At 44.6% G+C, this 102249-nt stretch carries 75 protein-coding genes, 2 tRNA genes and 1 riboswitch (1 of these 78 cut by a window edge); of the genes, 62 read left to right on the top strand and 15 right to left on the bottom strand.

Annotation, left to right across the window (positions count from 1 at the left end):
• The first annotated feature begins 270 nt into the window (after positions 1-270).
• The 9 genes from BUC01_RS10240 to BUC01_RS10200 all read left to right on the top strand — a co-directional run bounded on the left by BUC01_RS10240 (position 271) and on the right by BUC01_RS10200 (position 9047).
• Positions 271-1419, top strand: coding sequence for a sensor histidine kinase (locus BUC01_RS10240; RefSeq protein ID WP_025832949.1), 1149 nt, complete (start codon positions 271-273; stop codon positions 1417-1419).
• 74 nt (positions 1420-1493) lie between these two features.
• Positions 1494-2081: a YceD family protein gene (locus tag BUC01_RS10235; protein WP_025832947.1), complete on the top strand. Its 588-nt coding sequence runs from the start codon at positions 1494-1496 to the stop codon at positions 2079-2081.
• Between the two features lie 12 nt (positions 2082-2093).
• Positions 2094-2279: a 50S ribosomal protein L32 gene (gene rpmF / locus BUC01_RS10230; protein WP_002562387.1), complete on the top strand. Its 186-nt coding sequence runs from the start codon at positions 2094-2096 to the stop codon at positions 2277-2279.
• Positions 2280-2390: 111 nt separating this feature from the next.
• On the top strand, positions 2391-3395 hold the full coding sequence (locus BUC01_RS10225) for a beta-ketoacyl-ACP synthase III (protein ID WP_025832945.1): 1005 nt from the start codon (positions 2391-2393) through the stop codon (positions 3393-3395).
• Positions 3396-3476: 81 nt separating this feature from the next.
• Positions 3477-4358: a GTPase Era gene (gene era / locus BUC01_RS10220; protein ID WP_073313637.1), complete on the top strand. Its 882-nt coding sequence runs from the start codon at positions 3477-3479 to the stop codon at positions 4356-4358.
• A gap of 46 nt (positions 4359-4404) precedes the next feature.
• Positions 4405-5718, top strand: a complete 1314-nt coding sequence (der, locus tag BUC01_RS10215) for a ribosome biogenesis GTPase Der (protein ID WP_025832943.1) — start codon at positions 4405-4407, stop codon at positions 5716-5718.
• A 56-nt stretch (positions 5719-5774) separates the two neighbouring features.
• Positions 5775-6008 (top strand): hypothetical protein, encoded by a 234-nt coding sequence (locus BUC01_RS10210; RefSeq protein WP_139261848.1) that lies wholly within the window; start codon positions 5775-5777, stop codon positions 6006-6008.
• Positions 6009-6184: 176 nt separating this feature from the next.
• A complete protein-coding gene (locus BUC01_RS10205) occupies positions 6185-8386 on the top strand; it encodes an ATP-binding protein (RefSeq protein WP_073313634.1) in 2202 nt (733 codons plus the stop codon).
• 7 nt (positions 8387-8393) lie between these two features.
• Positions 8394-9047: a response regulator transcription factor gene (locus BUC01_RS10200; RefSeq protein WP_025832940.1), complete on the top strand. Its 654-nt coding sequence runs from the start codon at positions 8394-8396 to the stop codon at positions 9045-9047.
• 234 nt (positions 9048-9281) lie between these two features.
• Here the strand turns inward: BUC01_RS10200 and BUC01_RS10195 are convergent, their stop codons facing one another.
• The gene (locus BUC01_RS10195; protein WP_025832939.1) at positions 9282-10052 is read right to left on the bottom strand and encodes an ABC transporter ATP-binding protein; all 771 of its coding nucleotides are present in this window, start codon (positions 10050-10052) and stop codon (positions 9282-9284) included.
• A complete protein-coding gene (locus BUC01_RS10190) occupies positions 10049-10792 on the bottom strand; it encodes an MlaE family ABC transporter permease (RefSeq protein WP_025832938.1) in 744 nt (247 codons plus the stop codon). Before BUC01_RS10190 ends, BUC01_RS10195 begins: the two co-directional genes overlap by 4 nt.
• A gap of 169 nt (positions 10793-10961) precedes the next feature.
• Here BUC01_RS10190 and lptB point away from each other — a divergent pair, with 169 nt between their 5' ends.
• Positions 10962-11717 carry an LPS export ABC transporter ATP-binding protein gene (lptB, locus tag BUC01_RS10185; protein WP_073313631.1) on the top strand — a complete coding sequence of 252 codons (756 nt, stop codon included), beginning with the start codon at positions 10962-10964 and terminating at the stop codon, positions 11715-11717.
• Positions 11718-11827: 110 nt separating this feature from the next.
• Here lptB and BUC01_RS10180 read toward each other — a convergent pair whose 3' ends face one another.
• The gene (locus tag BUC01_RS10180; RefSeq protein WP_025832937.1) at positions 11828-12076 is read right to left on the bottom strand and encodes an RNA recognition motif domain-containing protein; all 249 of its coding nucleotides are present in this window, start codon (positions 12074-12076) and stop codon (positions 11828-11830) included.
• A gap of 566 nt (positions 12077-12642) precedes the next feature.
• Here BUC01_RS10180 and tig point away from each other — a divergent pair.
• From tig to BUC01_RS10085, 19 genes are all read left to right on the top strand, one after another.
• On the top strand, positions 12643-13998 hold the full coding sequence (gene tig, locus BUC01_RS10175) for a trigger factor (protein WP_025832936.1): 1356 nt from the start codon (positions 12643-12645) through the stop codon (positions 13996-13998).
• Positions 13999-14136: 138 nt separating this feature from the next.
• Entirely contained in the window at positions 14137-14799 is a 663-nt protein-coding gene (clpP, locus tag BUC01_RS10170) for an ATP-dependent Clp endopeptidase proteolytic subunit ClpP (protein WP_009130333.1), read from the top strand.
• A gap of 2 nt (positions 14800-14801) precedes the next feature.
• Positions 14802-16049 (top strand): ATP-dependent Clp protease ATP-binding subunit ClpX, encoded by a 1248-nt coding sequence (clpX, locus tag BUC01_RS10165; protein ID WP_073313628.1) that lies wholly within the window; start codon positions 14802-14804, stop codon positions 16047-16049.
• Between the two features lie 170 nt (positions 16050-16219).
• On the top strand, positions 16220-18403 hold the full coding sequence (gene recQ, locus BUC01_RS10160) for a DNA helicase RecQ (protein WP_025832935.1): 2184 nt from the start codon (positions 16220-16222) through the stop codon (positions 18401-18403).
• A gap of 111 nt (positions 18404-18514) precedes the next feature.
• The gene (locus BUC01_RS10155) at positions 18515-21064 is read left to right on the top strand and encodes a Kelch repeat-containing protein (protein WP_243462548.1); all 2550 of its coding nucleotides are present in this window, start codon (positions 18515-18517) and stop codon (positions 21062-21064) included.
• Positions 21065-21321: 257 nt separating this feature from the next.
• Positions 21322-24021, top strand: coding sequence for a GH116 family glycosyl-hydrolase (locus BUC01_RS10150; protein WP_073313625.1), 2700 nt, complete (start codon positions 21322-21324; stop codon positions 24019-24021).
• 139 nt (positions 24022-24160) lie between these two features.
• Positions 24161-27304 (top strand): SusC/RagA family TonB-linked outer membrane protein, encoded by a 3144-nt coding sequence (locus BUC01_RS10145; protein WP_073313622.1) that lies wholly within the window; start codon positions 24161-24163, stop codon positions 27302-27304.
• Between the two features lie 17 nt (positions 27305-27321).
• Complete coding sequence (locus BUC01_RS10140; protein ID WP_025832933.1) at positions 27322-29253, top strand: RagB/SusD family nutrient uptake outer membrane protein; 1932 nt, start codon at positions 27322-27324, stop codon at positions 29251-29253.
• Between the two features lie 20 nt (positions 29254-29273).
• On the top strand, positions 29274-30020 hold the full coding sequence (locus BUC01_RS10135; protein ID WP_025832931.1) for a DUF3823 domain-containing protein: 747 nt from the start codon (positions 29274-29276) through the stop codon (positions 30018-30020).
• A gap of 158 nt (positions 30021-30178) precedes the next feature.
• A complete protein-coding gene (locus BUC01_RS10130; RefSeq protein WP_025832930.1) occupies positions 30179-31981 on the top strand; it encodes a GxGYxYP domain-containing protein in 1803 nt (600 codons plus the stop codon).
• Between the two features lie 6 nt (positions 31982-31987).
• Positions 31988-34210 (top strand): GH92 family glycosyl hydrolase, encoded by a 2223-nt coding sequence (locus BUC01_RS10125; protein WP_051568813.1) that lies wholly within the window; start codon positions 31988-31990, stop codon positions 34208-34210.
• Positions 34211-34377: 167 nt separating this feature from the next.
• On the top strand, positions 34378-35853 hold the full coding sequence (gene guaB / locus BUC01_RS10120) for an IMP dehydrogenase (RefSeq protein ID WP_073313619.1): 1476 nt from the start codon (positions 34378-34380) through the stop codon (positions 35851-35853).
• Positions 35854-36062: 209 nt separating this feature from the next.
• A complete protein-coding gene (locus BUC01_RS10115; RefSeq protein WP_025832928.1) occupies positions 36063-37604 on the top strand; it encodes a peptidylprolyl isomerase in 1542 nt (513 codons plus the stop codon).
• Between the two features lie 57 nt (positions 37605-37661).
• The gene (locus tag BUC01_RS10110; RefSeq protein ID WP_025832927.1) at positions 37662-38504 is read left to right on the top strand and encodes a peptidylprolyl isomerase; all 843 of its coding nucleotides are present in this window, start codon (positions 37662-37664) and stop codon (positions 38502-38504) included.
• Between the two features lie 14 nt (positions 38505-38518).
• The gene (locus tag BUC01_RS10105) at positions 38519-39886 is read left to right on the top strand and encodes a peptidylprolyl isomerase (protein WP_073313616.1); all 1368 of its coding nucleotides are present in this window, start codon (positions 38519-38521) and stop codon (positions 39884-39886) included.
• A 25-nt stretch (positions 39887-39911) separates the two neighbouring features.
• Positions 39912-41573 (top strand): OstA-like protein, encoded by a 1662-nt coding sequence (locus BUC01_RS10100; RefSeq protein WP_073313614.1) that lies wholly within the window; start codon positions 39912-39914, stop codon positions 41571-41573.
• Positions 41574-41578: 5 nt separating this feature from the next.
• Positions 41579-41869 carry a hypothetical protein gene (locus BUC01_RS10095; RefSeq protein ID WP_025832926.1) on the top strand — a complete coding sequence of 97 codons (291 nt, stop codon included), beginning with the start codon at positions 41579-41581 and terminating at the stop codon, positions 41867-41869.
• Positions 41870-41938: 69 nt separating this feature from the next.
• Complete coding sequence (gene mutL / locus BUC01_RS10090; protein WP_025832925.1) at positions 41939-43876, top strand: DNA mismatch repair endonuclease MutL; 1938 nt, start codon at positions 41939-41941, stop codon at positions 43874-43876.
• Positions 43877-44350: 474 nt separating this feature from the next.
• Entirely contained in the window at positions 44351-45544 is a 1194-nt protein-coding gene (locus BUC01_RS10085) for an OmpA family protein (RefSeq protein ID WP_025832924.1), read from the top strand.
• 108 nt (positions 45545-45652) lie between these two features.
• Here the strand turns inward: BUC01_RS10085 and trpS are convergent, their stop codons facing one another.
• Together trpS and BUC01_RS10075 are read right to left on the bottom strand one after the other, a co-directional pair.
• Positions 45653-46747 carry a tryptophan--tRNA ligase gene (trpS, locus tag BUC01_RS10080; RefSeq protein ID WP_025832922.1) on the bottom strand — a complete coding sequence of 365 codons (1095 nt, stop codon included), beginning with the start codon at positions 46745-46747 and terminating at the stop codon, positions 45653-45655.
• 72 nt (positions 46748-46819) lie between these two features.
• Positions 46820-47461 (bottom strand): HU family DNA-binding protein, encoded by a 642-nt coding sequence (locus BUC01_RS10075; RefSeq protein ID WP_073313611.1) that lies wholly within the window; start codon positions 47459-47461, stop codon positions 46820-46822.
• Between the two features lie 805 nt (positions 47462-48266).
• Here BUC01_RS10075 and carB point away from each other — a divergent pair.
• The 4 genes from carB to BUC01_RS10055 all read left to right on the top strand — a co-directional run bounded on the left by carB (position 48267) and on the right by BUC01_RS10055 (position 54203).
• Positions 48267-51485 carry a carbamoyl-phosphate synthase (glutamine-hydrolyzing) large subunit gene (gene carB / locus BUC01_RS10070; protein ID WP_073313608.1) on the top strand — a complete coding sequence of 1073 codons (3219 nt, stop codon included), beginning with the start codon at positions 48267-48269 and terminating at the stop codon, positions 51483-51485.
• A 155-nt stretch (positions 51486-51640) separates the two neighbouring features.
• Positions 51641-53842, top strand: coding sequence for an alpha-L-rhamnosidase-related protein (locus BUC01_RS10065; RefSeq protein WP_073313605.1), 2202 nt, complete (start codon positions 51641-51643; stop codon positions 53840-53842).
• Between the two features lie 184 nt (positions 53843-54026).
• A tRNA-Val gene (locus BUC01_RS10060) sits at positions 54027-54101 on the top strand.
• Positions 54102-54128: 27 nt separating this feature from the next.
• Positions 54129-54203: transfer RNA gene (locus BUC01_RS10055), tRNA-Val, on the top strand.
• Positions 54204-54249: 46 nt separating this feature from the next.
• On the opposite strand, the gene BUC01_RS10050 is transcribed toward BUC01_RS10055, so the two are convergent.
• On the bottom strand, positions 54250-55284 hold the full coding sequence (locus BUC01_RS10050) for a LacI family DNA-binding transcriptional regulator (RefSeq protein WP_025835270.1): 1035 nt from the start codon (positions 55282-55284) through the stop codon (positions 54250-54252).
• A gap of 174 nt (positions 55285-55458) precedes the next feature.
• On the opposite strand from BUC01_RS10050, the gene BUC01_RS10045 reads away from it, so the two are divergent.
• From BUC01_RS10045 to tsf, 12 genes are all read left to right on the top strand, one after another.
• Entirely contained in the window at positions 55459-56391 is a 933-nt protein-coding gene (locus tag BUC01_RS10045; RefSeq protein WP_025835272.1) for an aldo/keto reductase, read from the top strand.
• 13 nt (positions 56392-56404) lie between these two features.
• Positions 56405-57421 carry a zinc-binding alcohol dehydrogenase family protein gene (locus BUC01_RS10040; RefSeq protein ID WP_025835274.1) on the top strand — a complete coding sequence of 339 codons (1017 nt, stop codon included), beginning with the start codon at positions 56405-56407 and terminating at the stop codon, positions 57419-57421.
• 4 nt (positions 57422-57425) lie between these two features.
• Entirely contained in the window at positions 57426-58349 is a 924-nt protein-coding gene (locus BUC01_RS10035; RefSeq protein ID WP_025835275.1) for an amidohydrolase family protein, read from the top strand.
• Between the two features lie 27 nt (positions 58350-58376).
• Entirely contained in the window at positions 58377-59633 is a 1257-nt protein-coding gene (gene fucP / locus BUC01_RS10030) for an L-fucose:H+ symporter permease (protein WP_073313602.1), read from the top strand.
• Positions 59634-59920: 287 nt separating this feature from the next.
• Positions 59921-61267, top strand: a complete 1347-nt coding sequence (gene purB, locus BUC01_RS10025) for an adenylosuccinate lyase (protein ID WP_025835277.1) — start codon at positions 59921-59923, stop codon at positions 61265-61267.
• Between the two features lie 151 nt (positions 61268-61418).
• Positions 61419-62888 (top strand): pseudouridine synthase, encoded by a 1470-nt coding sequence (locus BUC01_RS10020; protein ID WP_025835279.1) that lies wholly within the window; start codon positions 61419-61421, stop codon positions 62886-62888.
• Between the two features lie 140 nt (positions 62889-63028).
• On the top strand, positions 63029-64432 hold the full coding sequence (gene asnS, locus BUC01_RS10015; RefSeq protein ID WP_025835281.1) for an asparagine--tRNA ligase: 1404 nt from the start codon (positions 63029-63031) through the stop codon (positions 64430-64432).
• Positions 64433-64574: 142 nt separating this feature from the next.
• Positions 64575-65066, top strand: coding sequence for a DUF4488 domain-containing protein (locus BUC01_RS10010; RefSeq protein WP_025835283.1), 492 nt, complete (start codon positions 64575-64577; stop codon positions 65064-65066).
• Between the two features lie 289 nt (positions 65067-65355).
• On the top strand, positions 65356-65817 hold the full coding sequence (gene rplM / locus BUC01_RS10005) for a 50S ribosomal protein L13 (RefSeq protein WP_025835284.1): 462 nt from the start codon (positions 65356-65358) through the stop codon (positions 65815-65817).
• Between the two features lie 5 nt (positions 65818-65822).
• Positions 65823-66209 carry a 30S ribosomal protein S9 gene (gene rpsI / locus BUC01_RS10000; protein ID WP_025835285.1) on the top strand — a complete coding sequence of 129 codons (387 nt, stop codon included), beginning with the start codon at positions 65823-65825 and terminating at the stop codon, positions 66207-66209.
• A 174-nt stretch (positions 66210-66383) separates the two neighbouring features.
• Positions 66384-67217 carry a 30S ribosomal protein S2 gene (gene rpsB, locus BUC01_RS09995; protein ID WP_025835286.1) on the top strand — a complete coding sequence of 278 codons (834 nt, stop codon included), beginning with the start codon at positions 66384-66386 and terminating at the stop codon, positions 67215-67217.
• Between the two features lie 157 nt (positions 67218-67374).
• Positions 67375-68367 carry a translation elongation factor Ts gene (gene tsf / locus BUC01_RS09990; RefSeq protein ID WP_073313600.1) on the top strand — a complete coding sequence of 331 codons (993 nt, stop codon included), beginning with the start codon at positions 67375-67377 and terminating at the stop codon, positions 68365-68367.
• A gap of 171 nt (positions 68368-68538) precedes the next feature.
• Here tsf and BUC01_RS09985 read toward each other — a convergent pair whose 3' ends face one another.
• Positions 68539-68886, bottom strand: coding sequence for a translation initiation factor (locus tag BUC01_RS09985; RefSeq protein WP_025835287.1), 348 nt, complete (start codon positions 68884-68886; stop codon positions 68539-68541).
• 109 nt (positions 68887-68995) lie between these two features.
• Here BUC01_RS09985 and BUC01_RS09980 point away from each other — a divergent pair, with 109 nt between their 5' ends.
• From BUC01_RS09980 to porV, 5 genes are all read left to right on the top strand, one after another.
• The gene (locus BUC01_RS09980; protein WP_073313597.1) at positions 68996-71485 is read left to right on the top strand and encodes a DUF5686 and carboxypeptidase regulatory-like domain-containing protein; all 2490 of its coding nucleotides are present in this window, start codon (positions 68996-68998) and stop codon (positions 71483-71485) included.
• Between the two features lie 98 nt (positions 71486-71583).
• Positions 71584-72246, top strand: coding sequence for a redox-sensing transcriptional repressor Rex (locus BUC01_RS09975; protein ID WP_025835289.1), 663 nt, complete (start codon positions 71584-71586; stop codon positions 72244-72246).
• A complete protein-coding gene (locus BUC01_RS09970) occupies positions 72246-72863 on the top strand; it encodes a fumarylacetoacetate hydrolase family protein (protein ID WP_025835291.1) in 618 nt (205 codons plus the stop codon). The genes BUC01_RS09975 and BUC01_RS09970 overlap by 1 nt, the downstream gene beginning before the upstream one ends.
• Before the next feature lie 16 nt (positions 72864-72879).
• Entirely contained in the window at positions 72880-76749 is a 3870-nt protein-coding gene (gene porU / locus BUC01_RS09965) for a type IX secretion system sortase PorU (RefSeq protein WP_073313594.1), read from the top strand.
• Positions 76750-76958: 209 nt separating this feature from the next.
• Positions 76959-78128, top strand: a complete 1170-nt coding sequence (porV, locus tag BUC01_RS09960) for a type IX secretion system outer membrane channel protein PorV (RefSeq protein ID WP_025833407.1) — start codon at positions 76959-76961, stop codon at positions 78126-78128.
• 3 nt (positions 78129-78131) lie between these two features.
• Here porV and BUC01_RS09955 read toward each other — a convergent pair whose 3' ends face one another.
• Entirely contained in the window at positions 78132-79577 is a 1446-nt protein-coding gene (locus tag BUC01_RS09955) for a retropepsin-like aspartic protease (RefSeq protein WP_025833408.1), read from the bottom strand.
• A 183-nt stretch (positions 79578-79760) separates the two neighbouring features.
• Between BUC01_RS09955 and ispF the strand changes: the two genes are divergently transcribed.
• The 4 genes from ispF to BUC01_RS09935 all read left to right on the top strand — a co-directional run bounded on the left by ispF (position 79761) and on the right by BUC01_RS09935 (position 83090).
• Positions 79761-80240, top strand: coding sequence for a 2-C-methyl-D-erythritol 2,4-cyclodiphosphate synthase (gene ispF / locus BUC01_RS09950; RefSeq protein WP_025833410.1), 480 nt, complete (start codon positions 79761-79763; stop codon positions 80238-80240).
• Between the two features lie 58 nt (positions 80241-80298).
• Entirely contained in the window at positions 80299-81315 is a 1017-nt protein-coding gene (locus tag BUC01_RS09945) for a metallophosphoesterase family protein (RefSeq protein ID WP_073313656.1), read from the top strand.
• A 342-nt stretch (positions 81316-81657) separates the two neighbouring features.
• Positions 81658-82227 (top strand): type IV toxin-antitoxin system AbiEi family antitoxin domain-containing protein, encoded by a 570-nt coding sequence (locus BUC01_RS09940; RefSeq protein WP_073313591.1) that lies wholly within the window; start codon positions 81658-81660, stop codon positions 82225-82227.
• Complete coding sequence (locus BUC01_RS09935) at positions 82218-83090, top strand: nucleotidyl transferase AbiEii/AbiGii toxin family protein (RefSeq protein ID WP_073313588.1); 873 nt, start codon at positions 82218-82220, stop codon at positions 83088-83090. The genes BUC01_RS09940 and BUC01_RS09935 overlap by 10 nt, the downstream gene beginning before the upstream one ends.
• Positions 83091-83186: 96 nt before the next feature.
• Here the strand turns inward: BUC01_RS09935 and BUC01_RS09930 are convergent, their stop codons facing one another.
• On the bottom strand, positions 83187-85223 hold the full coding sequence (locus BUC01_RS09930) for a WG repeat-containing protein (protein ID WP_081795826.1): 2037 nt from the start codon (positions 85221-85223) through the stop codon (positions 83187-83189).
• A gap of 914 nt (positions 85224-86137) precedes the next feature.
• Positions 86138-87508, bottom strand: a complete 1371-nt coding sequence (locus BUC01_RS09925) for a glycoside hydrolase family 28 protein (protein ID WP_073313585.1) — start codon at positions 87506-87508, stop codon at positions 86138-86140.
• A gap of 161 nt (positions 87509-87669) precedes the next feature.
• Here BUC01_RS09925 and BUC01_RS09920 point away from each other — a divergent pair, with 161 nt between their 5' ends.
• Genes BUC01_RS09920 through BUC01_RS09910 form a run of 3 tightly spaced genes read left to right on the top strand, consistent with a single transcriptional unit; the run spans position 87670 to position 90172 of the window.
• On the top strand, positions 87670-88725 hold the full coding sequence (locus tag BUC01_RS09920) for a Gfo/Idh/MocA family oxidoreductase (RefSeq protein WP_073313582.1): 1056 nt from the start codon (positions 87670-87672) through the stop codon (positions 88723-88725).
• Between the two features lie 12 nt (positions 88726-88737).
• Positions 88738-89565: a bifunctional hydroxymethylpyrimidine kinase/phosphomethylpyrimidine kinase gene (gene thiD / locus BUC01_RS09915; RefSeq protein WP_025833414.1), complete on the top strand. Its 828-nt coding sequence runs from the start codon at positions 88738-88740 to the stop codon at positions 89563-89565.
• Positions 89566-89569: 4 nt separating this feature from the next.
• Complete coding sequence (locus tag BUC01_RS09910) at positions 89570-90172, top strand: thiamine phosphate synthase (RefSeq protein ID WP_025833416.1); 603 nt, start codon at positions 89570-89572, stop codon at positions 90170-90172.
• A 119-nt stretch (positions 90173-90291) separates the two neighbouring features.
• Here the strand turns inward: BUC01_RS09910 and BUC01_RS09905 are convergent, their stop codons facing one another.
• The 4 genes from BUC01_RS09905 to BUC01_RS09890 all read right to left on the bottom strand — a co-directional run bounded on the left by BUC01_RS09905 (position 90292) and on the right by BUC01_RS09890 (position 94507).
• A complete protein-coding gene (locus BUC01_RS09905) occupies positions 90292-91065 on the bottom strand; it encodes a sulfide-dependent adenosine diphosphate thiazole synthase (RefSeq protein ID WP_073313578.1) in 774 nt (257 codons plus the stop codon).
• A gap of 23 nt (positions 91066-91088) precedes the next feature.
• Complete coding sequence (gene thiC / locus BUC01_RS09900; RefSeq protein ID WP_073313575.1) at positions 91089-92807, bottom strand: phosphomethylpyrimidine synthase ThiC; 1719 nt, start codon at positions 92805-92807, stop codon at positions 91089-91091.
• A gap of 17 nt (positions 92808-92824) precedes the next feature.
• Positions 92825-93445: a thiamine phosphate synthase gene (locus BUC01_RS09895; RefSeq protein WP_025833418.1), complete on the bottom strand. Its 621-nt coding sequence runs from the start codon at positions 93443-93445 to the stop codon at positions 92825-92827.
• A gap of 61 nt (positions 93446-93506) precedes the next feature.
• A riboswitch (TPP riboswitch) is annotated at positions 93507-93601 on the bottom strand.
• A gap of 54 nt (positions 93602-93655) precedes the next feature.
• On the bottom strand, positions 93656-94507 hold the full coding sequence (locus BUC01_RS09890) for an exodeoxyribonuclease X C-terminal domain-containing protein (protein WP_025833419.1): 852 nt from the start codon (positions 94505-94507) through the stop codon (positions 93656-93658).
• Positions 94508-94818: 311 nt separating this feature from the next.
• Between BUC01_RS09890 and BUC01_RS09885 the strand changes: the two genes are divergently transcribed.
• The 3 genes from BUC01_RS09885 to BUC01_RS09875 all read left to right on the top strand — a co-directional run bounded on the left by BUC01_RS09885 (position 94819) and on the right by BUC01_RS09875 (position 99448).
• Positions 94819-95907 carry a hypothetical protein gene (locus BUC01_RS09885; protein ID WP_025833420.1) on the top strand — a complete coding sequence of 363 codons (1089 nt, stop codon included), beginning with the start codon at positions 94819-94821 and terminating at the stop codon, positions 95905-95907.
• A gap of 142 nt (positions 95908-96049) precedes the next feature.
• Positions 96050-99184, top strand: a complete 3135-nt coding sequence (locus tag BUC01_RS09880) for a glycosyltransferase family 117 protein (protein WP_073313573.1) — start codon at positions 96050-96052, stop codon at positions 99182-99184.
• 15 nt (positions 99185-99199) lie between these two features.
• Positions 99200-99448 (top strand): DUF3098 domain-containing protein, encoded by a 249-nt coding sequence (locus BUC01_RS09875; protein ID WP_025833428.1) that lies wholly within the window; start codon positions 99200-99202, stop codon positions 99446-99448.
• Positions 99449-99470: 22 nt separating this feature from the next.
• Here BUC01_RS09875 and BUC01_RS09870 read toward each other — a convergent pair whose 3' ends face one another.
• Positions 99471-100526, bottom strand: coding sequence for a porin (locus BUC01_RS09870; RefSeq protein WP_025833429.1), 1056 nt, complete (start codon positions 100524-100526; stop codon positions 99471-99473).
• A gap of 324 nt (positions 100527-100850) precedes the next feature.
• On the opposite strand from BUC01_RS09870, the gene BUC01_RS25855 reads away from it, so the two are divergent.
• The gene (locus tag BUC01_RS25855) at positions 100851-101147 is read left to right on the top strand and encodes a hypothetical protein (RefSeq protein WP_139261847.1); all 297 of its coding nucleotides are present in this window, start codon (positions 100851-100853) and stop codon (positions 101145-101147) included.
• 177 nt (positions 101148-101324) lie between these two features.
• On the top strand, positions 101325-102249 hold the 5' portion of the coding sequence (locus BUC01_RS09860) for a hybrid sensor histidine kinase/response regulator transcription factor (RefSeq protein WP_073313567.1). 3092 nt of this gene lie beyond the right edge of the window; the window shows 925 of its 4017 coding nt (coding positions 1-925); the start codon lies at positions 101325-101327; its stop codon lies beyond the right edge, outside the window.

Below are 102249 nucleotides of genomic sequence, written 5' to 3'. Positions count from 1 at the left end.
TCACGCCGATGGTACTGCGTCAAGTGGGAGAGTAGGTAGTCGCCGTTTTTTCAGAGAAGCCTCCATATCGAAAGATGTGGGGGCTTTTTGTATTTACACCATTTTGAAAACTATACCGATTCTCCTCCTCCCGGGAGGAGGAGTACCCGAAGGGGGAGGTGGTAGGAGAGAATCACACCTTTGAAAAATGATACGCTTATCAGAATTCAGGTATAATATTTCCTTTGTTTTTCCGTTTATATACCGTAAGTTTACGCCTTATTTACGTATATGCACTTTATAAAACAAATCCGTCCGATAAAATTCTGGTTGGTATTGGCTGCCATAATAATAGCCATTGCTTCCCTTTATGTCTCCCATTCTCTGATAAGTGATTTATCTGCTGAAGAACGGGTGCGTATGGAAGTGTGGGCGGAAGCGATGAAGAATTTGCAAACTGCTGATGGAAATACTGACCTGACGATGGTGCTGAAAGTGTTGAATGCCAATCATACCATTCCGGTGATTGTAGCCGATCAGGCTGGTGAGGTACAGACTTACAGAAACATTGAACTATCTTCTTCCGATACGATAGTCGCCCTGAAAGAGAAACTGAGTCACTTCGACCGTGAAGGTCATTGCATCCGTATCGATCTGAATGATGACGGTGATTATCTGAATGTATATTATGGCCCTTCCCTGATGCTTACCCGCCTTGCTGTCTATCCTTATGTGCAATTGGCAGTAGTACTCATCTTTGTCTTGATTGCCATTTTTGCCTTATTGAGTTCCAAGAAAGCGGAGCAGAATAAAGTGTGGGTAGGGCTTTCCAAAGAGACAGCCCATCAGTTGGGAACTCCTATTTCTTCACTCATGGCATGGACGGAATTGTTGAAGTCACAATATCCGCAGGATGATCTGATCCCCGCTATGGCGGAAGATGTGGAGCGTTTGCAAATGATTGCCAACCGCTTTTCAAAAATAGGCTCTATCCCCGAACTGGAAGATGCGGATCTAAAAGCGTTATTGGAGAAGGTGACGGACTATATTGCCCATCGTACTTCGGACAAAGTGAAAATCATAACCCGTCTACCCGATACCCTTCCGGCTGTAAGGCTGAATGTAGCTTTGTTTGAATGGGTGATAGAGAATCTTTGCAAGAATGCCATTGATGCAATGGGAGGAGTGGGAACGTTGGTTATTTCGGTGCAGGAAACGTCAAGATATTGGTATATTGATGTGGCCGATACGGGAAAGGGAATTGACAAACGGAATTTTGAAACAGTTTTTGCTCCGGGATATACCACTAAGAAAAGAGGATGGGGATTGGGACTTTCGTTAGCACGCAGAATTGTGGTGGAGTATCATTCCGGACGCATTTTTGTGAAGCATTCGGAGATAAATAAAGGGACGATATTCAGAATAGAGCTTAAAAAATGAATATTTCGTCGCTAATTTCTACATTATGAGGATAATTATTTGTATCTTTGTCGCCCGAATAAATAAAAGAAGCTTTGGGAAAGTTTGATAAATACAAAATTGATTTGAAAGGCATGCAGGCAGACTCTTGTAAATATGAGTTCGTGCTGGATAACCTTTTCTTTGCTAACATTGATGGCCCGGAAGTGCAGAAGGGCAAAGTAAATGTTACACTGGTTGTAAAGAAAACATCTCGTGCTTTCGAATTGAACTTCCAGACGGATGGCATGGTATGGGTACCGTGTGACCGTTGTCTGGACGATATGGAGCAACCGGTCAGTTCTACTGATAAGCTGATGGTGAAGTTTGGCCATGAGTATGCTGAAGAAGGTGACAATCTCATTGTGATTCCTGAAGAAGAAGGGGAAATCAATGTGGCTTGGTTCATGTATGAGTTTATAGCATTGGCTATTCCGATGAAGCATGTGCATGCTCCCGGAAAGTGTAACAAGGCTGTGAGCAGCAAGTTACACAAGCATCTGCGTACAAAGGCGGATGAAGATGATGCGGAAGATGAAATATTCATTGAAGGTGAAGATGCATTGCCGGACAGTGGTGATGTGGAGGAAACGCAGATTGATCCGCGTTGGAATGAATTAAAGAAAATATTAGATAACAATTAAAGATTAAGAAAAATGGCACATCCTAAGAGAAGACAGTCTAAAACAAGAACTGCAAAGAGAAGAACTCATGATAAAGCAGTAGCTCCTACTTTGGCTATTTGCCCGAATTGCGGCGAGTGGCATGTATATCACACTGTGTGTGGCGCTTGCGGATATTACAGAGGCAAGCTTGCTATTGAGAAAGAAGCTGCTGTTTAATTTGCAGCCTGATAAAGAATATACTTGAATGCCGGATGTCTAAAAAGATTTGTAAATGCAAACCTTTTTAGACTACCGTTGTTTAGGTATTCATTAACTTAAGCAGGATTAATGGAAAAAATAAATGCAGTAATTACAGGAGTCGGTGGATATGTACCCGATTATATCTTGACGAATGACGAGATATCAAGAATGGTAGATACCAATGATGAATGGATTATGACCCGTATCGGAGTAAAGGAAAGACATATCCTGAACGAAGAGGGACTGGGTACTTCGTACATGGCTCGTAAGGCCGCTAAGCAGTTGATGCAGCGTACTGGTTCCGATCCTGATGATATCGACCTGATAGTGGTCGCTACTACTACTCCTGATTATCATTTCCCTTCTACAGCTTCCATTCTGTGTGACAAGCTCGGATTAAAACATGCTTTTGCTTTTGATTTGCAGGCTGCGTGCAGTGGTTTTCTGTATCTGTTGGAAGTCGGAGCTAACTTTATCCGTTCGGGAAGATATAAGAAGATTATCTTAGTGGGCGCTGATAAAATGTCGTCTATGGTGGATTATACCGAACGTGCCACTTGTCCGATTTTTGGTGACGGTGCGGCTGCGGTTATGATGGAACCTACGACAGAAGACGTTGGCGTCATGGACTCTATCCTGAGAACAGACGGTAAAGGTTTGCCTTTCTTGCACATGAAAGCCGGTGGCTCTGTATGTCCTCCTTCCTATTTCACGGTGGACAACCACATGCACTTTCTTTATCAGGAAGGCCGTACGGTATTTAAGTATGCTGTATCGAACATGTCGGATGCTTGCGCAGCCATTGCAGAAAGAAATCATCTGGATAAAGATAACATCGACTGGATCATCCCTCATCAGGCAAACTTGCGCATTATCGATGCGGTAGCTCATCGCCTGGAAGTTCCCCGAGAGAAAGTAATGGTTAATATCGAACGTTACGGTAACACAAGTGCCGGTACGCTTCCGCTTTGTCTGTGGGATTTCGAGGATAAACTGAAAAAGGGAGATAATCTGATCTTTACGGCATTCGGTGCAGGATTTACCTGGGGAGCCGTTTACGTGAAGTGGGGATATGATGGAAAAAGACAGTAACTAACGTTACACTGATAAATAAGAAAAAACGCATCCTATTTTCGATGCGTTTTTTTGTCTCAACTAAAATACAGGAATGTGATGCATAAAGCTGGTTTTGTAAACATCGTGGGAAATCCGAACGTAGGAAAATCTACGTTGATGAACGCCTTGGTGGGCGAACGGATTTCAATTGCTACTTTCAAGGCGCAGACAACCCGTCACCGTATTATGGGCATTTATAACACGGATGATATGCAGATTGTGTTTTCGGATACTCCGGGAGTGTTGAAACCGCAGTATAAGTTGCAGGAGTCTATGCTGAATTTCTCTACTTCGGCACTGACGGATGCGGATGTTTTGTTGTATGTGACAGATGTGGTTGAGACGCCTGACAAGCATAATGAGTTCGTTGAGAAGGTAGCGAAAATGGATACTCCGGTGTTGCTGCTTATCAACAAGATAGACTTGTCGAACCAGGAAAAACTGGTGGAACTGGTGGAAGCCTGGAAGGAATTACTGCCTAAGGCGGAAATCATTCCTATATCTGCGGCGACAAAGTTCAATGTGGAGTATGTGATGAAGCGGGTGAAGGAATTGTTGCCCGATTCACCTCCTTATTTCGACAAAGACCAATGGACAGATAAGCCGGCGCGTTTCTTTGTGACCGAGATTATCCGGGAGAAAATCCTGTTGTATTACGACAAAGAGATACCCTATTCGGTAGAGGTAGTGGTGGAACAGTTCAAAGAGGATGCGAAGAAGATACATATCAGCGTTGTGATTTACGTAGAGCGCGATTCGCAGAAAGGAATTATCATTGGCAAACAGGGTAAGGCATTGAAGAAAGTGGCTACCGAAGCTCGCCGTGATTTGGAGAGGTTCTTTGGGAAAACGATTTTCCTGGAGACGTTTGTGAAAGTGGATAAGGATTGGAGAAGTTCGGACAAGGAACTGCGCAATTTTGGTTATCAACTGGATTAGAGTATTCATACGACTGTGATAGTCGCAAAAACAATGAGAGTGAACTATGGGAAATTTAGTTGCAATCGTAGGACGCCCCAATGTGGGAAAGTCTACTTTATTTAACCGCTTGACTAAAACACGTCAGGCGATTGTGAACGAAGAAGCAGGAACAACACGCGACCGCCAGTACGGTAAGTCCGAATGGCTGGGGAAGGAGTTCTCCGTGGTAGATACCGGCGGATGGGTGGTGAACTCTGACGATATTTTCGAAGAAGAGATACGCAAGCAGGTATTGATGGCTGTGGAAGAAGCAGACGTGATTCTGTTTGTAGTGGATGTAATGAACGGGGTGACTGACCTCGATATGCAGGTGGCAACCATTTTGCGCCGCACCCAAAAGCCGGTGTTGCTGATTGCCAATAAGACCGATAACGGGGAACTGCAATACAATGCTCCCGAATTTTATAGGCTGGGATTGGGTGATCCTTATTGTATTTCGGCCATGACGGGTAGCGGAACCGGTGATATGATGGACCTTATTGTAGGTACGTTTAAGAAAGATACGGATGAGATATTGGATGAGGATATTCCCCGTTTTGCAGTGGTGGGACGTCCGAATGCAGGCAAGTCTTCTATTGTGAATGCTTTCATTGGTGAAGACCGTAACATCGTGACGGAGATTGCCGGCACGACACGCGACTCTATCTATACCCGCTACAATAAGTTCGGATTTGATTTTTATCTGGTAGATACTGCCGGTATCCGTAAGAAAAGCAAGGTGAATGAAGATTTGGAATATTATTCCGTAATCCGTTCCATCCGTTCCATTGAGAATTCGGATGTCTGCATCTTGATGCTGGATGCTACGCGTGGTGTTGAAAGCCAGGATTTGAATATATTCTCTCTGATACAGAAGAATGCCAAAGGTTTGGTAGTGGTAGTGAATAAATGGGACTTGGTGCAGGATAAGACTGTGAAGGTGATGAAGACTTTTGAAGATGCCATCCGCAGCCGTTTTGCTCCGTTTGTTGATTTTCCTATCATCTTCGGTTCGGCTTTGACAAAACAGCGCATTCTGAAGGTGCTGGAAGAAGCACGCATGGTATATGATAACCGTATGACCCGTATCCCGACCGCCCGTTTAAACGAAGAAATGCTTCCGTTGATTGAGGCATATCCGCCTCCTGCAATCAAAGGTAAATATATCAAGATTAAGTATATTACGCAGTTGCCCAATACGAGAGTACCTTCTTTCGTATATTTCGCTAATCTGCCGCAATATGTGAAGGAGCCGTATAAGCGTTTCCTGGAAAACAAGATGCGTGAAAAGTGGAATATGACGGGAACTCCGATAAATATTTATATCCGTCAGAAGTAGGATGTTTAAGGGAGAATACAGGAATTTCCTTTTGATTGATATTGAATTATAGTAATATGAAAAAGTGTATTTTGTTTTTATGTGTTTTAATTTGTGCTATTGCCTATGCAGGTAATGCTGATAAAGATACAAGACTGAGTACAGGGAAGAAAGTAAATAGTGTGATTGATAATCCATCTTTTTATTCTAAATCGCAATCTTTAAAGAAGCAAGGCGCTGATTCTGTTATGTCTCCCAGACAAGATATTCAAAAGAGTAAGAGAACATTAATCCGTTTGCTAAAATTTTGAAGAGGTGAATGCAAGATGGCAATAATCTGTACATTGAACTTCTATAGTGCTTTGGTTGCACTATTATTAATAAGGGTGTCTGCTATGGCATCCTTTTTTTTGCGATAAAAAGTAGATAAATATATGTAAATACTAATGTTTTGTCTATTTTTGCCTTATTACTAAATCTTATATCAATGAATAATATTAGAATACTGTGTATACTGTTATTATTTTTGCCTCACGGAAGTTTGGAAGCACAAAATGATGGGGAGCTGATCAGATTGTGCTTTGAAGCTGCAAAGAGAAAAAATGTGGAAGGTTATTCTGCAGTTTGCCGATATCTTTATACAATTGAGGAGTATCCGGAGGTACTTTTGGTATATGCTGATTCTATTCGGCAGTTAGCTATCCGGGATAAATCCTTGAATGCTTTCCTTGAATATTATTCCTGGAGCGGTGAAGCTTATTTCATGAAAGGAGACTTCCCTGGTGGCTTTGATTGGAAAAGGAAAGCGCTTGTACTGGCAGAAAGGACAAAACAGATGGGAGATGCTGTTGCTATATGCAGTGATATCGGCTATTACTATAATGTAGCTACGCGTTATGATTCTGCCCGTTATTATTTAAAAAAAGGGATATATATAGCTGAAAATATGCCGGAGAGGTCGAACCAATATTTAACAATGTTGACTAATTATGCCAGTTCGTTTCTTTTTGAAGGAAAAACAGATTCTGCATTGGTTCACACTCTTAAAGTGAAGGAGCAATCCTTCTTAGAGAAAGATACAGCGATGTTGATAGAGAATCTGAATCAGTTGGGAGCTATTTATCGTCGTAAAAAGAATTTAGATGCTTGTATACGTTATTTTGAGCAGGCCCTTTCTTTATGTGAAGCGCAAGGAAATTTTGGAATTGCTGCCTATATTTATGGAAATATTGCTACTGTATACAGTGAATGGAAGCGTCCCAAAGACGCTATACCATTCTCAGAAAAAGCGTTGAAATATGCTTTGAAGTTAGGAACTCCTCAGATGATAGGCATCTGCTATGTCAATTTGGGAGCTATTCTGTGTAATATTGAAGGGAAAAGGGAAGAAAGCATTGCTACGCTTAGAAAAGCACTTCCTGTTTTGCAAAAAGTAAATAATGAAAGACGTTTATGTGAGGCTTATAATCATTTAACAAATGCTTTTCGAAAATTAGGTCAAACAGATTCTGCAATGGTTTATTTGCGAAAACTTGATGGTCTGGTAGGAGAGTTAAAAACTGATGTGGAACGTTTTCGTTATTACGAAGCGAAAGCGCCTTTGCTACAGGCTAATAGACGATTTATGGAAGCTATTAGCTATTATCATAAAATGATTGATTTAATAGATCATGGAATATATGATACAAAAGATTATGATTATTTCTTGAATTTGTCTGTGTGTTATCATGCTATTCATGATGATGCTTCTGCCTATAAACACCTTCAGAAAGCCTATGCTCTGCGTGATTCTGCCAATAATAGGAAATATGCCGAACATTTGTCTGACTTCTCTGTGAAGTATCAGACGAAAGAGAAAGAGCTGGAGATTGTTACCCTGAAGAGAGAACAGTTGGAACAGGAAACCTATATGTTGCGCCATCGCATCATAGTAGGGTCGGTGATTTCGCTGCTGGTCATTTTATTATTGGGTTTGCTGTACGCACGTCAGCGCCAGAGGGCGAGAATTGTTCTGTTGGCAAGTGCAGCCAGTGAGAAAGAGCATCAGTTCGTTGAACTCCAGAAAGAAACGGAATTGCGTCTGACACGAAAATATATTGACGGACTGGAAAGTGAGCGCGGACGTATGGCAACGGAATTGCACGATGATGTGTGCAACAGCCTGCTCGCGCTTGAGATGAATATACGTACCATTTCCGCCGAGGAGAGTCCGGGACTGGGTGAGCAGTTGGACTTGCTGAGTAATACCCGTGAACGAGTGCGGACACTTTCGCATGAGTTGATGCCGCCTGCTTTCCAGTATGCTACGCTTGATGAGATGCTGGCGGACTATGTGCTGCATCTGTCTTTGCCGGAGAATATGTACGCGGAATATCATTCAACAGAGGGTGTTGACTGGAATAGTGTGCCTAAACTCATAGGATTCGAATGTTATCGTATTGTTCAGGAAGCGGTGAGCAATGCAGTGAAATATGCCGGTTCAGCTTGTGTGCGTGTGAACTTGGCACTGGAAAACAATAACCTTTCCATACTTGTTACAGACGACGGAAAAGGGTTTGATATGAGCAAGAAAACCAAAGGTATAGGCTTGCGCACCATCTGGCAGCGGGCGGAAACTATTGGTGCTAAAGTTGAACTGACTTCTGCCCCGGGCGAAGGAACCCGGCTGAAAGTAAACGTATTAATCTAATCGAGCGATGGAAAAGAATGTGAAAGCGGAATTATTGGTAGTGGATGACCATAGCCTGGTTTTGGAAGGTATCTGTAAGATAGTGAATAAAATGCCGGATGTGACTGTGGCAGACGCAGTGACTTCCGGAAAGCGGGCTGCGGAACTGATTGAAGAACGTGATTATGATGTATATATACTGGATATCAGTATTCCTGATGTGTCCGGCTTTGATTTGATAACCCAGATTCGTGAGTTGAACGATCAGGCGCGTATTATCGTGAATACGATGCATGAGGAAATATGGATGGTGAATCGTCTTGCACAGTGTGGAGTAAATGCGGTCATTCTGAAAGCATCGGCTCCTGCGGAACTGGTAGCGGCTATCCGTAGTGTGCTTAGGGGAGAACCCTATACTTGTCCGCGGTTTGCTTCCATTTCTCAGAAATTGAGTTCCGGATTGGCAGATTGGCAACCTAAGGATGCTCCGACGCGGCGCGAACGTGATGTGCTGGAAGCAGTGGCCAAAGGTATGAATACCCATGAGATTGCTGCATTATTAAAAATTTCAGAAAATACTGTAGAAACATTTCGCAAGAGGCTTATCAGTAAGTTTGGGGCGAAAAACGCAATAGACATGGTGGTCAAGGCGGTTGCTCAAGGCTGGATAAAGTTGGATTGAGTTACGAATAATTTATGAAGTAACGGTTTTCCGTGATTTTTTATTGGCTTATTTTGGTTATCTTTGCTCCCGTAATTGAAATTGTTCTTCATGTTTTCTCATGGAGATATAGGGACAATCAAAGTATATCGTGAGGATATATGTCAATTCTATTAACTGGTTTTATGAGGAAAAAGGCGTCCGGGAAAAATCCCGGACGCCTTTTTATATGGGGATAGGTGAGATTCTGACAGCTTACCCTTCGATGTTCTGTACTTCCACTTCCTTTACCTTGCGGAAGAGGTCAGATGCGAAGATGAAATCGTTCAGTTTCTTGTTGCTGGAGGTGAATATGTCGTCCTTGCTGCCTTCCCATTCCTTATATCCATCATAGATATAGATGATTTTCTCACCGATACCCATTACGGAGTTCATATCGTGGGTGTTGATAAGAGTGGTCATGTTATATTCGTGGGTAATATCATGCACCAGTTCATCGATGACGAGCGAGGTCTTCGGGTCCAGACCGGAATTGGGTTCATCGCAGAACAGATACTGCGGATTCAGGGCGATGGCACGGGCAATGGCAACGCGCTTTTGCATACCACCGCTGATTTCACCGGGAAATTTATCCTTTGCTTCCGACAAGTTCACGCGGTCCAGACAGAACATGGCACGACGGGTACGGTCGCGCAGTGTGTCATTGCTGAACATATTCAGCGGAAACATGACATTGTCCAGAACGGTCATCGAGTCGAATAAAGCCGCACTCTGGAAAATCATTCCCATCTCCCGGCGCAAGGCTTTCTTCTCCTTCTTGCCCATAACAAGAAAATTACGGTTGTCATATAGTAATTCACCCCGTTCCGGTGTCAGCAGACCGACAATGCATTTCATCAGCACCGTCTTTCCCGAACCACTTTGCCCGATGATGAGATTGGTTTTCCCGTTTTCGAAAGTGGCGTTGATGTCTTTCAGCACATCTCTGCCTTCAAATGATTTCCAAAGTCCTTTCAGTTCGATCATCCCATTAAGAGTTTAGTTAATATTAAGTCGGCAAATAAGATTAGTACGCTGCTGCATACCACAGAGTCCGTAGAGGCCTTGCCTACCTCTATGGAACCACCCTCGACGGTATAGCCGAAGAAGGCCGATACACTGGCGATGATGAATGCAAAGAACAATGATTTAATAATGCCACACCAGATGAACCACTCTACAAACATATATTGCAGACCATATTCCAGGTCCACAGCCGACATGATGCCACCAAACCAGCACGTGGCAAAGGCACCGATGATGCCGGCAAAGATACTGAACGTGACCAGGAACGGAATAGTGGTGACCATAGCGAAAATCTTGGGAAGTATCAGATAGTTGGCAGAGTTGACCCCCATGATTTCAAGGGCGTCAATCTGTTGTGTCACCCGCATGGTTCCCAGCTCGGAAGCGATGTTGGAACCTACCTTTCCCGCTAATATCAGACACATAATGGAGGAGGAGAACTCCAGCAACATGATTTCACGCGTTACGTAACCTACCGTCCAGCGCGGCATGAATGGACTTTCGATGTTCAGTTTAATCTGTATGGTAATAACGGCGCCGATGAAGAACGATATCAGCAATACGATACCGATAGAGTTCACGCCGAGTTGCCCCATCTCATTGAGATATTGGCGGAAGAACATACGCATACGCTCCGGACGGGCAAAAGTACGCCCCATCAATAGGATATATCTTCCGACAGTTTTAAGTGCTTTTATCATGACTCTTAACTATTTTGTGTGCAAATATAGCCCATTTTCAGCTGATAATTGCTACATTTGCGGCAAAATGTGTGAGCTACAGGCCGCAAGCTACAAGTAAAAAGTGGCGGTGTGGTCATATTTGTCTACTCGTAGCTCGTAGCTTTGGTAGCTTGTAACTGAAAAGAATATGGAAGAGAGCAAAATGGTGCTTCGCACCGAAGACCTGGTGAAAAAGTACGGTAAACGTACAGTGGTAAGCCACGTCTCCATAGATGTGAAGCAAGGGGAAATTGTAGGTTTGCTGGGGCCGAACGGTGCCGGTAAGACGACTTCATTCTATATGACCGTAGGGCTGATTACGCCGAATGAAGGGCGTATCTTTTTGGACGACCTGGATATCACGAAGTATCCGGTGTACAAACGTGCGCAGACCGGTATCGGTTATCTGGCACAGGAGGCATCCGTATTCCGCCAGATGAGCGTGGAAGATAACATCGCCTCCGTACTGGAGATGACAGATAAGCCTTTGGAATATCAGAAAGAGAAGCTGGAAAGCCTGATTGCGGAATTCCGTTTGCAGAAAGTGCGCAAAAATAAAGGTAATCAGTTGTCGGGTGGTGAACGCCGCCGTACGGAGATTGCCCGTTGCCTGGCTATCGACCCTAAATTCATCATGCTCGATGAGCCTTTTGCCGGAGTTGACCCGATTGCGGTAGAAGATATCCAGCAAATTGTGTGGAAACTGAAAGATAAGAATATCGGTATTCTGATTACCGACCATAACGTGCAGGAGACACTGAGTATCACAGATCGTGCTTACTTGTTGTTTGAAGGTAAAATCCTGTTCCAGGGAACGCCGGAAGAATTGTCGGAAAATAAAATTGTACGCGAAAAATATCTGAGTAATAGTTTCGTGCTTCGCCGCAAGGACTTCATGAAATAGTACTTGACAGTTGATGATAAGCTGTTGAACACTAATCGCTAAAAAACAACGACCGCCTGTTCTCTTGCTCAAGAGAACAGGCGGTCCTGTTTTTCTTCTCCTTATATAAATTAGTATTTCGGAGGTCTTGCTTCTTTTACTACCATGTTACGGCCGAAGTATTCTGCACCGTCCAGTTCTTCAATGGCTTTAGCGGCAGCGGCAGGGTCTTCCATTTCAACGAATGCAATGCCTCTGAAACGGCCTGTTTCGCGATCCTTGATGAATTTGACTTCGGTTACAGCACCGTAATCTTCCATGACCTTTTGCAGGTCTGACTCCCTAACTTTGTAGTTAAGGTTTCCTACGTAAATGTTCATAATGAAAATGTAAAATAAATAAATGAATAAAACTCTCTTAGAATAGTGACTATAATAAAAGGATTACAACAACAGAGAGTTTACAAAAGCGTTTTAATATAAACGGAAGTAAAAACCATGCAATGAAAATCTAAACAAATAGTACATCACCATTCCGCAACAAAGAAACAGAATAATTTCGGATTAGCAATATTTTCTATCTGTTTTTTTGCTTTTTCTTTCGGATATATATATAAGTTCCTTATATGATTACTATTTGTCGGCTGTGTTTTATAAAGATAACCCTGTTAATCTTAAAAGATATGCTTACCAACACCCGGGTGTCAGCACTCCCAACATCCCCATGTTGGTATTACCAACACCCGGATGTAAGCGTTACTTACACCCCCATGTTGGTAAGCCTTTCTTTAAAGAATACACTGGGGATCGTTTAATACAAATACGCTCTCCTTCTGTTATAAAGAAATAATTCAGCAATGTTTTTTTGATAATTGAAAGAATAACGCTAATTTTGCACCCTCGTTTGAGATTGGAACAAAGTATAAATCAAATAAATAATTGTCAGAATGAACGTTTCATTACAAAACATTGACAAAGTAAGCGCTCTGCTTACTGTAAAGCTTGAGAAAGCCGATTATCAGGAAAAAGTTGATAAATCATTGAAAAGCATTCGTCAGAAAGCTCAGATTCCGGGATTCCGTAAGGGAATGGTGCCGATGAGCCTGGTGAAGAAAATGTATGGTAAATCTGTTGTGGCTGAAGAGGTGAACAAAGCACTGTCAGAGGCTGTATATAAGTATATTCAAGATAATAAGGTGAATATTCTCGGCGAGCCGTTGCCAAACGAAGAAAAACAACAGGAAATTGATTTCGACACAATGGAAGAATTCGAATTCTTGTTCGATATTGCTCTGGCTCCGGAATTCAAGGCAGAGGTAGACGCTAAAGACGAAGTGGACTACTATCAGATTGACGTTACCGAAGATATGGTAAACAATCAGGTGAAAGCATATACTCAGCGTAACGGTAAATACGAACAGGTAGACGCTTACGAAGATAACGATATGCTGAAAGGCCTGCTCGCTGAGTTGGACGAAAACGGCAACACTAAAGAAGGTGGTATTCAGGTGGAAGGCGCTGTTATGATGCCGACTTACATGAAGAACGACGAGCAAAAAGCTATCTTCGCTAATGCTAAAGTAAACGATGTACTTGTATTCAATCCTCATACCGCATGGGACGGCAACGCTGCCGAACTGGCTTCCCTCCTGAAGATTGACAACGAAGCTGCTGCTGAAATGAAATCCAACTTCAGTTATCAGGTAGAAGAAATCACCCGCCACGTAGAAGGTGAACTGACTCAGGAAATCTTCGACCAAGTATGCGGCAAGGATGTTGTGAAGACAGAAGAAGAATTCCGCGCTAAAGTAAAAGAGGTAATCGCTAACCAATTCGTAGCCGACAGCGACTATAAATTCCTGATCGACGCCCGCAAGATGTTGATGGAAAAGGTAGGTAAGCTGGAATTCCCGGATGCACTGCTGAAACGCATCATGCGTCTGAACAACCAGGATAAAGACGAGAAATTCGTTGAAGAGAACTACGACAAGAGCATCGAAGAACTGACCTGGCACCTGATTAAGGAACAGCTGGTGAAGGCTAACGATATTCAAGTTGAACAGGAAGACGTAGTCAATATGGCTAAGGAAGCTACTCGTGCACAGTTTGCACAATACGGCATGATGAACGTTCCCGAAGAACTCCTGGAAAACTATTCAAAAGAAATGCTGAAGAAGAAAGAAAGCGTAGAAGGTTTGGTAAACCGTGTTGTTGAAGCAAAATTGGCTTCTGCTTTGAAGTCTCAGGTGAAGCTGAACTACAAGGCTATTTCTGCGGAAGAATTCAACAAGATGTTTGAATAAGCTTTTTTATTCTGAAAACAGTTTAAAATCATTAAGAAACACAGAGTTTTATATCATATAACTCTGTGTTTTTTTGTGTCTCTGTGTTCTTTTTTGTTTCTTTGCATCTCAATTTACTAAACCTAAAATAAAAGTAATATGGATGATTTCAGAAAATACGCTACCAAGCATTTAGGTATGAATAGCTTGGTGTTGGACGATGTGATTAAATCACAAGCCGGGTATTTAAATCCTTATATCCTGGAAGAACGTCAGCTCAACGTAACCCAGCTGGACGTTTTCTCCCGCTTGATGATGGACCGCATCATTTTCCTTGGCACTCAGGTAGACGATTATACCGCCAATACTTTGCAGGCGCAGTTACTTTATCTGGATTCTGTAGATCCCGGTAAGGATATCTCTATTTACATCAATTCACCCGGCGGTTCAGTATATGCCGGACTGGGTATTTACGATACGATGCAGTTCATCACGAGCGATGTAGCTACTATCTGTACCGGTATGGCGGCAAGTATGGCTGCCGTGTTGCTGGTGGCAGGTGCCGAGGGCAAGCGTTCGGCGCTGACCCACTCCCGCGTGATGATTCACCAGCCGATGGGCGGTGCACAGGGACAGGCTTCGGACATTGAAATCACGGCGCGTGAAATTCAGAAACTGAAGAAAGAACTGTATACCATCATTGCCGACCATTCTCACACACCTTTTGACAAAGTATGGGCGGATTCTGACCGTGACTATTGGATGACTGCGCAGGAAGCCAAAGATTACGGTATGGTAGATGAAGTGTTGATTAAAAAATAAATATGGCAGACTCAAAAAGAAACAAAAACAAATGTAGCTTTTGTGGACGCTCTGAAGATGAAGTCGGATTCCTCATTACGGGAATGAATGGTTACATCTGCGACAGTTGTGCCACCCAAGCCTACGAGATTACTCAGGAGGCGCAGGGCGGTGCAAAACGGAATGGCAGTGCAACGAAGCTGAATCTGAAAGAACTTCCGAAACCTATAGAAATTAAAGAATTCCTCGACCAGTACGTCATTGGACAGGACGACGCCAAACGTTTCCTTTCCGTGTCGGTGTACAATCATTACAAGCGTCTGTTGCAAAAGGATGGCGGTGATGATGTGGAGATTGAAAAATCGAACATCATTATGGTAGGCAGCACCGGAACGGGAAAAACGTTGCTGGCGCGTACCATTGCCAAACTGCTTCATGTGCCTTTTACTATTGTAGACGCTACGGTGCTCACCGAAGCCGGATACGTGGGTGAGGACATTGAAAGTATCTTGACCCGCCTGCTCCAGGTGGCGGACTACAATGTGCCCGAAGCCGAACAAGGTATTGTGTTCATTGACGAGATTGATAAAATTGCCCGTAAGGGAGACAATCCTTCCATCACCCGTGACGTAAGCGGTGAGGGTGTGCAGCAAGGTTTGCTGAAATTGCTGGAAGGTTCTGTAGTGAACGTGCCGCCCCAGGGCGGACGTAAGCATCCGGACCAGAAGATGATTCCGGTGAACACCAAGAATATCCTTTTCATTTGCGGCGGCGCATTCGATGGCATTGAGAAGAAAATTGCCCAACGTCTGAACACCCATGTGGTAGGTTATAGCGCAGTGCGCAACACAGCGGTGATTGACAAAAGCAATATGATGCAGTATATCGCCCCGCAGGATTTGAAGTCATTCGGACTGATACCCGAAATCATCGGTCGTCTGCCGGTACTGACCTATTTGAATCCTCTGGACCGCGACGCCCTGCGTGCCATCCTTACGGAACCCAAAAACTCCATTATCAAACAGTACATAAAACTGTTCGAGATGGATGGTGTGAAGCTGACGTTTGAGGATGCTGTCTTTGAATACATCGTGGACAAGGCCGTGGAATACAAGCTGGGTGCCCGTGGATTGCGCTCCATTGTGGAGACCATTATGATGGATGCTATGTTCGAAATTCCTTCAGAACATAAAGATAGCTTTGTTGTGATGTTGGATTATGCAAAACACCAACTTGAAAAAGCAAACATTGCAAGACTGCAAACTGCTTAAAATCAGAAGGTAAAGATGCCGGGAACCGACTTTTTTGTTTTTTATTGAAAAATATTCATTGGATTATGCTTGAAAATTAAGAAGTTGTTTATAACTTTGTTAGAGTTCTTGCAAAAAGAACAACTAACCGAGATGTTAAACAATCACTCTAAAAAACAACCTAATGAATCATGGCAGGGAAGAAGATTAATTTGACAGACCAGCTGAAGAAGTACTTCGGATTTGACACGTTTAAAGGAAATCAGGAAGCTATCATACTAAACCTGTTGGCGGGCAACGATACATTCGTGCTGATGCCTACGGGGGGAGGTAAGTCATTGTGCTACCAGTTACCGTCATTAATGATGGAAGGTACGGGTATTGTGATTTCTCCTTTGATTGCTCTGATGAAGAACCAGGTCGATGCGATGCGCAACTTTAGTGAAGAAGATGGCATTGCCCATTTTATAAACTCTTCCCTTAATAAAGGTGCGATAGATCAGGTGAAGTCCGACATCATCAGCGGAAAGACGAAGTTGCTGTACGTAGCTCCCGAATCGCTGACGAAAGAGGAAAACGTGGAGTTCCTGAAGACTGTGAAGATTTCCTTCTATGCCGTGGACGAAGCGCACTGTATCTCTGAGTGGGGGCACGACTTCCGACCGGAATACCGCCGTATCCGCCCTATTATCAATGAAATCGGAAAAGCACCGGTGATAGCTCTAACGGCGACCGCTACACCCAAAGTGCAGCACGATATCCAGAAAAACCTGGGTATGGTTGACGCAGAGGTGTTCAAGTCATCGTTCAACCGTCCGAACCTCTATTATGAGGTACGTCCCAAAACCAATAACGTAGATAGGGATATCATCAAGTTCATCAAGAATAATCCGGAAAAGTCGGGCATCATCTATTGCCTGAGCCGGAAGAAAGTAGAAGAACTTGCTGAGATCCTGCAAGCGAACGGCATTAACGCCCGCGCTTACCATGCAGGAATGGACTCTGCGACACGCACGCAAAATCAAGACGATTTCTTGATGGAGAAGATAGAAGTGATTGTGGCGACCATTGCTTTCGGTATGGGTATCGACAAGCCGGATGTGCGTTTTGTCATTCACTATGATATCCCGAAAAGTCTGGAAGGATATTATCAGGAAACAGGACGTGCCGGAAGAGATGGAGGCGAAGGACAGTGCATTACCTTTTATACTAATAAAGACTTGCAGAAACTGGAAAAGTTCATGCAAGGTAAACCCGTGGCAGAACAGGAAATTGGCAAACAGCTTCTGTTGGAAGCTGCTGCTTATGCCGAATCTTCCGTATGCCGCCGAAAAACGCTGTTGCATTATTTCGGTGAAGAATACACGGAGGAGAACTGTGGAAATTGTGACAACTGTTTAAACCCGAAAAAACAAGTGGAGGCTCAAGAACTATTATGTACCGTGATAGAGGCTATTCTCGCGGTGAAAGAAAATTTTAAAGCGGATTATATCATTGACATTATACAAGGACGTGAAACTACCGAAGTGCAGGCGCACCTGCATGAAGACCTGGAAGCTTTCGGCTCCGGAATGGGAGAGGAAGACAAGACGTGGAATGCTGTCATTCGCCAGGCGCTGATTGCCGGTTACCTGAGTAAAGATGTAGAAAACTACGGTTTGCTGAAAGTGACGGATGACGGTAAGAAATTCCTCAAACATCCCAAATCGTTCAAGATAACCGAAGATAATGACTTCGAGGAAGTGGAAGAAGAAGCTCCGGCACGTGGCGGTGGCTCTTGTGCGGTCGACCCGGCACTTTATTCCATGCTGAAGGATTTGCGTAAGAAGTTATCCAAGAAACTGGAAGTTCCCCCTTATGTGATTTTCCAGGATCCGTCGTTGGAAGCTATGGCGACTATTTATCCGGTGACTTTGGATGAATTGCAGAATATTCCCGGTGTAGGCGCGGGTAAAGCGAAACGTTATGGCGAAGAATTCTGCAAACTGATTAAGCGCCATTGTGAGGAGAATGAGATTGAACGCCCGGAGGACTTGCGTGTCCGTACGGTGGCCAATAAATCAAAACTGAAAGTTTCTATTATTCAATCTATCGACCGTAAAGTGGCATTGGATGATATCGCCCTGTCCAAAGGCATTGAATTCAGCGATCTGCTGGATGAAATCGAAGCAATCGTTTATTCCGGTACGAAGCTGAACATCGATTACTTCCTGGATGAGATCATGGACGAAGACCACATGCTGGATATCTACGACTATTATAAGGAATCTACTACAGATAAAGTAGATGATGCACTCGATGAACTGGGTGACGATTTCACGGAAGAAGAAGTGCGTTTGGTTCGCATTAAGTTTATTTCTGAAATGGCGAACTAAAAATAAGGAATACATTTTTGTTAAAACCGGGCCTATGTTTCATAAGTCCGGTTTTTAAATTATATATTTGCTTGATTAATAAAATAGGCGCTACATGACCAAAAAATGAGAATGAGGTACATAGGATGTTTCATAGTATTATTTAGTCTTTTATGCTTGCGGGGTAATGCCCAGGGCCTTGAATTCAGTACATACGAATCTGAAACCATACAAAAAACGAGTTATTCCGTTTTCGATGAAAATCCTCTGACTTTTAAACATAACTTTTCTATAGCCTATGATTTGGCTATTCAGGATTATGGTTCTTTTGGTTATGTATTCCGGCTGAAAGATCTGAAAAATAAGAATGCCGATATTTATAGCTTTGTCTTCTCTTATGATAATAAAGAGCGAAGCTATCTGAAATTTAATATAGAAACAAAAAAATGTCTGGTTGTAGATACTCTATGTAACAAGAATCTCGGTCCCAGACGTTGGATACCCATAGAAATTTTCTTTTCCCTTAAAGATGATTCAGTATGTCTGACTATTAATAAACGGAAATATCACGCTGGAAAGCTGGGACTTTCCAAAGAAATGACTCCTTCTATAATGTTCGGAAGCAGTCGGTTTTCTGAAGAAATCCCCCCTTTTGCCATCCGAAATTTAGTAGTTTCAGATACTTATCAACGGATCGAATTTCCTTTAAATGAGAGTACAGGCACCCTTGTTCATGATAATCAAGGGAAAGTAAGAGGAAAAGCTATTAATCCTGTTTGGCTGATTAATAGGTTTTATTATTGGAACTTGATTCATTCACAGTCTTCAAAAACAACGGCAGGTTATAATTATGATGTTCAGTCTGGAAATTTTGTTTACTTCGACAGTGACTCTCTTTATACTTTGGATATACGTCGGAACAGATGGGAAGGACGTAAACATGAACCTCTTCCTATGAAAATGCATTTGGGGACAAATTTCTTATATCCGGATACGCATTCTGCTTATATTTATGAGGTGGATAATCGCATGGATTCTTGTACGATCTGCTCTTTGGATATACTGACAGGGAAGACAAATAAGGTAGACAATAAGTTTTTATCCTCACAGCGGCATCATCATTCCTCTTATTTGGATACGATTCATAACAAATTCTATATTTTTGGCGGTTTTGGTTTACGTAAATATACCAATACGCTGGAAGTGTATGATTTGAATCAGAAGACTTGGAGCACAGTCAAATTAAAGGGAGACTTTGTTGCTCCCCGCTTTTTTTCTTCTATGGGCGCATTGAATTCCGATGAGCTGTTATTGTTTGGAGGTACCGGCAATAGCAGTGGGGACCAAAGCTTGGGAAAGATTTATTATTATGATCTTTATAAAATAAATCTGCAAGATTCGACGGTAAAGAAAGTGAGAGATTACTCTTATACCGGTATTCAGATTGTACCCGTAAGAAATCTTATTTTATCTGATGATAAAACGGCTTTCTATACATTATGTTATCCTATGCAGGAGGCTTCTTCTTATTTGCAGCTCTATAAATTTTCCTTGCAAAATGATTCTTATGAGATTTTAGGAAATTCTATCCCTATGGAGTCAAAGGCTATTTTGTCTAATGCAAACCTTTACTATAATAAGGATACGAAGGAGTTTTATTGTTGCACACAGGAATTTGATGAACATAGCGGAGAGTCTTCCGTTACCCGGTTCTATTCCTTGTCGGCACCGGCTATTGCAAAGGATGCTCTGTTTTTGTATTCCGCAGAAGGGAATTTTTCGTGGTATCCTGTCATTGTTGTAGTAGCTGTTGTACTTATATTGGTTATTGCTGCCGGAGTCTATCTAAAAAGTAGGAACGCTAAACAATCAGTTCCTAAAGTAATATCCGGGCATAAGACACATGTTCCGGTTGATGGAGAAAGAACTTCGCAGACAAATGCTTTGTATTTATTTGGTGAGTTTACTATATTGGATAAGAAGGGAAAGGATATAACTCATTTATTCAGTTCCAAAATAAGACAACTGTTTTTACTTACTTTCCTAAATGGAGTAGGTAATAAAGAAGGTATCACTTCAAGTTATATTTATGGATTATTGTGGCCAGAAAAAGAATTAAGCAGTGCCAAGAATCTGAAAGGGGTTACTATCAATAGGTTAAGAAAGATCTTGGATGATCTGGAAGGCATTGAACTGATTTATGCCAATAGTCGCTATTCAATTAAATTATCAGAAAATTTTTATTGTGATTATCAGAGTTATCTTGAGCAGATAGATAAAATACGGCAGAGTGACGCATCTCAGGAAGTGAGCCAATTGCTAATAGGAATATTGTCGAGAGGTAAATTCCTGAAGTCAGTAGATGATTCCATGTTCGATACTTTTAAGAGTGAACAGGAAGATGAACTGCATAAAATGCTCATGATCGAACTGAATAATTTATATGCAAAAGCTGCCTATGAACAAGTCATTCAGTTGGCAGAAATTTGGCTGAAAGCCGATTCGTTGAATGATATGGCTTTGTGGTATATGCTGAATGCTTGTCATAAACTGAAGAGAGAAGATCAGTCAATGAAGAAATATTATCTTTATATTGCAGAATATAATAAAAGCATGGGGAATAATTATCCGTATTCTTACTCTGATATTATACATAATGACTTAAGGATCTCTTTTCAATAATCGGAAAAACAGACTGTTTTTTGCATATAGGTCTCTATATACTGGGACAGCCTTTTTCGTGCTTATAGTTTTGGACTGTTAAGCACCTATTTCCTTCAATTAACCGGGTAGTTAATGAAATAATCTATAAAATTAACCCTCGATTAACCCTAATGTAACCGCTATTGTAATCTATCAGTGTCTATTTTTGCCTTCGAACGATAACGAAAGTAGAAATAGATTCGTAACTTCTATTATTAATCTTTAAAAACACACGTATGAATAAAAGAACCTTTGTCTCTTTGGCCTTTTGTCTTGCAGGAGCGTTTTCACTGTATGGACAAGAAGAAAATCAGAACAATTATGGTGTCGAAGAAGCTAATACCAAATTCACTCTTCAAAATGGAATATTAGGTGGAAAAACCAATTATGATTACCTCTCGTTAAAAGATCACGAAGATGTTAGTGGAGTTCCTTTAGGAGGTATTGGAGTAGGCAATGTCAATTTTGCTCCGAGTGGTAAATTCACAAGGATAGGAATCAATAATATCCACACGCCTATAAAACGGTCGGAATATTCTTTCTTCTCTTTATGGACGCGAAAAGGAAATGACAAGGAAGCTATTCGTCTGGTCAGGGATAATGCTACTTTGTATGGAATGAAAGGAGTGGAGCATACCCAATATAAAGGATTGTTTCCGACAGCAGAGTTAAGTTATGAGGGCAATGACCTGAAAGTCGCACCTGTGATCCGTGCTTATTCCGGATTGGTGCCGCACAATGTGAAAGATTCTTCTTTGCCTGTTGTGTGGTTTGAGGTTGATTTAATATCTCAGGAAGATATGGAAGTATCGTTGGCTTTCTCTTGGGAAGATTTTATCGGAATGTTTAAAGATCCGGAAAGCTTGGAAGGATTTGATAATGGACAATTACTGAGCGAAGGAAGGGCTAATCTGAATAATGGAGAAAACTGGCCGTTGCGTGAGAAAGCTAAAACGTATGTAGAACCTTATCAGTCAGAGAATCTGAAAGGTCTGATACAATATGCAGCGGATAGCCTGCAACCTCGTAAACTGACTTTCCAGAATTATGTGAATCAGGTTGTGATTGCTGTGGAAGGAGAAAAGAATATATCCTACCTTCCAACCTACCATGCAGATGATGATGCTTGGGAGCAATTCAGATTGAATGGAGAATTCACATCATCATTGGTAAAGAGTGTATTGACAGAGCAAGCGCAGTCTCCTGCCGCATCAGTATTGGCTGTTAAGACTCAATTGAAAGCCGGACGGAAAAAAACAATTCGTTTCATGTTGGCCTGGTATGCTCCGGAACTTCATATTGATGCAGCGATCGCTTCTATTGGCAGTTATTGGCCATGCGGAGCCGACTATAATAAGTATTACCATAACTATTTCAGCAATATGGAATCAATGCTGCGTTATGCCACATCTAACAGGGCAAGAATTGCCCGGCAGACTGCGGAATGGCAAAAACCAGTTCTTGATAGTTCTCTTCCTGATTGGTACAAATTTAAGTTGATCAATAGCGGGTACGTTATCTACACTAATATGGTACTTACCAAAGGGGGAGATGTGATGGTGAATGAAGGTGCCATGGGGGGATTTGCCGGAACAATGGACCAACGCTTGAGTTCACATCCTTTCTATCAGAAATTCTTTACTCAATTGGATCGTTCGGAGATGGATATCTTTGCGGACTCAATGGATCCGGAAGGATATATACTTCATTTCATCGGACACTATTATGTAGGTATGGGGACCGTAGGCGGACGTGTACCGACAGAAAAAGGCTGGATGCTGGATAACGCTTCGGGTTGGATCATACAACTTGTTAAGGATTATGAGCAGACAGGGGATATTGAATATCTGAAAGGCCATCTGACGGATATTAAGAGAGTGATGGCTTTCTTATATAGCCGGGCACCCAAAGGTAGCAGTATTCCTGTTGGCCCCACTACCTATGATGATTTTGTGCATCCTCCTTTATATTCTTATTATGCAGGAGTGTGGCTGACGACCTTGAAGGCTTATGAAGCAATAGGAAAGGCCGTAGGGGATGAAAGAATAGTAAAGCAGTCACAAGAAAGATTTACGGCATCGCAGAAAGAAGCTATCGCGAAGTTGTGGAATGGAAGATTCTTTGCCTATGGTTGTGAACCGGATGGCTCTAAAAGACTCGATAATGTGTTGTTTACAGGTCAGTTGGCCGGTCAGTTTCTGAGTCGCTATTGTGGATGGGGGGATGTTTATCCTATGGATATTGTGAAAGCATCCATTGTGTCCCAATGTAAAATTTCACTTTCCAAATCAACCGATTATTATGCAAACAAAGTGTGGGATATTAATCTGAATCGCGGTATTGATAATAAAGGTTCGCAGTGCTGGCCCTTTTACCTGGAAAGTTATACAGCTTTGGCCGGTATGCAGGCAGGATTTTATGAAGATGCCATGGATATCATGAAACATATTCAACTGGTGCATCTACGTAAAGGTTGGACATGGACACAGAACTTGTGGAATCCCAGTGATATTACTTATATGACGGCTCCGGTGACTTGGTTTTCTACAGATGTATTGGCAGGTGCCGGTATCAATATTCCCCGGAAAGAATTACGTCTGGCTCCTATTGTAACCGGTGATAAGGCAATTAATATTCCTCTATTCTATCCGAATTTCTGGGGAGTTGTAGTTGCTGATCCCCAAAAGAAATCTATCACTCTCAAGATAACGAAGAAGTATGGCAAGGAACGCATCAGCTTCAATAAAGTAATATCGGAACCTGCCGGTCTGTCTGCTTCAGAGAAGAGGGAAATAGAGATAAAAGAATTTGTGGTCGAAGAAGGTAAAACTTTGGATCTGAGCCAATATTGGGATCGTATTGTTGATAATCGTCTGGAAGCTCCGGTTCTTCCGGAAGCCAATAAACATGACTTTCGTTACGTAACCATAAATTAAGAATGTTAATCATTAAATAATATGCCTATGTCAAAAGAGAAAATAAAATGAGAATCCTTGATGCGTCCACTGAAAAAAGTAGAGACGTGATATTTAGAAATCTATTATGTAATTGTAAAGTTTAAAATCTTTTATTGATATGATAAAACACATGAATCATTTGGTACGTACCCTGTTAGGATGTATCATGTTGCTGTGTACCACGATGGTATATGCACAACATGCACAGTTTAAAGGGCAAGTGCTTGACCAGGAAGGTAATCCGCTGGTCGGTGCAACAATTGTAGTGAAAGGAGTCGATAACAAGAATGCCGTAGCGGATATGTCTGGCGAATTTGTACTGCAAAATCTTAAGAAGAACGCTATCCTTCAAGTATCCTATATTGGTTTCCAAACGCAGGATATTAAGGTAGGAAGTGAAAGTTCCGTCAGAATAGTACTTAAAGAAGACGAAGCTGTTCTGGGTGAAGTTGTGGTTGTGGGATATGGTACACAGAAGAAGCAAACGCTTACAGGGGCTATTTCCACTCTCAGCGGCGATAAGGTTCTGACGACCAAGAGTACCAGTGTTGCTCAAAGTCTGCAAGGAAAAATTGCCGGTGTACAAATCCGCCAGCAAGACGGACAGCCTGGCTCCTTTAGTTCTATGGTGCAGATTCGCGGCTTCGGTAGTCCATTGTATGTTATTGATGGAGTCGTTCGCGATAGTGGTGATGGTGGATCTGAATTCCAGCGCATGAACCCGGAAGACATTGAAAATATCTCTGTCCTTAAAGATGGTGCGGCAGCTATCTATGGTATGAATGCCGCCAATGGTGTGGTGATTATTACCACAAAGAAGGGAAGAAAAGGAAAAGCCCGTTTCAATTATAATGGTTCATTCACTGCTATTTTCCCGACTTCCATGCTGAAAGTCATGAATGCTGCACAATATGCGGAAATCTCCAACGAACTTTCTATGAATGCAGGTACGGGGCCTAACACTACGCCGGAAGAACTTGCCAAGTGGCAGGCTGGTGGTCCTGGTTACGAAAGTACAGACTGGCTGGATGCTGTATTCAAAAAAAGTGCGGGTAGCCAGCAACATACACTTTCTGTTGAAGGCGGTGGTGATAAAATGACGTATTATGCGAGTTTTGGGTATGCTCGTGATGGTGACTTGACCAAAGGGGGAGACTTTAACTACGAGAGGTATACCATGCGTAGTAATTTTACGGCGGACTTATCCAAATACCTCAAGGCTGAAGTTAATGTCTCCGGAAGGTATGATGTAACGAATGCGCCTATTCAGGGAGTGTTTGACCTGCTTTTCAAATCTACTCTGATGAGACCTACCTCCGGGGTATATGCTAATAATAATTCCGACTATTATAATGCCGCTTATCCTTTCCTGGATAACCCTGTGGCAGCGATGAACGGCGATCTAACCGGTCTGAATACAAGTCGGGGGCGGAGCCTGCAGTCATCTGCTACTTTGACTTATGATGTTCCCTGGGTAAAGGGATTGAAAGCAAAATTGATGGCTTCTTATGACGCCAGTGATAGCCGTACGTCACATGAACGAAAACTTTATCAACTATACAGTTATAATTCACAGAACAGTTCATATGATGTTTCGAAAACGATCAACGATCCGAGCAGCTTATATGTAAGTATGAATAATGGTAATAACCTTAATATTCAGGCGCAATTGTCATACAACACTACCATAGCACGGGATCATAATGTCTCTTTGATGGGTATGTATGAGATGAATCACGGTTGGAATGATAATGTTTCTGCCACACGCGAATATGATATATACTCTAAACCTATCCTGGACTTGGGATCACAAAGTAATATCCAAAACTCAGGTGGTTATGGAGAAACAGCCAACATTTCTTATCTGGGACGCTTGAATTATGACTATAAAGGTAAATACTTGCTGGAAGGGGCTTTCCGCTATAATGGTTCTTACCGTTATGCTCCGGGCAAACGCTGGGGATTCTTCCCGGTAGTGAGTGCCGGTTGGAGAATGTCGGAGGAATCCTTTATCAAGAACAATATACCTTTTGTCAGCAATCTGAAAGTGAGAGCCTCGTATGGAGAAACCGGTATTGATGCCGGTAATGAATTCCAGTTTATTGAAGGTTTTACTATGGGCTCAAAGGGATATGAGTTCGTCGATGGTACGCAAACTAATGGTGTTCAGACTCCGGCACTTATCAACAAGAATCTTACCTGGATTACGACACGTACATATGACCTCGGTGTAGATGTTACTTTATGGGATGGCTTGCTGGATTTTACGTTTGATGTATATCGCCGTGACAGAGACGGTCTCCTTGCCACAAGAGGCAGTCAGTTGACCAATACATTTGGTGCATCTCTGCCGGAGGAAAATCTGAATGCCGACCGTACGGAAGGTATTGAGTTTACTTTGGGACATAGAAATAAGATTGGTGAAGTTTCATACGGCATACAGGGAAACTTCAATTTTGCCCGTAGCAAGATGATACGTCAGATACATGGTGACTATGAAAGCAGTTGGGACGTCTGGAGAGCTGCAACAGAAGGGCGTTGGAGTGGCATCGGTTGGGGATATACCACGGCTGGACAGTTCCAGAATTACGACCAGATTTATAATGCACCTATACAAAGCGGTGACAGAGGTAACACTATGATTCTGCCGGGTGATTATTATCTGGAAGATGTAAATGGCGACGGCTATATTGATGGTAATGACTTGAAACCGAAATATTATGGTCTGAATATGCCAGCTCTGAACTATGGAATCACATTGACAGCCGAATGGAAGTGGTTTGACTTTATGGCTTTGTTTCAGGGTGCTGCATGTTATTCAATCCAGATACCTGATAACTTACGCAATTATGCTCCCTGGGAAGGCAACTCATCCGCTTATTTGTATGACAGATGGCACAGAGAGGATCCCTTCGATGCCAATAGTAACTGGATTCCTGGAAAGTATCCGGCTGCCCGTGTGGCCAATTACAATCCGATGGGTAACAATGCACAGGAAACAGACCGTAATACGGTGGATGGTAGCTATCTCCGTCTGAAAAGTATTGAAGTGGGTTATACATTGCCGCAACGTTGGGTTAACTATGTAGGTTTACAGCATTTGCGTGTTTATGTCAATGCATATAACATCTTCACATTCTGTGACTCTTATCTGAAGAAGGATTTGAAACTGGATCCGGAGAAAACAGCCGGACAAGATAATCGTATGATGAACTATCCTTTATCTTCTTCAATCAACTTCGGTGTAAATGTTAGCTTCTAATATAAAATACGTTTGATATGAAAAATATAAATTATTATCTGATAATCGGTCTATCGGTTGTATTTACAGCATGTGCAGACTTGCTGGACATTGAACCTAACAACAAGATAACTCCTAATGAACTGTTTAACAATCCTAACGGAGCAAAGGCTTTTATGGCAACTATTTACCGGGATTTGCCCATTGAAGACTATATGTTCATGCCGGGCACCACAGGAGAAGGAGGCTTTAATAATCCGACAGGAAATATAGGTCTGTTGTGGTATGCTAATATTTGTGAGGAGGCTGTTCAAAGCCAGTGGGGTGAGCAGTCACCGGGTTACGTTATCCGGGCCGATTATTTCAATCATGGCTATGAAACGCTTCGTAACATCAATTTGCTGAAAAGCATTATTCCTACGCTGGATATCCGCGATAGTGAAAAAGCTGAATTGGAGGGTGAGGCTGCCTTTATGACTGCCTATGTATATTTCTATCTGGCAGAAAAATTCGGTGGAGTTCCTTTGATTAAGGAATTACAGGAATATGATCCTGCCAATCCGGGTGCTCTGGTTGTTCCACGCAGTACGGAATATGACACTTGGGATTACGTCATGCAGCAATGTGACCTTGCAGCAGCACAACTTCCGACAGAACGTTCGGACAGACGGGCTACTAAATGGGCAGCATTGGCATTGAAGTCACGCGCCGCCTTATATGCTGCATCCATAGCAAAATTCGGTGAACTGGCTCCAATGGAAGGAGAAGCTGTCACTAAAGGATTGGCAGGAATGAAGCCAGATGATGCGGCTTACTTTTACCAGCACTGTATAGATGCCTCCCTGGCTATTATGACAGAATCGAACCATCAACTGTATAAGCCCAATCCTGCTACTCCTAAGGAAGCGGAAGAAAACTATCGTAGTATTTTTATCAACCCGAACCAAACAGATGGAGAAGCTATCTTTATTAAAGGTATTGTAAAAGAAGGATCTGGATTTGCCAGTAGTTTGAATTATTTTATCGAACCTTACCAGACACAAGGACAAGGCAAGATGTCTCCTGCTCTTAATTTGGTGGATGCTTATGAAGATTATACGGATCTCCCGGGTATCCGTTCAGATGCAAAGGTTAAGACGCGCATTAATGATAATTATTCTAATGCCGGTTTTGATAACGGCTATAATGACTATATCAAAGTAAGTCAGGAGACTCCTTATGATTTGTTTAACGGAGTGGCTTATGGCGATGCGAAGAAGGCGAAGGATGCGCGTTTGTGGGCTTCTATCATTCTTCCCGGTACAGAATGGAAAGGAACTAAAATTGTGATGCAGGGTGGTGTGATTCAATCCGATGGGACCGAATTGTATCGTGTTCCGACCACAGTGACCGGGAAGGATGGTAAAACATATTATTCTCTGGGGGGTGAAAAACATCAGGTATCCGGTTTCTGGCCGGGCGATGGAACTCATTCCATGTCGGGTTTCCTTATGAGAAAGATGATCAGTGAAAGTATGCCAGCGCAATATCATAAGACGACATTGGATTACATAGCATTTCGTTATGCAGAAGTTCTATTAAACTATGCAGAGGCTGTGTGCGAAAGTGGATTGGGTGATAGAACGTTGGCAGCAAAAGCTTTGAATGATATTCGTAAGCGGGCTGCCCACACTAACGAAATCGAACTGACAAGGGAAAATGTGCGAAACGAACGCTTCGTGGAGCTTGCCTTTGAGAATATCCGTATTTGGGATTTGCGCCGTTGGAGAGTGTTGCATACGTTGATGAATAACTTCTCTCATGATATTTTGGTTCCGATGTTGGATTTGCGCGATGAAAATCCTTCCTTGATTTTTGTACGCAAAACCACTATGGGAGCAAGCTTGAATGGTCCTAACACTTATTCTATCTCTGAATATTATGAAGATGTACCACGTAACGCTATTAACCAGATGATTCAGAATCCTTAACTTTTTAATTAGTACAGAATATGAGAAAGATAAAATATTTAATAGCCGGAATCAGTGCAGCATGTATAATGGTAAGTTGTGAACTGGATAATTTTGATGGGCCGGATGCACAGGTGTATGGTGCGGTTATCGATGCGGAAACGGATGAACTGATTCAGCAAGAGATTGGTACAAGCGGTGATGCAGCTTCTGTGCAAGTCATAGAGTATGGTTACGCCATTCGCAAGGTACAGCAATGGAAACTCATGTTGAATGGAGAATATAGAAATAATCTGGTCTTCTCCGGCACCTATGATGTTATTATGAATAATGGAAACTTTGTGAAGCTGGATACTATCAAAGGTTATCAGTTTCATAAAGGGGAGAATAAACTCGATTTCAGGGTGATTCCCAATATCCGTATCAAAGAGGCATCTGTGAAGAAAGGGGATAATGCTATTACAGCCACTTTCAAATTACAATACGGGCATAGTACAGGCAAGGTAGAAAAGATCGCTTTATTCGCCCAGTCGGACAAGAACCCGTCCAACTCTTTCAACTTGGCGCATGTAGAGACTAATATTGAAGGAGATGATGTCAACTTTGAGAATAATAGCCTGAATGCAACTAAGGTTTTTACGTTGACTCTGAATTTGAGTTCTGACGAAGGTAAGAAGCTGAAGGCCGGGCAGAAGTACTTCTTCCGTATTGGTGCTTTGCCTAAAAACTTAGGTGAAGGTATACAGGCTAAGTATAACTATTCTTCGGTTTTCGAAGTACAGTTATAGTCAGTATACAGGATGATGGTTTTCAATAGGATTTTTTGAAGTGTCTTCTCTCTCCCTTGTAGAGGGAGAAGACCTTTTTTTCTTTACTTGATTTCTATACCGTTACCGTCCGCTTGTGCCGGATGGCTACCGGAATTGAAGTCTTATCAATTTGAAATATGAAGTTTATTATGTGTATCTTGATGCTTTTCTGTGGATTGAAAGCAGTGAGTGGTGTACCTTTTTCCTTTCTTGGAAATATGGAAATGGTTGGGATTGTTTCGGATAAAGCGAAATACTACATGCCCGAAATGAAAAATAAACCGAAGATATATTGGTCTTGCACGGGAGTAATTGCAGTAGAGAACCGTAACAGCATTGACGAAACAGAAAGAACATGTGGTTTACAATATCATTTATTATGTCAGTCACTTGCAGGGCTTACTAATCGTGCAGTGGAAAAAGGAAAGAGTGAAGTGGCAGTCTGGCTGTACGACCACGGTGGTAAGCCTTCTTATAGTCTATCCTGTGCTGCATTGAGGGATATGGGAATCCGTGAACAAGGAATGCAGGATGGCGTTGAATTGGCTTGCGGTAACTATACTTCGGCAGATGGCATACAGGTCCAATTGAAAGGATTGTTTGATGGATATGTGCTGACCGATGTGAAGAACAATCCGGAAAGTGGGGTGGTGGCATCTGTCGCTTCTCATGTTTATAATTCTATTATAGTAGATGTTCGCGATAAGGAATATTATGAAAAAGCGGGGTATGTGATGAAATATGATGCTACCCGTAAAACAACGACTGATGCTTGGTATGAATTCAAGGACAGATGTAGCAAAGACGCATTGGTGATTATGCCTGTACAAACAGGAGAGTTACGTGAATTTGCTATCAAAAATAATCTGTTTGTGCTGAACTTGAATAAAAGGCAGGAGGATGCCGGGAGCGGACAGAATATAGAACTATTGGAGGAAGTACTCGCCTGGTTAAAACCCAATGCTCCGGTATACGGTTGGGAACAAGGGGTAAGCGAAGATGAGTTTGTGGCTCGTGTATCCAGAAGCGGGCATCCGATGATTCCTTGTGACTGGAGCTATAACCATTCGCTTATGTCCTTACTCTACAATGAAGACCGGTTGCCGGTACAAACTAAAGCTTTTGATCCGCGAACCATTGACTTCAATAAAAAGACAAACTATGTATCTTTCTTCCTTTCTGATGGAGACAATGTCCAATGGATGATGCAGGACTTTGCTTCCCGCTATTATGATGTTCCGGAGGCTGCTGATGTGAAGATGACTTATGGACTGCCGATCTCTACTTTAGCGATGATGGCGCCTGTCCAGCTCGACAACCTGATCGAATTACAACAACCTGATTGCTCGCTTATGGAAATGCTCGGAGGGGGCTATTATTATGTGGATACATATAGCCAGAACCATAATCGGAAAGCTAATCTGAAAGTTGCGGCGAAGCGTCTGGCTGCTTATATGAGGCAGTATCAGGTTAAATTGTTGGGAGTGATGGCTATGGACGTGAAATCAACAGCGGCTAAAGAGGCCTATCAGGCCTATGTAGATGCCAATGATCAGTTGGAGGGCATCATTGCCCTGCAATATTCGCCATATGCAGGAGGTGAGGGAGAAATCTTTTGGATGACGAATAAGAAAGGATATGACATACCGGTCATTACCGTAAAATATTCCCTTTGGGACAGACTCCACGAACGTGAAGGGGCTCCTGCATTTATAGCTTCAGAATTGAAAAATAAGGCGCAGGAAGAAAGTTTTTCGGTAATATGTGTTCATGCATGGAGTCATTTTGAGGATAATGCTTATGGAGCGACGGCGGCTAAACAGTGTGCCGGATATTTGGACGATCGCTTTGAAGTGGTCAACATGCAGGAGTTGGTGTGGCGTCTACGCATGAGTCAACGTCCTGAACAAACCCGAGATTATTTAAATAAAACCCATTAAATTCTTATGAAAAGATTGATATACTATTTTTGCTTTTGTTTTCTATTCGCTTCGTGCGGACAGAAGTCTCAGATATCTTTGACATCCCTGGTGAATCCACTGATGGGTACGGAGTCAACATTTGAGTTCTCGCATGGAAATACGTATCCAGCGGTGGCTGTTCCTTGGGGGATGAACTTCTGGAGTCCTCAAACAGGGGAAAACGGTAGTGGCTGGATGTATATGTACACTGACAGCCTGATTAGGGGATTTCGTCAGACTCACCAACCCAGTCCGTGGATTAATGATTACGGTACGTTCGCTATCATGCCCGTATGGGGTGAATTGGTTATGGATAACAAAAAACGTGGTATGCGTTTTTCGCATGAAAATGAAAAGGCAGGACCGGATTGCTACCAAGTTAAATTTGATAATGGTGTCAGTACAGCTCTATCCGCCACTTCACGCGGAGCTGTTTTTGAAGTGACTTATCCATCGGAAAACGAGCAGTATATTGTAGTTGATGCTTATCAGCATGGGGGTAGTGTAGCTTTGGATAAGGAAAAGAATTGTATCTATGGTACTACACGTTACAATAACGGAGGAGTTCCTGGGAATTTTGCCAATTACTTTATTGTAGAGTTTGATAAACCTATTGTCGGGTTTGGAACGGATGAGAACGCTTGTGGATATGCCGGATTTAAATTACAGGCAGGTGAGAAGCTGACCATTCGCATTGCTTCCTCTTTTATCAGCCATGAACAGGCGCGCCTGAACTTCAACAATGAAGTGAATGGACGCTCATTGGCAGAAGTATCGGCCGCGGCTGCCAAAGTTTGGAATGAGCAATTGGGGCGTATTAAAGTGGAAGGTGGAACGAATGAACAACAGAAAACCTTCTATTCCTGTTTGTATCGTACCCTTTTGTTCCCGCGTGAATTTTATGAATTCGATTCGGAAGGTGAAGCTATTTATTACAGTCCCTATGACGGACAGATACATGCTGGATATATGTATACTGATAATGGTTTTTGGGATACTTTCCGTGCCGTACATCCACTGTTCACTCTGTTATATCCGGAAGTGAGCGGGCGAATCATGCAGTCCATAGTGAATGCCTATGACGAGAGTGGTTTTATGCCCGAATGGGCAAGTCCCGGACATCGGGGATGCATGATAGGAAATAATTCCATCTCCCTGCTTACGGATGCTTGGATGAAGGGAATACGGACATTTGATAAGGATAAAGCATTGGAAGCTATGTTGCATCAGACGCAGGCGCGTGGTGAGATAGCATCAGTAGGGCGAGATGGATACGCGGAATATGATAGACTGGGATACGTACCCTATCCCGAAGTGCCGGAAGCAACAGCGAAAACGTTGGAATATGCTTATGCCGACTGGTGCCTGGCGCGCTTTGCAGAGGAAACCGGGAATGTGGAAGTGGCTGAAACTTATTACAGGAAAGCACAGAATTATTGTAATCTGTTCTATCCGGAAAAGGGATTTATGTGGGCAAAAGATACTAATGGCAAGTGGCGTGATAATTTTGACGCAACTGAATGGGGAGGACCTTTTACTGAAGGGTGTTCCTGGCACTGGACTTGGAGTGTGTTTCATGATCCCGAAGGATTGTCTGACTTGCTGGGAGGGCATGAACAAATGGCACAGCGCCTTGATTCCATGTTTATTGCACCCAATACCTTTAATTATGGTACCTATGGCTTTGTTATTCATGAAATGGCAGAGATGGTGGCATTGAATATGGGACAATATGCCCACGGTAATCAACCTGTGCAGCATGCCATTTATTTGTATGATTATATAGGCCAACCGTGGAAGACTCAGTACCATACCCGTAATGTGATGAATAAGTTATATAACTCTGGTCCGAAAGGATATTGTGGTGATGAAGATAACGGGCAGACTTCAGCATGGTATGTATTCACGGCATTAGGATTTTACCCTGTATGCCCCGGCACTTCTGAATATGCATTAAGTAGTCCGTTATTCAATAAGGTAACTCTTTCATTACCAAATGGCAAAACATTCGTAATCCGTGCAGATAATCCGTCAGGAAATAATTTCTATATTCGTTCGGTCACTCTTAATGGGAAAGAATTTTCCCGTAATTACTTGAAGCATGAGGAATTGTTGCAAGGTGGTGAGTTCAGTCTGATAATGGATCATTTGCCTTGCAAGAGTAGGGGGATAAATCCGATAGATGCACCATACTCTTATAGTAAATAGGAGAAAAGTGTATTTCGAATAGACTCTGTTTAGGGGAGAAAAAAGAGTTTTTTGGGGGATACGGTTTAAAAAAAGTGAACCAATATAAGCTTTTTATGCATATCATGGTGTGGATAAACGAGAAAAGCTGTATATTTGCACGCAATAAATTTTAAACGCATAGCCCTATGTCATTTATTGCTGATAAGATTGTAATGGATGGATTAACTTATGACGACGTTTTGTTAATCCCCGCTTACTCTGAGGTACTCCCTAAAACAGTCGAACTCTCGACAAAGTTTTCAAGAAACATTGAGTTGAAAATTCCGTTCGTAACGGCCGCTATGGACACGGTTACTGAAGCGAAGATGGCAATTGCCATTGCACGTGAAGGTGGTATCGGTGTTATTCATAAGAATATGTCCATCGAAGAACAGGCACGTCAGGTTGCCATTGTGAAACGTGCTGAAAATGGTATGATTTATGATCCTGTAACCATTAAGAGAGGTTCTACCGTGGGAGATGCACTGGCATTGATGGCAGAATACAGAATTGGTGGTATTCCGGTAGTGGACGATGAGAAATATTTGGTAGGAATTGTTACTAACCGCGACCTTCGTTTCGTTAGAGATATGAGCAAGCATATCGACGAAGTGATGACAAAAGAAAATATTATCACTACAAATCCGACTACGGACATGGAAGCTGTTTCTCAAATCTTGCAGGAGCATAGAATTGAGAAATTGCCGGTTGTGGATAAAGACGGTAAACTCGTTGGTCTGATTACCTATAAGGATATCACGAAAGCCAAAGACAAACCGATGGCTTGCAAGGATTCTAAAGGTCGTCTGCGTGTAGCTGCCGGAGTGGGTGTTACGGCTGATACCCTCGACCGTATGCAGGCTTTGGTAGATGCGGGAGCGGATGCTATCGTAATTGATACAGCTCACGGACACTCTATCTATGTAATAGAAAAGCTGAAAGAAGCCAAGAAACGTTTCCCGAATATTGATATCGTAGTAGGTAACATCGCTACCGGAGATGCTGCGAAGATGTTGGTAGAGGCTGGTGCTGACGGAGTGAAAGTAGGTATCGGCCCGGGTTCTATCTGTACTACCCGCGTTGTGGCAGGTGTAGGTGTTCCCCAGTTGTCTGCTGTGTATGATGTAGCTAAGGCGCTGAAGGGTACAGGTGTTCCTTTGATTGCAGATGGCGGTTTGCGTTACTCGGGTGATGTGGTGAAGGCTTTGGCTGCCGGAGGATATAGCGTGATGATCGGTTCGCTGGTTGCCGGAACGGAAGAGTCGCCGGGCGATACGATTATTTTCAACGGACGTAAGTTTAAGTCATATCGTGGTATGGGCTCGCTGGAAGCTATGGAGAATGGTTCGAAAGACCGTTATTTCCAGAGTGGAACAAATGACGTGAAGAAACTCGTTCCGGAAGGTATTGCGGCACGCGTACCTTATAAGGGCACTTTATACGAGGTTATCTTCCAGTTGGTAGGCGGTCTGCGTGCCGGTATGGGATATTGCGGTGCAGGCAATATCGAACAACTGCACGATGCTAAGTTTACCCGTATCACCAATGCAGGTGTGTTGGAAAGTCATCCGCATGATGTGGCAATCACAAGCGAGGCTCCGAATTACAGTCGTCCGGAATAAGAATAGAGGCAATTAATATAAGGAATGAGGGTGTGTAAAAAACATCCTCATTTCTTTTTTCAAAACACACCATCTGTTTGGGGCAAACGCATCATCTGTTTGAGTGTAACACATGATGTGTTGTTATGATATGCATCATCTATTTTACGTTGAGGCAATATAAGAGATTATTTTCCGTTATTACAGTGTTCTTTTCTAAGATGATAGTTATGATAAGAAGTGGATTGACAATAATTCTCCTTTGTATTGGGTGGGTGTCCTTTGCCCAGCAAGACCCTGTGTTGATGCGTATTAACGGGAAAGATGTGCTCCGCTCCGAATTTGAGTACATATATAATAAGAATAATGCCCTTGCCGGTGTGGAACAAAAGACGTTGAAAGAATACGTTGATTTGTTTGTGAACTTTAAGTTGAAAGTTGCCGCTGCCGAGGTTGCGGGTATTGATACGACGCGTGCTTTCCGTGAAGAGCTGGAAGGATACCGTCGCCAGTTGGCGAAATCCTATCTGACGGATGAAAACGTATCGGAACTTGCTGCCAGGCAGGTGTATGATAAAATGAAAGCCAATCATCGTGCGGGACAGGTGCGGGTAAGCCATATATTTAAGTATCTTCCCCAGACGGTGACCGCTCATGCGCTTCGGAGTGCAGAGGCTCGGATGGATTCTATCTATGCGGCATTACAAAAGGGGCAGGCCGACTTTGATGCCTGTGTCCGTGATTTTTCTGATGAAAAGAAATCTTTTTGGGTGAGTTGGTTGCAAATGCCTGCCGAGTTTGAAGACATTGTTTTCGGTTTACAGGCAGGAGAGATGTCCCGTCCTTTCTTTACACCGCAAGGTATTCATATTGTCAAAGTGCTTGAGCGAAAAGAAATTCGTCCTTTCGATGAGATTAAGAACGAAATAATCCGTCGCCAGACACGTCGTCATGGGATGGACAAGGGGACGGAGGCATTGGTGGAGAAGTTGAAGAAAGAATATAAATATACGCCCGATAAGGCGGGAATGGACGAATTGCTTTTAAAGGGAAGTACGGATAAAAGACTGTTTGTGCTTGACGGCAGAGAGTATACCGGAAAAATGTTTGCTCCTTTCGCTGCCGCCCATCCCCAGGGAGTGCAACGCCAACTGGATGGATTTGTGATGAAAGCCGTACTTGATTATGAATACGGTCGGCTGGAACAGAAGTTTCCGGAGTTTCGTATGCTGATGCAAGAGTATCGGGACGGCATGCTGTTGTTTGAAATCAGTAACCGGGAAATCTGGGAACGCGTTCCTTCGGACGAAGCGGGATTGGCTGCATATTTTGCCGAGCACCGTTCGGATTATCATTGGAAAACACCTCGTTATAAAGGAATAGTATTGCATACCACCACTAAGCGTATCGGAAAACAAGTTCGTAAATTCCTGAAATCCTTACCGGAAGAAGAATGGCAGAATGCCATCCGGTTGACATTCAATGCAAAGACCCGGCAGGTGCAGGCTGAACAAGGCTTGTTTGCTCTTGGAGATAACGCCTATGTGGATGCGGAAATCTTCAAAAAAGGTGAAACGGAGCCTGTGGAGTCATTTCCTTTTACTACTTTCCTGGGTGAAAAAGTGAAAGGACCGCAGACTTACCGGGAAGTGCGTGGACTGCTGTCAGGAGACTATCAGAACTATCTGGAAGAGCGTTGGATAGCGCAATTGCGGGCGGCTTCTAAGGTTGAAATAAACCAAGAGGTTTTAAAAACCGTTAATAATCACTGATGCAACCAATTAATCCCTTATCTTCGTAGCCTGAAATAAGTAAATATCATATCGGTGATGCGAATATTTTTCCTGGGAATCCTATCCATCCTTTTCTGTGCGGCCTGTAGCGAGCAACACAATCATAAAGGCAAAACACCGCTGGTGGAACTGGACGGCAATTTCCTTTACCGGGAAGATTTGCAATCTGCGCTTCCGGCAAGACTGTCGAAGGATGACAGCTTATTATTTGCAGAACATTATATCCGCAATTGGGTGGAAGATATTCTGCTCTACGAGAAAGCTCAAAGCAATATTCCCGATAACGGGGAGATAGAGAAGCTTGTGGAGAATTATCGGAAAGCATTGATAATGCATACTTATCAGCAGGCACTGATTCACCAGAGGCTCTCGAATGAGATTTCGGAACAGGAGTTGACGGAGTATTACGAAAAGAACAAAGAGCTTTTCAAACTGGAGCGCCCCCTTGTGCAAGGACTGTTCATGAAAGTCCCCCTCACTGCACCAGAACTAAACAATGTACGTCGTTGGTATAAGACTCCTACGCAGGATGCAGTGGAGCATTTGGAGAAGTATAGTTTGCAGAATGCTGTGAAGTATGAGTACTTCTATGACAAATGGGTACCAATGGCCGATGTGCTCGATCTGATACCGCTGAAAGTGCCGGAGGTGGAAAGCTATGTGAATGAGAACCGTCATATCGAACTGAAAGATACGGCGTTTTATTATTTCCTGAATGTGAGTGAATATCGCTCGGTGGGTGAACAGGAACCGTATGAGTTCGCCCGTCCTAAAGTGAAAGATATGGTGCTGAACCTGAAACAAGTAGAATTTATGAAAGCTGTGAAAGACGACTTGTATCAGCAGGCAGTGAAAAGAGATAAGATTAAATATAATTAGTTTAGATACACAGAATGAGAAATTTTATGAACTTTAAGTTTGTAGTTTTATGTGCCTTGGCGCTGTTGACCGGTTCTGCCGTTTACGGACAAGACAATGTGATTGACGAGGTTGTTTGGGTAGTGGGCGATGAGGCTATATTGAAGTCTGAAGTAGAAGAAGCACGAATGAGTGCCCAGTACGAAGGACGTAAATTCGACGGCGATCCTTACTGCGTGATTCCGGAAGAAATAGCCGTGCAGAAACTGTATCTGCATCAGGCTGCCCTCGATAGTATTGAGGTTGCTGAAAGCGAAGTGATTCAGCGTGTGGACTATATGACGAATATGTATATCGCCAATATCGGTTCGCGCGAGAAGATGGAGGAATACTTCAATAAGACATCCAGCCAGATACGTGAGACTCTGCGTGACAATGCTCGTGAGGGCTTGAAAGTGCAGAAGATGCAGCAGAAGCTGGTAGGGGAGATTAAGATTACCCCGGCAGAAGTGCGTCGCTACTTTAAAGACCTGCCGCAGGATAGCATCCCTTACATCCCTACCCAGGTAGAGGTGCAGATTATCACGCAGCAGCCGAAGATTCCTTTGGATGAAATCGAAGACGTAAAAAGACGTTTGCGCGAATATACGGACCGTGTTAACAATGGAGAGAGTTTCTCTATGTTGGCGCGCCTGTACTCTGACGACCGTGGTACGGCTATCAACGGTGGTGAAATGCCATTTACCGGACGTGGTTATCTGGACCCCGCATTTGCTAACGTAGCTTTCAACTTACAGGATCCGAATAAGGTTTCCAAGATTGTGGAGTCTGAGTATGGTTTTCACATTATCCAGTTGATGGAGAAACGCGGCGACCGTATCAAAGTACGCCATATCTTACTGAAGCCGCACGTGCCGGAAGAAGCATTGATGGCAGGTACCGCCCGTCTGGACTCTATCGCTGACGATATCCGTAACGGCAAGTTTACTTTTGAAGAAGCTGCTTCCGTGCTCTCACAAGATAAGGATACACGTAACAATCACGGTTTGCTGCCTAACCCTCAAACCAACACTTCCAAGTTTGAGATGCAGGAACTTCCGCCTGAGATTGCCAAGGTGGTGGACAAGATGAAAGTGGGAGAAATCTCCGAGGCGTTCACCATGATACCACAGAAGACCGGTAAAGAGGAATGTGTGATTGTGAAGTTGAAAAGCCGTATCAACGGACATAAGGCGACGATTTCTGAAGACTATCAGAACCTGAAAGAAATAGTGTTGGACAAACGCCGCGACGAAGTGCTGGACAAGTGGATTCGTGAGAAGCAGAAACATACGTACGTGCGTATCAACGATAACTGGAAAAACTGTGCATTTAAGTATCCGGGTTGGATTAAAAAAGACTGATTCCGGCTGATATACTGATTTTTGTATGCAGAAAAAAAATACAAGGACTAATTTTCTGAACAGGCATAGATTCCTACTGACAGGTGTTCTATGCCTGTTTGGCATCTGTTTGCTGAGCGCTCAGGACAAGAAGAAAGAGCCGGAAAAGAAGAAGACCCGGGTCGATTTGCTTCACGCTGACGAGGCACAGGCGGACAAAATCCTGATGCCGGATGTTCAGATACTTATCGGGTCGGTGAAGCTGCGCCACGACAGTATGTATATGTACTGTGACAGCGCGTTGATTTTTGAGAAGACGAACTCGGTGGAAGCGTTTGACAACGTCCGTATGGAACAGGGAGATACGCTGTTTATCTATGGCGATTACCTTTATTATGATGGTATGTCGCAATTGGCGATGTTACGTGGCAACGTCCGCATGATTAACCGGAATACAACGCTGACAACCGATAGCTTGAACTACGACCGTCTGTATAATCTGGGCTATTACTTTGAGGGCGGAACGTTGACCGATGAAGAGAATGTGTTGACTTCCGAGTGGGGAGAATACAGTCCGGCTACCAAGTTATCCGTATTCAATCATGATGTGAAGCTGGTGAATCCGCAGTTTGTCTTGACTTCGGACACTTTGAAGTATAGTACCGAAAGCAAGATAGCCACCATCTTAGGTCCTTCGGATATTGTGAGCGATAAGAACCACATCTATTCCGAACGGGGCATCTACAACACCACCACCGAACAGGCTGAACTTCTGGACCGTTCCGTATTGACCAACGAAGGCAAGAAACTGACGGGCGACAGCCTTTTCTATGACCGTGTTCTGGGATATGGCGAAGCATTTGACAATGTCCAGATGAATGATACCGTAAACAGGAATATGCTTACCGGCGATTACTGTTTCTACAATGAATTGACAGGAAGCGCCCTTGCCACCCAGCGTGCTGTAGCCATCGACTATTCGCAGGGCGACAGCTTGTTCATGCATGGCGATACATTGCGGTTGCTTACCTATCATATAAATACAGACTCCATGTATCGCGAGATGCGCGCTTATCATAAAGTCCGCGCTTACCGTACAGATGTACAGGCTGTTTGCGACTCTTTGGTCTATAATTCAAAGGATTCCTGCATGACCATGTACACCGACCCCATTTTGTGGCACGGCGAACAACAGGTAGTGGGCGAAGAAATCAAGGCTTACATGAATGACAGTACCATAGACTGGATACATATCATCAATCAGGCTTTGGTTGTGGAGAAGAAAGACTCCGTCCATTATAATCAGGTGACGGGCAAGGAGATGAAAGGTTTCTTTGTCGAAGGAGATATGCGGCAGATAGATGTGAATGGTAATGTACTCGTTGTCTTTTATCCGATAGACGATAAAGACAGCACTATGATAGGGTTGAACTATGCCGAGGGCAGTTTTTTGCGTATGTTGCTGAAAGAGCGCCGTATGGAAAAAGGAGCGTTCATTGGTAAAGCCAATGGTACGCTGTTCCCGATGGACCAGATTCCGGCGGATAAATACAAGTTGCCCCCTTTTGTCTGGTTCGACTATATCCGTCCGCGGAATAAGGAAGATATTTTTGAATGGCGAGGCAAGAAAGCCGGTGAACAATTGCAGAAATCAGACCGGAAACCTATAACTTCGCCAAGGAATTTGAACATCAAAAGAAATAAATAAACGCTATGGGAATGTTCACTATGAGAAAGCCACGCGGCTTTAACCATCAATACATTTATGTAGATGAGCGAAAAGAGAAGTTGGCGAAAATGGAAGAAAGCGCCAAGCGTGAATTGGGAATGTTGCCTGAAAAAGAGTTTTCGCCGGAAGATATCCGCGGAAAGTTCGTTGAGGGGACTACCCATCTGAAACGGCGTAAGGAAAGCGGGCGTAAACCGATACACCTGGGAGTGATACTGGTGATTATCGCCTTGCTGATATACTTGTGGTATGCAATAAGCACCGGAATTATCTGATTCCTCATCAACGACTTCTGTCGTCAGTGCCATCATACCTACTACTAACTACTAACTACTTTACTCATTATGAGCGACATAATTCATTTGCTGCCCGATTCGGTTGCCAATCAGATTGCTGCCGGAGAGGTGATACAGCGTCCGGCATCCGTAATTAAGGAATTGGTAGAAAATGCGATTGATGCCGAGGCGCAAGAGATACATGTATTGGTGACAGATGCAGGGAAAACCTGCATACAGGTGATTGACGATGGAAAGGGTATGTCCGAAACGGATGCACGCCTTGCTTTCGAGCGTCACGCTACTTCTAAGATTAAGGAAGCTGCCGATTTGTTTGCTTTGCGCACAATGGGATTTCGCGGTGAGGCGCTGGCTTCTATCGCCGCGGTGGCGGAAGTGGAACTGAAAACCCGCAAGGCCGATGAAGAGTTGGGAACACGGATCATGATAGCCGGCTCAAAAGTAGAAACTCAGGAGGCTGTTTCCTGTCCGAAAGGGAGTAACTTCTCCATTAAGAACTTATTCTTTAATATACCCGCCCGCCGTAAGTTCCTGAAAGCGAACTCAACGGAACTCAGCAATATTCTCACAGAGTTTGAACGCATCGCTTTGGTACACCCCGAGGTGGCTTTCTATTTATATAGCAATGACAGCGAGTTGTTCAATCTGCCGGTAATGCCGCTTCGCCAGCGCATTCTGGCGGTGTTCGGCAAGAAGCTGAACCAGCATTTGCTGTCGGTGGATGTGAACACCACTATGGTGAAGGTGTCGGGCTTTGTAGCCAAGCCGGAGACGGCACGTAAAAAAGGCGCCCACCAGTATTTCTTTGTGAACGGCCGCTATATGCGCCATCCTTACTTCCATAAAGCGGTGATGGATGCTTATGAACAGCTGATTCCGGCCGGTGAACAGATTTCCTATTTCATCTATTTTGATGTTGATCCGGCTAACATTGATGTGAATATACATCCTACGAAGACGGAAATCAAATTTGAAAACGAACAGGCTATCTGGCAGATACTCTCTGCGGCGGTGAAGGAATCATTGGGCAAGTTCAATGCGGTACCGTCTATTGATTTCGACATGGAAGGCATGCCTGATATTCCGGCATTCGACCAGACCCGCCCGATAGAGCCCCCCAGAGTGCATTATAATTCGGATTTCAATCCGTTCAAAACGTCTCCCGCTTCCTCCTCTTCTTCTTATAGCGGCGGCAGCTATTCCCGTCCGAAAGTGGATTGGGAGGGACTGTATGACGGACTGGAAAAAGCCAGCAAGATGAACGCTCCGATGGAGGAAGAACCGTTTGTGGACGAAACAAACTGGGCTTCCGCACCGGTATCGGCGGATATGCCCGAAGAACGTATGCCGTATGTTTCGGAAACGGAAATGGCACCATCGTCACCCGCACCGTTGTATGCCAATGAACCGGCAGTGGAGAAAGGGGCACAACACTTCCAGTTTAAGGGACGGTTTATTCTTACTTCGGTGAAGTCCGGTCTGATGCTGATAGACCAGCACAGGGCGCATATCCGGGTTTTGTTCGAACGCTATATGAGTCAGATCCGCCAGAAACAAGGGGTATCGCAAGGGGTGCTGTTTCCTGAGATTGTGCAGTTGCCGGCTTCGGAAGCTGCGGTGCTTGAAAGTATTCTGGAAGATTTCTCGGCAGTTGGGTTTGAACTGACACCGTTGGGTGGCGGCAGTTATGCCATAAACGGTATTCCGTCCGGTATAGAAGGGCTGAATCCCGTGGAGTTAGTGCGCAATATGGTGCATACGGCTATGGAAAAAGGGAGTGATGTAAAAGAAGAAGTGCAGACCATGCTGGCTTTGACGCTGGCCAAAGCTGCTGCTATCGTTTACGGGCAGGTATTGAGTAACGAGGAGATGGTGAACCTGGTGGATAGCCTTTTCGCCTGTCCTACTCCGAATTATACCCCGGACGGCCGTACGGTACTGTCTACTATTAAAGAAGAAGATATCGAGAAGCTATTTTCACGCTAAGATATTTTCCTGTTGGCGGAATTAGTTCATTTCTGTAGGGTTATGAATGAAATGGGTACGCGGACGTCGCGGATAAGGCGGATGAACGCGGACTTTAATTTCTTAATAGTATAGCGCAGCTTAAGCCTGAAAGGCTTTCATCTTATAGCCCAGGACAACGCCCTGGGAATGAACCGTACCCCACAATCTTACGCCCTGTAAGGGCATAACACCACATACGGGCTTTTGCCCTTACAGGGCGCAAAGATACATACATACCAATCCCCAGGGTGTTGCCCTGGGCTGTAAGATGAAAGCCTTTCAGGCTTAGGCTGCCATTTGATTCCTTTCTTATCAGTTATGAATCAATTCTCCCAACGTGCATTTTATATTAAAAACAAAAATTATAGTCTCTCAAAAACCTTTTAGTTCTGTGGGTGTTATTTAAGCAAATATAATAATGAATTTAAATTAACCACTTAACTATTTAGGTATATGAAAAAGATTCTAATGTTGTTGGCTCTGGCCGGCCTGACTTCTGCCGCCTGGGCACAGAACAGTACAAGTGAAGTTGTCGAATATGAGGTTATTCAGGTACAGGATAAGTATCAGGTGATAACCAATCCTTTCTGGAGCAATTGGTTCTTCTCTATCGGCGGTGGTGCCGAGGCTACATTTGGCGATAATGACAAAGCCGGAAGTTTTGGTAAACGTATCAGCCCGACACTGAATGTCTCCGTTGGTAAATGGTTTACTCCGGGTTTAGGATTGCGTTTGCAATATAGCGGTCTTCAGGCAAGAGGATTTACGTACGATGCAGGTGCCGACTATGTGAAAGGTACCCAACTGAAAGACGGTTACTATAAACAACGCTTCGACTATATGAACCTCCACGGTGACGTGATGTTCAACCTGAACGCACTCTTCGGTGGTTACAACCAGCACCGCGTTTATGAGATTATCCCTTATGTAGGTGCCGGTTTTACTCACAACTATTCAAAGCCTCACCGCGAAGCACTGTCCGTAAATGCGGGTATCATCAACAAGTTCCGTATTTCGAATGCGATAGATATTAACCTGGAACTTAGTGCAATGGGTGTTGAAGACAAATTCGATGGCGAAGTTGGCGGTGATCATGGATATGATGGCGTACTGAGCGCAACGGTCGGTTTGACTTACCGTTTTCCTGCCCGCGGTTTCCGTCGTCCGATGCCGCAGTTGATTTCTCAAATCGAGTTGGCTGCCATGCAGGATAAGCTGGCGATGATGGGTGCACAGAATGCACAGTTGAAGAATGCATTGGTACAGGCTGAAAACCAACCTGTGGCTGAAGTTACAGAAACGGAAGTGATTGTTCCCGATCCGGACATTGCACCGCGCACCGTATTCTTCACAATTGGTTCTGCCGAGTTGTCTCCGCGTGAAATCATGAACCTGTCTTATCTGGCAGAACAGATGAAACAGTTCCCGAACGCGACTTATACCGTAAACGGTTATGCTGACTCTGCAACCGGTACTCCGGCATTCAACAAAGAGTTGAGCTTGAAACGTGCACAGGCTGTCAAGAATGCATTGGTCAAGAATTATGGTATCGCTGCCGACCGCCTGAACATTGAAGCTGGTGGTGGTGTAGACAAGTTTGGCCAACCGATTCTGAACCGTGTGGTATTGGTAAAATCAGCTAACTAAACATAGTCTTTTCATAAACAAACGGAACGCCCTGTTCTTTCGTAGGATTCTACGAGGAACAGGGCGTTTCTCTGTTTGTTACGGGGGGATTGAAGAAACAATAGGAAGTTATTCTGCGCTGAATTTCTTCACTTGTTCTGCAATCAGTTCCGCATCATCGAAATAGTTGATCTTCATTGCCTTGCGTACATCATCCAATGTGGTGGCGGCGGCTTCGCGTGCTGTTTCGCAACCTTTCTTCAGCATTTCGTAGATGGCGGGAATATCTTTTTCAAACTCCTTGCGACGGTTGCGGATCGGCTCCAGCGTCTCCTGCATGATGGCGTTGAGGAATCTTTTCACTTTCACATCACCCAGACCGCCACGCATATAATGCGCTTTCAATTCATCCAGATTAGGATAATCGGGCAGATAGCGTTCGAAGTGTTCGGGGCGGGAGAAAGCATCCAGATACGTAAATACAGGATTGCCTTCCACCTTGCCCGGGTCTTGCACGCGCAAGTGGTCGGGGTCGGTGTACATGCCGCGAATCTTCTTCTCCACTTCTTCGGCGGTGTCGGAGAGGTAGATGCAGTTGCCCAGGGATTTGCTCATTTTGGCCTTACCGTCGGTTCCCGGCAGGCGCAGGCAAGCTGCATTGTCCGGCAACAGGATTTCCGGTTCAACGAGTGTATCACCATATATATGGTTGAACCGGCGTACAATTTCGCGTGCCTGTTCAAGCATCGGTTCCTGGTCTTCGCCTACGGGAACGGTGGTTGCTTTGAAGGCGGTGATGTCCGCAGCCTGGCTGATGGGGTAAGTAAAGAAGCCTACCGGGATGCTTGTCTCAAAGTTACGCATCTGGATTTCAGTCTTTACGGTCGGGTTGCGTTGCAGGCGGGATACTGTCACCATATTCATATAGTAAAAAGTCAGCTCGCAAAGTTCCGCTATCTGCGATTGGATGAAGATGGTGGATTTTGTCGGGTCGATGCCGCAAGCCAGATAATCCAAAGCTACTTCAATTACATTTTGACGTACCTTTTCCGGGTTATCCACGTTATCGGTCAGCGCCTGGGCGTCGGCAATGAAGATGAATATCTTGTCATACAAACCGGAGTTCTGCAACTCCACTCTTCTTCTCAACGAGCCTACATAGTGTCCTATGTGCAGGCGTCCTGTGGGGCGGTCGCCCGTGAGGATGATTTTTTCTTTAGCCATATCTATATTTTCTTCGTTTTTAATTCCTTAATTTTCAATGCGACTGCAAAGATACCGATATTTATCGAAACCTCAAGGGATAGCTGTCTCTTTCCGCTTTACATACAGCTTGTGCGAACCTCGTCCTTGAGTGGTAATGCCGGTTTCCGGTATTTCGCTCCAGCGCTTCAACTCCTTGGCGGCGGTGTTTCGCAGCAAACCTGTCAGTTGGCAGTAATCGGGCACTTTCATATAAGGATGTTCCTCCAGATACTTTTGTGCCAACTCCAGCCGTTGTTCCGGTGTGTATTTCTGCGATGAACGGCCGGGCTTTAACTCCGACCGGCTCAGTATGCAGCGTCTTCCTGTTTCTTCGATGAATTGCTTGTCGGCACGGAAATTGATGTTCTGCACGCAGATGCTCATTGAGTTTCGTCGCCGCCCGCCTTTTTCGCCCGATTCGCGTTCTTTGCCTTGGCGCAAGCCCAGTGCGGGGGTGAAGATGCCGAGGCCGTCCACTTTCACCGAATTGCCTTGCGCCATCTGGTTGGCAATCTCCTGGGTGAGCGAGCGCACCAGCCCCATAATGTCGCCCGGTGTGAAAGTGCTTGCATAATTGATGTTCTTTGCGATGTATTCCAAGTCTACTTGGTTCCACAGCTTCATGCGTGGAAAGAGGATACGTTTGCCCTCTTCATTGGGCAGGTTTGATTCCTGCATCTCATATTCAGCCATTGATTTCTACGGTATTAATAATGTTTGTGACCAGTGTTAACGATAAAAGAGTCCCGTCTTAACTTCGAGGTACCTTCTCTTTAGGGATGAAGATGTCTGTGGTTAGGAAGAAAGTTTATCTCCAGTCTGGAGATGAATGTCTTTAAGCTGAAGATGCGCATCTCTAAGGTGAAGATATGCATCTCCAGCGCAAAGATAAAGTTTATAGTCGGGATGAAGAAGTTTTGGGGCAGGTTTATTATGCTTTTGTGGTAAGGAGAGTGTGGTTTTGTTCTTAATGGTGTTTGGCTTGATTATATATACCTGGTTATGCGGTTAACCTTCGCGTCGCGGTAATACCTCTTTTGAAAACAGGCAGGATGTCACAATGCAAGTCCTAATTCGTATTTCATCCCCCTTTATCTGTTTTACGTAGTACACTTTTATTCTCCAGATTCTGTATGCCGTGCAGTGTCGGGAGAGCACTTTGCGGTAAAACTACAAATTATTCTTCATTTGAGATTAGGATGATACTGATATTCCTGTCCGTATTCGGTGAATTCCTAAAAAACTTCTTCTGATAATTTGCTGATTTCACAAATAAGTCGTTACTTTGCACAAATTTTAAAACAGCGATGCAACAACACGGGAAAAGAGATACATACAATCTGCATTCGAATGAATTTCATTCGTTAGCCGACGATTTCTCTTTCTCTGAAAATGATATTGTTAGTTCTTTGGTAATGCGTTAATCCTTTTCGGGTAACGCATTTTTTTTGTGCCCGAACGTATAGAGGAAGAAACTTAATAGACAACAAGAGAATATATGGAAAAGAATTTGAAGAAAGTGTTGGTCTTGGGCTCAGGTGCACTCAAGATCGGTCAGGCCGGGGAGTTCGACTATTCCGGTTCGCAGGCGTTGAAGGCTCTGCGTGAAGAAGGTATCAGTTCAGTATTGGTAAACCCTAACATTGCTACTATCCAGACATCGGAAGGCATTGCAGATAAGGTTTACTTCCTGCCCGTAACCACTGATTTTGTAGAAGAAATCATCAAGAAAGAGCAGCCGGACGGCATCCTGTTGGCATTCGGCGGTCAGACTGCGCTGAACTGCGGTGCCGAACTCTACACAAGCGGCGTGCTGGCTAAGCATGGCGTGCGTGTGCTGGGTACTTCGGTAGAAGCCATCATGTACACTGAAGACCGCGACCTCTTCGTGAAGAAGCTGGATGAAATCGAGATGAAAACTCCCGTCAGCCAGGCTGTAGAGAGCATGGAAGACGCGATTGCCGCTGCCGAGCGTATCGGTTTCCCGGTGATGGTCCGTTCCGCTTATGCACTGGGCGGTTTGGGTAGCGGTATCTGCCAGGATAAGGAAGAATTCCTGAAACTGGCTGAAAGCTCATTCGCTTTCTCGAAGCAAATTCTTGTAGAAGAGTCTTTGAAAGGCTGGAAAGAAATAGAATTTGAGGTTATCCGTGATGCAAACGACCACTGCTTCACGGTAGCAAGCATGGAAAACTTCGACCCGCTGGGCATCCATACCGGAGAGTCTATCGTGGTTGCCCCCACTTGCTCGCTGACTGACGAACAGGTGAAAATGTTGCAAGACCTTTCTACGAAGTGCATCCGCCACCTGGGTATCGTAGGCGAATGTAACATTCAGTACGCATTCAATGCCGAAACCAACGACTACCGTGTGATTGAGGTGAATGCCCGTCTGTCCCGTTCTTCCGCTTTGGCCTCTAAAGCTACGGGTTACCCGTTGGCATTCGTTGCCGCTAAGATTGCTCTGGGCTATACGCTCGACCAGATTGGCGAAATGGGAACTCCGAACTCTGCTTACGTAGCTCCGCAACTGGATTACCTGATATGCAAAATACCTCGTTGGGACTTGACGAAATTCGTAGGCGTTAGCCGTGAAATTGGTTCCAGCATGAAGTCGGTAGGCGAAATCATGTCTATCGGACGTTCTTTCGAGGAAATCATCCAGAAAGGTTTGCGTATGATTGGTCAGGGCATGCACGGATTCGTGGGCAACGACCTGCACTTCGACGACCTCGACCGCGAACTTTCACGTCCTACGGACTTGCGCGTGTTTGCCATTGCTGAGGCTTTGGAGAACGGCTACACAATTGACCGCATCTTCGACCTGACCAAGATTGACCCCTGGTTCCTTGGCAAATTGAAGAACATCGTAGACTATAAGCTGAAACTTTCACAATATAATAAGGTAGAAGATATTCCCGCCGATGTGCTGCGCGAAGCAAAAGTCCTCGGTTTCTCTGACTTCCAGATTGCCCGTTTCGTATTGAATCCGCAAGGTAACATGGAGAAAGAAAACCTCCAGGTACGCGCCCGTCGCAAGGAACTGGGCATCCTTCCGGCTGTAAAACGCATCAATACAGTTGCTTCCGAGCATCCCGAACTGACCAACTACCTGTACATGACGTATGCCACTCAGGGATATGACGTGAATTACTATAAGAACGAGAAATCGGTAGTCGTTCTGGGTTCCGGCGCATACCGTATCGGTTCTTCCGTTGAGTTTGACTGGTGTTCGGTGAACGCTGTGCAGACTGCACGCAAGCTGGGTTACAAATCAATCATGATTAACTACAACCCCGAAACCGTATCTACCGACTATGATATGTGCGACCGTCTTTACTTCGACGAACTTTCTTTTGAACGTGTGCTCGATGTTATCGACCTGGAACAGCCCCGCGGTGTAATCGTATCCGTAGGCGGACAAATCCCGAACAACCTGGCCATGAAACTGCACCGTCAGGCAGTGCCCATCCTGGGAACTTCTCCTATCTCTATCGACCGTGCCGAAAACCGTAACAAGTTCTCTGCAATGCTCGACCAGCTGGGCATCGACCAGCCGGCTTGGCAGGAACTCACCAGTCTGGAAGATGTGAAAGGCTTTGTTGAAAAGGTAGGTTATCCGGTGCTGGTTCGTCCGTCGTATGTGCTTTCGGGTGCAGCGATGAACGTATGCTACGATGAGGAAGAGCTGGAGAACTTCCTGAAGATGGCTGCCGAAGTGTCTAAGGAATATCCGGTGGTTATTTCACAGTTCTTGCAGAACACGAAGGAAATTGAATTCGACGCTGTTGCGCAGAATGGTGAAGTAGTGGAATATGCCATTTCCGAGCACGTGGAATTTGCAGGCGTACACTCCGGTGACGCTACGCTGGTGTTCCCCGCACAGAAGATTTACTTCGCTACGGCACGCCGTATCAAGAAAATCAGCCGTCAGATTGCAAAAGAACTCAATATCTCCGGTCCGTTCAACATCCAGTTCCTGGCACGCAACAACGAAGTGAAGGTGATCGAATGTAATCTCCGCGCTTCACGCAGCTTCCCGTTCGTGTCTAAGGTGTTGAAACGCAACTTTATTGAAACAGCTACCCGCATCATGCTCGATGCTCCTTACACCCGTCCTGACAAGTCGGCATTCGATATTGACTGGATTGGCGTGAAGGCTTCCCAGTTCTCATTCTCACGTCTGCACAAGGCAGACCCGGTGTTGGGTGTGGATATGTCTTCTACCGGTGAGGTTGGCTGTATCGGTGATGACTTCTCAGAAGCATTGCTGAGTGCCATGATTGCTACCGGCTTCCAGATTCCCCAGAAGGGCGTGATGTTCTCTTCCGGTGCGATGAAGTCGAAAGTAGATTTGCTGGAATCCAGCCGCATGCTCTTCAACAAAGGGTATAAGATTTATGCAACGGCAGGTACGGCGGCATTCCTCAACGCTCATGGCGTGGCTACTGAGGCTGTTTACTGGCCCGATGAACGTCCTGATGCTGAGAATAACGTGATGAAGATGATTGCCGAACATAAGTTCGACTTGATTGTCAACATTCCGAAGAACCATACGAAGCGTGAGTTGACGAATGGTTATAAAATTCGTCGCGGTGCCATCGACCACAACATTCCGTTGATTACGAATGCCCGTCTGGCAAGCGCTTTCATCGAAGCGTTCTGCGAGATGAAACTGGAAGATATTCAGATCAAGAGCTGGCAGGAATACAAATAATAGAGTATAATTACCAGAAAAGAGAAGACAGCATAGATGCCGGGTGTTTCCGGTGTTTATGCTGTCTCTTTTTTTAGGTCCGCATCATTGGATATCAAAAAATAATCCGTTATTTTTGTGACAGATGAAAACTAAATCAGAATACTGTCTTAAACATGAAAAAGCTCTTCTTTTTAATTCTTATTTTGATAGCTGTTGCTGCCATACAGATGAAGGCAGCGGATGAGTTCCTGCCTCAGGCCAGGTGGATTGGCAGTGAACATTGTCAAGGTACACCGAACTCCTGGCTTTGTTTTCGTAAAACCGTGGAGGTTGCTGATGTGCCGGGTGAGCTGATGGCTAATATTGCTGTCGATTCCAAATACTGGTTGTGGATTAATGGCGAAATGGTGGTTTTTGAGGGCGGATTGAAACGCGGACCTGCGCCCGGGGCGACTTATTATGACCGGATAAACATTGCTCCCTATCTGGTAAAGGGAGGGAATACCATAGCATTGTTAGTGTGGCATTTCGGGAAGAACGGCTTCAGTCATGTGAACAGCGGGACGGCTGCTTTATTGTTTAGTGCCCGTTCGGCAGGGTTGACCATCGTCAGCGACAAAACCTGGCAATGTAAAGTTTATCAGGCCTACCAAGATACAGAAGCGCCATTTCCCAATTACCGTTTGGCGGAGAGCAATATCCGTTTCGATGCCCGCAAAGAACTGGCGGGCTGGAATCTGCCGGAGTTTGACGGACGGTTGGGGGCATCTGTCGAGATTGCCTCCCCGAATGGGATGCCGTTTGGTAAATTGGTGCTTCGTCCTGTCCCGATGTGGAAAGATAGCGGATTGAAAGAATATCCGGAAATGGTTAAGAATGAAACGGGAGACACCATTCGTTGCCGGTTGCCTTATAATGCCCAGGTAACTCCTTATTTGAAAGTAAAAGCTCCGGCGGGATTGCAGATTGGAATGTTGACGGACAATTACACGGGTGGCAGTGCCAATAATGTGCGGGCGGAGTATATTACTCGCGACGGTGAACAGGAATATGAAAGTTTCGGATGGATGAACGGGCATGAAATGCTGTACATTATCCCGGCCGGTGTGGAAGTGCTGGAACTTAAATATCGTGAAACGGGCTATAATGCGGATATTAAAGGCTCTTTCGCCTGCAACGATGAGTTCTTTACCGAACTGTGGAAGCGGAGTGCCCGTACCTTATATATTACTATGCGTGATAATTATATGGATTGTCCGGATCGCGAGCGCGCACAGTGGTGGGGCGATGAAGTAAATGAACTGGGCGAGGCATTCTATGCGCTCGATCCGCAGGGATGGCAGCTGGCTGTAAAAGGCATTTATGAGTTGATGAACTGGCAACGGCCGGATGGCATTATCGCTTCTCCCGTACCTTCTCTGAATTGGTGCAAAGAGCTGCCTTTGCAAATGTTGGCTTCTGTGGGATGGTACGGATTCTATACCCAGGCATTTTATAGCGGTGACTATTCTTTTGTTCCGGACGTTTACGACGGGATGAAGAAATACCTGCACGAAGTGTGGGAAGTAGACATGCAGGGCTTTCCCGTTCCCCGTCTGGGCGATTGGAACTGGGGAGACTGGGGGACTGATATCGACCTGGAAGTTCTTACCACCTGCTGGTATTATCTGGCTCTTAAAGCGGAAAAAGAGTTTGCCCTTTATTTGCATAAGCAGTATGACGCCAACCGGGCTGACGGGATGATGAAGCGCATTTCCTCAACTTTCGACCATCGCTACTGGACGGGTACTGCATACCGCTCCAAGTCCCATCAGGGCGAGACGGACGACCGCGCCCAGGCTATGGCCGTAGTCAGCGGACTGGCTCCGGTCGGCAGGCATAAAGCCTTGCTGAAAGTCTTGAAAAAGGAGTATCACGCCAGTCCCTATATGGAAAAGTATGTTCTGGAAGCTTTGTTCATGATGGGTGAGCCGGACTTTGCATTGGAACGTATGCGCAACCGCTACACCCAAATGCTGGCATACCCTTATACCACTTTGTTTGAGGGCTGGGGGATAGGCGCTGAAGGTTTTGGAGGCGGTACTATCAATCATGCGTGGAGTGGTGGCCCGCTGACCATATTGAGCCAGAAACTTTGTGGGATAGAGCCTCTTGAACCGGGATTCAAGTGTTTCCGTGTTTCTCCGCAGCTCGGGGCATTGCATGAAGCTTCGGCAGTGGTGCCTACTCTTTATGGCGATATCAAAGTAGATATAAAGAAGGAGAATCACATAATGACTATACATGTGGTTGTTCCTCAGGGCACCATTGCTGTAGTGGCATTGCCCGGCAGAAAAGATAAAGTGCTTCCGCCGGGAAGTTATATCCTTCCATAAGGTGATAAAGAAAAGCGGAAGTTATATAGCTGATTCTTTAAGGAAAAAAAGTTTCTTTGTTAAATTGTTGAATTTCAATCACTACATAGGAAATTGTATATTTCTTCTGAAAAATAATTCGCAAATGTTTTGGTAATGTCAAAATAAGCTGTACCTTTGCATCGCTTTTGAAACGGAAGTGTACGGGCGTTTAGCTCAGCTGGTTCAGAGCATCTGCCTTACAAGCAGAGGGTCGGCGGTTCGAATCCGTCAACGCCCACAAAAATCCAAGCACTTTCGTACAAAAGGGCGTTTAGCTCAGCTGGTTCAGAGCATCTGCCTTACAAGCAGAGGGTCGGCGGTTCGAATCCGTCAACGCCCACTTTAATATTGTTGGACAGGTCTTGCGAGTGATTGTAAGGCCTTTTTTATTTGAGATATTTACTTCGTTTCTTGATAGACGAACCGCGAACCGAGAGAATGCATGGTATCATTCTTTGTTCTATTTTACTGATTCCTTTGAGTTGTTCAAGCAAGAGTTCGCAGGCGGTTTCTCCCATTTTATAAGTTTGATGTGTGACGGCTGTCAATGGAGGGTCTACGTAGTTGGAATGCGCTTCGTCTGTATATCCTATTAAGGAGATGTCGGCAGGTATGCTCAATCCTGACTCTTTGATGGCTTTCATGGCTCCGAAGGCAAGGTTGTCGTTCATGGCTAATATGGCATCGGGCGGATTGGGCAGGGAGAGTAAGCGGCGGGCACCCTCATATCCGGCTTCATATCCTATCTTCTCGCAAAACACTAATTCTCTTTCGATCGGTATCCTTCTTTCCCGTAAGGCTTGTAGATAGCCGTGCTTTCGCTTTTTTACTATATCCAGATGATTGGCCCCTCCGATAAAGGCCACGCGCCGTGAACCTGTGGATAGGAGATGCTCGGTGGCTTCTTGTGCCGATTCTATATTATTGGTTATTACAGATGAAAATTTGTCCGTCAGGCACACCCGGTCAAAGAAAACCAGAGGAATGTTCAGGTCGGCCAGCGCTTCGAAATGGGAATAGTCTGTCGTTTCTTGCGACAGGCAGGCTATGATTCCTTCCACGCGGATATTTATCAGGTCTTCCAGGCACTTCTTTTCATTCTCAAACTGTTCGTAAGAGGAGGTAATGATGGTGGAATAACCATTTTTGTGAGCCATATCGTTAATCCCGCTGATGATGGACGAATAATAATGGGTGACAATGTCCGGGACGATGATGCCTATGATTCGTGGTGTATTCTTCAATAAACTCATGGCAAAAGGGTTCGGGCGGTAATTTCTTTCTTTAGCCAGGGCTTTCGCTTTTTTCCGCATATCTTCGCCTATTTCCGGGCTGTTCTTCAACGCACGCGAAACGGTGGAAATGGATACTCCCAATTCGGCTGCAAGTTCTTTCAGTGATACATTTCTTTTCTTTTCCATAGTATAAACACGTCAATGAGTCCGACAACAAAAGTAATGAAAGGCATGGTTGGGACAAAGGTAATAAAACGGGGAGTTTGCGCAAACCTTTGCGTAGGGTTTTAACACATAAGCTAATCTTACATAGGGTGAAAACGGATACTTTTGGGGTATGGATTTCTTAAAAATAATAATATGGAATACAGGGAAATAGGAAAAACAGGAATGAAAGTTTCCAATCTGAGTTTTGGAGCTTCTTCACTTGGAGGCGTCTTCCATTCTATCAAAGAAGAAGAGGGCGTAAAGGCTGTGCATACGGCAGTGGACAATGGCATTAATTTTATTGATGTATCTCCCTATTACGGGCATCTGAAAGCGGAGATTGTGTTGGGAAAAGCTTTGAAGGACATCGAAAGAAGCAGGTATTACCTTTCTACGAAAGTGGGGCGCTACGGGCATGACGGGGTAAATTCCTGGGATTATTCTGCAAAGAAGGCTACGGAAAGCGTATATGAAAGTATGGAGCGGCTGAACGTGGATTATATTGATTTGATCAATGTACACGATATTGAATTTGCCGACTTGGAACAGGTTTGCAAAGAGACGCTTCCGGCGTTGGTGGAATTGCGTGATAAGGGTATTGTGAAACATGTAGGCATCACTAATCTGACGTTGCGCCATTTTAAATATGTGATTGACCATGTTCCCGAAGGTACGGTGGAGAGCGTGCTGTCTTTCTGTCATTATTGCCTCAATGATGATGCGTTGGCCGATTATCTTGATTATTTTGAGGAAAAAGAGATAGGCGTGATTAATGCTTCTCCCTTTTCAATGGGTTTGTTGACCGAACGGGGTGCTCCCGATTGGCATCCGGCTCCCAAACCTTTGCAGGAATTGTGCAGAAAAGCGGCAGGCTACTGTAAAGCCCAGGGCGGGACTATCGAACAGTTAGCGGTGAAATATGCTGTGTCTAATCCTCGGATTGCAACGACTCTGTTCAGTACAACCCGTTCCGAAGCTGTTTTGCAGAATATCAAATGGGCGGATGGAGCTTTGGATGAGAAGTTGCTGGAAGAAGTCAAAGGCATTCTGGAACCCCGTTTCAGAGATACATGGTTGAATAGTTAAAATGAAAAATGAAATGAAAGCGGTAGCTATATTAGGAGAACGCAATGTCGCTCTCGTAGAAAGAGAGAAACCACAACTTCATGACGGTGAAGTGTTGTTGAAGATACATTATGTCGGATTCTGCGGCTCGGATTTGAACACCTATCTGGGAAAGAATCCGATGGTGAAACTGCCGGTTATTCCCGGACATGAGATTGCGGCCCGGGTAGAGGCTGTGGGTGCAGGGGTGCCTGAGAGCATTCATCCCGGAATGTCCTGTACGGTGAATCCATATACAAACTGCGGGCATTGTTCCTCCTGTCGTAACGGACGTCCGAATGCCTGTCAGTTCAACCAGACTTTAGGTGTGCAGCGCGACGGGGCTATGTGCGAGTATATAGCGGTGCCTTGGCAAAAAGTGATTGCTGACGACACGTTGACACTCCGCCAGTTTGCCTTAGTGGAACCGATGAGCGTAGGTTTTCATGCTGTTTCTCGTGCCTGGACTACTGACCTTGATGTAGTGATGGTTATTGGTTGTGGAATGATTGGTGTGGGAGCGATTGTCCGTGCCGCATTGCGTGGCGCCCGGGTGATAGCTGTGGATGTGGATGATGATAAACTGAAGCTGGCCCAGGAGTTGGGCGCGCACTATACCATTAATTCGGCAACCGAAGACGTGCATGCGCGTTTGCAGGAAATAACCGGAGGTGCTGGTCCGGATGTGGTTGTTGAGGCTGTTGGTGCTCCGGTTACTTATCAGATGGCAATCAACGAAGTCGGCTTTACCGGCCGGGTGGTTTGTATTGGTTATGCCAAGAAAGAAACTTCTTTTGAGACGAAGTATTTCGTGATGAAAGAGATGGATATTCGTGGCTCCCGCAATGCTATGCCCGAAGACTTCCGTGCGGTTATAGAATATCTGAAACGTTCTTCGGCTGATGTGGAAAAACTAATCAGCGGAGTTTATGCGTCGGACCAGGCGGAAGAAGCCCTGGAAGGTTGGGTGGCTAATCCTGGAAAAGTATTCCGTATCTTGATAAAATTCTGAAACGATGGATTATAGAATAATAGATGCTCACGCCCACCTCTGGTTGCACCAGGATACAGAGGTGGACGGGATGCGGATTAAGACAATGGAGGGAGGCAAATCTCTGTTTATGGGTGAGGTACGCCAGATGCTTCCGCCTTTTATGGTGGACGGACGGAATACGGCGGAAGTTTTCCTTTCCAATATGGACTATGCACAGGTGTCTGCCGCAGTGATCACGCAAGAGTATATTGACGGTTTGCAGAACGACTATCTGGAAGAGGTGCGGCGGCAATATCCCGACCGTTTCCTGTGTTGTGGCATGGTTGATGCGCGGAAGCCCGGCTACTTCCCTCATGCTGAAGAGCTGATCGGGAAAGGGTTCAAAGCAATAAAGATTCCGGCGCAACGGCTGTTGCTGTCCGATGGCAGGGTATATCTCACATCTGATGAAATGATGCGGATGTTCCGTCTGATGGAAGAAAAAGATGTGCTTCTCTCGGTGGATTTGGCTGATGGTGCTCTGCAAGTCGGCGAAATGGAGGAAATCATTGCTGAGTGTCCCCGTTTGCGGATTGCGATAGGGCATTTTGGTATGGTGACGCGTCCGCAATGGCAGGAACAGATAAAACTGGCCCGCCATGAACAGGTACGTATCGAGTCCGGTGGCATCACATGGCTGTTTAATGATGAGTTCTATCCTTTCCGCGGAGCTGTGGTTGCCATAAAGGAAGCCGCATCGCTTGTGGGTATGGAGAAACTGATGTGGGGATCGGACTATCCGAGAACCATTGCAGCTATCACTTACCGGATGTCATACGACTTCATTCTTAAATCTGACCTGATGACGGATGAAGAAAAGAGACTCTTCCTGGGAGAGAATGCCCGGAAGTTCTATCGGTTCGGGAATCTGGTGGAGCTGCCTTATATAAAGAATATGTCGGAATAAGTACGATTAACACATTGACCTTATAAAATGAATACCAATACAAAGAAATACACTGTTGCCCTGACGCTAATATTTAGCCTTTTCTTTATCTGGGCCATCAGCAGCAATCTTTTGCCGACTATGATACGGCAATTGATGAAAACTTGTGAACTGAATACTTTCGAGGCGTCATTCACGGAAACAGCCTATTGGCTGGCATATTTTATCTTTCCCATCCCGATAGCTATGTTCATGAAGAAATACAGCTATAAGGCCGGAATCATTTTCGGTTTGTTGCTGGCTGCATCCGGCGGAGCATTGTTTTTTCCGGCGGCTGCCATAAAGGAATATTGGGCATATCTGGGCATATTCTTTGTCATTGCCACCGGTATGTGTTTTCTCGAAACGGCCGCAAACCCCTATGTGACGGCTTTGGGAAATCCTCAAACAGCATCCCGCAGGCTGAATCTGGCGCAATCATTCAATGGCTTGGGTGCATTTATTGCTGCCATGTTCCTGAGTAAGCTGGTGCTGAGCGGGCAGGAATACACGCGGGAGACGATTCCTGCCGACTATGCCGGAGGCTGGGAAGGCTATATTCAGTTTGAAACTGACGCCATGAAATTGCCTTATCTCATTCTGGCGGGTATTCTTCTGGTAATTGCCATTGTCTTTATCTTTTCTCATCTGCCTAAAATCAAGGGAGAAGAGGGGTGTGGAAAGGAGAGTGGTAAGCTGATTAACTTTCAGGTATTGAAACGTTCGCATCTCCGTTGGGGAGTCATCGCCCAGTTTTTCTATAATGGCGGACAAACTGCAATCAACAGTCTCTTTCTGGTTTATTGCTGTACGTATACGGGGATGCCCGAAGGTCAGGCGACCACATTCTTCGGTTTCTATATGCTTGCTTTCCTGGCGGGACGTTGGATTGGCACGGCTTTGATGATAAAGTTCAAGCCTGAGAATATGCTTGTTGTGTATGCGTTGGCGAATATTGTCCTGTGTGGTGTCATTATGGCGTTTGGCGGTATGGTTGGGCTATATGCTATGCTGGCGGTGTCTTTCTTTATGTCCATCATGTACCCCACGCAATTTTCCCTGGCCTTGAATGGCTTGGGAGATGATACGAAAAGCGGTTCGGCTTTCCTTGTTATGGCTATCGTAGGAAACGCTTGCCTGCCGCAACTCACCGCTTATATAATGCATCATAACGAACATGTTTATCAGATAGCCTATATCGTTCCGCTCATATGCTTCATATTTTGTGCCTATTATGGGTGGAAAGGCTATAAAGTGATTGATTAGAATCACTATAATATATCGTTCCGGGATGGCTACACCATAACAGGCAAAGGGTGTAGCCATCTTTGATAAAGGGTGTAGCTATCCGGGGCAAAGGGTGTAGCCATCCTAAAGCGGCCCTGTGTATATCTGTGGGTGGGATTGAGGTAATCGTTTGAGCCGATATTCTGCATTTTGTGAAGTTGTTTTTTTATCTGTTAACTTCCTCGCTTAACTTTCTTCCCCCTTTATGGTTTGTTACTCAGAAAAAAACGCTAATTTTGCAGTCCGATAATTATCAAAATATACGTATGGAACTTGATTTACTAACAGCGATTTCTCCGGTTGACGGTCGATATAGAGGAAAAACAGAAGCCTTGGCGGCCTATTTCTCGGAATTTGCTTTGATAAAATACCGCGTACAGGTAGAAGTGGAATACTTTATTACCCTGTGCGAATTGCCTTTGCCGCAGCTGAAAGGTGTGGATAAAGGTGTGTTCGAAACTTTAAGAAACATCTACCGGAACTTTTCGGAAACTGACGCGCAGCGTATCAAAGACATTGAGAGCGTGACGAACCATGACGTAAAAGCCGTGGAATATTTTCTGAAAGAAGAATTCGACAAGATGGGTGGAATGGATGATTACAAAGAGTTCATCCACTTCGGACTGACTTCCCAGGATATCAATAACACTTCCGTTCCTTTGTCCATTAAAGAAGCTCTGGAACAAGTGTATTATCCTCAGATTGAGGAACTGATTGCTCAGCTTCGCACGTATGCGGAAGAATGGGTTGACATCCCTATGCTTGCCAAGACGCACGGACAGCCGGCTTCGCCCACCCGTTTGGGTAAGGAAGTGATGGTTTTCGTATACCGTCTTGAACGTCAGTTGGCTACATTGAAAGCCTGTCCGCTGACAGCCAAGTTCGGTGGCGCTACCGGAAATTACAATGCACACCACGTAGCCTATCCGGAGTTTGACTGGAAAGCATTCGGTAATAAGTTCGTTGCTGAAAAGTTGGGACTGGAACGCGAAGAATATACCACGCAGATTTCCAATTATGATAATCTTTCCGCTGTTTTTGATGCAATGAAACGCATTAATACAGTGATGATTGATATGAACCGTGATTTCTGGCAATATATTTCTATGGAATACTTCAAGCAGAAGATTAAAGCCGGTGAAGTCGGTTCAAGTGCCATGCCGCACAAGGTGAACCCGATTGACTTTGAAAATGCCGAAGGTAATCTGGGTATAGCCAGCGCGATTCTGGAACATCTGGCGGTGAAGTTGCCCGTATCCCGTTTGCAGCGCGACCTGACGGATTCTACCGTATTGCGTAATGTGGGCGTGCCGTTCGGACACATCGTGATTGCCATTCAAAGTTCATTGAAAGGCTTGCGCAAGTTGTTGCTGAACGAAACTGCTATCTACCGTGATCTGGATAATTGCTGGAGCGTGGTAGCTGAAGCTATTCAGACGATTCTGCGCCGCGAGGCATATCCGCATCCGTATGAAGCGTTGAAAGCATTGACCCGCACCAATCAGGCGATTACGGAGTCATCTATTAAAGAATTTATTGAGGAACTGAATGTGAGCGAAGAAATAAAGAAAGAACTACGTGCCATCACTCCTCATTCATACACAGGAATCTAAAAAAAAAGAAAGATAAAGGTGTAGCCGGATAATGAAGCCAACATTTTAAATCCGGTGATTGTTACTATAAAGAATACATATATTATATAAGGTATAAAAGTGATAATAGAATGGCCGTGAGGCCAACGTTTAATTTTATTCGAATAAAACAATGAGTACAGAAAACGAAACTTGGCGTGACGATTCTTCCAGTGAGGAGAATTCAGGCAACAAATTTGAAAGAGAAAACAATTACAGCCGTCCGTCTTACAACCGTGAAGGTGGTGACCGACCCTATCGTCCGCGCTTTAACAGCGAGAGTGGCGACCGTCCACAGCGTGCTTACAGCAGTGATCGCCCTTATCGCCCGCGCTTTAACCCTAATGCCGAAGGTAGCAGTGAGCGTCCGCAACGCACCTATGGCGACCGCCCGTCCTACAACCGTGAAGGTGGCGACCGTCCTTATCGTCCTCGCTATAACAGCGAAAGTGGTGATCGTCCTCAGCGTCCGTCCTATGGAAATAACACGGGTGGTGACCGCCCTTATCGTCCCCGTTACAACAACGAAGGCGGCGACCGTCCTCAACGCCCCTCTTATGGCGGCTCTTCTTATGGCGACCGTCCTCAGCGCCCGCGTTTCAACAGCGGTGACGGACAACAGCGTTCATATAATAACGACCGTCCTTATCGTCCTCGCTATAACAGTGGTGACGGAGAACGTCCTCAACGTCCTTCCTATGGTGGCGGTTATGGTGGTTCTTCTTATGGCGACCGTCCTCAACGTCCGCGTTTCAACCCGAATGGTGGCGGAAGACCGGGTGGATATGGCCGTCCTCAACAGCGCCGTACGCCGGACTATGATCCGAATGCAAAGTACAGCCGTAAGAAGCAGATTGAGTACAAGGAGCAGTTTGTTGATCCCAATGAACCGATTCGTTTGAATAAGTTTCTGGCTAATGCGGGTGTTTGTTCTCGTCGCGAGGCGGATGAATTCATCACGGCAGGTGTGGTTTCTGTGAACGGAGCAGTGGTTACGGAACTCGGAACCAAGATTAAGCGTGGTGACGAAGTGAAATTCCACGATCAGCTGGTAAGCATCGAACGTAAAATCTATATTCTGCTGAATAAACCGAAAGATACAGTGACTACCTCGGATGATCCGCAGGCACGCCGTACGGTAATGGATTTGGTGAAAGGAGCTTGTGACGAGCGTATTTATCCGGTAGGTCGTCTGGACCGTAACACTACAGGTGTTTTGTTGCTGACGAACGACGGTGATTTGGCTTCCAAGCTGACGCATCCGAAATTCCTGAAGAAAAAGATTTATCACGTACATACAGATAAAAATGTGACGAAAGCAGATATGGAGCAAATTGCAGCCGGTATCCAGTTGGATGACGGTGAAATCCATGCAGATGCTATCAACTATACGGACGATTTTAAGCGGGATGAAGTGGGAATCGAAATCCACTCCGGTAAGAACCGTATCGTGCGTCGTATATTTGAGTCACTGGGTTACAAGGTAGTGAAGCTCGACCGTGTGTTCTTTGCCGGACTGACAAAGAAAGGACTGCGTCGCGGCGAATGGCGTTACCTTACTGAACCGGAAGTGAATTACCTGCGCATGGGCGCTTTTGAGTAATTATATAATAGGGTATTAAGGAGGTAAAGAAGTTATCGCTTTGCTTAGGAGTTAAAGCCTGATAGCTTCTTTACTGTATGAGTATCAGCTCTACCTCCTTTAACTCCTCTAACTTCTTTAACTCCTTTAATTAAAAGAATATGGAAAAGATTAGTAGAACAAAGATTGTTGACGTGTTGAAGCGCGAAGATTTCGGCGCTATGGTCAACGTGAAAGGCTGGGTTCGTACCCGCAGAGGTAGTAAACAAGTTAATTTTATCGCCCTGAATGACGGTTCTACAATAAATAATGTGCAGATAGTAGTGGATTTGGCAAACTTCGACGAAGAGATGCTGAAAGATATTACTACCGGTGCCTGTCTGAGTGTGAACGGTGAACTGACGGAATCTGTAGGCTCTGGTCAGAAAGCTGAGATTCAGGCTCGTGAGATCGAAGTTCTGGGAACTTGTGATAATACATATCCTTTGCAGAAAAAAGGCCATACGCTGGAATTCCTGCGCGAGATTGCTCATTTGCGTCCCCGCACGAATACTTTCGGTGCTGTGTTCCGTATCCGTCATAACATGGCGATAGCTATCCATACTTTCTTCCATCAGAAAGGTTTCGTTTATTTCCATACACCTATCATCACGGCTTCCGATTGTGAGGGTGCGGGACAAATGTTCCAGGTGACAACGAAAAACCTGTATGATTTGCAGAAAGATGAAGCAGGTTCTATCATTTATGATGATGACTTCTTTGGCAAACAGGCCAGTCTGACGGTTTCCGGTCAGTTGGAAGGTGAACTTGCAGCTACGGCACTGGGTGCTATCTATACGTTTGGCCCTACATTCCGTGCCGAAAACTCCAATACTCCGCGCCACTTGGCCGAGTTCTGGATGGTAGAGCCGGAAGTTGCGTTCAACGATATTACGGATAACATGGATTTGGCGGAAGAATTCATCAAATTCTGTGTGAAGTGGGCGTTGGATAACTGTGCTGACGATGTGAAGTTCCTCAACGATATGTTTGATAAGGGGCTGATCGAGCGTCTGCAAGGCGTGTTGGGAGAATCTTTTGTGCGTTTGCCCTATACAGAAGGTATCAAGATACTGGAAGAGGCGGTTGCGAAAGGCCATAAGTTTGAGTTCCCGGTATACTGGGGCGTGGACCTGGCTTCCGAGCACGAACGCTATCTGGTGGAAGATCACTTCAAGCGTCCGGTCATCCTGACTGATTATCCGAAGGAAATCAAGGCGTTCTATATGAAGCAGAACGAAGATGGTAAGACGGTGCGCGCAATGGATGTATTGTTCCCGAAGATTGGTGAGATTATCGGTGGTTCCGAACGTGAAGCGGATTATAGTAAATTGATGACCCGCATCGAGGAAATGCATATCCCGATGAAGGATATGTGGTGGTATCTCGATACCCGTAAATTCGGTACGTGTCCACACTCCGGCTTCGGCCTGGGATTCGAACGTTTGCTTCTGTTCGTGACGGGTATGGCGAATATTCGCGACGTTATACCCTTCCCGCGTACACCGCGTAATGCAGAGTTCTAACTCGAAAAATAAATAAGTTGAGTAGCCCGCACAATCTTGGTTGTGCGGGCTCTTTTTTTACGGATAAACTGTTATAATATCAAAATAAATACTTATATTTGTGACAGTTGGATGCCAATACGTTAACCAAATATATACGAACATGAAAAAGCAGTATTTCATTACCTTGCTGGCGGCGATGCTGTTGGCGGTAACAGGAGCGGTGGCGCAGAAAAAGACAAGTTTCAAACCTGCTGATTTGAAAGGCATCTGGCAGTTATGTCACTACGTGTCCGAAGTTCCGGGTGTGCCCGGCACGTTGAAACCCAGCAACACCTTCAAGGTGCTGAGTGACGACGGACGCATCGTAAACTTCACCCTAATCCCCGGTAAGGATGCCATTATCACCGGTTATGGCACTTACATGCAGCTGACGGACAATAGCTATAAAGAAAGCATTGAAAAGAACATTCACCTGCCCATGCTTGACAATAAGGACAATACACTGGAGTTCGAGATGGGAGAAGGAGAACTTATGCACCTGAAGTATTTTATTTCTAAAGATTTGAACGGTAATGAACTGAACTGCTGGTATCATGAAACCTGGAAGCGGGTGTTGATGCCGTCTGCGTTCCCCGAAGACATTGTCCGATAAAACGGGACTTTCACGATATGACAAGCAATGTTAAGGTGCAAAACAAGTAATCTTTTGCATCTTAACATTGCTTGTTTTATACCCTTACATTGCTTGTAATTGATTGATAGTCTCTTAAAAAAAAGAAGAAAACGTTTGCCAGTTTTGGGAAAATCCGTACCTTTGCAAGCCGATTATTATCTAATAAGGATAAGCAATTAATTCAGAGCGAGTTAATCTACCTTTGTCCGGGGTAGTTAATCCGTAATGAGAAAATTTTTAGTAGTAACATTTAAAAAACAAATCAAGAGTGGATACTTTAAGTTACAAGACCATTTCTGCAAACAAAGCTACGGTAACCAAAGAATGGGTTATTGTTGACGCTACGGACCAGGTATTGGGACGTCTGGGCGCAAAAGTTGCGAAACTGTTGAGAGGAAAGTATAAACCAAACTTTACTCCTCACGTAGATTGCGGTGATAATGTAATCATTATCAATGCCGACAAAGTTAAAATGACAGGTAATAAGTGGACTGACAAAGTGTATTTGTCATACACAGGTTATCCCGGTGGTCAGAGAGAAATGACTCCTGCTCGTCTGCAGGCTAAACCGAATGGTGATGACAGACTGTTGAGAAAAGTAGTAAAGGGTATGCTGCCTAAGAATAAATTGGGCGCTAAATTGCTGAGCAATATGTATGTATATGCCGGCAGCGAGCACAAACATGAAGCTCAGAGCCCCAAATCAATTGATATAAACTTACTTAAATAAGAGATATGGAAGTAGTAAATGCATTAGGCAGACGTAAAAGTGCAATCGCACGCATTTTCGTAACCGAAGGTACAGGAAAGATTACTATTAACAAGAGAGACCTTGCAGAGTACTTTCCATCAACTATTCTTCAGTATGTAGTAAAACAACCGCTGAGCAAGCTGGGTGTTACTGAAAAATATGATATTAAAGTAAATCTTTGCGGTGGTGGTTTCACTGGTCAATCTCAGGCTTTGCGTCTGGCTATCGCCCGCGCACTGGTGAAGATGAATGCTGAAGACAAGGCTGCTCTCCGCGCTGAAGGCTTCATGACTCGTGACCCGCGTTCTGTTGAACGTAAGAAACCGGGACAGCCGAAAGCTCGTAGAAGATTCCAGTTCAGTAAACGTTAAGAGTTGCAGAAACGTTGGGGCGGACAAGTTGCTTAATTCTCAACTTTCAACTCTCAACTCTCAACTGAAAGAGCGTTTAGTATCTAAACTACCGGGACTCTGGAAAGATAGACTACCCGGCGGTTGGTTTAGAAAAAACAAAAAAGAAAGTAAACGATTAAAAGAAAAAACAAGATGTCAAGAACAAATTTTGATACATTATTGGAAGCTGGTTGCCACTTCGGTCACCTCAAAAGAAAGTGGAATCCCGCAATGGCTCCCTATATTTTCATGGAACGCAATGGTATCCATATCATTGACCTCCACAAGACGGTTGCTAAAGTAGACGAAGCTGCTGAAGCTTTGAAGCAAATCGCTAAATCAGGAAAGAAAGTCCTGTTCGTTGCTACTAAAAAACAAGCTAAACAAGTGGTTGCTGACAAAGCTGCCTCTGTAAATATGCCTTATGTAATCGAGCGCTGGCCGGGCGGTATGTTGACTAATTTCCCCACTATCCGCAAGGCTGTTAAGAAGATGGCTACCATCGACAAACTGACGAATGACGGTACGTACTCTAATCTGTCTAAGAGAGAAATTCTGCAGATTTCACGTCAACGTGCTAAGTTGGACAAGACTTTGGGTTCTATTGCTGACCTGACTCGTCTGCCGTCTGCACTGTTCGTTATTGATGTTATGAAAGAAAATATCGCAGTTCGCGAGGCTAACCGTCTGGGTATTCCCGTATTCGGTATCGTTGATACGAACTCTGATCCTACTAACATCGACTTCGTAATTCCGGCTAATGACGATGCTACTAAATCAGTAGAAGTAATCTTGGATGCTTGCTGCGCTGCTATGCAGGAAGGCCTGGAAGAAAGAAAAGCTGAAAAGGTGGATATGGAAGCTGCCGGTGAAGCTCCTGCCAACAAAGGCAAGAAGAAAGCTACTAAAGCAAGACTCGACAAATCCGACGAGGAAGCAATCAATGCAGCTAAAGCTGCTGCTTTCATGAAGGAAGAAGAGGCTTAATTATTATAGAGTAGTTAGTAGTAAGTAGTTAGTAGTAAGTAGAGAAATGTACTGCTTACCTAAGTCAGCAAATAGAGTATCCTCTACTTACTACTGGCTACTAACTACTAACTACTTTTTTTATTATCAATAACTAAAAATATAAAGGAAATATATTATGGCTGTAACAATGGCTGATATTACCAAACTCCGCAAAATGACCGGAGCAGGTATGATGGATTGCAAGAATGCATTGACAGAAGCTGAAGGCGATTTCGACAAGGCAATAGAAATTATCCGTAAGAAGGGACAGGCTGTTGCCGCTAAACGTTCAGACCGCGAGGCTTCTGAAGGTTGCGTTTTGGCTAAGACTACCGGTGACTTTGCTGCTATCATCGCTTTGAAGTGTGAAACTGACTTTGTTGCTCAGAATGCTGACTTCATAAAGTTGACTCAAGACATTCTTGACCTTGCTGTGGCTAACAATTGCAAGACTTTGGACGAAGTGAAAGTACTGCCGATGGGTAACGGTACTGTACAGGATGCAGTGACTGACCGTAGCGGTATCACAGGTGAAAAAATGGAACTTGATGGTTACATGACTGTAGAAGGTGCAAACACTGTTGTTTATAACCACATGAACAGAAACGGACTCTGCACCATCGTTGCTTTTAACAAGGAAGTAAACGAAGCGTTGGCTAAGCAAGTGGCTATGCAGATTGCTGCCATGAGCCCGATTGCAGTTGATGAAGATGGTGTTTCTGAAGAAATAAAGCAGAAAGAAGTTGAAGTTGCTATCGAAAAGACAAAAGTAGAATTGGTACAGAAAGCTGTAGACGCTGCTCTGACGAAAGCTGGCATCAATCCTGCTCATGTGGACAGCGAAGACCACATGGAAAGCAACATGGCTAAAGGCTGGATTACAGCTGAAGATGTAGCGAAAGCAAAGGAAATCATCGCTTCCGTTTCTGCTGAAAAGGCTGCTCACCTGCCCGAACAAATGATTCAGAACATCGCTAAGGGTCGTCTGGGTAAGTTCTTGAAGGAAGTTTGCTTGTTGAACCAGGAAGATATCATGGATGCTAAAAAGACTGTTAGAGAAGTACTGAAGGCAGCAGATCCTGAACTGAAGGTTGTTGACTTCAAGCGTTTCACTTTGAAAGCTGAATAATCCACTCTATATATAAAAGAAACGACCGCACGGAATTTCCGTAGCGGTCGTTTTTTATGCATATTAGCGGCTTTTGAAACAGATGATGCATTAGGGTAAAACAGATGGTCTGTTTGGTCTCAATAGACCATCTGTTTTGCCCTAATAGACCATCTGTTTCGGCAGACCCGATTATCCGACCGGTTTCGTCTGCGTATATCCTTCTTTTTTAAGCAGTTCCAGCACTTTTTGCTTGAAATCTCCCTGTACGATGATTTCTCCGTCTTTGGCACTTCCGCCTACGCCGCATTTAGACTTCAGCAATTTGCCTAACTCCTTCAAGTCATTTTCCGTACCTACGAATCCCGTGACCAGTGTGACCACTTTGCCGCCCCGGTTCTTGCGGTCCAATTGAACGCGCAACTTCTGTCGGGAGGCTTCTAAAGAGACTTGTTCTTCGCTATCTTCCCTTTCGTAATTATAGTCCGGGTTGGTAGAATACACGACATTCAGCCGTTCTTTCCAATCATTATTCTTCATATTCGTTCTGTTTTGAGAATCAAAAGTAATATTTTGCATGGAACTTTGCAATCTTTTGTGACTTTTGTCGTCTAATAGAAAATGCTAATTAACTTCAAATGCACGAAACATGAAAAGATTTGCCGGGTTATTTTTATTGCTTTTTGCCACTATACTATCTTTTGCACAATCTTTCAAGGGTACTGTTACGGACAATAGCGGGAATCCGGTTCCGTATGCCGCCCTCTATCTGAGAGAGACTAAATCGGGGTTGACCACTGATGAACATGGGCGCTTTCAGACCCGATTGCCTGCCGGGCAATATACCTGTGAGGTATCTTCTTTAGGATTCGTATCCCAGACCTTTGCTTTCCAAATGCCCAATCGCGACTATGAGAAAGATATAGTACTTGCCGAGCGCACTTACAGCCTGCCGGAAGTAAGTATCACCAAAGGGAATGAAGACCCCGCCTATGCCGTGATGCGTAGAGCGATAGCGCGTGCTCCTTATTATCGTACGCAGATAAAAAGTTATACTGCCGGCACGTATTTGAAAGGAACGGGTAAGGGCACCTCCATTCCCGCTGTCCTGAAGTTGTCCAAAGAAGTGCGGAAAGGCGCGAAGGAGTGGCTTGGAAAACTGTTTGTTTTGGAGCAACAACAGATTGTGAATTTTACTGCTCCCAATATCTGGAATAATAAAGTATTAGCCAATAGGAATTCGTTTCCCGAAGAAATACAGGTGGATATGGGCATCACCACAGTTAATCTTTATACACCCGAGCTTTTCGGCAAAGTCTCTCCTTTAAATAAAAACGCTTTTTCGTACTACCGCTTCCGGCTTGACGGTTGCTTCGTGGAAGAAGGGCAGATGATTAATAAGATACGTGTGATTCCAAGAAAAGACGACAACCGTTTGCTGGAAGGAGACTTGTTTATTGTAGAAGACCTGTGGTGCCTATCGGCTGCCGATGTCAATGTACGTGATACCGGATTGAAAGCAAAGATTAAGATTACCTGCAAGGAGATACAGCCTTCTGTCTTTCTGCCCGTTTCCATCAATACATCTTCTGACATAGATATTATGGGGTTCAAGGCGGAAGCATCTTACCTGGCGGCGATACACTATAAAGAGGTGAAGACAGAGCTTTCACCGGAAACAAGTACGGATAAGACCGTGAAGACCGTAACGGCAGGCACAGTGGCGCAACCCAAGAAACATAAATATGAGCGTCCGGCACGAATCGGGCGTAAGGATACCCAGGTCGATTCGCTTGCCGACAAGAGGGATTCCCTTTATTGGACGGCTATCCGCAGTGTACCGTTGCGGTTGGAGGAGGTGCAAAGCTATCAGTATAAGGAAGAAAAGATTGCTTTGAAAGAATCGTCACCCCAGGATAAGTCCGATAAGAAAACAGCTGTCGGGCAAGTGCTGAATACGATGATGTGGGGAAAAACTTTCAGGACTTCCAATAAGAATGCCTGGCTAACTTTACCCGGTCTTTCCTCTTATATTCCTGAATATAACTTTGTGGATGGTTTCTGGTTGGGAGCCAAGTTGAAGACCGGGGTGAAGCTGTCTGAATCGTCTACCCTCCGTTTCGTTCCCTCCTTTTACTATACCACTGCACGGAAGAATTGGGTAGGGCAAGGAGAATTGACTTTGGAGTACGCTCCCCGTAACAGAGGTTATTTATCCCTTTCAGGCGGAATCCTCTCTGCCGATTATAATTCGGAAAGCGGAGAGTCGCGTATGATAAATGCGATGTCCAGCTCATTGTTCGGGCACAACCATCTGAAACTTTATGAAAATACTTTCTTTACTGTGGACCATGCGATAGAACCTTTCAACGGCTTGCTCTTTTCATCCTCACTCTCCTGGCAACGCAGGAAGATGCTGGATAATCACATCAGGCATAGTTGGTTTAAGAGGGATGCCGAACCGAACATTCCCGAAAACAGCAAATTCCGTCCCATGCCGGAGAATGATATTCTGAAAGCTTCTTTTGAATTGGAATATACCCCGGCACATTACTACCATATGTCCAGAGGCAAGAAAATATATGAAGCTTCCCGTTATCCGACTTTCGCTTTGAAATACGACCGGGCATTTCCGGTGGATGGAAGCCGCTATCTGACTTCTTACCATCTGATGCAATTCTCGGCTAAACAAAATATCGGGTTCGGCATGTTCAATCGTCTGCGCTGGTCGGTAAATGCCGGTACATTCTGGGGGGTGGAGAATCTGCAATTCCCCGACTTCAAACATTTCGCCTCCACCTGTATTTGGGTTACGGAACGTTCTTTCGATAGCGGATTCAGTTTGCTGGATAATTATGCTTTATCCACCAATACCCGTTGGGCGCAGGCAAACGTCTCCTGGTACACCCCGTACCTGCTTCTGAAGCACCTTCCTTTTCTGTCAAGAAAACCTTTTGATGAAGCCTTGCATCTCCGCTCTATCGTGATATACGGGCAACGGCCTTACACGGAACTGGGATATTCGGTCGGGCTTTCTGATAGGGCGCGGATAGGTGTGTTTGCCGGTTTCGATTGCCTGAAATACCATTCGGCAGGAGTTTCCATCAGTCTGCCCTTATCTCTGATTGCAGGTGAATAACACTTTTGTAGAAATTATGTTAACTTTCTTCTGTATGACTGTTCATTTTCGGAAAAAAGCGTATTTTTGTCAATCCGTAACCTAAAGAAATGAAGAAAATGACCACGAACCAGGCAATTCAATATAAGGATAGCATGAAAGTGCCGGAGCCTACTTTGCGCAGGTTGCCGTGGTACTTGTCGAATGTCAAGTTGCTCAAACAACGGGGCGAACGGTTTGTCTCTTCTACACAAATATCCAAAGAAATCAATATAGATGCTTCTCAGATAGCTAAAGACCTGTCATACGTGAATATTTCCGGGCGTACGCGTGTAGGCTATGAAGTCGATACGCTGATTGCCGTGCTGGAAGACTTTCTGGGATTTACCGATATGCATAAGGCATTCCTTTTCGGAGTGGGTAGCTTGGGGGGCGCTCTGTTGCGTGACTCCGGTTTGAAGCATTTCGGACTGGAGATTGTGGCGGCGTTTGATGTCAATCCCGAATTGGTGGGCACTACACTGAATGGTATTCCCATTTTCCACTCTGACGACTTTGAACGGAAGATGCGCGAATATGATGTGAATATCGGTGTGCTGACTGTTCCCATCGAGATAGCCCAGCAGATTACGGACACAATGATAACGGGAGGCATCAAGGCTGTGTGGAACTTTACCCCGTTCCGCATCCGTGTGCCGGAAAATATCGTTGTTCAGAATACTTCTCTATATGCTCATTTGGCGGTGATGTTCAACCGTCTGAATTTTAACGAAATCAAATAATGAAGATTATTGCTGTTGGAATGAACTATGCACTGCACAATAAAGAGCTGGGGCATACGTTAGTAAATAAAGAGCCGGTTATCTTCATGAAGCCCGACTCGGCGATATTGAAAGACGGAAAGCCTTTCTTTATTCCCGATTTCTCGGATGAGGTTCATTATGAAACAGAAGTGGTGGTACGCATCTGCCGTTTGGGAAAGAATATTGCACCGCGGTTTGCAAGCCGTTATTATGATGCGGTGACAGTAGGCATCGACTTTACAGCGCGCGATTTGCAACGCAAGTTCCGCGAGGCGGGCAATCCCTGGGAACTCTGCAAAGGGTTCGACAATTCGGCGGCTATCGGTACCTTTGTTCCTTTGGAACAGGCAGGAGGCGATGTGCAGCAACTTGATTTCCGTCTGGACATAGACGGACAGGAAGTGCAGCACGGAAATACCTCGGACATGCTTTTCAAGGTGGACGAGATTATAGCATACGTCAGCCGCTTCATGACGCTGAAAATAGGCGACCTGTTGTTTACGGGGACTCCCGCGGGCGTAGGTCAGGTACAGATAGGACAGCATTTACAAGGATACCTCGGAGAAGATAAGTTGCTCGACTTTTATATTCGTTGAGTCAATTTATTAGTATATGTCTATCAAACGTTGCTGGTTGCTTTGTTGCTTTATCGCTCTCTTTCTACCGGTTTCGGCGCAAGAATTTGTTACGCTGAACTGGCAGGAATTGCCGTCTGCACAAACGCTTCCCGTAGTGACGCGCGAACTTCCGCTGAAGGATGATTTTCGTTCTTTCACCTATCAGGTAGAAATAGAGTTTCCGGAATACCAGAAGTTAAGTAAGAGTGAGGCTGCCGCTTTGGAGGTGCGGTTGGATAGTTTGCGCCGGCTTCCGGATGAAGATATAGCTTTTAGGGAAGGTCTGCCGGTATCTCCGCAGGTTACTTCGTTCATCAAAGTCTCCGCACACCGTGGCTTTCTCTCCGTAAATTTAGTTCCTGTGGTCTATCGTGAGGGTAGTTATCAACGGCTGAACTCCTTTAAGTTATCGGTGAAACCTTTTCCAAAGAAAGAGGGAATGGGAGAGGGGACACTCACCCGAAACACAGCAATCCCTTCAGTTGAAACTTCTTTGGAGGGGTACGCTTCTCTGAGTAATTATACTTCTCTGAAAGACTGTACGAATTCACTTCTTTCTTCCGGCCGTTGGACAAAAATACGTGTCCGGACCACCGGAGTCTTTAAGATTACGGATGCTGAGTTACGGAAGATGGGTTTTTCAAGACCGGAGAAAGTCCGGGTGTTCGGGTATGGCGGTTATTTGCTGTCCCAACGTTTCAGTGAACATCCGGCGGCCGATTTGCCCGAAGTTCCCTTGCTGCGTTTGTCGGACGGTGTGCTGTTTTATGCCCGTGGCACTGTTTCCTGGAAGCCCGATACCCAAAACACTTATTTTGTCCGCGAGCGTAACTTCTACTCCGACGAGGGATATTATTTCCTGACCGACCGGGATGATATTCCGGAAATGGAACCCGAAGTGACAGCCTCTTTGCAAGGCACTGCTGCCAACCGGTTGACTACATTCAACTCATACGCCCTTTATGAGAAAGATGCATTCAGCTGGGCCAATACCGGCCGGGAACTTTACGAAGACTACGACTATGTTGCCGGAAATACGAAGAACTATACCTTGAATTTACCGGGTATTGTCCCCGGAGGGGCTGGTTGGCTGACTACCACATTTACCGCCCGTTCCATCGAAGTGGCTACCTCTTATTCGGTTTCGGTGGATGGGGTGATGCAAGGCAATGCCCCGTTAGCATCTATCTCATCCGATAACCAGTATTATACGAGAGCCACTTCCGCCACTATAAATACCTCTTGGCAGGGAACTAATTCGGGAACTGCCGTAGTAACCGTTACCCATAGCCGCCCGTCAGGAACATCGGGCCGTCTTGATTATATAGCCTTGAACTATACCCGCGAACTTAGGCTGAACGCCCCTTATCTTACTTTCCGTTCTCTGGCTTCTATCGACAAGGAAACCACATTCGTACTTTCCGGTGCTACCGCTTCCACCGTTATCTGGGATGTGACCGACCCTGCGAATATCAGTAGGATAGAAGGACATTTTGCGGATGCCGCCTATACATTCACCATCCCTGCGGGAAAACTGCGTGAGTTTGTGGCTGTCACTCCCGAAGCGACGGGGTTTGAAACTGTAGAATCCGTTGGCGGCATTGCCAACCAGAATCTGCATTCTCTGGAAGCTACCGATATGATTATCATTTCCCCCGACCGGACTGACCTGATGACACAGGCGGAGAGACTGGCGCAGGCGCATCGTGAAAAGGACGGATTGTCGGTTGTCGTCATTCCTGCCCCGCAAATCTACAATGAATTTTCTTCCGGAACACCGGATGGGACAGCCTACCGCCGCCTGATGAAGATGCTCTACGACCGTTTTCCGACGGCTGCCGAACGTCCTAAGTATCTGTTGTTCTTTGGAGATTGCAGCTATGACAACCGTATGCTGACATCCTCTTGGAAGAACTACCGCCCAGACCATTATCTGCTCTCCTATCAGTCGGAGAACTCTATTGAAGAAACCGGTTCATACGTGACTGATGATTATTTCGGCTTTTTGGATGATGAAGAAGGTGATAACCTGACGGCTGCCATGCTGGATATCGGCATCGGACGTTTCCCTGTCCGCACGGCTGCCGAGGCGAAAGCGGCTGTCGATAAGACTATCGCTTATATGGAAAATAAACATGCAGGGCCCTGGAAGCATACTGTTTGCTATGTATCGGATGACGGAGATAAGAATCTGCACATATCCCAATCCGAGATACTCGCAAGTTATACTGAACGGAATTATCCTTCCTTGCTTGTCAACCGGATTTATGCCGATGCCTTCCGCCGTGAGGCTTCCGCCACGGGAGAAACGTATCCTGATGCAACGAAACGTCTTTTGCAAATGTTCGACAAAGGAATGTTGGTAGTCAACTACACGGGGCATGGAAGCACCTCTGCCTGGGCGGCGGAGAACTTATTAACTGTCAACGACATCACTAAAATGTCGTCTCCGCGCCTTCCTCTGTGGATAACGGCAACCTGTGACTTCACCCGTTTTGACGATATACAGACTTCGGCGGGCGAACAGGCTTTTCTGAATCCCAAAGGTGGTGCCATTGCCTTGCTCACTACCTCCCGTGTGGTATATGCTTCGCAAAACTCCTCTCTGAACCAGGCCTTTCTTCGCCATATTTTTTCCCGTCCAGAGGGGAAGCGCCTTCGGTTGGGAGACATCATGCGCCTGTCTAAATGTGACGAGGCCTTGGCAAACGACAAGAATAAGCTGAACTTTGCCCTTATCGGCGACCCTGCCCTGACATTGGCATATCCCGATTATCAGGTACAAATAGATGAATTCGCAGGAGTGAATGTATCAGAAGAAGGCGCTGTCTATCCGCAGGTGAAAGCCGGCAGCAAGATTACCGTCAAAGGACATATCCTGACTCCTGAAGGTAATCCGGCAGAGGATTTTACCGGTACGGTGCATCCTACCGTGCTCGACAGTAAAGAACAGGTTACCACTCTCGACAACCGTGGCGAAGGAGCTTACACTTATACGGAGCGCAGTAAAACTCTTTTCTCCGGCAGTGACTCTGTTCGCCAAGGCCGGTTTGAATTTACTTTCCCCGTACCGCTGGACATCAATTATTCGGATGAAGAAGGTTTGTTGAGCCTTTATGCACTGAGCGCAAACCAGACTAATGAAGCGGGGGGATATTTCGACCGCTTCCTGGTAGGAGGCACGGCCGATGAGATTTCTTCGGATACTTTAGGACCCAAGATGACTATTTATCTGAATACTCCGGATTTCCACTCCGGAGGACAAACTAATCATACGCCTCTGTTTGTGGCGGAATTGGAAGATGCTGACGGCATCAATACGGTGGGCAACGGTATCGGGCACGACCTTTCGCTCTGTATTGACGGTAGTGCTGTGCTGACTTATAACCTGAATGATTACTATACCCCCACAGCTGGAGATTATACCCGCGGGGCGGTGTACTTCTCTGTGCCCGACCTTACTGAAGGAAAGCATACCCTTTCATTCCGTGCCTGGGATTTGCTGAATAACTCTTCAACAAAGACGCTGGATTTTGAAGTGGTTCGCGGATTGCGGCCCAATCTTTTCTCCGTGATTTGTACGCAGAGTCCTGCAAGGGAGAGCACAACGTTTGTTCTCTCGCACAATCGTCCCGGTTCTACGCTTGCTGTGCGTATGTCGGTTTATGATTTTTCCGGTCGGGAATTGTGGACACACCTTGAACAGGGCATATCCGACGGACAGACTTATTACGTAGAATGGGATTTATGCAGCAATGGCGGACAACGTCTGGCACCCGGTGTATATTTGTACCGTGCTTCCATTGTCTCCGATGGCAGCCGTGAAAGTACGAAAGCGCAGAAAATCATTATCCTGTCACAATAAATGAGGCTGTTTACAGTTTTATTAGTATTGCAGACCGAAAGTACTTAAAGCAATGCTAAGTACATCAGCATGATAAACTATACTATCTGTCATTCTGAGCGTAGTCGAAGAATCTCCTCCCTATGCATGCAAAAAGATGAGATCCTTCGGTTACGCTCCCTTAGATGACAGATACCGATAATATAAAATAAATAAGAGAACATATCTATATGAAGAAATTAATCTTACTATCAATCATAATTCTCTTGTCCGTAAGTCTTTCGGCACAAGACAAGAACCAGTTTAACCCTGTCAATACCGGTGTTAATTCTTTAGGTATTGCCCCCGATTCCCGTGGTGGCGGTATGGGAGATGTCGGTGCGGCAACTGATCCGGACGTAAATTCCCAGTATTGGAACCCGGCAAAGTACCCGTTTACGATCAGCCGTGCCGGAGTAGCTGTCTCATATACTCCCTGGTTGCGTAAACTGGTGAATGATATTGACTTGGCATACGTAGCCGGTTATTATCGTATCGGAGATTATCAGGCTGTCAGCGGCTCATTGCGTTATTTCTCTTTGGGAGAAGTACCGGTCAACCAGGGCGAGAATTCTCCGGGCTATACTATTAAACCCTATGAAATGGCGGTGGACGTAGCTTACTCCCGTATGCTGTCCGAACATTTCTCTGCGGCTGTTGCATTGCGCTACATCTATTCTGACCTGGCATATAGAGAGGATGAAGACGTCTCCGCCGGTTCTGCATTTGCTGCTGATATTGCGTTCTATTATACTAATTATATCATTCTCGCGCAACGCGAGTGTATGCTTTCTTTCGGGTTGAACGCCTCCAATATAGGAACAAAGATTTCATACGATAGCGGCAATACCAGTCAGTTCCTGCCTACCAACCTGCGTTTGGGAGCTTCTTTGCTGTTTCCGATAGATGATTACAATACGATTGGAGTCAGTTTTGATGCTAATAAATACATGGTTCCCACCCGTCCCATCCGTGGAGAAGAGGAGTCGCAGGAGGAGTATGAAGAGCGTCTGGATCGTGACTACAATGATATTTCGCCTATTAAAGGTATCTTTAAATCTTTCAGTGACGCTCCCGGTGGTTTCAAGGAAGAATTGCAGGAGATACAGTGGTCGTTGGGATTGGAATATACCTATCATGAACAGTTCTCCGTTCGTGGCGGCTATCACTGGGAACATGAGAATAAAGGAAACCGCAAGTACTTCTCGTTCGGTGCAGGATTCAAGATGAGCGTGTTCTCGCTGGATGCCGCTTATCTGGTGTCTACGGCACAGAGCAATCCGCTCGACCAGACACTTCGCTTTACGTTAGGTTTCGACCTTGACGGGATTAAGGATTTGTTCGGGCGTCGCAGAAGATGATTTTTAGCGGCGTGAGTTCCACCAGTCCAGATAAAAACCGGTTATTCCTAATAGTACGTCTGTTATTTTCAAATCCTTTTCCGGTATATTCAGATGCAGCTTTTTAGGGTCGTAAATCGTGGCATTGACTCCCTGTGTCCGTGGCGTTGTCTTCACGAACATATCCTTCATGTTCATTGTAACCGTACTGAAACTTCGGAATATATCCATTCCTATAGTTCCATCTCCGGCGAAGTGAACCCCATTTTGTTCAGGTGTCGCCACTACGCTGAGGCTATCTGTACATCCCATATATTCGCCTATCTGGAAGCATGCGCCCGGCAGTTTGTAAATGCAGACCCGTGCTGTGCCGCCGAAGCCGCCAAGTCCCATTGAATCTCTCTCGGCTATCCGTTCGATGCGGTCTTTATGCTGTTCAAAGTAGTCGTAATTCAACTGGCTGAGACCGGAACCGCTGTCGAAGTTCATCCGTAGTAATTCATGGTCATATACTACTTCAAGGTCAAGGATGCCTTTTCCCGTAAAGCAGATGTTCGGGGCAAATCCCGGTGCGGGAGTCAGGTCTTTGGGAATTGTCAGCCGGTTGGTGCGGAAATCGAGTTTTATTTCTTGAAGTCGATTGAGGATAGGCAGCCCGATGATGGCTTCCAGATGTTTCATGTAGCGGTCCGCCTTTTTATCCCCGGTTTTCATATCCAGCACATAGAAAGGTACGTTTCGCATCACGAGAGAGCCTATCTTTATCTCTTCGGCAATGGCGAATTGTCCGCTTCCGGTACGTACTCCGCTTGCTGTGATTTCCACATCCAGTATCTTCATTCCGCAGGCTTTGGCTACTTCGGGGGTGACTACATTGACACCTGCGCCCGTATCTAATGTGAAGTTCTGTTCTTTTCCATTCACAGTTCCTTCCAAAGTTATGGCGGTGGCTCCCGAACCGCTTTTGCCTATGCTGTCTATGCGGATAGGCAGTACTAAATCCATATCCGGTTTTTCCCATTGGTATAAGGCATAGCCGGACAAAACACGATATTCTTTTTCTTTTCTCCGGTATACTGTCAGGAAAGCACTGTCCACTTGCCCTGTCAGTTGGTCACAGAAACGTTTCAGTGTTTCGGCGGCCTGGTCGTTTGCCCCCAGCTTGCTTAGGTTTTCGGCAAGGAAGTAAACCATAGAAGCTGTATTTTCAAATCCCATATTCTCCTGTTGTTCGGCCAGTAAGTTGCCGATGGCTTCGCAGGCTGCTTCGGGACGGTTGAAGAAGTTATATAGCAATACTTGTCCAAAATCGCACAGGAAAGGATTCAGAGAGTCTTTGTTAACGGCGAATTCCCGTTGCAGTTCAAACCAGTTCTCCTGATTCATGTAGCTTGCTACCCGGTCGTTGGCGGTCTGGCCGAATGCGCTGAGGCTTGTGCAGATAACTGCGGCGAGAAATAGCTTTTTCATGTCTGTGGGTATTAGTGGATTGTATGATTTCTCAAATATACGAAAATTTTCTTGTTGGTAACGTTTAGTAACGCTTAAAAAATAACTTGTCTATTCTTCCACCAAAATAAATATCTTCTCTTGTTACCTCGCTTTTTTTCCGTACTTTCGTGCATTCATCCAATTTAAAACAAGAAAAGCGATATGAAAATACGTGTGGGTTTTGGCTTTGACGTCCATCAGTTGGTGGAGGGGCGCGAACTTTGGTTGGGCGGTATCCGCCTGGAACATGAAAAGGGATTACTCGGACATTCGGATGCCGACGTGCTGATACATGCCATCTGTGATGCCCTGTTGGGAGCTGCCAATATGCGCGATATCGGCTATCACTTTCCCGATACCGCAGGAGAATTCAAGAACATCGACAGCAAGATATTATTAAAGAAAACGGTGGAACTGATAGCAACGAAAGGTTACGCCGTGGGAAACATCGATGCAACCATCTGTGCGGAACGCCCTAAACTGAAACCTCACATTCCCGCCATTCAGCAGACGCTCTCCGAAGTGATGGGAGTGGATGAGGATGATATCTCCATTAAAGCCACCACGACAGAAAAACTTGGCTTTACAGGTCGTGAAGAGGGCATATCAGCCTATGCGACAGTGCTGATTACTAAAGAATAAAAAGATTACCATAATAACTGATTTCAACCTGAATAACTACCTAAAACTAATCATGAACATGAAGAGAATTTCTTTAACCCTTTGTCTGGCTTTTCTTACGGTTCTGTTCTGCCAGGCACAGGTTGCCCCTTTAAAGTTTAACAAGAACGGAGAATTCAAGATCGTTCAGTTCACTGACATTCACTTCCAGTATCACAACCCGGCATCGGCCATTGCTTTGAAGCGCATCAACGAAGTGCTTGATGCCGAACGTCCCGATTTAGTCGTATTTACGGGAGATGTGGTTTATGCCGCACCGGCAGATACGGCGATGCGCACGGTGCTTGCCTGTGCCTCTTCCCGTAAGATTCCGTTTGTGGTGACTTTCGGCAACCACGATAATGAGCAGGGAAAGACGCGTGCTGAATTGTACGACATCATTCGCGCGATGCCTTATAATATCCAGCCCGACCGTGGAGCAGTAGAGTCTCCCGACTATGTTCTTACAGTGAAGTCTTCGGATGGCAAGAAAGATGCGTCCGTACTCTATTGCCTCGATTCTCACTCTTACTCCAAACTGCCGGATGTGAAGGGCTACGACTGGCTTACTTTTGACCAGGTGAACTGGTATCGCCAGCAAAGTGCAGCTTTCACCGCAAAGAATAATGGGAAGCCTTTGCCTGCTTTGGCATTCTTCCATATTCCCCTGCCCGAATATAACCAGGCCGCTTCCGATGAAACCGCAATCCTTTATGGTACGCGGATGGAGAAAGCCTGTGCCCCTGCCATCAATACCGGCATGTTTGCCGCAATGAAAGAAGCCGGTGATGTGATGGGAACTTTTGTCGGACACGACCATGATAATGATTATTCAGTCATGTGGAAAGGTGTCGTGCTGGCTTACGGTCGTTTCACGGGTGGGAATACGGAATACAACCATCTCTCTAACGGTGCCCGCGTGATTGTGCTGAAAGAAGGAGAACGTACCTTTACCTCGTGGATACATCTGAAAGGCGGTGAGATTATTGATAAAACCGTTTATCCGGATAGCTATGTGAAGGATGATTGGCGCAAACGCCCGTTGGTGACGGAATAATAGAAGAATGTATATACGATAATTGAGGCTGAATCAAAATTGAAATAAAGATTTTGATTCAGCCTCTGTGTTTTATACCAATTTCAAGAAGAGGAGATGAGTGAAACCGATAACCCTGAAATCTTTTCTTCAGCTTTTGAATTCATGATAAATATGCACTTAGTCAGCCTTGACAATTTCTTTGCCGATTTGTCTCTGCGTACTGTATTGGGTACTTTAAGTTTAACCGTGTTGATTGTATACCGACATATAGAATAAAGGATTTTTCGCTTTTTACCTTTAAAACATACTGCATATTTGAATATTTGCAGTATATTTGCAAGGAGTAATAATAAGGACAATATGAGCATAGAAGACCAACTGAAAAAAAATGGTTTTGTTTCCACGCAAGGTTTGAGCAACTGGCAGGAACAGCAATTGCAGGCTTCTGTTCGCAAAGGGGAGGCTATGCGACTGAAAAATGGTGTGTATGCCCATATGGATGCATTGGCAGATACGATGGTGGATATTCGCTTGATAATTCCCAATGGCATCCTCTGTCTTTGGTCTGCATGGTCGGCTTACAATCTCACTACTCAGATACCTAATGCTTACTATGTAGCCATTGAACGTAGTCGGAAGGTTGTTCTGCCCGATTATCCCGAGTTCCAACTGATATATCAATCTGACAAATTACTATCTATCGGTGTTACCCAAAAAGAGATACAAGGATACAATGTGCCAATTTTCGATTTGGAACGTTCGGTTTGTGATGCAGTAAAGTATCGTAATAAAGTAGGCATTGATGTGATGGCGGAAATCCTTCAAACTTATATAAAACTACCTAAGAATAATATATCTCGATTGATGGATTACTCCTCTAAGCTCAGAGTCCGCAATACACTTAGCCACTATCTTGAAGCATGGCTATAAGAGAAATACACAATTATGGTCGCTCTGTGAAAGCTAAATTGCTGAATATCTCACGGAGCGAAGGACAACGCTATCAGATGCTCGTTACCCGATACCTCCAAGAACGTCTGTTATATCGTCTATCAATAAGCCGTTTTCACGACCATTTCTTCTTGAAGGGCGGCACACTGCTTTATGCTCACGAGCAACTCTTGGCAAGACCTACATTGGATATTGACTTTATGGGGCATCAAATTGATAGTGACAAGGAAAATGTCAGAAAAGTATTTGCGGAGATTTGCGCTATCTCTTACGAACAAGATGGTGTGATATTCTACGTTGACACATTGCGTACTGACGACATTGCGGTGGAAAAGAAATATCCAGGTGTAAGGCTGACATTGACCGCTTCTATTGATACGATTCGCCAAGACATTTCTATGGATATAGGATTCGGCGATGTGATAACTCCTCGACCTTTAGAATTGGATTATCCAAACTTACTTGACGGCTTTCCCGATACCAACATCATGGCTTATTCTTTGGAAACAGTAGTGGCTGAGAAATTTCAGACTATGATTTCAAGAGCTGAGGTAAATAGCCGCATGAAAGATTTCTATGATCTTTATACAATCTTGCAAGGTGGAAAATGCGACACTGAAATATTAGATGAAGCAATAAAGGCTACATTCAAGAATCGCCAAACCGATTATCAGGGGAATCACGTTGCCTTCAGTTCTGAATTTGCAGAGAACCCCGAATTGAACATCAGATGGAATGCGTTTATGAAGAAACTTATGGTATCAACTCAACTTACTTTTTTCGAAGTGATGAGTTACCTCCAAACTCAACTCAAACCTTATTGGGAAAGATTGAAGCAATAAAGGGGATAATATCTTAATTTTGTCTTATCCCGGATTTACTGATTACTGCTAAATTTCAATTAAATTCGGGATAAGACACTGTTTAAAACCTTATTATTAATATGTAATAGTGGCTGTTTCCCATTTGGATTGTGTAATTGTCACGCCATGCCTTTTGGCATCGTTCCGTATATTACGCATTTGTCTTTGTGCATCTCGGAACGATTTCTTCATTTGCACATAATTGCCGCTATTCGTGCCTTGCATGGCACTTCCGCCTCTATTGCCTTGTTTATCTCGCACTCTAAATCCTGTATTGGTTATAGAATTATAATGTCTTTCGGCTATGCTCTCCCATCTGGAATATTGTGTCTGATAGGAAGATGCATTGTTTGATGACGAGCTGTTGTTGTGTCCACTATAGCCGGATGAATATGAATTATCCGCATTCTGTCCGGCGTAATTGCCTGCCATTTGTCCCAACAAATTGCCGAAACTAGCCAAAGCATCCCAAAAGGTACCGGAGTTACTTTCTTCTGTCTCGATTTCTGTTTGCTCTTGTTGCTGCAATAATTCTTTTTTCGTAAGTTCCATATTATTCTTAGCTGTTGTATTGTTAGGATTCAGATCGAATGCCATTGTAAAGGCTTCGAGGGCTTCTTCCTTGTATCCCATATTATCCAGGCAGACACCGTAATTATTAATAGCCATTCCGTTCTCAGGAGCATTCATAATAATCCGGTAGAAGATTTCTTTAGCCTCGGAGTATCGCTTTTTGTTCATGGCTTCGAGTCCTTCTTTAAACCAAATATCTATAGTTTTGTCTGTTGCACCCTTTTGGTTGTAGACGTAATCTCCATGTCCAAGGGGATTGTACATGTAGCAATAATCATATTTATACCTTGTGGCGATTACTCCTTCGGAGAAAATATTTCCTTTTATTTCAAAATCTTCAGTTTCCCGGAGTATCGTTTTCCCTTGCTTGTTTATAATTCTTTTGTAGCCATCTCCGTCCTTTTCAACTACAGCTAACCCCTCAGAAAAATCGTTTGCATATTTGTAAGTATCTGCAAGACGGTTGCCGGTTGCGGCATTTATGTAATAATAGCCTCCATCCTCTTGGTCAACTTGTATCATACCATCACTGTATGTAAAGTGCTTTCCGGGATATTTCTTTTTTGTCTTGATATTAAAGGCTACTTGCCCGTCATCAATTTCGCAACGATACCAATCACCTACAATCTTGTATAAGAAATTATATTTAGTAGGTATAATCTCTTCTCCTGTCAGAGAATATAAACCATACAGCATTTTCGGTTCATAAGTCACACATAGGATATAATCGTCTTCATATTGAAGGTAACCAGTTTCTATTACTATTTCACCGCTTGCATTTATCAATGCAAGTCCCTTAGATGTAAAGACAATAATGTGATCTTTGATCCAAATATCAAATAAACTTCCTGAATATTGAGGGGCTGTGATAATTGTTCCCGTATCGGCATTTTTGAAGCCGTATTTATCATTTTCTCCTTTAAATATAACAAGCCCTTTACTACTTTTGCTATAAGAAGTGGCGTTTAATTCATTCCCATTTTTATCAAAGTAAAGACGGTTCATTTTATTTTTCGTTTGAGTCTTGCTTATAAAGATATCGCCTTCTTTTCTTATTCCGCCATATATTTTGCCATTTAATATGTTGATGTTGTTGATGAATGGAAAATAGTAAGTGGAAAAATCACCATATGAATTTATAGGGGGTATAACAAGTCTATTGTTAAAGAATATACCTTTATATCCCTCTGTGCTTTCAATGACATACAGTCCTGGGGCTTCTTCGGCTTTTTTTATTCTTTTATATTTAGGTTCCAACAAAAATAATCCGTTTCTGTTTATAATGCCCATTCCGGATTCCGTCTCAACTATAGCTTGCCCATCTTCAAAATCTTCTACGGATTTGAACTTGGCTTCTATAGCAACCTCTCCGGCAGAGTTTATAAAACCGTATAATCCGTTACTGTAAAATTCTGCTAAACCGTCATGAAATTCTCCTGTGCCCTTCACGTCATACAAAGCCCATTTGTATGTATTGTCTGCCATAGTAATGGCGCATGAACATACAATAATCAAAAAAATAAGAGTTCTTTTTATCATAGTAATTAGTGTTTGTATACTCCAGTCCCCAAAGTATGTGTAAAAACACGAAGCGTGGAACTGCAATACCACATCTTAAGCTGAAGGTCCTGAGAAAACCTTTGTGTACAGATACAGAGTATAGCAGCCCACGCTATATGCGTGAGAACCACTATGCTATCCTTGTACACAACTTTGAAAATTTCTCAGGTTTTCAGCTTACAAGACAAGCATAACGCTTCTTGAAAAATCTAATATGTTTCGGATAGAGTTACTTCAATCCATTGACAAAATTAAGTAATTAATTTCTTAATGCAAATGCTTTCTGTTAAAATCCAGAGCAAATGCATCAAAATATTATCTATTGCTATAAAACAGGAAAAAGAGTTTATTCATTTTAGCCTTTTCTTCTTGCTCTTTTACATCCGGACTGTATCATGTCTATATCATCTCCGTATCTTTACGCTTGGATTTATACTTTATTCTGAGCAAAAAAATGTCAGAATACCTCTTTTGCTAACAGAAGCCTTTCCTGAAATCTCCGAAATAGAATCTGGATGCATAATATGCGGAATATAAATGCGTGGTTTCTACATAAACAGGCAGTATATATAATACTTATGCAGAGGAACTATACTTCTTTTATGCAGGAACTATAGATCTGGTGTGTCCCATCTATAGATGTAACGCTCACAATCTATAGATGGGACGCACACGGTCTATAGATCGGAGACAAACGGTCTATATATGGGAGACGCACCATCTGTTTCCACTGTACAGACCGTCTGTTTTTCTTCTATTACAAATGTATATATTTCTGTATTGCGCTATCAGCCAGTAAAATGCAGATTTTCGTTCGTTTCTTTTCGTTCTTTCCTGCATCAGGATGGAATCATCGCATTCTCGTTCTGCATAAAAAACAAAGTGTCAATTTGTTAATCTTCCTGCTCCGTAGACGTAACCTGTTTCCCGTTTACCTCCACATTGTCAAGCACCAGATTCACCACATTATCCATCTGTATGGCTTTCGGTGCCTGTTTCACCTTTATATTCCGCAGGGTGATATTATACAGTTTCGCTTCCGGCAAACCGTTTGCCATGAGTGCCACGCTGTCCACGCGATTACACGTGACGTCCTCTATGCAAATATTCCGGAAAACCGTAGGATGATTTCCGCCTCTGTAACCGTGGTAGTTTGTGCGGAAGTTGATAACTCCCCATAGGCATACGTCCGCTTCTATCCGGCGCATATTCAGATTCTCGAAGTAGCCGCCTCTGTCCAGATTCGACTTGAAGTAGATACCGTTGCGGCAACTGTCTATCTTGCAATCCTCGATAAAGATATTCCGCACGCCGCCGGACATCTCGCTGCCGATAGTGATAGCCCACCGGGCGAAGTGGCAATTGCGGATAATCACATTTTCCGTAGCCTGACCGATGCGCCAGCCGTCCTGGTCGCGACCCGACTTAATGGCAATGCCGTCATCCCCTACATTGAAGTCCATGTTTTCAATCAACACGTTGGTACTCGATTCCGGATCGCAGCCATCGTTATTGTAGTTATTACTGTCTATATATACATTGCGTACAGTCACATTGTCGCAGAAGACAGGGTGGATAATCCAGAAGGGAGAGTCGTATATCTGCACATCTTCTACCAGCACATTCTTGCAGCCGTAGAACTGTATCATGCAGGGACGCAGATAATATCCTTCGCCGAACACTCGTTCGTATACCGGAATGGAGTCGATACCCATCTGGCGCAACCGGTCGAGGGCAGGCCCTTGCAGTGCATGCCAGCCGTTGAAGGTAACTGCACCGTTACCGTCGATTGTACCTTTTCCGGTTAGCGCGACATTGGTGCATTGGTAGGCATAGATGAAAGGAGAGTAGTTGAAGCATTCCGTTCCTTCCCATTTGGTCAATACCATGGGCAGGTAATCGGAGGCTACGGTAGAGAATTCCAGTCGCGCTCCCTCTGCGATGTGCAGGTTTACGTTGCTTTTCAATAAGATGGAACCTTTGCTGAAATAGTGTCCGGCAGGGATGAGAACTGTACCGCCTCCGTTTGTATTACATTGGTTGATAGCTTCCAGGATGGCGGGACGACTGTCGTAAGTCGTGTCATCCTTTGCTCCGTACTTTGTTACGTCATAAACGCTGTCGGGGAAAGTGGGCGGAACGATGTTCTTCAGTATTCCGGGTACCTTTGCCCATTCACCCGTTTCTTTGCCGGTGGTCTTGGTGCTGTTGCATGCCGTCCACAAGATGGGGAGGAGGCAAGCGAATAGAACTAATTTCTTCATGGTATTGAGTTTATATAAATGTGCGGAACAAAAATACCTGTTTCCACCGGAAGTATATAGGTGAAATTGATTTTTAGGTTGGAGATTTTGATATTATCCCCGCTTCATGCGTTAAATGAGTGATAAATTCATTAGTTTTGTCGGAAGAAAATAGATTGATCATGGATAAGATAAGAACCGGATTAGCTGCTTTCGGAATGTCGGGACAGGTGTTTCATGCCCCTTTTATTTCCACTAATCCTCATTTTGAACTGACTGCTGTTGTAGAACGCAGTAAGGAATTGTCGCGGGCCAAGTATCCGCAATCCCGCATTGTGCGTAGTTTCGATGAACTGATCAGTATGGACGAACTGGATCTGGTGGTGGTGAATACTCCGGACAGTTCCCATTACGAATATGCCCGCCGTGCCCTCGAAGCAGGCAAACACGTGATTGTAGAAAAACCTTTCACCACAACCGTAGAAGAAGGGAATGAACTGGTGACTCTTGCCGAGGAGAAGGGACTCGCTCTGAGTGTTTATCAGAATCGCAGGTGGGACTGTGACTTTCTGACGGTGAAGGAGATTCTGGCTAAAGGATTTTTAGGCCGTCTGGTAGAATTTGAATCGACCTTTCCCCGCTACCGGAACTTTATCAAACCGAACACCTGGAAAGAAACCGGGGAGAATGGCGGCGGGCTGACTTATAATCTGGGTGCCCACGTCATAGACCAGGCTGTGCAGTTGTTCGGTATGCCCGAAGCCGTATTTGCTGATATCGCCACATTGCGTACAGGAGGCAAAGTGGATGATTACTTCATTATCCACTTGCTGAAACCGGCAAAAGCCCCTGAAGTAAGAATCACTCTGAAGGCCAGCTACCTGATGTGTGAAAACGAACCGCGCTTCGTGCTTCATGGCACGGAAGGTTCTTTCGTGAAATATGGCCTCGACCCCCAGGAGGCAGATTTGACTAAAGGCTTGTTGCCAACTGTTCCGCATTGGGGGGAAGAAGACCGATCCCAGTGGGGGATACTCCATACGGAGAAAGACGGTAAAGTCGTGCGTGAATCCTATCCGACCCTCCCCGGAAACTATGCTGCTTTTTATGAGAACATCTATCGGCATATCCGTCAGGGGGAACCTTTGCAAAGTGACGCCCGTGGGGTGGTTGGTATCATCCGTTTGATTGAGGCGGCATGGGAAAGTAGCCGGACCCGAAGTGTGGTCACATTATAGTCTGTAGAGCGTATGGATAGAAAGGTAGTTGTTCTTTCCGTTGCCGGTTCCGACTGTTCTGCCGGTGCAGGTATACAGGCGGATATAAAGACCATATCGGCATTGGACGGATATGCGGCGACGGCTATAACCGCTGTTACGGTGCAGAATACACTGGGCGTACAGAGCGTCCATCCTGTTTCCGCCGAGTTGGTAGGCCGGCAAATGCAGGCTGTGATGGAAGATCTTCAACCGGATGCCATTAAGATAGGTATGACCGGAAATGTGATGATTGTTGATGAGATTGTGCGTGTGTTGCGCCAATACTCTCCGCGCCGGGTGGTTTTCGACCCGGTAATGGTTTCTACCAGCGGTCATAAACTTATGACGGATGAGGCGGTGGAAGCTATTTGCACCCGTTTGCTTCCGGTAGTCTCCCTTGTAACCCCCAATCTGAATGAGGCGGAAGTGTTGTTGCGACAGCCGGTTCATACGGTGGATGATATGGAATGTGCGGCACATCTGATTTACGAGAAATATCAGTGCGCTTGCCTGGTCAAAGGAGGGCATCTGGATGGAAATGAGATGTGCGATGTATTTTATGATGGCCGCGAACTCCACCTCTTTGTTGCCGGACGCATCCATACCGGAAATCTGCACGGCACGGGATGTACCCTTTCATCGGCCATTGCGACTTGTCTGGCGCAGGGTTTCCCGATGTATGAGGCTGTGGAACTGGCCAAGACTTATATAACTAAGGTCATTGAAGCCGGAAAAGATTTGCATATCGGGCATGGAAACGGTCCTTTGTGGCATTTTCCGTCTCTGGTGAATCCGATGAATCCTGCCGGGGAAGAATAAAAGTATGAAACTGATTGTCATTACATCTCCGGCTTTTATTCCGGATGAGGCGCAAATCATCGCCGGTCTTTTCTGTGCCGGACTGGACTTGCTGCACTTGCGTAAGCCGGATGCTACGGTGCATGAAGTCAGGCGTCTTTTGTGTGAGATTCCTGTGGAATGCAGGAAGCGGATTGTCATCCATGACTTCTTTTCGCTACAAGACGAATTTTCTTTAGGAGGAATTCATTTGAACTCCCGCCATACGGAAGCACCCGAAGGGTATCAGGGACTACTGAGCCGTGCCTGTCATAGTCTGGAAGAGGTGGAGGCTACAGTTGCCCGTTTCGATTATGTATTGATGAGCCCTGTCTATGATAGTATTTCCAAGCAGGGATACCGTTCGGGATATTCGCAGGAAGCCTTGCGGCAGGCACAGGCGGAAGGGATTATTAATGAAAAAGTCATTGCCTTGGGTGGAATAAGTGAATCGAATCTTTCAGAAATAAAGTCATTGGGTTTTGGTGGTGCCGCCTTGTTGGGGGATATATGGAACCGCTACCGGACATGGAATGATGCGGAAGAAGCCCTTTTACACTTCCGGAAACTGCGGGAACGTGCCGGATAATGTTTTACTGAAAAAATAACAAGCGAATGATCCTCCGCCCCTAAAGTGCCTTACACCGCACTGTAGGGGCGAATAATCATTCGCCCGACCATACACAAGTAAAGGTAGTCTGCAAGAAATTATTTCTTCAGTTTCGCAATAATCTCATCAGCAACCTTCTTTCCGGACATCAACATTCCGCCGAAGATCGGTCCCATGCGCGGAGTACCCGAAACGGCAGATGCAGCCATACCGCAAACATACAATCCCGGATAGATTTCTTTCGTTCCATTTACTACTTCATCCTCTCCTGCAACTACGTCCAGTGAGCGTTCGCCAATCACACCACCCGTTTCTGTTGCCAGACGGATGCCGTTTTTGCGGGCTACGGTGGCGGCTATTTCACTGTCATGTCCGGTGCCGTCCACTACTACTTTGGCAAGGATGTTCAGCGGGTCTACGTGCATACCTTCGCGCAATACGGGAGTCCAGTTTACCACAACTCCGTTCACCGTATTGTTCTTGAAGATGACGTCTTCTACAGAATAGCAATTGAAGATTGTGGCACCCGCATGAACTGCTTGATAAAGCAGTGCGGAAGTACTCTCTACCGAGTCCATCACATACAGTCCGTCTTCATACTTCTCGTGGTTGATATTGAACTCTTTTACAATGTCAATCGCTTCTTCCTGGATGACAATCTGGTTGAACATCATGGCACCGCCCCACATACCGCCGCCGGGAGCCAGCTTACGGTCGAACTGCGCAACTTTCAATCCGGCCTTTGCCAGATAATAAGCGGCTACTATGCCCGAAGGACCACCACCGACAATGGCTACGTCCAAGTCAAGGTTTCTTTCTAATTTTTCGAAATAGGTACTGATGATACCTTTAGATACTTTAGTCTCAATCATAATATAATATGTTTAAAAAATTGTCATCTGTTCGTTTCTTCTCTTTCCGCATCATAATCACAATCCCTCAACTGCTGGCTGATGCGCATGGCACAGAAGTTAGGTCCGCACATGGTGCAATACTTTCCATTCAGGTGATTGGCTTCCTTATAATATTGGAGTGCCCGTTCCGGGTCAAGGCTCAGATTGAACTGGTCTTTCCAGCGGAATTCATAACGTGCCTTACTCAAAGCATCGTCGCGGACTTCCGCTCCCGGATGACCTTTGGCAAGATCAGCGGCATGTGCGGCAATCTTATAAGTGACTACACCTACACGTACATCTTCTTTTTGTGGCAAGGCGAGGTGCTCTTTCGGAGTCACATAACAAAGCATCGCTGTTCCGTACCAACCGATTTGTGCAGCTCCGATGGCACTTGTGATGTGGTCATATCCCGGTGCAACGTCCGTCACCAACGGGCCGAGCGTATAGAATGGCGCACCGTGGCACTTCTCTATCTGGCGGTCCATATTCTCTTTGATTTTATGCATCGGCACGTGTCCCGGCCCTTCGATGAATGCCTGTACATTCTTGGCCCAGGCACGTTCCACGAGTTCTCCCATTGTGTCCAGTTCGGCAAATTGTGCCCGGTCGTTGGCATCCCGTATGGCTCCCGGACGCAAACCATCACCCAGTGACAGGGCCACATCGTATTGTGCACATATATCGCAGATGTCATCGAAATGCTCATAAAGGAAACTCTCTTTCTGATGTACTTTACACCACTGCGAAATAATACTTCCACCCCGGCTCACCATACCGCAGAGACGTTCGTTGGCGAAATGTATATTCTTCAGACGGATGCCGCAGTGAATGGTGAAGTAATCCACTCCCTGCTCACATTGTTCGATAAGTGTATCGCGAAACAATTCCCAGGTCAGGTTCTCGGCTTTTCCGCGCACCTTCTCCATGGCCTGATACATGGGAACCGTGCCCACAGGAACGGGACAGTTGCGAATGATCCATTCACGCGTTTCGTGAATGTTCTCTCCAGTGGACAAGTCCATCAGTGTGTCGCCTCCCCATTTGCAGCTCCACACGGCTTTTTCCACTTCCTCTTCGATAGTGGAAGAAGTGGCGGAGTTTCCGATATTCGTATTTATCTTGACGAGGAATTTGGAACCGATAATCATGGGCTCTGCTTCGGGGTGGTTAATATTGGCGGGCAGTGCGGCACGTCCTGCTGCAATCTCATCCCGCACAAACTCCGGCGTGATGTAGGTATCTATGCCCAACTCCTTGCAGTTCATGTTTTCGCGAATGGCAACGTATTCCATTTCCGGTGTGACAATGCCTTGTTTAGCGTAGTACATTTGCGTCACCTGCTTGCCCGCTTTGGCACGGTAGGGCAGGGTGATATGTTCAAAGCGGAGGGAGTCGAGACTTGTGTCCGTCAGACGCATTTTGCCGTATTCGGAACTGATTTCCGGAAGCCGTTCAACTTCCCTTTCCTGTATCCACGGTTCGCGGAGGCGGGGCAGACCTTTCTTTAAGTCGACTTTCTGGTTCGGGTCACTGTATGCTCCACTTGTGTCGTAGATGTACACGGGAGCATTTTCCGTGATGATTTTCTTCCCGTTCTCCACTACTACGGTAGGGGTCAGATTCACTTTTCTCATACCTACTTTGAGGAAAGGGAAAAGTTCGCCTTGCATGTAGACTTTCTCGGAATCGGGATAGGTGAATTTTGTTTTATCTTCCATAGTTCAATAATTGATTGCTATTCGGTCAGTCGTATGATTGTCTCCATTTCACGCACCGGATTTCCGGCTTTCAGGATTCCACCGCTCAGTGCTATCCCGCTTAGTCCTACGGCTTTCAATGCCGGAATATCTTTACGAGTAATTCCACCAATGCCGACGACGGGAATTGAAAGACCTTCTTCTTTCATCCGCGCCAGGATGGAGCGATAGCCGTCCAGTCCCAGGATGGGTGATAACTTCTGCTTGGTGGTGGTGAAACGGAAAGGGCCGCAGCCAATGTAGTCCGCGCCATCGGCAGCATGTTGCCTGATGTCCTCAAAAGTATTGGCGGTTCCGCCAATGATGAAACCTTTGCCCAGTCTCTCCCTTGCTTCTTTTATCGGCATATCCAATTTTCCTAAATGGACACCGTCCGCACCAATCTGTTTCACCAGGTCTACGTGGTCATCAACGATGAAGGTAGCCCCGTATTGGCGGCAGAGGTCCTGCACGCGTATGGCTGTGGCTTTCAGTTCATCTTCGGAAGCGTCTTTCATCCGAAGCTGTACCCAGCGGCACCCCCCTTCGAGGGCGATACGTGCGGAGTCCAAGTATGAGATGGATGCCGTAAAATGCGTAATGAATTGTACGTCAAACATTCAAACTCTGAATTTTTAGAGGTTCTACTTACAGAAAGGGATAGTAGTATAAACGAATAGTAGAATATAGAAAGAAAATTCCCTTCGACGGTACTAACCGTATCAGGTTCATTGGGTATAATCTCAGCTATTTTTATAGCACCCCCTTTTCTGCCAACAAAGAAAAGACGAATGTTTTTAAAGGGAAAGATAACGGCTTATCTTTTAAGCTTATTTAAACTTAACATAATTGAGGCGGGTGTACTGCTTGTTTCCCGAAGTGTAAGTGCGTGCGATGCGTGCCGAGGTGATATGAACCGTTTCTTCGGGTTGAAAAGCATGTTCTGCACCGGGCAGTTGGCACGACTCACGGCTTGCCGTACGGGCACTTATCCGGAAAGTGACAAGGTTTCCTATAGTGTCTTCCAGTGTAAGTATCTGCCGAACGTAGAAATAAGGGGTATTTCCTTTTACGATGGTCTTGTAAGGATCGTCTTCCAGTCGTACACGGAGTACTTTCAGGGTCAGGTCTTCCACTTTTTCCCCTTCCTTCCCCAGAAAACGGCTGGTGGAGTACTTCTGATGTGCCTGCCGCTTCTGAATGTCGAGGTGGACGGAATGATATATCTGTGCAATCTGTACGAAGCGTTCCTGTTTGGGGATGCGTGGGGTGAATTTGTAGGCAATCCAACTGATATATCCCGGGTCGATGCGGAAAATTTCGTGCAGGAAGTGCCCGTGATATTTACCGATAGAAATAATGTCGTCTCCTCTGCTCTGCATTCGTTTGGCATTGTACTCTACCAACAGCATACAGCGGGGAGAATAATAGCACAGACTGCTGGCGGCTCGCAGGCTTTCATTGATATCTTCGGAAAGGTCCTGAATATAAAAGATGGACTGCCGTTCGGGCAGGGGCGAATAAATCCATAATGAATAGCGGGGATATTCGGGACGAGGCAATACAACAAGATAGGCACCTGCCTCTTTGTAAGAGGCTCTTCCCAAATTGTATTCGTTTAGTTTTTTATACAACAGGTCTTGTTCAGCTTCGGGTATGCCCGGAATAATCGGATTTGACATAATCTGACTTGTTTAAGTCAAATATACGATTTCTTAGGCAAATAAGCAAATTTTGTATGGAAAAGTTCAGGAAAAGCTTATAGATATTCAAGAAAAGAACTGAGTTTGTATGATAGTACGCTTGTGATTTATATGAATATTGGTATCTTTTCTATACTATCTCCTCTTTCTCCGTATGCGATGAAGTAATTATTTGACAATTGTGATATCAGAATTAGGGTTTGCTAAAAGAAGGAAGAAATATTCGCTACTCTAACAATAATCTTATAAATTTGTCGCATATTTGTATGCAGAGATTAAAAATTGGGAATATGAGTAATCTTCGAATTTTATTGTATGTATTTATCCTTTCTTTGGTTGCATGTCATCCGGAGGGGACTAATGTGAAACAAGGATTGGACAAAGCCGCTCAATTAATAGAGCAAGATCCGGATACGGCATCCATTATTCTTGAAACGATTCAAATGAACCAGATGAATGAGGAGCAACTTGCAGAATATAATTTGCTTTGTACTCAATTCAATGAAGATAAGAATATACCTCATTCTTCTGATAATCAGATTCGTCAGGCGGTATCTTATTATGAGCAATATGGAAATGAGCTTCAAAAATCGAGAGCCTATTATTATCTGGCATGCGTAGAGAGTGATTTGAATCAGGAGAAAGACGCCGAAGTTCATTTCAAAGAAGCAATAAAATTAGCAGCACAAGCAGAAGAATATGAGCAAATGACTAAGATTTGCAGGAGATGCAGCCTGTATTATCAGAAATATGAAAACTTTGACGAAGCACTGGAGATGGAAAGAAAAGCATACGCCAGCCAGTTGATGTTGATTGACAGCAAAGATAACTCTACTGTCATTTTATCTTCTGCTTTAGGTTTATTTGGTGTTATGTCTCTCTTGCTCGGGTTACTTTGGAAGAAACATCTGACAGTACATTCGCAACTGGATACCTTTAAGGAAGAAATGCAGATGAAAGAGATTGAATCTGACAAACTGGTGATGCAATGTAATTATCTCGAAGAAAAATATCAATCCCTCCAACAACATATTTATGAGAGTTCTCCGGTTGTCTCAAAAGTCCGCCAATTGAAGGAACGAACGGCTTTATCTTCTAAAGTATCTTTTTTCTCTGAGAAAGACTGGACCGAACTTTTGCGACTTCAGGAAAGTGTTTACGGACTTGTATCTAAATTGAGAGGGATAAGTCCGAAACTTACGGAAGAGGATTTAAGGGTATGCGCCTTTTTACGCGAAGGCGTTCAGCCTGTTTGTTTTGCTGATTTAATGAAACTGACTGTTGAGACTCTGACCCGGAGAATCTCCAGGATAAAAACGGAGAAACTGATGTTGGCAAACTCTAAAGAATCGTTGGAAGATATCGTAAAATCATTATAGGTCTGAATTTGTCTGTAATTGGTAACGTGATGTTGTTGGTTATCAGTTGACTATGTTGCCGGGATGTCCGTGCTCGTCCGGTAAATTTCTTCTCTTTTATGGACCTGTTCTATAACTTTGCAAACAAAAAAGTTACAGAACAATGAGCAACTTATTATTTAAAAAGTGGAATGATTTTAGTGGGTGGATTGTCTTTGTGATAGCAGCTTTTGTATATGGAATGACGATTGAACCTACCGCCAGTTTTTGGGACTGTCCCGAATTTATCTCGTGTGCCGAAAAGTTACAAGTGGGGCATTCGCCGGGTGCACCTTTCTATATGCTTGTTGGAAACCTGTTTACTCAGTTTGCTTCCGACCCGTCACAAGTGTCCTGGATGGTTAATTTTCTGAATGCGTTGCTGAGTGCCGGTTGTATCTTATTTCTTTTTTGGAGTATCACCCGTTTAGTAAGGTTCCTGATAATAAATGATGGGCAGAATTTATCAACGGCGGATGTTATTATCATTCTGGGGGCAGGGTTTGTTGGAGCCTTGGCATATACATTCAGTGACACATTCTGGTTCAGTGCGGTAGAAGGTGAAGTCTATGCTTTCTCTTCTTTTCTTACGGCACTGGTGTTTTGGATGATTCTTCGCTGGCAAGATGAATCGGATTCGGTATATGGCGACCGTTGGCTTATCCTGATAGCTTATGTCATCGGACTGTCAATCGGAGTGCATTTGCTTAATTTGCTCTGTATCCCGGCTATTGTGTTGGTTTTCTATTATCAGAAATATCGGACAATATCGCTTAAAGGAGTAGCTGCTGCAATTGCCATATCCGGTCTTCTCATTATATTTATTCTTTTTGTTTATATTCCCGGCATGGCTGACATGGGAGGCTGGTTCGAACTGCTTTTTGTCAATGTATTCGGGCTTCCTTTCCACACAGGGCTGATAAGCTTTTTAGCTTTAACATTTTTCATGTTGGCCGGGGCCATTTATCGTTTCCGAAAACGTATGTTGCATACTTCTTTGTGGTGCTTGCTTATGCTCACCGTAGGCTATACCACCTATGCGGTGATACTGATTCGTGCCAGCGCCAATACTCCGCTTAATGAGAATGCGCCGGACAATATTTTTACGCTCAAAAGTTATCTGAACCGAGAACAGTATGAAAGTGCTCCCCTGCTTTATGGAAAAACCTACGCTTCCGAACCGGAATATGTGCCCGAGGGTGACTATTACAGAGTAAAAACCACAAAGGGGAGTGCTGTATATCGCCCGGATAAAGAAGAAGGCAAATATAAAATAATCCGGCATAAAGAAGACGTGTGCTATACTCAGAATATGCTGTTTCCCCGGATGTGGAGTGAGCGCATGGCTTCTTCTTACAAAAATTGGACAGGAGGAAACGAGGCCGCTCCCACACAAAAAGAAAACCTGACTTATTTCATTACCTATCAACTCAATTATATGTATTGGCGCTATTTCTTGTGGAACTTTGTAGGACGGCAGAATGATGTGCAGGGAAGTGGCGAACCGGAACATGGGAACTGGATAACAGGAATTTCCTGGTTGGATAATTTAAGATTGGGAGACCAGAGCTTGTTGCCGGAATCCCTGCGCCAGAACAAAGGGCACAATGTGTTTTACGGATTGCCGCTATTATTAGGACTGTTCGGCATCTATTGGCAATGGAACTGCAGCAAGAAAGGCAAACAGCAGTTTAGTGTACTGTTTTTCCTCTTCTTTATGACAGGATTGGCTATTGTGCTTTATCTGAATCAAACACCCGGTCAGCCGCGCGAACGGGACTATGCATACGCCGGTTCGTTCTATGCTTTTGCTATCTGGATAGGGATAGGTGCTGCCGGATTGTGTGATGCGCTTCGCCGGAAAACGACTTCTACGGTACAAGTCGGTGTATTAATGACAATCTGTTTATTGATTCCGGTGCAAATGGCCACTCAGACGTGGGATGACCATGACCGGAGTGCCCGTTTCACTTGTCGCGACTTTGGGGCTAACTATCTGATGACTCTTCCCGATACGGGAAATCCGATTATCTTTTGTAACGGGGATAATGATACTTTCCCATTGTGGTATAATCAGGATACGGAGGAAGTACGCAGGGATGCACGTGTTTGCAACCTAAGCTACGCACAGACCGATTGGTATATTTATCAACAGCAATGTCCGTTGTATGATGCTCCCGGACTACCTATAAGTTGGAATAAGAATCAATATCAGGAAGGTAAAAACGAATATGTGGTCGTACGCCCGGAACTGAAAAAGCAAATAGAGGAATTGTACCGGAGAAATCCGGAGGAAGCACGTGACAGCTTTGGAGAAGACCCGTTTGAAATAAAAAATATCTTGAAATATTGGATATTCTCAGAGAGACAGGAATTTAATGTAATCCCTACGGATACGATAAATATCCATATTGATAAGGACGCGCTGCTTCGTTCGGGAATCATGCTTCCTAAAGCAATCCGACATTTGAAGGGGGAAGAACTGAAAGATGCAATACCGGACAAACTTTATATTCCTTTAAAAGATATACGCATGCTGAACAAAGTAGATTTACTGATGCTGGAGATACTGGCGAACTGTAATTGGGAACGTCCGCTTTACCTTGCAATCTCCGTAGGGAGTGTCAGTAAACTGAAGTTTGACAATTACTTTGTGCAGGAAGGATTAGCATTCCGCTTTACGCCTTTTGACTATAAGAAGTGGGGAGATGCCGACGAAAACAGGCCTTATGCAGTAGATGTGGAAAGGCTTTATGACAATGTAATGAACAGATATAAATATGGCGGGCTGAATACTCCGGGGCTCTATCTGGATGAAACAACCCTGCGTACGTGTTGGTATCATCGCAGGCTTTTCGCGCAACTGGCCAAAGAACTGATAATACAAGGAGACCCTGCGCGTGCAAAGAAAGTACTTGCTTATGCGGAACAGGCTGTTCCGGGATATAATGTTCCCGAAACGTATGAAAGCGGTTCTTATAGCATAGCAACAGCCTATGCCGCATTGGGCGAAAAGATGAAAGCGATAACCCTGACAGAGCATTTGATAGCCGAAGCGGAAGATTATATCAACTGGGCTTTTTCATTAAAGGGGAACCGTATGGAAATGGTCCACAATGATTGCATCTATAAATTCTGGCAGTGGAACCAATGTAATGAACTTCTGAAGAAGGTAGATGAAGAGAGATATAAAGAGAGCAACAGACGGTTTGAAGATAAATATGCACTATTTGCTCCAAACATGGGTTATAAGAACTAAAAACAAAAGCAGAATATGGGATCAAAAATAATGAAGCAGAAGGAGACAGAAACGGTATTTGGCAGGAGAAATTATGTGATTCTGCTAATTGGCTCGGTAATAATAATAGTGGGATATCTGTTCATGAGCGGCGAGGGGAGTACCCCCGCCGCCTACAACCCTGATATATTCAGCGGATTGCGTATAAGGGTAGCTCCCATCGTTTGTCTGACAGGGTATTTGATTAATATATTCGGTATCCTGTACCGGCCTGAGCGGAACTGATTATTTCAAAGTTTTGCGTGCCTTAGAACCTCACCATCAGTTCTAATACAATCTTATCTTGTTCAGACTCTTTGGCAATGCTGTTTTTGGCGTAGAAATACTTTTCGTAGTTCAGCCGGAGGTCTGTACGGAATGCTTTGCTGAGGCTGAAAGTGATACCTCCGGTTATACGGTGGCGTTTGTAGTCGGTGGTAGTCAAAGCGCCGGTTTCTTCATCAATGGCTTTCCCATCGCTTTGGCTGGTCATCATGTCATAGCGTGCCAGGAAAGACATTTTGTTGAATACTTTTCGTAAAGGGAGGTCGTAATTGATAAAACTATTTACGGCATGCACGTTGTCATAGGCATTGTCTGCATAAGTTTTGTACAAATACTCTCCTTCAATATGGAAGCGTCCGAATTCATAGAAAGCACCGATATCATACGAGTTTATCCTTACATCTTGCGGCTGGATGCTCTGTATGCTTAAAGCCAGATTCAGCTTCTTGGCAAACAGGAACTGTGCTTTGGCAGAATAGTTCACTTCTTTGTGCCATTCTTTTTGATTAGTCAGTCCCGAACCGTTGTAGAGACCGCCCTCTAAGGTTACAGGTATTCCTGTGCCGAATTTATATCCCAATGTAACACCAACGTCACGTACATTACCAACTTGTTTCGCGATAAACGAACGGTTAGCGAAATATTGCTGATGTGGAGAGCGGTGGGCGTCAATTGTAAATGGTACTCGCATTTGTCCTGCGGTGACGGTCAGGTCTTTTATCGGGAAAAGGCGGGCGTAGGCATCCAGCATTTTGATTTGTCCTTCATCGGAGAGATCAATTTCCGCCTTATAAGCTACGATAGGCAATACATTTCCGGTAATGCTGATGCGTGCGTTGCGTACTTCGAAACGGCTGGCAGCCATTTCAGTCTGATACTCAAACTTAGTACGGATAGTACCGTGTATTTCCGGCAGGTAATCCTTTGTTTCCAACTCTTCTTTATCAATCTTCTTTCCGTCCTCGTTGCGGTACGGCGTCTGGGCGTTTGCTGCCAGTGACAGCAGGGTGATGAGCAGCATGAATACGCTTTTCTTCATAATCATTAGTTGTAGTCGATTAATTAATGGCGGCAAAGTTCAGACATGTGTGTTATGTTTTTGTGTCATGCATGTTTCGTTTTGATTACAATCATCTTTATCTCTTCATTTCAGTGGCGATATTGCCCTTGAGAACCCATTTTCCTTCACTTTTATTAAAGGAGGTAACATAAACGAAAAAACGTGTTACGCAAATATGAAGAATCTCTCTGAAAAAAGCGTTCTTTTGTAACCGTTTCCAATTAGTGAGTGATATGCATGGAAAAATACATGAAATTGTAGATGAATAGATATACAATGAAAAACCTTTTAAATAATTATCAGATGAAATATTTATTCAAATTTTCCCTTTGCGCGTTGGCATTTGCCATGAGCGCAAATAACGGGTTCGCACAAAGCGGCGAAACAGGACTGAAGGATGCTTATAAAGATTACTTCTCTATTGACGTGGCTGTTAATATGCGTAATATCGCAAATCCCGAACAGATTGCCATTAAGGCTGTGAACGATCTCAAGGCTGCCGGTTTTAAGGCAACGTGGTTCGTTTCTCCCGATACGGCGCATGAATTCCAGACTTGGCGTAGAAGTTTGTATCACATGGCACAGTTGCTTTTCAAATAAGGATATGCCTTAAAAGATAAAAATAAAGATCCTCAAGAGTTGGATATGAACTGCACTCTTAAAGTTTTATGTCTAACTTTTGGGGGCAGTTCTTTCAACAATAAACTTTGTTTTAGTAGGAGCTATATTCTTTTTTCCTTATTTTTGCATTTATAATAAAATGCGGAAACCATACTAATGAAAAACAGAATCATATCTCTACTTCTTTTGCTATTTAGCACACTTCCGGCAACTGCCGAATATTTCCGTAATTTGGGCTTGCAAAATGGACTATCACAACCTTCGGTTTTGAGTATTGCCCAAGATGGATTGGGACGGATGTGGTTTGGAACGCAGGAAGGCATCAATATGTATGATGGAGAGCAAATCACTTATGTCAAAGGTGAAATTACAGATGCGGATGGGGAAAAACTTTGGATCGGTAATTATGTACCTTTCATTGTTCATGATATCGATGGCGATATTTTCTTCATAGCTGATAATAATTTGTTTGGCTATGACATTCATGCCTCCACATTTAAGCAATATACGACAGACAATGCTACTACCGCTTTGGCTGTCTATCAGAATGAAATATGGTATGCCCGGAAAGATTCTCTTTTCGCTTATGATTGCCGACAGCACACCGTCCGGTCGAAAGTGAAACTTCCTCCTTATACCGTAAACACGCTGGCAATTAGCGAAACCAATATATATGTCGGCATGATGGAAGGAATGTATATCATTCCCCAAAACACACTCCAACCATCCCGGTTTTTACTGGAAAATATAGATGTATATTGCATTTTCGAGAGTTCGGACGAAGAAGTGTGGATAGGCACTCGCATGCAAGGATTGTATCGGCTCAAGGATAATGTATTGCAAAAAGTTCCTTACGCACTTACCGGAAGTGCTGGAATCCGCAATATGCAGATACGTGCCTTTGTCGAGGATGATGAGCATAATATTTGGTTTGGAACTTTCGTTGGTTTACAAAAGTATGATGTCCGGAAGCAAACCTATACACTGATACAGATACCTCAGTATGTGGGGGGCTTAAATCATCCTTCCATTTTTTCTCTTTATACTGACCAACAAGGAACTATCTGGATAGGAAGTTTCT

The sequence above is a fragment of the Bacteroides stercorirosoris genome, assembly GCF_900142015.1.
GTDB lineage: Bacteria > Bacteroidota > Bacteroidia > Bacteroidales > Bacteroidaceae > Bacteroides > Bacteroides stercorirosoris.
This window is presented reverse-complemented; position numbering and strand designations above follow the sequence as displayed.

Coding starts and splice junctions, on each gene's coding strand:
- BUC01_RS10240 (WP_025832949.1), top strand. CDS start 271: ATGCACTTTATAAAACAAATCCGTCCGATAAAATTCTGGTTGGTATTG.
- rpmF (WP_002562387.1), top strand. CDS start 2,094: ATGGCACATCCTAAGAGAAGACAGTCTAAAACAAGAACTGCAAAGAGA.
- BUC01_RS10225 (WP_025832945.1), top strand. CDS start 2,391: ATGGAAAAAATAAATGCAGTAATTACAGGAGTCGGTGGATATGTACCC.
- era (WP_073313637.1), top strand. CDS start 3,477: ATGCATAAAGCTGGTTTTGTAAACATCGTGGGAAATCCGAACGTAGGA.
- der (WP_025832943.1), top strand. CDS start 4,405: ATGGGAAATTTAGTTGCAATCGTAGGACGCCCCAATGTGGGAAAGTCT.
- BUC01_RS10210 (WP_139261848.1), top strand. CDS start 5,775: ATGAAAAAGTGTATTTTGTTTTTATGTGTTTTAATTTGTGCTATTGCC.
- BUC01_RS10205 (WP_073313634.1), top strand. CDS start 6,185: ATGAATAATATTAGAATACTGTGTATACTGTTATTATTTTTGCCTCAC.
- BUC01_RS10200 (WP_025832940.1), top strand. CDS start 8,394: ATGGAAAAGAATGTGAAAGCGGAATTATTGGTAGTGGATGACCATAGC.
- BUC01_RS10195 (WP_025832939.1), bottom strand. CDS start 10,052: ATGATCGAACTGAAAGGACTTTGGAAATCATTTGAAGGCAGAGATGTG.
- BUC01_RS10190 (WP_025832938.1), bottom strand. CDS start 10,792: ATGATAAAAGCACTTAAAACTGTCGGAAGATATATCCTATTGATGGGG.
- lptB (WP_073313631.1), top strand. CDS start 10,962: ATGGAAGAGAGCAAAATGGTGCTTCGCACCGAAGACCTGGTGAAAAAG.
- BUC01_RS10180 (WP_025832937.1), bottom strand. CDS start 12,076: ATGAACATTTACGTAGGAAACCTTAACTACAAAGTTAGGGAGTCAGAC.
- tig (WP_025832936.1), top strand. CDS start 12,643: ATGAACGTTTCATTACAAAACATTGACAAAGTAAGCGCTCTGCTTACT.
- clpP (WP_009130333.1), top strand. CDS start 14,137: ATGGATGATTTCAGAAAATACGCTACCAAGCATTTAGGTATGAATAGC.
- clpX (WP_073313628.1), top strand. CDS start 14,802: ATGGCAGACTCAAAAAGAAACAAAAACAAATGTAGCTTTTGTGGACGC.
- recQ (WP_025832935.1), top strand. CDS start 16,220: ATGGCAGGGAAGAAGATTAATTTGACAGACCAGCTGAAGAAGTACTTC.
- BUC01_RS10155 (WP_243462548.1), top strand. CDS start 18,515: ATGAGGTACATAGGATGTTTCATAGTATTATTTAGTCTTTTATGCTTG.
- BUC01_RS10150 (WP_073313625.1), top strand. CDS start 21,322: ATGAATAAAAGAACCTTTGTCTCTTTGGCCTTTTGTCTTGCAGGAGCG.
- BUC01_RS10145 (WP_073313622.1), top strand. CDS start 24,161: ATGATAAAACACATGAATCATTTGGTACGTACCCTGTTAGGATGTATC.
- BUC01_RS10140 (WP_025832933.1), top strand. CDS start 27,322: ATGAAAAATATAAATTATTATCTGATAATCGGTCTATCGGTTGTATTT.
- BUC01_RS10135 (WP_025832931.1), top strand. CDS start 29,274: ATGAGAAAGATAAAATATTTAATAGCCGGAATCAGTGCAGCATGTATA.
- BUC01_RS10130 (WP_025832930.1), top strand. CDS start 30,179: ATGAAGTTTATTATGTGTATCTTGATGCTTTTCTGTGGATTGAAAGCA.
- BUC01_RS10125 (WP_051568813.1), top strand. CDS start 31,988: ATGAAAAGATTGATATACTATTTTTGCTTTTGTTTTCTATTCGCTTCG.
- guaB (WP_073313619.1), top strand. CDS start 34,378: ATGTCATTTATTGCTGATAAGATTGTAATGGATGGATTAACTTATGAC.
- BUC01_RS10115 (WP_025832928.1), top strand. CDS start 36,063: ATGATAAGAAGTGGATTGACAATAATTCTCCTTTGTATTGGGTGGGTG.
- BUC01_RS10110 (WP_025832927.1), top strand. CDS start 37,662: ATGCGAATATTTTTCCTGGGAATCCTATCCATCCTTTTCTGTGCGGCC.
- BUC01_RS10105 (WP_073313616.1), top strand. CDS start 38,519: ATGAGAAATTTTATGAACTTTAAGTTTGTAGTTTTATGTGCCTTGGCG.
- BUC01_RS10100 (WP_073313614.1), top strand. CDS start 39,912: ATGCAGAAAAAAAATACAAGGACTAATTTTCTGAACAGGCATAGATTC.
- BUC01_RS10095 (WP_025832926.1), top strand. CDS start 41,579: ATGGGAATGTTCACTATGAGAAAGCCACGCGGCTTTAACCATCAATAC.
- mutL (WP_025832925.1), top strand. CDS start 41,939: ATGAGCGACATAATTCATTTGCTGCCCGATTCGGTTGCCAATCAGATT.
- BUC01_RS10085 (WP_025832924.1), top strand. CDS start 44,351: ATGAAAAAGATTCTAATGTTGTTGGCTCTGGCCGGCCTGACTTCTGCC.
- trpS (WP_025832922.1), bottom strand. CDS start 46,747: ATGGCTAAAGAAAAAATCATCCTCACGGGCGACCGCCCCACAGGACGC.
- BUC01_RS10075 (WP_073313611.1), bottom strand. CDS start 47,461: ATGGCTGAATATGAGATGCAGGAATCAAACCTGCCCAATGAAGAGGGC.
- carB (WP_073313608.1), top strand. CDS start 48,267: ATGGAAAAGAATTTGAAGAAAGTGTTGGTCTTGGGCTCAGGTGCACTC.
- BUC01_RS10065 (WP_073313605.1), top strand. CDS start 51,641: ATGAAAAAGCTCTTCTTTTTAATTCTTATTTTGATAGCTGTTGCTGCC.
- BUC01_RS10050 (WP_025835270.1), bottom strand. CDS start 55,284: ATGGAAAAGAAAAGAAATGTATCACTGAAAGAACTTGCAGCCGAATTG.
- BUC01_RS10045 (WP_025835272.1), top strand. CDS start 55,459: ATGGAATACAGGGAAATAGGAAAAACAGGAATGAAAGTTTCCAATCTG.
- BUC01_RS10040 (WP_025835274.1), top strand. CDS start 56,405: ATGAAAGCGGTAGCTATATTAGGAGAACGCAATGTCGCTCTCGTAGAA.
- BUC01_RS10035 (WP_025835275.1), top strand. CDS start 57,426: ATGGATTATAGAATAATAGATGCTCACGCCCACCTCTGGTTGCACCAG.
- fucP (WP_073313602.1), top strand. CDS start 58,377: ATGAATACCAATACAAAGAAATACACTGTTGCCCTGACGCTAATATTT.
- purB (WP_025835277.1), top strand. CDS start 59,921: ATGGAACTTGATTTACTAACAGCGATTTCTCCGGTTGACGGTCGATAT.
- BUC01_RS10020 (WP_025835279.1), top strand. CDS start 61,419: ATGAGTACAGAAAACGAAACTTGGCGTGACGATTCTTCCAGTGAGGAG.
- asnS (WP_025835281.1), top strand. CDS start 63,029: ATGGAAAAGATTAGTAGAACAAAGATTGTTGACGTGTTGAAGCGCGAA.
- BUC01_RS10010 (WP_025835283.1), top strand. CDS start 64,575: ATGAAAAAGCAGTATTTCATTACCTTGCTGGCGGCGATGCTGTTGGCG.
- rpsI (WP_025835285.1), top strand. CDS start 65,823: ATGGAAGTAGTAAATGCATTAGGCAGACGTAAAAGTGCAATCGCACGC.
- rpsB (WP_025835286.1), top strand. CDS start 66,384: ATGTCAAGAACAAATTTTGATACATTATTGGAAGCTGGTTGCCACTTC.
- tsf (WP_073313600.1), top strand. CDS start 67,375: ATGGCTGTAACAATGGCTGATATTACCAAACTCCGCAAAATGACCGGA.
- BUC01_RS09985 (WP_025835287.1), bottom strand. CDS start 68,886: ATGAAGAATAATGATTGGAAAGAACGGCTGAATGTCGTGTATTCTACC.
- BUC01_RS09980 (WP_073313597.1), top strand. CDS start 68,996: ATGAAAAGATTTGCCGGGTTATTTTTATTGCTTTTTGCCACTATACTA.
- BUC01_RS09975 (WP_025835289.1), top strand. CDS start 71,584: ATGACCACGAACCAGGCAATTCAATATAAGGATAGCATGAAAGTGCCG.
- BUC01_RS09970 (WP_025835291.1), top strand. CDS start 72,246: ATGAAGATTATTGCTGTTGGAATGAACTATGCACTGCACAATAAAGAG.
- porU (WP_073313594.1), top strand. CDS start 72,880: ATGTCTATCAAACGTTGCTGGTTGCTTTGTTGCTTTATCGCTCTCTTT.
- porV (WP_025833407.1), top strand. CDS start 76,959: ATGAAGAAATTAATCTTACTATCAATCATAATTCTCTTGTCCGTAAGT.
- BUC01_RS09955 (WP_025833408.1), bottom strand. CDS start 79,577: ATGAAAAAGCTATTTCTCGCCGCAGTTATCTGCACAAGCCTCAGCGCA.
- ispF (WP_025833410.1), top strand. CDS start 79,761: ATGAAAATACGTGTGGGTTTTGGCTTTGACGTCCATCAGTTGGTGGAG.
- BUC01_RS09945 (WP_073313656.1), top strand. CDS start 80,299: ATGAAGAGAATTTCTTTAACCCTTTGTCTGGCTTTTCTTACGGTTCTG.
- BUC01_RS09940 (WP_073313591.1), top strand. CDS start 81,658: ATGAGCATAGAAGACCAACTGAAAAAAAATGGTTTTGTTTCCACGCAA.
- BUC01_RS09935 (WP_073313588.1), top strand. CDS start 82,218: ATGGCTATAAGAGAAATACACAATTATGGTCGCTCTGTGAAAGCTAAA.
- BUC01_RS09930 (WP_081795826.1), bottom strand. CDS start 85,223: ATGATAAAAAGAACTCTTATTTTTTTGATTATTGTATGTTCATGCGCC.
- BUC01_RS09925 (WP_073313585.1), bottom strand. CDS start 87,508: ATGAAGAAATTAGTTCTATTCGCTTGCCTCCTCCCCATCTTGTGGACG.
- BUC01_RS09920 (WP_073313582.1), top strand. CDS start 87,670: ATGGATAAGATAAGAACCGGATTAGCTGCTTTCGGAATGTCGGGACAG.
- thiD (WP_025833414.1), top strand. CDS start 88,738: ATGGATAGAAAGGTAGTTGTTCTTTCCGTTGCCGGTTCCGACTGTTCT.
- BUC01_RS09910 (WP_025833416.1), top strand. CDS start 89,570: ATGAAACTGATTGTCATTACATCTCCGGCTTTTATTCCGGATGAGGCG.
- BUC01_RS09905 (WP_073313578.1), bottom strand. CDS start 91,065: ATGATTGAGACTAAAGTATCTAAAGGTATCATCAGTACCTATTTCGAA.
- thiC (WP_073313575.1), bottom strand. CDS start 92,807: ATGGAAGATAAAACAAAATTCACCTATCCCGATTCCGAGAAAGTCTAC.
- BUC01_RS09895 (WP_025833418.1), bottom strand. CDS start 93,445: ATGTTTGACGTACAATTCATTACGCATTTTACGGCATCCATCTCATAC.
- BUC01_RS09890 (WP_025833419.1), bottom strand. CDS start 94,507: ATGTCAAATCCGATTATTCCGGGCATACCCGAAGCTGAACAAGACCTG.
- BUC01_RS09885 (WP_025833420.1), top strand. CDS start 94,819: ATGAGTAATCTTCGAATTTTATTGTATGTATTTATCCTTTCTTTGGTT.
- BUC01_RS09880 (WP_073313573.1), top strand. CDS start 96,050: ATGAGCAACTTATTATTTAAAAAGTGGAATGATTTTAGTGGGTGGATT.
- BUC01_RS09875 (WP_025833428.1), top strand. CDS start 99,200: ATGGGATCAAAAATAATGAAGCAGAAGGAGACAGAAACGGTATTTGGC.
- BUC01_RS09870 (WP_025833429.1), bottom strand. CDS start 100,526: ATGAAGAAAAGCGTATTCATGCTGCTCATCACCCTGCTGTCACTGGCA.
- BUC01_RS25855 (WP_139261847.1), top strand. CDS start 100,851: ATGAAATATTTATTCAAATTTTCCCTTTGCGCGTTGGCATTTGCCATG.